The sequence below is a fragment of the Arthrobacter sp. S39 genome, from assembly GCF_004320525.1.
Lineage (GTDB): Bacteria > Actinomycetota > Actinomycetes > Actinomycetales > Micrococcaceae > Arthrobacter.
Map to the genome: position 1 here is coordinate 1 of NZ_SIHX01000003.1, position 113,520 is coordinate 113,520.

General features: G+C 66.9%; 109 protein-coding genes and 1 rRNA gene (1 of these 110 only partly in view). 27 read left to right on the forward strand and 83 right to left on the reverse strand.

Features of this window, described 5'->3' with window-relative positions:
* The 4 genes from EYS21_RS06530 to EYS21_RS06545 all read right to left on the reverse strand — a co-directional run.
* Positions 1 to 338: ribosomal RNA gene (locus tag EYS21_RS06530) — 16S ribosomal RNA — on the reverse strand; the annotation flags it as partial.
* Between the two features lie 501 nt (positions 339 to 839).
* Entirely contained in the window at positions 840 to 2,153 is a 1,314-nt protein-coding gene (tyrS, locus tag EYS21_RS06535; RefSeq protein WP_131132411.1) for a tyrosine--tRNA ligase, read from the reverse strand.
* Positions 2,154 to 2,235: 82 nt separating this feature from the next.
* Positions 2,236 to 4,464 (reverse strand): AAA family ATPase, encoded by a 2,229-nt coding sequence (locus EYS21_RS06540; protein ID WP_131132412.1) that lies wholly within the window; start codon positions 4,462 to 4,464, stop codon positions 2,236 to 2,238.
* A gap of 52 nt (positions 4,465 to 4,516) precedes the next feature.
* Positions 4,517 to 5,182 (reverse strand): DNA-3-methyladenine glycosylase, encoded by a 666-nt coding sequence (locus EYS21_RS06545; protein ID WP_131132413.1) that lies wholly within the window; start codon positions 5,180 to 5,182, stop codon positions 4,517 to 4,519.
* A gap of 79 nt (positions 5,183 to 5,261) precedes the next feature.
* Between EYS21_RS06545 and EYS21_RS06550 the strand changes: the two genes are divergently transcribed.
* Complete coding sequence (locus EYS21_RS06550; RefSeq protein ID WP_131132414.1) at positions 5,262 to 6,773, forward strand: AlkA N-terminal domain-containing protein; 1,512 nt, start codon at positions 5,262 to 5,264, stop codon at positions 6,771 to 6,773.
* On the forward strand, positions 6,770 to 7,291 hold the full coding sequence (locus tag EYS21_RS06555; protein ID WP_131132415.1) for a methylated-DNA--[protein]-cysteine S-methyltransferase: 522 nt from the start codon (positions 6,770 to 6,772) through the stop codon (positions 7,289 to 7,291). The genes EYS21_RS06550 and EYS21_RS06555 overlap by 4 nt, the downstream gene beginning before the upstream one ends.
* 3 nt (positions 7,292 to 7,294) lie before the next feature.
* On the opposite strand, the gene EYS21_RS06560 is transcribed toward EYS21_RS06555, so the two are convergent.
* The 10 genes from EYS21_RS06560 to argC form a co-directional block, all read right to left on the reverse strand.
* Complete coding sequence (locus EYS21_RS06560) at positions 7,295 to 8,035, reverse strand: maleylpyruvate isomerase family mycothiol-dependent enzyme (protein WP_131132416.1); 741 nt, start codon at positions 8,033 to 8,035, stop codon at positions 7,295 to 7,297.
* Between the two features lie 10 nt (positions 8,036 to 8,045).
* Positions 8,046 to 8,582 (reverse strand): pyridoxamine 5'-phosphate oxidase family protein, encoded by a 537-nt coding sequence (locus EYS21_RS06565; protein WP_131132417.1) that lies wholly within the window; start codon positions 8,580 to 8,582, stop codon positions 8,046 to 8,048.
* 138 nt (positions 8,583 to 8,720) lie between these two features.
* The gene (gene argH, locus EYS21_RS06570; protein WP_131132849.1) at positions 8,721 to 10,175 is read right to left on the reverse strand and encodes an argininosuccinate lyase; all 1,455 of its coding nucleotides are present in this window, start codon (positions 10,173 to 10,175) and stop codon (positions 8,721 to 8,723) included.
* Positions 10,176 to 10,217: 42 nt separating this feature from the next.
* Positions 10,218 to 11,423, reverse strand: a complete 1,206-nt coding sequence (locus tag EYS21_RS06575) for an argininosuccinate synthase (RefSeq protein WP_131132418.1) — start codon at positions 11,421 to 11,423, stop codon at positions 10,218 to 10,220.
* A 78-nt stretch (positions 11,424 to 11,501) separates the two neighbouring features.
* Positions 11,502 to 12,038: an arginine repressor gene (locus EYS21_RS06580; RefSeq protein WP_131132419.1), complete on the reverse strand. Its 537-nt coding sequence runs from the start codon at positions 12,036 to 12,038 to the stop codon at positions 11,502 to 11,504.
* Complete coding sequence (gene argF / locus EYS21_RS06585; RefSeq protein ID WP_131132420.1) at positions 12,038 to 13,066, reverse strand: ornithine carbamoyltransferase; 1,029 nt, start codon at positions 13,064 to 13,066, stop codon at positions 12,038 to 12,040. Before argF ends, EYS21_RS06580 begins: the two co-directional genes overlap by 1 nt.
* Complete coding sequence (locus tag EYS21_RS06590; RefSeq protein ID WP_131132421.1) at positions 13,063 to 14,319, reverse strand: acetylornithine transaminase; 1,257 nt, start codon at positions 14,317 to 14,319, stop codon at positions 13,063 to 13,065. The genes argF and EYS21_RS06590 overlap by 4 nt, the downstream gene beginning before the upstream one ends.
* Positions 14,316 to 15,275 (reverse strand): acetylglutamate kinase, encoded by a 960-nt coding sequence (gene argB, locus EYS21_RS06595; RefSeq protein ID WP_131132422.1) that lies wholly within the window; start codon positions 15,273 to 15,275, stop codon positions 14,316 to 14,318. Before argB ends, EYS21_RS06590 begins: the two co-directional genes overlap by 4 nt.
* A gap of 43 nt (positions 15,276 to 15,318) precedes the next feature.
* On the reverse strand, positions 15,319 to 16,485 hold the full coding sequence (argJ, locus tag EYS21_RS06600) for a bifunctional glutamate N-acetyltransferase/amino-acid acetyltransferase ArgJ (RefSeq protein ID WP_131132423.1): 1,167 nt from the start codon (positions 16,483 to 16,485) through the stop codon (positions 15,319 to 15,321).
* Positions 16,482 to 17,513, reverse strand: a complete 1,032-nt coding sequence (gene argC, locus EYS21_RS06605) for an N-acetyl-gamma-glutamyl-phosphate reductase (protein ID WP_131132424.1) — start codon at positions 17,511 to 17,513, stop codon at positions 16,482 to 16,484. The genes argJ and argC overlap by 4 nt, the downstream gene beginning before the upstream one ends.
* Before the next feature lie 174 nt (positions 17,514 to 17,687).
* On the opposite strand from argC, the gene EYS21_RS06610 reads away from it, so the two are divergent.
* The 4 genes from EYS21_RS06610 to EYS21_RS06625 all read left to right on the forward strand — a co-directional run bounded on the left by EYS21_RS06610 (position 17,688) and on the right by EYS21_RS06625 (position 25,359).
* Positions 17,688 to 18,779 carry an acyl-CoA desaturase gene (locus tag EYS21_RS06610; RefSeq protein WP_131132425.1) on the forward strand — a complete coding sequence of 364 codons (1,092 nt, stop codon included), beginning with the start codon at positions 17,688 to 17,690 and terminating at the stop codon, positions 18,777 to 18,779.
* 143 nt (positions 18,780 to 18,922) lie between these two features.
* Complete coding sequence (locus tag EYS21_RS06615; RefSeq protein WP_131132426.1) at positions 18,923 to 19,888, forward strand: quinone oxidoreductase; 966 nt, start codon at positions 18,923 to 18,925, stop codon at positions 19,886 to 19,888.
* A 91-nt stretch (positions 19,889 to 19,979) separates the two neighbouring features.
* Positions 19,980 to 23,930, forward strand: coding sequence for a Pls/PosA family non-ribosomal peptide synthetase (locus EYS21_RS06620; RefSeq protein WP_131132427.1), 3,951 nt, complete (start codon positions 19,980 to 19,982; stop codon positions 23,928 to 23,930).
* 43 nt (positions 23,931 to 23,973) lie between these two features.
* Entirely contained in the window at positions 23,974 to 25,359 is a 1,386-nt protein-coding gene (locus EYS21_RS06625) for a M1 family metallopeptidase (protein WP_131132428.1), read from the forward strand.
* Between the two features lie 18 nt (positions 25,360 to 25,377).
* On the opposite strand, the gene EYS21_RS06630 is transcribed toward EYS21_RS06625, so the two are convergent.
* The 3 genes from EYS21_RS06630 to pheS are packed head-to-tail and all read right to left on the reverse strand — an operon-like array spanning position 25,378 to position 29,651.
* Positions 25,378 to 26,034 (reverse strand): 4'-phosphopantetheinyl transferase superfamily protein, encoded by a 657-nt coding sequence (locus tag EYS21_RS06630; RefSeq protein WP_131132429.1) that lies wholly within the window; start codon positions 26,032 to 26,034, stop codon positions 25,378 to 25,380.
* Between the two features lie 9 nt (positions 26,035 to 26,043).
* Positions 26,044 to 28,587: a phenylalanine--tRNA ligase subunit beta gene (gene pheT / locus EYS21_RS06635; RefSeq protein WP_131132430.1), complete on the reverse strand. Its 2,544-nt coding sequence runs from the start codon at positions 28,585 to 28,587 to the stop codon at positions 26,044 to 26,046.
* Positions 28,588 to 28,589: 2 nt separating this feature from the next.
* Positions 28,590 to 29,651, reverse strand: a complete 1,062-nt coding sequence (gene pheS, locus EYS21_RS06640) for a phenylalanine--tRNA ligase subunit alpha (protein WP_131132431.1) — start codon at positions 29,649 to 29,651, stop codon at positions 28,590 to 28,592.
* 224 nt (positions 29,652 to 29,875) lie between these two features.
* On the opposite strand from pheS, the gene EYS21_RS06645 reads away from it, so the two are divergent.
* The 3 genes from EYS21_RS06645 (at position 29,876) to EYS21_RS06655 (ending at position 32,217) form a co-directional block, all read left to right on the forward strand.
* Entirely contained in the window at positions 29,876 to 30,358 is a 483-nt protein-coding gene (locus EYS21_RS06645; protein ID WP_242633319.1) for a hypothetical protein, read from the forward strand.
* A 2-nt stretch (positions 30,359 to 30,360) separates the two neighbouring features.
* Positions 30,361 to 31,005, forward strand: a complete 645-nt coding sequence (locus EYS21_RS06650; RefSeq protein WP_131132432.1) for an SIMPL domain-containing protein — start codon at positions 30,361 to 30,363, stop codon at positions 31,003 to 31,005.
* Positions 31,006 to 31,086: 81 nt separating this feature from the next.
* Positions 31,087 to 32,217, forward strand: a complete 1,131-nt coding sequence (locus tag EYS21_RS06655; protein ID WP_131132433.1) for an Rv2578c family radical SAM protein — start codon at positions 31,087 to 31,089, stop codon at positions 32,215 to 32,217.
* Positions 32,218 to 32,256: 39 nt separating this feature from the next.
* On the opposite strand, the gene EYS21_RS06660 is transcribed toward EYS21_RS06655, so the two are convergent.
* On the reverse strand, positions 32,257 to 32,709 hold the full coding sequence (locus EYS21_RS06660; RefSeq protein ID WP_131132434.1) for a (deoxy)nucleoside triphosphate pyrophosphohydrolase: 453 nt from the start codon (positions 32,707 to 32,709) through the stop codon (positions 32,257 to 32,259).
* 81 nt (positions 32,710 to 32,790) lie between these two features.
* Between EYS21_RS06660 and EYS21_RS06665 the strand changes: the two genes are divergently transcribed.
* Entirely contained in the window at positions 32,791 to 33,999 is a 1,209-nt protein-coding gene (locus EYS21_RS06665; protein WP_131132435.1) for an MFS transporter, read from the forward strand.
* Between the two features lie 80 nt (positions 34,000 to 34,079).
* On the opposite strand, the gene EYS21_RS06670 is transcribed toward EYS21_RS06665, so the two are convergent.
* The gene (locus tag EYS21_RS06670; protein ID WP_131132436.1) at positions 34,080 to 35,066 is read right to left on the reverse strand and encodes a cation diffusion facilitator family transporter; all 987 of its coding nucleotides are present in this window, start codon (positions 35,064 to 35,066) and stop codon (positions 34,080 to 34,082) included.
* 202 nt (positions 35,067 to 35,268) lie between these two features.
* Here EYS21_RS06670 and EYS21_RS06675 point away from each other — a divergent pair, with 202 nt between their 5' ends.
* A complete protein-coding gene (locus EYS21_RS06675) occupies positions 35,269 to 35,544 on the forward strand; it encodes a GlsB/YeaQ/YmgE family stress response membrane protein (protein WP_056342958.1) in 276 nt (91 codons plus the stop codon).
* A gap of 60 nt (positions 35,545 to 35,604) precedes the next feature.
* Here EYS21_RS06675 and EYS21_RS06680 read toward each other — a convergent pair whose 3' ends face one another.
* The 4 genes from EYS21_RS06680 to infC all read right to left on the reverse strand — a co-directional run bounded on the left by EYS21_RS06680 (position 35,605) and on the right by infC (position 38,513).
* Positions 35,605 to 36,516, reverse strand: a complete 912-nt coding sequence (locus tag EYS21_RS06680; RefSeq protein ID WP_131132437.1) for an RNA methyltransferase — start codon at positions 36,514 to 36,516, stop codon at positions 35,605 to 35,607.
* A gap of 57 nt (positions 36,517 to 36,573) precedes the next feature.
* A complete protein-coding gene (gene rplT, locus EYS21_RS06685; protein WP_131132438.1) occupies positions 36,574 to 37,038 on the reverse strand; it encodes a 50S ribosomal protein L20 in 465 nt (154 codons plus the stop codon).
* Between the two features lie 117 nt (positions 37,039 to 37,155).
* Positions 37,156 to 37,350, reverse strand: coding sequence for a 50S ribosomal protein L35 (gene rpmI / locus EYS21_RS06690; RefSeq protein WP_009358635.1), 195 nt, complete (start codon positions 37,348 to 37,350; stop codon positions 37,156 to 37,158).
* A gap of 116 nt (positions 37,351 to 37,466) precedes the next feature.
* Positions 37,467 to 38,513, reverse strand: coding sequence for a translation initiation factor IF-3 (gene infC / locus EYS21_RS06695; RefSeq protein WP_242633320.1), 1,047 nt, complete (start codon positions 38,511 to 38,513; stop codon positions 37,467 to 37,469).
* 386 nt (positions 38,514 to 38,899) lie between these two features.
* On the opposite strand from infC, the gene EYS21_RS06700 reads away from it, so the two are divergent.
* Positions 38,900 to 39,286, forward strand: coding sequence for a DUF1844 domain-containing protein (locus EYS21_RS06700; RefSeq protein WP_131132439.1), 387 nt, complete (start codon positions 38,900 to 38,902; stop codon positions 39,284 to 39,286).
* Between the two features lie 78 nt (positions 39,287 to 39,364).
* Here the strand turns inward: EYS21_RS06700 and EYS21_RS06705 are convergent, their stop codons facing one another.
* From EYS21_RS06705 to EYS21_RS06735, 8 genes are all read right to left on the reverse strand, one after another.
* On the reverse strand, positions 39,365 to 40,657 hold the full coding sequence (locus EYS21_RS06705) for an MFS transporter (protein WP_131132440.1): 1,293 nt from the start codon (positions 40,655 to 40,657) through the stop codon (positions 39,365 to 39,367).
* Positions 40,658 to 40,713: 56 nt separating this feature from the next.
* Positions 40,714 to 41,568 (reverse strand): SseB family protein, encoded by an 855-nt coding sequence (locus EYS21_RS06710; protein ID WP_242633321.1) that lies wholly within the window; start codon positions 41,566 to 41,568, stop codon positions 40,714 to 40,716.
* 90 nt (positions 41,569 to 41,658) lie between these two features.
* Entirely contained in the window at positions 41,659 to 42,405 is a 747-nt protein-coding gene (priA, locus tag EYS21_RS06715) for a bifunctional 1-(5-phosphoribosyl)-5-((5-phosphoribosylamino)methylideneamino)imidazole-4-carboxamide isomerase/phosphoribosylanthranilate isomerase PriA (RefSeq protein ID WP_066285946.1), read from the reverse strand.
* A gap of 54 nt (positions 42,406 to 42,459) precedes the next feature.
* Positions 42,460 to 42,618 carry a hypothetical protein gene (locus EYS21_RS23360; RefSeq protein ID WP_165478273.1) on the reverse strand — a complete coding sequence of 53 codons (159 nt, stop codon included), beginning with the start codon at positions 42,616 to 42,618 and terminating at the stop codon, positions 42,460 to 42,462.
* A complete protein-coding gene (gene hisH, locus EYS21_RS06720) occupies positions 42,619 to 43,353 on the reverse strand; it encodes an imidazole glycerol phosphate synthase subunit HisH (protein WP_131132442.1) in 735 nt (244 codons plus the stop codon).
* The gene (hisB, locus tag EYS21_RS06725) at positions 43,350 to 43,976 is read right to left on the reverse strand and encodes an imidazoleglycerol-phosphate dehydratase HisB (protein ID WP_131132443.1); all 627 of its coding nucleotides are present in this window, start codon (positions 43,974 to 43,976) and stop codon (positions 43,350 to 43,352) included. Before hisB ends, hisH begins: the two co-directional genes overlap by 4 nt.
* A gap of 62 nt (positions 43,977 to 44,038) precedes the next feature.
* A complete protein-coding gene (locus tag EYS21_RS06730; RefSeq protein WP_131132444.1) occupies positions 44,039 to 45,157 on the reverse strand; it encodes a histidinol-phosphate transaminase in 1,119 nt (372 codons plus the stop codon).
* Positions 45,158 to 45,231: 74 nt separating this feature from the next.
* Positions 45,232 to 45,642, reverse strand: coding sequence for a LysM peptidoglycan-binding domain-containing protein (locus EYS21_RS06735; protein ID WP_131132445.1), 411 nt, complete (start codon positions 45,640 to 45,642; stop codon positions 45,232 to 45,234).
* Between the two features lie 333 nt (positions 45,643 to 45,975).
* Between EYS21_RS06735 and lexA the strand changes: the two genes are divergently transcribed.
* Positions 45,976 to 46,725: a transcriptional repressor LexA gene (gene lexA / locus EYS21_RS06740; RefSeq protein ID WP_131132446.1), complete on the forward strand. Its 750-nt coding sequence runs from the start codon at positions 45,976 to 45,978 to the stop codon at positions 46,723 to 46,725.
* Between the two features lie 79 nt (positions 46,726 to 46,804).
* Here the strand turns inward: lexA and EYS21_RS06745 are convergent, their stop codons facing one another.
* Together EYS21_RS06745 and hflX are read right to left on the reverse strand one after the other, a co-directional pair.
* On the reverse strand, positions 46,805 to 48,862 hold the full coding sequence (locus EYS21_RS06745; RefSeq protein ID WP_131132447.1) for an ATP-dependent DNA helicase: 2,058 nt from the start codon (positions 48,860 to 48,862) through the stop codon (positions 46,805 to 46,807).
* On the reverse strand, positions 48,855 to 50,423 hold the full coding sequence (gene hflX / locus EYS21_RS06750; protein ID WP_131132448.1) for a GTPase HflX: 1,569 nt from the start codon (positions 50,421 to 50,423) through the stop codon (positions 48,855 to 48,857). The genes EYS21_RS06745 and hflX overlap by 8 nt, the downstream gene beginning before the upstream one ends.
* A 431-nt stretch (positions 50,424 to 50,854) precedes the next feature.
* On the opposite strand from hflX, the gene EYS21_RS06755 reads away from it, so the two are divergent.
* Positions 50,855 to 51,469 carry a methyltransferase gene (locus tag EYS21_RS06755; protein ID WP_131132449.1) on the forward strand — a complete coding sequence of 205 codons (615 nt, stop codon included), beginning with the start codon at positions 50,855 to 50,857 and terminating at the stop codon, positions 51,467 to 51,469.
* Here the strand turns inward: EYS21_RS06755 and dapF are convergent.
* From dapF to EYS21_RS06785, 6 genes are all read right to left on the reverse strand, one after another.
* Entirely contained in the window at positions 51,450 to 52,394 is a 945-nt protein-coding gene (dapF, locus tag EYS21_RS06760) for a diaminopimelate epimerase (protein ID WP_131132450.1), read from the reverse strand. The two genes, EYS21_RS06755 and dapF, sit on opposite strands and share 20 nt — an antisense overlap.
* Before the next feature lie 66 nt (positions 52,395 to 52,460).
* Complete coding sequence (miaA, locus tag EYS21_RS06765; RefSeq protein WP_131132451.1) at positions 52,461 to 53,357, reverse strand: tRNA (adenosine(37)-N6)-dimethylallyltransferase MiaA; 897 nt, start codon at positions 53,355 to 53,357, stop codon at positions 52,461 to 52,463.
* 3 nt (positions 53,358 to 53,360) lie between these two features.
* Positions 53,361 to 54,908 carry a tRNA (N6-isopentenyl adenosine(37)-C2)-methylthiotransferase MiaB gene (gene miaB, locus EYS21_RS06770; RefSeq protein WP_131132452.1) on the reverse strand — a complete coding sequence of 516 codons (1,548 nt, stop codon included), beginning with the start codon at positions 54,906 to 54,908 and terminating at the stop codon, positions 53,361 to 53,363.
* A gap of 60 nt (positions 54,909 to 54,968) precedes the next feature.
* A complete protein-coding gene (locus EYS21_RS06775) occupies positions 54,969 to 55,496 on the reverse strand; it encodes a regulatory protein RecX (protein ID WP_131132852.1) in 528 nt (175 codons plus the stop codon).
* A 169-nt stretch (positions 55,497 to 55,665) separates the two neighbouring features.
* Positions 55,666 to 56,721, reverse strand: a complete 1,056-nt coding sequence (gene recA, locus EYS21_RS06780) for a recombinase RecA (RefSeq protein WP_131132453.1) — start codon at positions 56,719 to 56,721, stop codon at positions 55,666 to 55,668.
* A 191-nt stretch (positions 56,722 to 56,912) separates the two neighbouring features.
* The gene (locus EYS21_RS06785) at positions 56,913 to 57,137 is read right to left on the reverse strand and encodes a DUF3046 domain-containing protein (protein ID WP_131132454.1); all 225 of its coding nucleotides are present in this window, start codon (positions 57,135 to 57,137) and stop codon (positions 56,913 to 56,915) included.
* Positions 57,138 to 57,178: 41 nt separating this feature from the next.
* On the opposite strand from EYS21_RS06785, the gene EYS21_RS06790 reads away from it, so the two are divergent.
* The gene (locus tag EYS21_RS06790; RefSeq protein ID WP_131132455.1) at positions 57,179 to 57,709 is read left to right on the forward strand and encodes a MarR family winged helix-turn-helix transcriptional regulator; all 531 of its coding nucleotides are present in this window, start codon (positions 57,179 to 57,181) and stop codon (positions 57,707 to 57,709) included.
* 57 nt (positions 57,710 to 57,766) lie between these two features.
* On the opposite strand, the gene EYS21_RS06795 is transcribed toward EYS21_RS06790, so the two are convergent.
* From EYS21_RS06795 to EYS21_RS06830, 8 genes are all read right to left on the reverse strand, one after another.
* Positions 57,767 to 58,219 (reverse strand): helix-turn-helix domain-containing protein, encoded by a 453-nt coding sequence (locus EYS21_RS06795; protein WP_131132456.1) that lies wholly within the window; start codon positions 58,217 to 58,219, stop codon positions 57,767 to 57,769.
* Positions 58,220 to 58,371: 152 nt separating this feature from the next.
* On the reverse strand, positions 58,372 to 58,851 hold the full coding sequence (locus EYS21_RS06800) for a CinA family protein (protein WP_131132457.1): 480 nt from the start codon (positions 58,849 to 58,851) through the stop codon (positions 58,372 to 58,374).
* Between the two features lie 23 nt (positions 58,852 to 58,874).
* Positions 58,875 to 59,498 carry a CDP-diacylglycerol--glycerol-3-phosphate 3-phosphatidyltransferase gene (pgsA, locus tag EYS21_RS06805; protein WP_131132458.1) on the reverse strand — a complete coding sequence of 208 codons (624 nt, stop codon included), beginning with the start codon at positions 59,496 to 59,498 and terminating at the stop codon, positions 58,875 to 58,877.
* 9 nt (positions 59,499 to 59,507) lie between these two features.
* Positions 59,508 to 62,414, reverse strand: coding sequence for a DNA translocase FtsK (locus EYS21_RS06810; RefSeq protein ID WP_131132459.1), 2,907 nt, complete (start codon positions 62,412 to 62,414; stop codon positions 59,508 to 59,510).
* Between the two features lie 132 nt (positions 62,415 to 62,546).
* Positions 62,547 to 64,238, reverse strand: a complete 1,692-nt coding sequence (locus tag EYS21_RS06815) for a ribonuclease J (protein WP_131132460.1) — start codon at positions 64,236 to 64,238, stop codon at positions 62,547 to 62,549.
* A gap of 41 nt (positions 64,239 to 64,279) precedes the next feature.
* Positions 64,280 to 65,188, reverse strand: coding sequence for a 4-hydroxy-tetrahydrodipicolinate synthase (gene dapA / locus EYS21_RS06820; protein WP_131132461.1), 909 nt, complete (start codon positions 65,186 to 65,188; stop codon positions 64,280 to 64,282).
* A 99-nt stretch (positions 65,189 to 65,287) separates the two neighbouring features.
* Positions 65,288 to 66,034, reverse strand: coding sequence for a carbon-nitrogen hydrolase family protein (locus tag EYS21_RS06825; RefSeq protein WP_131132462.1), 747 nt, complete (start codon positions 66,032 to 66,034; stop codon positions 65,288 to 65,290).
* 32 nt (positions 66,035 to 66,066) lie between these two features.
* Positions 66,067 to 66,489, reverse strand: coding sequence for a hypothetical protein (locus EYS21_RS06830; protein ID WP_242633322.1), 423 nt, complete (start codon positions 66,487 to 66,489; stop codon positions 66,067 to 66,069).
* Positions 66,490 to 66,614: 125 nt separating this feature from the next.
* On the opposite strand from EYS21_RS06830, the gene EYS21_RS06835 reads away from it, so the two are divergent.
* On the forward strand, positions 66,615 to 67,850 hold the full coding sequence (locus EYS21_RS06835; RefSeq protein ID WP_131132463.1) for a heparan-alpha-glucosaminide N-acetyltransferase domain-containing protein: 1,236 nt from the start codon (positions 66,615 to 66,617) through the stop codon (positions 67,848 to 67,850).
* Between the two features lie 18 nt (positions 67,851 to 67,868).
* On the opposite strand, the gene EYS21_RS06840 is transcribed toward EYS21_RS06835, so the two are convergent.
* The 7 genes from EYS21_RS06840 to EYS21_RS06870 form a co-directional block, all read right to left on the reverse strand.
* Entirely contained in the window at positions 67,869 to 68,348 is a 480-nt protein-coding gene (locus EYS21_RS06840; protein WP_131132464.1) for a hypothetical protein, read from the reverse strand.
* A gap of 3 nt (positions 68,349 to 68,351) precedes the next feature.
* Complete coding sequence (dapB, locus tag EYS21_RS06845) at positions 68,352 to 69,122, reverse strand: 4-hydroxy-tetrahydrodipicolinate reductase (RefSeq protein WP_131132465.1); 771 nt, start codon at positions 69,120 to 69,122, stop codon at positions 68,352 to 68,354.
* Positions 69,123 to 69,233: 111 nt separating this feature from the next.
* Entirely contained in the window at positions 69,234 to 69,695 is a 462-nt protein-coding gene (locus EYS21_RS06850; protein ID WP_131132466.1) for a molybdenum cofactor biosynthesis protein MoaE, read from the reverse strand.
* On the reverse strand, positions 69,685 to 70,212 hold the full coding sequence (locus tag EYS21_RS06855) for a MogA/MoaB family molybdenum cofactor biosynthesis protein (protein ID WP_131132467.1): 528 nt from the start codon (positions 70,210 to 70,212) through the stop codon (positions 69,685 to 69,687). Before EYS21_RS06855 ends, EYS21_RS06850 begins: the two co-directional genes overlap by 11 nt.
* Positions 70,209 to 70,694 (reverse strand): cyclic pyranopterin monophosphate synthase MoaC, encoded by a 486-nt coding sequence (gene moaC / locus EYS21_RS06860; protein ID WP_131132468.1) that lies wholly within the window; start codon positions 70,692 to 70,694, stop codon positions 70,209 to 70,211. Before moaC ends, EYS21_RS06855 begins: the two co-directional genes overlap by 4 nt.
* Positions 70,682 to 72,016: a gephyrin-like molybdotransferase Glp gene (gene glp / locus EYS21_RS06865; RefSeq protein ID WP_131132469.1), complete on the reverse strand. Its 1,335-nt coding sequence runs from the start codon at positions 72,014 to 72,016 to the stop codon at positions 70,682 to 70,684. Before glp ends, moaC begins: the two co-directional genes overlap by 13 nt.
* A 24-nt stretch (positions 72,017 to 72,040) precedes the next feature.
* On the reverse strand, positions 72,041 to 73,489 hold the full coding sequence (locus EYS21_RS06870; RefSeq protein WP_131132854.1) for a molybdopterin-dependent oxidoreductase: 1,449 nt from the start codon (positions 73,487 to 73,489) through the stop codon (positions 72,041 to 72,043).
* A gap of 285 nt (positions 73,490 to 73,774) precedes the next feature.
* Here EYS21_RS06870 and moaA point away from each other — a divergent pair, with 285 nt between their 5' ends.
* The 3 genes from moaA (at position 73,775) to EYS21_RS06885 (ending at position 77,024) form a co-directional block, all read left to right on the forward strand.
* Positions 73,775 to 74,902 carry a GTP 3',8-cyclase MoaA gene (gene moaA, locus EYS21_RS06875; protein WP_207307707.1) on the forward strand — a complete coding sequence of 376 codons (1,128 nt, stop codon included), beginning with the start codon at positions 73,775 to 73,777 and terminating at the stop codon, positions 74,900 to 74,902.
* Positions 74,903 to 74,906: 4 nt separating this feature from the next.
* On the forward strand, positions 74,907 to 75,173 hold the full coding sequence (locus tag EYS21_RS06880) for a MoaD/ThiS family protein (protein ID WP_131132470.1): 267 nt from the start codon (positions 74,907 to 74,909) through the stop codon (positions 75,171 to 75,173).
* Positions 75,174 to 75,362: 189 nt separating this feature from the next.
* Positions 75,363 to 77,024: an HNH endonuclease signature motif containing protein gene (locus tag EYS21_RS06885; protein ID WP_131132471.1), complete on the forward strand. Its 1,662-nt coding sequence runs from the start codon at positions 75,363 to 75,365 to the stop codon at positions 77,022 to 77,024.
* On the opposite strand, the gene EYS21_RS06890 is transcribed toward EYS21_RS06885, so the two are convergent.
* Entirely contained in the window at positions 76,968 to 78,074 is a 1,107-nt protein-coding gene (locus tag EYS21_RS06890) for a LuxR family transcriptional regulator (protein ID WP_242633323.1), read from the reverse strand. The two genes, EYS21_RS06885 and EYS21_RS06890, sit on opposite strands and share 57 nt — an antisense overlap.
* A 220-nt stretch (positions 78,075 to 78,294) precedes the next feature.
* Between EYS21_RS06890 and EYS21_RS06895 the strand changes: the two genes are divergently transcribed.
* A complete protein-coding gene (locus tag EYS21_RS06895) occupies positions 78,295 to 78,576 on the forward strand; it encodes a hypothetical protein (RefSeq protein WP_131132473.1) in 282 nt (93 codons plus the stop codon).
* A 77-nt stretch (positions 78,577 to 78,653) separates the two neighbouring features.
* On the opposite strand, the gene EYS21_RS06900 is transcribed toward EYS21_RS06895, so the two are convergent.
* From EYS21_RS06900 to truB, 10 genes are all read right to left on the reverse strand, one after another.
* Entirely contained in the window at positions 78,654 to 79,115 is a 462-nt protein-coding gene (locus EYS21_RS06900) for a DUF1579 family protein (RefSeq protein ID WP_131132474.1), read from the reverse strand.
* Positions 79,116 to 79,143: 28 nt separating this feature from the next.
* On the reverse strand, positions 79,144 to 80,487 hold the full coding sequence (locus EYS21_RS06905; RefSeq protein WP_131132475.1) for a pitrilysin family protein: 1,344 nt from the start codon (positions 80,485 to 80,487) through the stop codon (positions 79,144 to 79,146).
* A 110-nt stretch (positions 80,488 to 80,597) separates the two neighbouring features.
* Complete coding sequence (locus tag EYS21_RS06910) at positions 80,598 to 82,856, reverse strand: polyribonucleotide nucleotidyltransferase (protein WP_131132856.1); 2,259 nt, start codon at positions 82,854 to 82,856, stop codon at positions 80,598 to 80,600.
* A gap of 244 nt (positions 82,857 to 83,100) precedes the next feature.
* Entirely contained in the window at positions 83,101 to 83,370 is a 270-nt protein-coding gene (rpsO, locus tag EYS21_RS06915; protein WP_028271969.1) for a 30S ribosomal protein S15, read from the reverse strand.
* Between the two features lie 140 nt (positions 83,371 to 83,510).
* Entirely contained in the window at positions 83,511 to 84,800 is a 1,290-nt protein-coding gene (gene kynU, locus EYS21_RS06920; RefSeq protein ID WP_131132857.1) for a kynureninase, read from the reverse strand.
* Between the two features lie 2 nt (positions 84,801 to 84,802).
* Positions 84,803 to 85,657, reverse strand: coding sequence for a tryptophan 2,3-dioxygenase (kynA, locus tag EYS21_RS06925; protein WP_131132476.1), 855 nt, complete (start codon positions 85,655 to 85,657; stop codon positions 84,803 to 84,805).
* 29 nt (positions 85,658 to 85,686) lie between these two features.
* Entirely contained in the window at positions 85,687 to 86,670 is a 984-nt protein-coding gene (locus EYS21_RS06930; RefSeq protein ID WP_131132477.1) for a bifunctional riboflavin kinase/FAD synthetase, read from the reverse strand.
* A gap of 141 nt (positions 86,671 to 86,811) precedes the next feature.
* Positions 86,812 to 87,270 carry a hypothetical protein gene (locus tag EYS21_RS06935; protein WP_131132478.1) on the reverse strand — a complete coding sequence of 153 codons (459 nt, stop codon included), beginning with the start codon at positions 87,268 to 87,270 and terminating at the stop codon, positions 86,812 to 86,814.
* A gap of 19 nt (positions 87,271 to 87,289) precedes the next feature.
* A complete protein-coding gene (locus EYS21_RS06940) occupies positions 87,290 to 87,643 on the reverse strand; it encodes a hypothetical protein (RefSeq protein ID WP_131132479.1) in 354 nt (117 codons plus the stop codon).
* Positions 87,644 to 87,645: 2 nt separating this feature from the next.
* Positions 87,646 to 88,581 carry a tRNA pseudouridine(55) synthase TruB gene (gene truB, locus EYS21_RS06945; protein ID WP_131132480.1) on the reverse strand — a complete coding sequence of 312 codons (936 nt, stop codon included), beginning with the start codon at positions 88,579 to 88,581 and terminating at the stop codon, positions 87,646 to 87,648.
* Between the two features lie 82 nt (positions 88,582 to 88,663).
* Between truB and EYS21_RS06950 the strand changes: the two genes are divergently transcribed.
* On the forward strand, positions 88,664 to 89,836 hold the full coding sequence (locus EYS21_RS06950; RefSeq protein ID WP_207307708.1) for a pyridoxal phosphate-dependent aminotransferase: 1,173 nt from the start codon (positions 88,664 to 88,666) through the stop codon (positions 89,834 to 89,836).
* Here EYS21_RS06950 and trxA read toward each other — a convergent pair.
* The 7 genes from trxA to EYS21_RS06985 form a co-directional block, all read right to left on the reverse strand.
* Positions 89,833 to 90,285, reverse strand: a complete 453-nt coding sequence (gene trxA / locus EYS21_RS06955; RefSeq protein WP_242633324.1) for a thioredoxin — start codon at positions 90,283 to 90,285, stop codon at positions 89,833 to 89,835. The genes EYS21_RS06950 and trxA overlap by 4 nt on opposite strands.
* A gap of 20 nt (positions 90,286 to 90,305) precedes the next feature.
* Positions 90,306 to 90,791: a nucleoside deaminase gene (locus EYS21_RS06960; RefSeq protein WP_131132483.1), complete on the reverse strand. Its 486-nt coding sequence runs from the start codon at positions 90,789 to 90,791 to the stop codon at positions 90,306 to 90,308.
* A gap of 88 nt (positions 90,792 to 90,879) precedes the next feature.
* On the reverse strand, positions 90,880 to 91,389 hold the full coding sequence (gene rbfA / locus EYS21_RS06965) for a 30S ribosome-binding factor RbfA (protein WP_131132484.1): 510 nt from the start codon (positions 91,387 to 91,389) through the stop codon (positions 90,880 to 90,882).
* A gap of 239 nt (positions 91,390 to 91,628) precedes the next feature.
* Positions 91,629 to 94,556, reverse strand: coding sequence for a translation initiation factor IF-2 (gene infB, locus EYS21_RS06970; protein WP_131132485.1), 2,928 nt, complete (start codon positions 94,554 to 94,556; stop codon positions 91,629 to 91,631).
* Between the two features lie 152 nt (positions 94,557 to 94,708).
* Positions 94,709 to 95,101, reverse strand: coding sequence for a YlxR family protein (locus EYS21_RS06975; protein WP_131132486.1), 393 nt, complete (start codon positions 95,099 to 95,101; stop codon positions 94,709 to 94,711).
* Between the two features lie 161 nt (positions 95,102 to 95,262).
* Positions 95,263 to 96,243: a transcription termination factor NusA gene (nusA, locus tag EYS21_RS06980; RefSeq protein WP_131132487.1), complete on the reverse strand. Its 981-nt coding sequence runs from the start codon at positions 96,241 to 96,243 to the stop codon at positions 95,263 to 95,265.
* On the reverse strand, positions 96,243 to 96,857 hold the full coding sequence (locus tag EYS21_RS06985; RefSeq protein ID WP_131132488.1) for a ribosome maturation factor RimP: 615 nt from the start codon (positions 96,855 to 96,857) through the stop codon (positions 96,243 to 96,245). The genes nusA and EYS21_RS06985 overlap by 1 nt, the downstream gene beginning before the upstream one ends.
* A gap of 106 nt (positions 96,858 to 96,963) precedes the next feature.
* On the opposite strand from EYS21_RS06985, the gene EYS21_RS06990 reads away from it, so the two are divergent.
* The 3 genes from EYS21_RS06990 to EYS21_RS07000 are packed head-to-tail and all read left to right on the forward strand — an operon-like array spanning position 96,964 to position 99,926.
* Entirely contained in the window at positions 96,964 to 98,064 is a 1,101-nt protein-coding gene (locus EYS21_RS06990; RefSeq protein WP_242633325.1) for a DUF4439 domain-containing protein, read from the forward strand.
* A 45-nt stretch (positions 98,065 to 98,109) separates the two neighbouring features.
* A complete protein-coding gene (locus tag EYS21_RS06995; protein WP_131132489.1) occupies positions 98,110 to 98,877 on the forward strand; it encodes a VIT1/CCC1 transporter family protein in 768 nt (255 codons plus the stop codon).
* Positions 98,878 to 98,900: 23 nt separating this feature from the next.
* The gene (locus EYS21_RS07000; protein ID WP_131132490.1) at positions 98,901 to 99,926 is read left to right on the forward strand and encodes an aminoglycoside phosphotransferase family protein; all 1,026 of its coding nucleotides are present in this window, start codon (positions 98,901 to 98,903) and stop codon (positions 99,924 to 99,926) included.
* 5 nt (positions 99,927 to 99,931) lie between these two features.
* Here the strand turns inward: EYS21_RS07000 and EYS21_RS07005 are convergent, their stop codons facing one another.
* The 3 genes from EYS21_RS07005 to EYS21_RS07015 are packed head-to-tail and all read right to left on the reverse strand — an operon-like array spanning position 99,932 to position 103,996.
* The gene (locus tag EYS21_RS07005; protein ID WP_131132491.1) at positions 99,932 to 101,332 is read right to left on the reverse strand and encodes a pyridoxal-dependent decarboxylase; all 1,401 of its coding nucleotides are present in this window, start codon (positions 101,330 to 101,332) and stop codon (positions 99,932 to 99,934) included.
* Between the two features lie 48 nt (positions 101,333 to 101,380).
* On the reverse strand, positions 101,381 to 102,175 hold the full coding sequence (locus EYS21_RS07010; RefSeq protein WP_131132492.1) for a TSUP family transporter: 795 nt from the start codon (positions 102,173 to 102,175) through the stop codon (positions 101,381 to 101,383).
* A 9-nt stretch (positions 102,176 to 102,184) separates the two neighbouring features.
* Positions 102,185 to 103,996: a proline--tRNA ligase gene (locus tag EYS21_RS07015; RefSeq protein WP_131132493.1), complete on the reverse strand. Its 1,812-nt coding sequence runs from the start codon at positions 103,994 to 103,996 to the stop codon at positions 102,185 to 102,187.
* Between the two features lie 439 nt (positions 103,997 to 104,435).
* Between EYS21_RS07015 and EYS21_RS07020 the strand changes: the two genes are divergently transcribed.
* The 3 genes from EYS21_RS07020 to EYS21_RS07030 are packed head-to-tail and all read left to right on the forward strand — an operon-like array spanning position 104,436 to position 106,638.
* A complete protein-coding gene (locus tag EYS21_RS07020; RefSeq protein WP_131132494.1) occupies positions 104,436 to 105,236 on the forward strand; it encodes an ABC transporter ATP-binding protein in 801 nt (266 codons plus the stop codon).
* 8 nt (positions 105,237 to 105,244) lie between these two features.
* Positions 105,245 to 105,988 carry an ABC transporter permease gene (locus tag EYS21_RS07025; protein WP_131132859.1) on the forward strand — a complete coding sequence of 248 codons (744 nt, stop codon included), beginning with the start codon at positions 105,245 to 105,247 and terminating at the stop codon, positions 105,986 to 105,988.
* 5 nt (positions 105,989 to 105,993) lie between these two features.
* Positions 105,994 to 106,638 carry a TetR family transcriptional regulator gene (locus tag EYS21_RS07030; protein ID WP_131132860.1) on the forward strand — a complete coding sequence of 215 codons (645 nt, stop codon included), beginning with the start codon at positions 105,994 to 105,996 and terminating at the stop codon, positions 106,636 to 106,638.
* On the opposite strand, the gene EYS21_RS07035 is transcribed toward EYS21_RS07030, so the two are convergent.
* From EYS21_RS07035 to dxr, 8 genes are all read right to left on the reverse strand, one after another.
* A complete protein-coding gene (locus tag EYS21_RS07035; RefSeq protein ID WP_131132495.1) occupies positions 106,631 to 107,374 on the reverse strand; it encodes a hypothetical protein in 744 nt (247 codons plus the stop codon). The two genes, EYS21_RS07030 and EYS21_RS07035, sit on opposite strands and share 8 nt — an antisense overlap.
* 41 nt (positions 107,375 to 107,415) lie before the next feature.
* Positions 107,416 to 108,306 carry a DUF4081 domain-containing GNAT family N-acetyltransferase gene (locus EYS21_RS07040; protein WP_131132861.1) on the reverse strand — a complete coding sequence of 297 codons (891 nt, stop codon included), beginning with the start codon at positions 108,304 to 108,306 and terminating at the stop codon, positions 107,416 to 107,418.
* Positions 108,269 to 109,435 carry a flavodoxin-dependent (E)-4-hydroxy-3-methylbut-2-enyl-diphosphate synthase gene (ispG, locus tag EYS21_RS07045; RefSeq protein ID WP_131132496.1) on the reverse strand — a complete coding sequence of 389 codons (1,167 nt, stop codon included), beginning with the start codon at positions 109,433 to 109,435 and terminating at the stop codon, positions 108,269 to 108,271. The genes EYS21_RS07040 and ispG overlap by 38 nt, the downstream gene beginning before the upstream one ends.
* Positions 109,436 to 109,480: 45 nt before the next feature.
* A complete protein-coding gene (locus tag EYS21_RS07050) occupies positions 109,481 to 109,774 on the reverse strand; it encodes a YciI family protein (protein ID WP_131132497.1) in 294 nt (97 codons plus the stop codon).
* Between the two features lie 76 nt (positions 109,775 to 109,850).
* Positions 109,851 to 110,369, reverse strand: a complete 519-nt coding sequence (locus EYS21_RS07055; protein WP_131132498.1) for a hypothetical protein — start codon at positions 110,367 to 110,369, stop codon at positions 109,851 to 109,853.
* Positions 110,366 to 111,031 carry a MarR family transcriptional regulator gene (locus tag EYS21_RS07060; protein ID WP_131132499.1) on the reverse strand — a complete coding sequence of 222 codons (666 nt, stop codon included), beginning with the start codon at positions 111,029 to 111,031 and terminating at the stop codon, positions 110,366 to 110,368. Before EYS21_RS07060 ends, EYS21_RS07055 begins: the two co-directional genes overlap by 4 nt.
* A gap of 242 nt (positions 111,032 to 111,273) precedes the next feature.
* The gene (locus EYS21_RS07065) at positions 111,274 to 112,605 is read right to left on the reverse strand and encodes a site-2 protease family protein (RefSeq protein WP_131132500.1); all 1,332 of its coding nucleotides are present in this window, start codon (positions 112,603 to 112,605) and stop codon (positions 111,274 to 111,276) included.
* Positions 112,606 to 112,623: 18 nt separating this feature from the next.
* Positions 112,624 to 113,520, reverse strand: partial view of a 1-deoxy-D-xylulose-5-phosphate reductoisomerase gene (dxr, locus tag EYS21_RS07070; RefSeq protein WP_131132501.1) — the 3' portion only. Its footprint extends 288 nt past the window's final position; the window shows 897 of its 1,185 coding nt (coding positions 289–1,185); its start codon lies off the right edge, out of view — the gene reads right to left on this strand; the stop codon is at positions 112,624 to 112,626.

Consider the following 113,520-nt stretch of genomic DNA (forward strand, 5'->3'; position numbering starts at 1 on the left):
GGAGTCTGGGCCGTGTCTCAGTCCCAGTGTGGCCGGTCACCCTCTCAGGCCGGCTACCCGTCGTCGCCTTGGTGAGCCATTACCTCACCAACAAGCTGATAGGCCGCGAGTCCATCCAAAACCACAATAAAGCTTTCCACCCCCCACCATGCGATGAGGAGTCATATCCGGTATTAGACCCAGTTTCCCAGGCTTATCCCAGAGTTAAGGGCAGGTTACTCACGTGTTACTCACCCGTTCGCCACTAATCCACCCACAAGTGGGCATCATCGTTCGACTTGCATGTGTTAAGCACGCCGCCAGCGTTCATCCTGAGCCAGGATCAAACTCTCCGTTGAAGTAAAACAAAAACAGACACAGAATGGCCCCACGGGAAAACGCGGCAACCACACTGCAAAATTTGAAACCAGCTGTAAAAACCAGACCACACCACGGGGTGGCATAATCCAGTCAATTCAACCAATTCAATACAATAAATTGGTATCAACAAACTTGGCACACTATTGAGTTCTCAAACAACAGACACATTCGAATACTTCCCTAAACAAATCCATTTGAATTCTTTGTCTAGTATTTCTTCGCTGCTATGTTTCTAGCTTATTTCATTCATATTCACTTTGCAAATCCGGGTTATTTACCCGATATTCACTCTGTGGAACGAATCCACCCATCAGAAAGTGAAGCATTTCTTCATTTCTGTGCTGTGCACACGAAGAATTGCTTCGTTAGTCTTGGGGGTTTGTCACCACTCAGCGGCGGCGACTCCAAAAACAATACACGCTCCCCTCCGGCCGTGCAAATCGGCCGGAGAGGAGCGTGCAATGGGGTCGTGGCAACCGCTACGGGACAAGGACTTCGACGGTCGCGAGGTTCTTTTTGCCACGCCGCAGAAGCAGGTACTGGCCGTGCAGCAGCTCAGACTCGGAGATAACTGCTTCCGGATCGGAAACCTTCTCGTTGTTCACATACGCTCCGCCTTCACCGACGGTGCGCCGGGCGGCGGACTTGCTCTCTGACAGGCCCGAAGCCACGAGCAGGTCGATAATCCCGAGGCCATCCACCTGGATGGTGGCGGAGGGAAGCTCCGACGTTGCGGCTTCGAGGGTGGGCCTGTCCAGTGCGGACAGGTCACCATTGCCGAAGAGGGCGGCAGAGGCGGCGATGACCTTCTCGGTTGCTTCAACTCCATGCACCAGTGAAGTGACTTCGAACGCCAGCTTCCGCTGGCCCTCCCGGGCAAACGGACGTTCAGCCACGGCCGTGGCAACAGCGTCAATCTCTGCCCGGCTCAGGAAGGTGAAGACCTTGAGCCGGTCCACAACATCGGCGTCGGCGGTGTTGAGCCAGAACTGGTAGAAGGCGTACGGGCTGCACATGCCGGCGTCGAGCCAGATGGCGTTGCCCTCACTCTTGCCGAACTTGGTTCCATCCGAGTTGGTGATCAAAGGCGTCCCCAGGGCATGGACCGTCTTGCCCTCAACCTTGCGGATGAGTTCGGTGCCGCTGGTCAGGTTGCCCCACTGGTCCGAACCGCCGGTCTGCAGCATGCAGCCGTGGTCGCGGAAAAGCTGGAGGTAGTCCATGCCCTGAAGGATCTGGTAGCTGAACTCCGTGTAGCTGATGCCCTCGTCGGAGCTGAGGCGGGAAGCCACCGCATCCTTGCGGAGCATCGTGCCGACTCGGTAGTGCTTGCCGATCTCACGAAGGAAATCGATGGCGCTCAGCGGGGCGGTCCAGTCCAGGTTATTGACCATGCGTGCAGCATTGGCGCCGTCGAAGCTCAGGAAGCGGCGGACCTGGGCCTGAAGGTAGCCCACCCATTCCGAGACGGTGTCCTTGGTGTTCAGTGTCCGCTCCGCAGTGGGGCGCGGGTCACCGATCAGGCCGGTGGAGCCGCCCACCAGTCCCAGCGGTTTGTGGCCTGCAAGCTGGAGACGCCGCATGACCAGGAGCTGGACGAGGTTTCCCAGGTGCAGGCTCGGCGCGGTGGGATCGAACCCGCAGTAATACGTGACCGGCTCACCGGCGAGGAGCTTTTCCAGCTCCCCTTCATCGGTGGAGACGTGGACCAGGCCGCGCCACTTCAGCTCCTGCCAGATATTGGCGAAGGTGGGGTCGTTCTGCTGGGATTCGAGATCGTTGAGTTCTGACACGACTTCTAAGTTAGCAGGATTGGCGGCCGCCGGCGCCGGATGAACCGGGCCGGTGGCCGCCACGCGCCCGCAACGGTCCGGACTACCGCTCGATGCCGGCAGGCACACCTTCTGCTGCGATCAGGCGGAGCCGCTGCGTGGGCCGGGTCATGGCGACGTAGAGATCCCCCACCCGACCGTGCTCGTGGTTGAGCATCATGGACGGCTCCAGCACCACAACACCGTCGAATTCAAGGCCCTTGGCCTCTCGGGGGCTGATGACCACGATGTCCTGCTCATAGCTTCCCGCCCCGGTTCCGATGCGCCGGCCATAGACGGCGCGCAGGGCTGAGGTGGCCTGCGGCAGGAGGTCGCCGTCGGCAATCACGGCCAACAGGCCGCCGTCGAGCGCTTCCAGCTCCTCCGGAAGTGCCTCCACGAGGCGGCTGACCACGTCACCGGATGCGACCTTGTCGATGACGGGCGACCAGCGGCCTTCGCGGACGGCCTTCGGTGCAGAGACCACAAGGCCGGCTGCGTTGGCCATCCTGGCGGCGGCCTCCGCGATCTGCGACGGCGTCCGGTAGTTGACCGTCAGCTCTTCCAGCTGCCACCGGTCCCCGAACAGCGGGCCCAGGGCACCCTGCCAGGAGTTCGCGCCTGCTACGGAGCTGGTCTGCGCGATGTCTCCCACGATCGTGAAGGACTTCAGCGGGCAGCGGCGGACCAGCAGCCGCCACTGCATCGGCGAAAGTTCCTGCGCTTCGTCGACCACGATGTGGCCGAACGCCCAAGTCCGGTCCGACGTGGCACGCTCGGCTGCGGTCAGCCGGGCTTCGCGTTCCTGGTTCTGGTCGACCAGTTCCTCGGCGGTCATCAGCGCGTCGACGCCGGCAGCCTCCATGTTCACGAGGGTCTGCTTGGCGTTCGCCAGGTCGCGGGCACGGTCGTGCTCCTGCTGCGCCAGTCCGCGGCCAGCGGCCGGGTCAAGCTCGCCAAGGAGCTCGGCCGCCTCGTCGAGGAGCGGGACGTCCGACTCGGTCCAGGGGGCATCCACCGGGCGGAGCAGCAGGGCCCGTTCCGCGGCGGTGAGGTGCGGCGTGCACACTTCCAGGATCGCAGGCTTGCTGAAGAGCTCACTGATGAGCTTCTCCGGAGTCATGGGCATCCAGCACAGGTTCAGCGCGATCCGCACATCGCGGGCCGTGCGGACGTCCTCGGCCAGATAGGAGCGGTCGGCATTGTTGCCCAGGCTCCCGGCTTCCACGAGCTCAGTCATCTGTTCGGTCAGCTCACGCAGCAGGATCTTGACGAACGTCACGCGTGCCTCGTTGTGCGGCTTGCCGGTGGAACGGGCGCGTTCGCGGGCACGGCGGACCTGTCGCGGCGTGAGCAGCAGCTTTCGCCCGTCAACTTCCAGGACACGGTTCTCGGCAGGAATCCGCTGGCGGTTTGAGACGGCGTTGGCCACCACGTTCGCCATATCCAGCCGGCCCTTGATGGCCGCGACGTCAGCTTCGGGTTCGGCCACGGCGCTGATGCCGGGCATCAGCCGGCCGAGGCTGGCCATCACCACACCGGTTTCGCCGAGGGAGGGCAGCACGCGTTCGATGTATTTCATGAACGATGACGACGGGCCCACCAGGAGCACACCGGCAGCCTTCAGCCGGTCCCGGTGGGTGTACAGCAGGTAGGCGGCGCGGTGCAGCGCAACGGCCGTCTTGCCGGTGCCCGGACCACCCTGGACCACCACGGCTCCGGAGATGGAGGAGCGGATGATCCGGTCCTGCTCGGACTGGATGGTGCCCACAATGTCGGACATGCGGCCGGTCCGCTTGGAGTCCAGGGCAGCGAGCAGCGCACCTTCGCCCTGCAGCGACTCGTTGTCGGTCAGCATGTCAGCGTCCAGGACGTCGTCCTCGATGGCCTTCACTACCCGGCCCTGCAGGATCAGGTGCCGTCGGCGCCGCACGCCCTGCCGGTCAAAGGCCGTGGCCTGGTAGAAGTGGCCGGCTTCGGGCGCACGCCAGTCCACCATGAGCCGCTGCAGGTCCTCGGTGGTGAGGCCGATGCGGCCAATGTACTGGGCTTCCCCGGAATCAAGGTCCAGCCGGCCGAACACCAGTCGGTCATCGACGGCGTCGAGCTGGGCGAGGCGGTCCTCATAGAGCGCGGCGAAGGCGTCACGCTCGGAAACATTCTGCATGGTGCCCACGGCACCGGCCCGGCGGACCTGCGCCAACTGCTTGCGCTTTTCGGCGCGCAATTCTTCCAGCCGCGCATACAGGCCAGCAACATAGTCCCGTTCGTGGGCCAAATCGGCGTCGAGCATTAAACGTTCCCCTATCGCAAAAGACAGACCGTCCATTCTACAACCATTTCGGTTAACGTGATTGAAACTTCGCCGGACGCGGCTTTGCCGCCTTGTAGCGGGACACTGTCGGATCCCCCGGCAGCCAGAAGCGCCAGGGGTAGTCAAGGGAGCCCCCGTCGCCGGAGACGCCAACGCGGGGTCCGGAACTGACGTCCGCTGCGGGCATTTCCGGCAGCCGCAGCCCGAAAGGTTCGCTCAGCGCGTCCCGTCCGGTGTCCGCCGTGGTGAGGGCCAAGGCGGTGGCCAGCCGGGCCGGGCCGCTGGCCAGGTCGAGCACCGATTTCGACGTCGGCCGCCTCACCGCCGCCAGGTGCTCCCCCTCCACCACTTCGCCGGCTCGAAGCAGGACGGCAGAGGCCGCCCCGGCCGGGCCGCAGACGATGTTGGCGCAGTAGTGCATCCCGTACGTGAAATACACGTACAGGTGGCCGGCCGCCCCGAACATGGGCGCGTTGCGCGCCGTGGGGCCTCGGAACGTATGCGACCCCGGATCCGGGTGCAGGGAATCGCCGGGACCCATGTACGCCTCCACCTCCGTGATCCGCACGGCGACCGTTCCCTCGTGGCTGTTGTGGCTCAGGACCGATCCCAGCAGTTGCGGGGCGATCCGCCGCGCGTCCCCGGACAGCAGCCCGCGGAGCTCTTCCGGGTCGGCGGGACTGCTGCTGACGGTCATGGTCCGACTCTACCCAACGCCCACGGCCATGTCCGATTTCCGCTAGCAGGCGTTGTCCCGGGCTGGCAGGATAGGGGACATGGACTTCTGGCAGCGCTACCGTGCGATCGATGCGCGTGACACCCGCTTCGACGGGCAGTTCTACACTGCTGTCCGGACCACCGGGATCTACTGCCGCCCGTCGTGCCCGGCCCGGACCCCCAAGGCGGCCAACGTCACGTTTTACGAAACCTCCGCCGCAGCGCACGACGCCGGCTACCGGGCCTGCAAGCGCTGCCTTCCCGAGGCGGTGCCCGGGACGCCGGCGTGGAACGTCCGCCAGGACCTCGCCGGCCGGGCCATGCGCCTGATCAACGACGGCGTCATCAACCGCGACGGGGTGGAAGGCCTGGCGGCCCGGCTCGGTTATTCAGCCCGGCAGCTGAACCGGATCCTCAGTCACGAGCTCGGCGCCGGTCCGCTCTCCCTGGCCCGGGCCAGCCGCGCCCAGACCGCGCGCACGCTGCTGGTCTCAACGGCCATGAAGCTGGCGGACGTTGCGTTCGCGTCCGGTTTCAGCAGCGTCCGGCAGTTCAACGAGACCATGGTGGAGGTGTTCGCCATGACGCCCACCGCCCTGCGCTCCACCGCCCGGCACCACAAGCCGGGAACGGCCGCCACCTCGCTGACGTTGACACTCCCCTACCGCGAACCGTTTGATCCCGGCATCTTTTCCTTCCTCGCCGTCAGGGCGATCCCCGGGATCGAGGCGGGGACACCGGCGTCGTACGCCCGCACGTTGCGGCTTCCGCACGGGGATGCCCGCTTCAGCGTGGATTACGACGGCGGCGCGCCGGGGCGGCCGCTGACCCTCACCATCGGCGCGGTGGACCTCCGCGACCTGCCGGCCCTGCTGAGCAGGGTGCGCCGGCTTTTCGACCTCGACGCCGATCCGGTGGCGATCGACGGCGCACTGGGCGGGGATCCCCGGCTCGCCGCCTCGGTTGCTGGTGCCCCCGGCATCCGGCTGCCGGGCGCGGTTGATCCGCAGGAACTCCTGGTCAGGGCGATGATCGGGCAGCAGGTCACGGTGGCTGCCGCCCGGACCGCGCTGACGCAGCTGTCCGCTGCCGGCAGCGCCAGCCTGATGCCCGCCGAAGGGCTCGACCGGCTGTTTCCCACCGCGGCCGAAATCGCGGAGGATGGCTACACGCTGCTGCGCGGTCCGCAGCGCCGGATCGATGCCGTCCGTTCCGCGGCCTCCGCCCTCGCCGACGGGCGGCTGGATTTCGGCTACGGCGATGACCTGCCGGGGCTGGGGGCCAAACTGCTCCCCCTTCCCGGCGTGGGTCCCTGGACGGTGGGCTATGTGGCGATGCGCGTCCTGGGCGCGCCGGACGTCTTCCTGGCCAACGACGCCGCGGTGAGAAACGGAATCCGTGCCCTGGGCTCGACGCCTGGTCCCGATCCGATAAGCCACCATGTGCCCAGCCCCGATTTCCGGGAGGTCAGCCCGTGGCGGTCCTACGCCACCATGCACCTGTGGCGCGCCGCCGCGGCGGCCAAACCCCCCAAGCGTGTTCCAGCCGTTCCAGAGAAAGCGATGCGATGAAAGCCCAGCTGTTAGTGATGTCCACCCCCGACGGCCCGTTCACCATCCTGGCGCAGGACGGTATGGTCCTGGCCTCCGGCTGGACCGCCGAGCCCGGCGAGCTGACCGGCCAGATCCACCCTGGGCTCCGTCCGGATGATGTTGAGGCGGTGACTGACCTGGGGCCCATTTCGCGGGCGGTGGAGGCCTTCTACGCTGGCGACCCCGCGCCCGCCATGGCCATCCCGGTGCGCCAGAAGTCGGGTCCCTTCCGGTCCCACGCCTGGGATGTGCTGAGGACGGTACGCCCCGGATCCCCGGTTACCTATACGGAGTACGCCGAGCTGTCCGGAAATCCGAAGGCGGTCCGGGCTGCGGCCAGTGCCTGCGCCTTCAATGCGGCAGCCTTGTTTGTGCCGTGCCACCGGGTCATCCGCACCGACGGTTCCCTTGGCGGTTTCCGCTGGGGCCTGGCCATTAAGGAGAGCCTGCTGGCGCGTGAGGCTACGGAAAGCCTGCTGGCCCGCGAAGCCGGGTAGGGCCTACTTAGCCGCGGGCGTCCCGGCAGGCCACGGCAGCAGTTCCGGGAGGTCCACGCCGTCCGCGGCGGCGGATGCCCGCAGGCTGCCGAGCGACGGTTCACGGCCGGCGAGCCACGCCGCGATGTCGGTGATCATGCCGCTGATGACGGTGGAAGTGCCGCCGCTGCCAAGCGTCCTGGGCGGAAGCCCCAGCGGCTGAAGCACCAGTTTGTCCCCCGGCTGCACGCGGGCGGCCAGGAAGTCGAAGAGGTGTTCACAGAATGGCCGGCTCCAGGTCTCCGGGCCAAGGCCGGCGCCCAGGTCGGCGGTGTGGATGACCAGTTCACGCCACAGCGCCAGCCCGCCGTCGAGGACCACTCCCCCGCGGTAGGCAATCGGTACCTTCCAGCCCGGGCCCGCCTCCAGCGCATCAAAGGCTTTCAGCGCCCGCTCCAGGCCTGCGTCCAGATCCACGCGGTGGGCGTCGGCGCTGTGGCCCGCGGCCATCCCGATGGCCTTGTTGCGCCCGTCCATGCCGCCGTCGTACAGCTCAACGGTTTCGCCGCGCGCCGCATATTCCAGCTGCCGGGCCATGGCGTTGGTGATGCCGGCGAGGTGCGCCAGGACGTGACCGCGGGTCCAGCCGGGCAGGGCTGAGGGCGCTTTGACGTCCTCATCGGTGAATTTCGCGGCGGTTGACGCAACGAGGGCGGCGGCTTTGTGCAGTTCGGCGAGCAGGTCAGCCGGTGCGGGAGCAGTCATGGCGCCCATCCTAGCTGAGGGGGATGCCGTCCGGTCCGTAGCGGTGCCGGATGTGCCGGCGGTCGTGGCGGGCCTGCCAGAACTCCAGTTCCGTGGGCCTGACCGCGTAGAGCTGCCAGTCCGGATTGTGGCTGCCGTCCGCGGCCGGGCGCGCCCGCCAGTCGGCCGCGGACGCCTCGGCGGACAGCTCAACCACGGGTCCGGCGACCCGGACCTGCCGGCCCTGCTGCGGCCAGTAGAAATTCAGGGCGGCACCCGGATTGACGGACAGTTCCCGGCCCTTCCGGGACGTCCGCGACGTGGCGAAGTGCCAGCCGTCGTCGTCGATGTTTTTCAGGATCAGCATCCTGGCAGAGGGCTGGCCGTTTCCGTCCGCCGTGGCCAGGCTGCACGCGTGCGGTTGCAGCACGCCGGCGGCGAGGGCCTCATCCAGCCACAGCTGGAACAGGGCCACCGGGTCTGCCGGGGCTTTGGCGGGGTCGAAGTCCGGCAGGTCGGCGGGAAAGTCGGGCAGGGCCCGCAGGTGGCTGCGGAAGGCGTCGCTCATGTGCCCCAGCTTAATGAGGTCTCGACAGGCTCGACCACCGGACTCGGTCTCGACAAGCTCGACCACCGGTTTCGGTCTCGACAGGCTCGACCACCGGTTTCGGTGGTCGAGCCTGTCGAGACCCGACACTCGAACGGACTACCCGGCGTACCCGCGCACGCCCGCCAGCTCGGCTTCCAGCGCAACCAGCTGGCGTTCGACGGCGGCCGGGGCCGTGCCGCCCTGCGAGTTGCGGCTGTTCAGCGAACCCTCGGTGGACAGGACCGTGCGGACTTCCGGCGTCAGGTGCTCCGAAATGGCCGCATACTCCTCATCCGTCAGGTCCCACAGCTCGACGTCGCGGCTTTCGGCCTGCTTGACCGCGGCACCGGAGAGCTCGTGGGCCTCGCGGAACGGAACGCCCTGGCGGACCAGCCATTCGGCGATATCCGTGGCCAGCGCAAAGCCCTGGGGTGCCAGGGACTCCATCCGCCCGGTGTTGAACTTCAGCGTCGCGATCATGCCCGAGACCGCCGGAAGCAGCAGCTCCAGGGTGTCGGCTGCGTCGAAGACCGGCTCCTTGTCCTCCTGCAGGTCGCGGTTGTACGCGAGCGGCAGGCCCTTGAGCGTGGCCAGCAGCCCGGTCAGGTTGCCGATCAGGCGCCCTGCCTTGCCGCGGGCCAGCTCGGCGACGTCCGGGTTTTTCTTCTGCGGCATGATCGAGGAACCGGTGGAGTAGGAATCGTGCAGGGTAACGAAGGAGAACTCCTTCGTGGCCCACAGGATCACTTCCTCCGACACGCGGGACAGGTCCACACCGATCATCGCCGTCACCCAGGCGAACTCGGCGAAGACATCGCGGGAGGCGGTGCCGTCGATCGAGTTGTGGGTGGCGGAGAAGAAGCCCAGGTCCGCCGCGACGGCCTCCGGGTCCAAGCCGAGGGAAGAGCCCGCCAGGGCACCGGAGCCGTAAGGCGAAACCCCGGCGCGCTTGTCCCAGTCCGCCAGCCGCTGCACATCGCGCAGCAGCGCCCAGGCATGGGCCAGCAGGTGGTGGCTGAGCAGGACCGGCTGCGCGTGCTGCAAGTGCGTACGGCCGGGCATGGCCACACCCTGGTGCGCCTTGGCCTGATCCACCAGCGCCTCGATCGTCGCCAGCACGCCGCCGGCAATGATCCGGGCGTGGTCACGCAGGAACATGCGGCCGAGAGTGGCCACCTGGTCATTGCGGGACCGCCCGGCGCGGAGCTTGCCGCCCAACTGGGTGCCCGCGCGCTCGATCAGGCCGCGTTCCAGCGACCCGTGCACGTCCTCATCGGACTCGGCCGGCAGGTACGCGCCAGAGGCAACGTCCTCGTCCAGCTGACTCAGGGCAGCGAGCATGCCTTCGAGCTCGGAGTCGTCCAGCAGCCCGGCCTTGTGCAGCACGCGGGCGTGCGCTTTGGACCCGGCGATGTCGTAGCGGGCCAGCCGCCAGTCAAAGTGCGTGGACTTACTCAGGGCCGCGAGAGCATCCGCGGGGCCGCCGGCGAACCGGCCGCCCCACAGTGCGCCGGTGTTGGTCGAGCCGGTGGTTGAGCCTGTCGAAACCTGGGTTTCGACAGGCTCAACCACCGGACTTTGGCCGGGAATCGAATTGTGCTCAACCACCGATTCTTACTTTCCTGCGACGCGGATATCGCGGCCGGAGGCAACCTTGGCGGACATGCCCCAGAGCTCGATGAAGCCGCGCGCCATCGACTGGTCGAACGTGTCGCCGGTGTCGTAGGTGGCGAGGTCGAAGTCGTAGAGCGAGGTCTCGGAGCGGCGTCCGTTGACGATCGCCTGGCCACCGTGGAGCACCATGCGGATGTCGCCGGAAACGTACTTCTGGGTGTCTTCGATGAAGGCGTCCAGGGAGCGCTTGAGCGGGGAGAACCACTGGCCGTCGTAGACCAGCTCGGCCCAGCGCTGGCCAACAGTGGCCTTGAAGCGGGCCTGCTCGCGTTCGATGGTGATGTCCTCGAGGTGCTTGTGCGCAGTGATGAGTGCCATCGCACCCGGTGCTTCGTAGATTTCGCGGGACTTGATGCCCACGAGGCGGTCCTCGACGACGTCGATCCGGCCCACGCCCTGGGCGCCTGCGCGGCGGTTCAGTTCCTTGATGGCCTGCAGCGAGGTGACCCGGACGCCGTCGATCGCTACCGGCACGCCGGCTTCGAAGGAGATGGTGACTTCATCCGGGGCCGGCGGGAATTCCGGGGTGGCGGTGTAGTCGTAGATGTCCTTAGTGGGGGCGTTCCAGATGTCCTCGAGGTAGCCGGTTTCGACGGCGCGTCCCCACACGTTCTGGTCGATCGAGTACGGGTTCTTCTTGGTGGTCTCGATCGGCAGTCCCTTTTCCTCGGCGAAGGCGATGGCCTTGTCGCGGGTCAGGGCGAGGTCGCGGACGGGGGCGATGCACTTCAGGTCCGGGCCGAGGGTTTGGATGCCCACTTCGAAGCGGACCTGGTCGTTGCCCTTGCCGGTGCAGCCGTGCGCAACGGTGGTGGCGCCGAATTCGCGGGCGGCCTTGACCAGGTGCTTGACGATCACCGGGCGGGAGATGGCCGAGACCAGCGGGTAGTGGCCCTGGTAGAGGGCGTTGGCCTTCAGCGTGGGCATACAGTACTCGTCGGCGAACTCGTCGGACGCGTCGGCCACGTAGGCTTCGACGGCGCCGCAGCCGAGGGCACGCTGGCGGATGGTCTCCAGCGACTCGCCGCCCTGTCCGACGTCGACCGCCACGGCGATGACCTCGGCGCCGGTGGCTTCACCGATCCAGCCGATGGCTACGGAAGTATCCAGGCCACCGGAGTAGGCCAGAACAATACGCTCAGTCACGAAAATGCTCCTCTGTGTTGGGGGTTGCGTTGTTTAAGAATTGATTACCGAAAGCCTGTCACACCTTGGGGCGCGGTGTTACTGGCCGCTGCCGGCTTCCTCTGCCAGCTGCAGGAACCGCACGGCGAGGTCCTGCCCGCCCTGCGGGTCGCGGGAGACCAGCAGCACGGTGTCGTCACCGGCGATGGTTCCCAGGATGGACGGCATGACCGAGTGGTCGATGGCCAGGGCCAGGAAGTTGGCCGCCCCGGGCGGAGTCCGGAGCACGGCGATGTTGGCCGAGGCCTCCGCCGTGACCAGCAGCTCGCTGCACAGCCTGGCCAGGCGGGCATCCAGGATTTCCTGGCTGACGCCGCTCTTGGCGGCGCGTTCGCCGCCTTCGCCGGGCACGGCATAGACCAGGACGCCTTCCTTGCCGCGGACCCGGACAGCGCCGAGTTCCACCAGGTCCCGGGACAGGGTGGCCTGGGTGACCTGGACGCCGTCGTCCGCCAGCAACGCGGCGAGCTCCGCCTGGGAGCGCACCGACTCACCCGTCAGGATCGCGGTGATGCGCGCCTGGCGGGCCGTTTTGGTGGCCGGGCTGGAGCCCGGCACCGACGGGTTGGTGGACACTAGAACGTGCTCTCCCCGGTGCCTTCAACGGGAGAAAGACCGTCGACGAATGCCAGGCCCGAGCGGTGCATCAGCCAGGCCATCAGCGCCTTCTGGGCGTGCAGCCGGTTTTCGGCTTCGTCCCAGACGATGGACTGCGGGCCGTCAATGACTCCCGCGGAGATCTCATAGCCGCGGTAGGCGGGCAGGCAGTGAAGCACGACGGCGTCGTCCGCCGCGTGTGCCATGGCCGCCTCGTCGACGGAGTACTCGCGGAACAGCTGCAGCCGGGCTTCCTTTTCGGCTTCCTGGCCCATCGAGACCCAGGTGTCCGTGGCCACAACGTCGGCGCCCTTGAGGGCTTCCGCGGCGTCGGTGGTGATCAGTACGGAACCGCCGGTCTGCGCGGCGCGTTCCTCGGCCGCGGCAACGATCTCCGCTGCCGGGAGGTAGCCTTCCGGCCCGGCGATGCGGACGTGCATCCCGGCGGTGACACCGGCCAGCAGGTAGGAGTTGGCCATGTTGTTGGCGGCGTCGCCGAGGTAGGCCATGGTGAGGCCCGCCAGTTCGCCCTTGTGCTCCTTGACCGCGAGCAGGTCCGCGAGGAGCTGGCAGGGGTGGTAGTCGTCGCACAGGGCGTTGATGACCGGCACCTTGGAGTTCTCCGCCATGGCCACCAGGCCCGAGTGCGCGCCGGTGCGCCACACAATGGTGGACACCATGCGCTCCAGGACCTTGGCGGTGTCCTCCACCGATTCCTTGTGGCCGATCTGGGCCTCGCCGGGGTTGATGATCAGGGCGTTGCCGCCCATGTCCGCGATGCCGGTGGCAAAGGAAACCCGGGTACGGGTGGAGGTCTTGTCGAAGATCACGGCCACGGTCTTGCGGCCGTTTCCCTCGGCGGCGAAGGGCTGCACGCTGTACGGCGCGGCCTTCATCCGGACGGCCAGGTCCAGGACTTCGGCCTGCTCGGCCGGGCTGAGGTCCGTGTCCTTGAGGAAGTGGCGGGTGCCGCTGGCTGTGCCGGCGGAAGAAACTACAGGGGTCACTGCGCGTCCTTAGCTGTCTGGAGGATTGCCGGGAGTGCGGCAAGGAAGGCGCCGGCCTGGTCCGTGGTGAGGATCAGCGGCGGGGCGAGCCGGATGGTGCGCGGCCCGGGGCTGTTGACGATGAAACCGGCATCAAGGCCCGCGGTCACGACGGCGGGGGCCACGTCGGCGTCCAGGTCGAACCCGATCAGCAGGCCAACGCCGCGGACCTCGGTGACGCCGTCGATGGCGGCGAGACCGGCCCGGAGGTATTCCCCCACGGCAACCACGTTGTCCAGTACCCGCTGGCTTTCGATCGCGTGCAGGGTGGCCAGGGCGGCCGCCGTCGCCACCGGGTTGCCGCCGAAGGTGGTGCCGTGCTGGCCGGCGCCCAGGAGCTGCGACACCGGCTCGCCGAAGGTGAGCAGCGCGCCGATGGGGAACCCTCCGCCGAGGCCCTTGGCCAGGGTGACGGCGTCCGGGACGATCCCGGCGTCCTCGCTGGCGAGCCATTTGCCGGTGCGGCCGATGCCGGTCTGGACCTCGTCCAGGATCAGCAGGGCGCCGGCCTTGGTGGTCGCTTCGCGGGCTGCCCGCAGGTAGCCGGCGGGCAGGGGCCGTACGCCGGCTTCGCCCTGGATCGGTTCCAGGAACACGGCGGCCACGGTCTCGTCGATGGCGGCTTCCAGGGCTGCCACGTCACCGAAGGGGATGTGCACCACGCCGCCGGGCAGCGGTTCGAACGGGGCACGGTAGGCTTCCTTGGCGGTCAGGGCCAGGGCGCCCATGGTCCGTCCGTGGAAGGCACCTTCCAGGGCGATGATCTTGGTACGGGGTGCGCCGTCCAAGCCTGTTGCGTTGCGCCGCGCCAACTTAAAGGCGGCCTCATTCGCTTCGGTGCCGGAGTTGGTGAAGAACACCTTCGAGCCCGCCGGGGCGTGCGTCAGGGCCAGCAGCTTTTCGGCAAGGGCGATCTGCGTGGGGCTGGTGAAGAAGTTGGAGACGTGCCCCAGCGTGGCCAGCTGGCTGGAAATCACCGAGGTCACAAACGGGTGGGCGTGGCCCAGGGCGTTGACGGCGATGCCGCCGAGCAGGTCAAGGTACTCCTTGCCGTCGGCGTCCCAGACCAGGCAGCCGGCGCCGCGGACCAGGACACGCTGCGGGGTGCCGAAGACACCCATCAGTGACGTTGAGTAGCGGGCCAGCCAGTCGGCGCCGCTGGTGTGGCCAACGAGCGCCGATGCGGAGGCCTCGCTCAGTTCTGCGTGGGTCATGATGCAACCGTTTCTTCGTCGGGGACCACCTGGGTGCCGATGCCGGCGGTGGTGAATGTTTCCAGGAGCATGGAGTGCGGCAGGCGGCCGTCCACGATGTGGGCGCGTTCCACTCCCCCGTCGATGGCTTTGAGGCACGCCTCCATCTTCGGGATCATGCCCGACTCGAGGGAAGGCAGAAGCTGCCGCAGCTCCGAGGCCGTGAGGGACGAAATGAGCGATGACCTGTCCGGCCAATGGGCGTAAAGGCCTTCGACGTCGGTCAGGATCACCAGTTTGGACGCGCCCAATGCTTCGGCCAGGGCAGCCGCGGCCGTGTCCGCGTTGACGTTGAGGACCTGGCCGGTGGTCTGGACGTCACCGGCTGCAGTCTCGACGCCGTCGGACGCGATTTCAGGTGCCACCGTGGAAATGACCGGGATGCGGCCCGCAGCGAGAATGTCCAGGATGCCCTCCGGGTTCACGCCCACGACCTCGCCCACCAGGCCCAGGTCCACTTCCTCGCCGTCAATGACGGTGCCGGTCCGGACTGCACGCAGCAGGCCGCCGTCTTCGCCGGACATCCCCACCGCGTAGGGTCCGTGGGAGTTGATCAGGCCCACGAGTTCGCGGCCCACCTGGCCGGTAAGGACCATCCGGACCACGTCCATCGCTTCGGGCGTGGTGACTCGGAGCCCGCCTTTGAACTCGGACTCGATGCCCAGCCGCGCCAGCATGGAGTTGATCTGCGGACCGCCGCCGTGGACCACCACGGGGTGGATGCCCACATGATGGAGGAACACCACGTCCTCCGCGAAGGCGCGGCGCAGTTCCTCGTTGACCATGGCGTTGCCGCCGTATTTGATCACCATGGTGGTGCCGGCGAAGCGCTGGATCCAGGGCAGCGCCTCGATCAGGGTGCCGGCCTTGCTTTGGGCATCAGTCATGGACGTGGTTTCACGGGTCTGGGTATTCATGCTTGCACTATCTCCAGGGGTGGCTGGTTGATTAGCTCGGGGTCTAGCTCGAGTAGGCGCTGTTCTCGTGCACGTAGTCGTGGGTGAGGTCATTGGTCCAGACGGTGGCCTCGGCGTGGCCGGACTGCAGGTCAATCTCCACGTGGACTTCGCGCGGTTCCAGGTCCACGAGGTTCCGGTCGTCGCCGATGCTGCCGTTGCGGCAGATCTGGATGCCGTTGATGGCGACGTTGAGCTGGTCCGGCTCAAAAACGGCGTCCGTGGTTCCCACGGCGGACAGGACACGGCCCCAGTTGGGGTCCTTGCCGAAAATGGCGGCCTTGAACAGGTTGGACCGGGCCACGGAGCGGCTGACCGTTTCGGCGTCCCGCTCGCTGGCCGCGTTGAACGTGCGGATGGCGATGTCGTGGCTCGCGCCCTCGGCGTCACCGATCAGCTTGCGTGCCAGTTCGGCGCATACCTGGGTCAGCCCGGCACCGAAGGCCTCGGCGGACGGGACGGCGCCGGAAGCGCCGGACGCCAGCAGCACCACGGTGTCGTTGGTGGACATGCAGCCGTCTGAGTCTGCTCGGTCGAAGGTGACGCGGGTTGCGTCGCGGAGGACGACGTCGAGCATTTCCGCTTCGACGGCCGCGTCGGTGGTGAGGACCACCAGCATGGTGGCCAGGCCGGGTGCCAGCATGCCGGCACCCTTGGCGATGCCGCCGATGGTGAACTCCTGGCCGTCGGCATCGGTGCCGATGAACAGTGCGGCCTTTGGCACCGAGTCGGTGGTCATGATGGCATTGGCCGCTTCGGGGCCGCCGTCGGTGCTGAGCGCCGCCGAGGCAGCCTCGACTCCGGGAAGGATCTTGTCCATGGGCAGCTGCTCGCCGATCAGGCCGGTGGAGCAGACAAAAACATCCGTCGCGGAGATGCCCAGGACGGCGGCCACTTTTTCGGCGGTGCTGTGCGTGTTCTGGAATCCCTGGGGCCCGGTGCAGGCATTGGCTCCGCCCGAGTTGAGGACGACGGCGTCCACCCTGCCGTCCGACACCACCTGGCGGGACCAGTGGACCGGGGCTGCAGCCACGCGGTTGCTGGTGAAGACGGCGGCCGCAGCCCTGGACGGGCCATCGTTGACGACCAGGGCGAGGTCCGGCTTGCCGGACGCCTTCAGGCCGGCGGTGACCCCGGCGGCCCGGAATCCCTTGGGGGCGGTAACGGTCACGGTGCAACTCCCTGCAGGTTAAGGCCGGCGGTCTCCGCCAGGCCAAGGGCAATGTTCATGGACTGCACGGCGCCGCCGGCGGTTCCCTTGGTGAGGTTATCAATGACACAGGTCACGATCACGCGGCCGGTGTGCGCGTCAAAGGCAAGCTGCATGGCCGCGTGGTTGGAGCCCTGGACCGACTTGGTGGCCGGCCACTGCCCTTCCGGCAGGAGGTGGACAAACGGTTCGTCGTCGTAGGCATCCGCCCACGCCTGGCGGAGGTCGGCGGCGGTGGTGCCCGGTTTGACCTTTGCCGTGGCGGTGGTGAGGATCCCGCGGCTCATGGGGGCAAGCGTGGGAGTGAAGGACACTGTGACGCCTTCACCGGCGGCGTTGGACAGCCCCTGCTCGATCTCGGGCGTATGGCGGTGGCCGCCGCCCACACCGTACGGGCTCATGGAACCCATCACCTCGGCGCCGATGAGGTTCACCTTCGCGGCCTTGCCCGCACCCGAGGTGCCGGAGGCGGAAACTATGACGACGTCGTCGGGCTGCAGCAGTCCGGCCGCGAACCCGGGCGTGAGTGCCAGCAGGGCCGACGTCGGGTAGCAGCCGGGGACGGCGATCCGGGTGGCGCCCTTGAGGACCTCGCGCTGGCCCGGGAGCTCTGGCAGGCCGTACGGCCACGTTCCGGCGTGGGCGGAGCCGTAGAACTTTTCCCACGCTGCGGCGTCTTCGAGGCGGTGGTCTGCGCCGGCGTCGATCACGATGGTGCCTTCCGGCAGCTGGGCCGCGATTTCGGCGGAAGCCCCGTGCGGGAGGGCCAGGAACACTACGTCGTGGCCGGAGAGGTTTTCCACCGTGGTGTCTTCGAGGATGCGGCTCGAGAGCCCGTGCAGGTGGGGCTGCAGCTCGCCGAGGCGGGAGCCTGCATTGCTGTGCGCTGTGATGGCACCGATGGTCACGTCCGGATGCCCTGCGAGGAGGCGCAGGACTTCTCCCCCGGCGTAGCCGCTGGCTCCGGAGACGGCAACAGAAATAGTCATACCGGAAATCCTACAGCAAAAGTATTCAGTGTGTCCGATATTTATGCACTCAATCCCGTTCTCCTTTTTCGGGCCGGCTGGACAGGCAGGCGTACGATGGAAGGAGGGTGATCCTGACCGCGCAGTCCGAATGTCGGCTGCCGCGTTGCCCGTAACAGTTACGAGGCCCCGGCTTTGACCACCACCCTCCCAACGTCGGAGCGCCCCCAATCGCGCGTCCGGCAGCCCAATGCAGTTGTCCTGAGCTATTCGGAACTGCTTAAGAGCGTCAAGGCCGCAGGCCTGCTGGAACGCCGTGTGGGCTTCTACATCACAGTCTTTTCCTGCCTGGTGCTCCTGATGACCGCCGCATGGTTCGGTTTCGCGCTGATCGGCGACAGCTGGTTCCAGCTCCTCATCGCCGCCGCAGTCGGCATCATCTGCACCCAGCTGAGCTTCCTGGCCCACGAGGCCGGCCACCGCCAGATCTTCGCCTCGCGCCGGGCCAACGACTGGACAGCCCGGATCCTGGCCACCTCGGTGGCAGGCATGAGCTATTCCTGGTGGGAGCAGAAACACGGCGCGCACCACAACCACCCCAACGTCATTTCCAAGGATCCGGACATCGCCACCGGCGCGATCGCTTTCCACCACGAAGCCGCAGCCACCCGGCAGGGCAGGTTTTCGTTCCTGACCCGCAAGCAGGGCTGGTTCTTCTTTCCGTTGCTGTTCCTGGTGGGCCTGGGGCTCCAGATCGATTCGGTGAAGTTCATCTTCCGCCGCGCCAAAGTGACGCACCGCTGGGTGGAGCTGCCCATCTTGCTGGTCCGCCTCAGCGTCCTGCCGGTCCTGGCTTTCACGTTCCTGCCGCTGGGAATGGCGTTCGCCTTCATCGGCGTGCAGCTCGCCGTATTCGGCTTCTACATGGGGGCTTCATTTGCGCCCAACCACAAAGGCATGCCCGTCATTCCGGCGGACAGCCGTGTTGACTTCTTCAGCCGGCAGGTCCTGACGTCTCGCAACATCTCCGGCGGCCGCTTTATGGACATCCTGCTCGGTGGCCTGAACCGCCAGGCTGAGCACCACCTCTTCCCGGACATGGCACGGCCGCAGCTGGACAAGGCCGCCAAGATCGTCCGGGAGTACTGCCGCAAGCACCAGGTCCCGTACACGGAAACCACCCTGCTGGAGTCCTACGGCATTATTGTCCGCTACCTCAACGACGTCGGACTTTCCGCCGGGCGCCACTTCGAGTGCCCCATGGCCACAGTCACCCGCCGCTACTGAGCAGCTCCGGCGCACCATGGCCGGCCCCCGCGTTTGACCCGAAGTGACGGCCCTGACCGGCCGTCACTTCGTCGTTGGTGCCGGTTTCCCTAGGATGGGTCCAGGACCGGGGCGAGGAAATCCCAGCCCCGGGAAGGAGATACATGACGCACGCAATCGTTGTCCGCGAGCCCGGAGGACCCGAAGTACTGGAACTGGCAGAGGCCGAACGCCCCGTGCCCGGCCCCGGCCAGCTGCTCATCAAGGTGGCTGCGGCGGGCGTCAACTTCATCGAAACCTACCAGCGCGGGGGCATGTACCAGGTCCCCTTCCCCTTCACGCCCGGCTCGGAAGCCGCGGGAACGGTTGAAGAGGTCGGCGACGGCGTCGAGAACTTCACGGTGGGCAGCAGGGTGGCCACGGCCGAGGGCGCCAAGTGCTACGCCGGCTACACGGTCCTGGATGCAGCGAAGGCGCTCCCGGTGCCGGACGGCGTCGACGACCTGACGGCGGCTGCCTTGCCCCTCCAGGGCATGACGGCCCACTACCTGATCAATTCCTCCTTCCGGGTGGAACCGGGCCACACCGTGCTGACGCACGCCGGCGCAGGCGGCGTCGGCCTGCTGCTGACCCAGCTGCTGAAGGAGCGGGGCGCCCGCGTCATCACCACCGTTTCCTCGGATGCCAAGGAGGAACTTGCCCGGGAAGCCGGAGCCGACCATGTCCTGCGGTATGAGGGCTTTCCCCACCACGTCCGCGAGCTCACCGGCGGGAAGGGCGTGGACGTGGTGTACGACGGCGTCGGCCGGAACACCTTTGACGGCTCCTTGTCCTGCCTGCGTACACGCGGCACGCTGGTGCTGTTCGGGGCCGCCTCGGGCGCCGTGCCCCCGGTGGATCCGCAGCGCCTCAACGCCGGCGGGTCACTGACGCTGACCCGCCCGTCCCTGGGCCACTTCCTGCTCAACGAGCAGGAGCGCCGCTGGCGGTCCGGTGAGATCTTCGCCGCCGCCGAAAACGGGCACCTCAAAGTCCGGATCGGGGCCACGTATCCGCTGGCCGACGCCCGGCGCGCACACGAAGACCTTGAGGGCCGCCGGACCACCGGCAAGGTCCTCCTGGTCCCCTGATCCCCGGTCAGGGAAACGTCCGGTGAAGGGAAAGTGGACACCACGCAAACGACGTCACTTTCCGTTCACCTTGCCAGTGGACACTGCAGGGGTGACCGAGCTACAACTCAGCGGCCCTGTGCCCGACGGCCTTGCCGAATATCAGCCCCAGCTGCCCGGATCGGGTGTGGCACCCCGGGTACGGACGCTGGTGGAGATCCTGCAGGAGACCGCAAACCGCCATCCGGACGCGTCCGCCCTCGACGACGGCCGCCAGTCGCTGAGCTATGCGCAACTGATGGATGCCGTGCGCTCCGCCGGACGGGAACTCCACCTGGCAGGGCTGGGAGCGGGCGACAGGATCGGTGTGCGGATCCCCTCCGGCACCAACGGGCTGTACGTCTGGATCCTCGCGATCATGCTCATCGGTGCCGCGTATGTCCCCGTCGACGCCGATGACCCGGATGAACGGGCCCGGCTGGTCTTCGGCGAAGCCAAGGTCAGTGCCGTGGTCACCGGCAAGGGGCTGGCACTGACCGAAGACAGGGTCGCGCCGTTCCCGGCCGCACGGCCTGCCACCCCCGAAGACGACGCCTGGGTCATCTTCACCTCAGGCTCCACCGGAACTCCGAAGGGAGTGGCCGTCCGGCACAGGTCCGCCGCCGCCTTCGTCGACGCTGAAGCACGGATCTTCCTCGCTGCGGAACCGATCGGCACGCAGGACCGTGTCCTGGCAGGACTGTCAGTGGCCTTTGATGCCTCGTGCGAGGAGATGTGGCTCGCGTGGCGGCACGGCGCCTGCCTTGTCCCCGCGCCCCGTGCCCTGGTCCGCACCGGAATGGACCTCGGGCCCTGGCTCATCAGCCACGGCATCACGGTGGTGTCCACCGTTCCCACGCTGGCTGCGTTGTGGCCTGCGGAATCACTTGAAAACGTGCGGCTGCTGATCTTCGGCGGCGAGGCCTGCCCGCCGGAGCTTGCCGAACGCCTTGCAGTGGAAGGCCGCGAGGTCTGGAACACCTATGGGCCCACCGAGGCCACGGTGGTGGCGTGCGCGGCCGAGCTGGGCGGACCGGGGCCGGTCCGGATCGGGCTGCCGCTGGATGGCTGGGACCTGGCCGTGGTGGACGGTGACGGCATCCCGGTGGCGGAGGGCGCCGTCGGCGAACTCATCATCGGCGGCGTAGGGCTGGCCCGGTACCTGGATCCTGCCAAGGACGCGGAAAAGTACGCGCCCATGCCCACTCTGGGCTGGCACCGCGCCTACCGCTCCGGCGACCTCGTCCGCTACGAAGCTGCCGGGCTGGTCTTTATGGGCCGCGCCGATGAACAGGTAAAACTGGGCGGCCGCCGGATCGAGCTCGGAGAAATCGATGCCGCCCTGCAGGCCCTCCCGGGTGTCGCCGGCGCCGCGGCGGCTGTGCAGACGACGGCGGCCGGGAACCAGGTGCTTGTGGGATACCTCGCGCCGGCCGGCGACGTGGAACCTGACCTTGCCGCGGCACGCGAAATACTGGCCTCCAGCCTCCCGGCGGCGCTGATTCCCCTGCTGACCGTCGTCCAGTCGCTGCCGACCAAAACCAGCGGCAAGGTCGACCGGCACGCACTCCCCTGGCCCCTGGCCGGATCGGGCGCGGCCGAAAGCGACCGCGCTCCCCTGAACCTGCCTGACGACGCCGCCTGGATCGTCGAACAATGGGGCGCCGTGCTCGGCAGCCCGGCAGCAAGCCTGGACGCGGACTTCTTCGCCCACGGCGGCGGCTCCCTTGCCGCGGCACAGCTGGTGTCCGCCCTGCGCCTCCGCTACCCCACCATCACGGTCGCGGACATCTACGCCACCCCCCGGATCGGGGCCCTCATCGACACGGCCCGGCAGTCGCTGCCTGACGGCATTGCGGCCGCCCCGGCAAAGGAACGCCTTGTCCGGCCGACGGCCCGCAAGTCCCAGGTCTTCCAGACACTCATGGGTATTCCCCTGCACATCCTGGTGGGCATGCGCTGGCTGACCTACCTGATGGCAGGCAACAACCTCCTCGCCGGCCTGGCCGGCTTTACTGCCGCACCCACCGTGTCCTGGTGGTGGGTAGGGGCATCCTGGCTGGTCTTCGTGAGTCCCCTTGGCCGGATGGGCCTGTCCATCGCGGCCGCCCGGCTGCTGCTCCGGAACGTTGGCCCGGGCACGTACCCGCGCTCAGGCAAAGTCCATCTAAGGCTCTGGCTGGCCGAACAGATCCAGGACCTTGCCGGTGCCGTGAGCCTGGCCAGCGCACCGTGGGTGCCTTACTACGCACGGGCCCTGGGAGCGAAGATCGGCACCAATGTGCACCTGCATTCCCTGCCGCCGGTGACCGGCCTGCTGTCCCTGGGCAGCGGAGCGAACATCGAGCCCGAGGTGGACCTTTCCGGCTGGTGGATCGACGGCGACCACGTCCGGATCGGAGCCATCCATGTGGGCGCCGGGGCGACGGTGGGCGCACGCAGCACCCTCATGCCGGGCGCCAGCATCGGCGCCGGCGGACAGGTCGAAGCAGGTTCGGCTGTGCTTGGCAAGGTGAAAGCGGGGCAGATGGTGGCCGGTTCACCGGCCCGACGCCGGGGCAAGGCCAAGAATGACTGGCCGGACACTCCGCCCAGCAGCCCGCTGATCGGCCGCCTGTGGTTCGCCGCCTTCGCTTCGGCCTCCGCTGTCCTGGCCATGATCCCTTACGCCTCGGCTGCCGCCGCTGCCGGGATGGTCTTCCTCTTCGTCCAGGGCAGCAGTTCCCTGGACGCTGCGTGGCTGCAGATCCTTGCGTCCCTGCCGTTGGCCGCGTTGGCCTGGTTCGCCGCCAACCTGCTCCTGGTCCTGGGCACCACCAGGCTGCTCGGGACCGGCCTGAAAGAAGGCTATTACCGGGTGCGGAGCCGGATCGGCTGGCAGGTCTGGGCCACCGAACGCGTCCTGGACCTCGCCCGTGATCTGCTCTTTCCCATTTACGCGAGCCTGTTCACCCCCGTCTGGCTGCGCCTGCTCGGAGCCAGGATCGGCAAGAACGTGGAGGCGTCCACGGTCCTGCTGCTGCCCAAGATGACCACGGTGGGCGAAGGCGCGTTCCTTGCCGACGACACCATGGTGGCCTCCTACGAACTCGGCGGCGGCTGGCTGAGGATCGCCCCGGCGAAGATCGGCAAACGCTCCTTCCTGGGGAATTCCGGCATGACGGCAGCGGGCCGGAGCGTCCCGAAGAACTCCCTCGTGGCGGTGCTGTCCGCAACCCCTTCGAAGGCAAAATCCGGAACGTCGTGGCTGGGCAGCCCGCCGGTCAGGCTTCGCCGCACAGCCATCGCCTCGGACACCACACTGACGTTCCAGCCCCCGCTCCGGCTGAAAATAGCCAGGGCACTGTGGGAGCTCTGCCGCTTTGTGCCCGTCGTCCTTACCGTGGGCCTGGCCGCCGGCGTGCTCCTGGCGTTCGATTGGTTGGCAGGCACCGTCGGCTATGGCCTGGCCGCGGGGCTGGGCGGGTTCGTGATGCTGCTGGCGGGCGCCGTCGCCGCCGGCAGCGCCGTGGTGGCCAAGTGGCTGCTCGTGGGCCGGATCCGGGCCGGCGAACATCCGCTCTGGAGTTCCTTTATCTGGCGCAACGAAGTGGTGGACACGTTCATCGAAATGGTCAGCGCCCCGTGGTTCGCCCGCGCAGCAAGCGGGACGCCGGCACTGGTGTGGTGGCTCCGCGGACTGGGCGCAAAAATCGGTTCCGGGACCTGGTGCGAGAGCTACTGGCTGCCCGAAGCGGACCTGGTGACCCTGGGCGCGAACTCCACGGTCAACCGCGGCTGCGTGGTCCAAACGCACCTCTTCCATGACCGGATCATGAGCATTGACACTGTTACGCTCGAGGAGGGAGCAACCATGGGACCGCACGGCGTCATCCTCCCGCAGGCACGCATCGGCCATGGCGGAACAGTGGGTCCGGCATCGCTGGTGATGCGCGGGGAGACGGTGCCCGCCGGGACTTACTGGATGGGCAATCCGGTCAGTCCGTGGGCCGGCCCGGACGTTCCAGCACCCCGCCTGAAGTAAGTACCTGCCAGTCCGCCACCGTTTGTGATTGAGGCCCCACCCCATGAGTGTCCCAGAACCCGCCAGCTCCGGAACCGCCGTGGGAACGGCCGAAACCAGCGTGCGGCCGGACCGGTATATGCCTGGCCACGGCACCAGCGCCTACAGCGTTGGACGGTATGAACTGGACCTGGACTACCGGCTCTCTTCCAACCGGCTCAGCGGCCACGCGCTCCTCCACGCCACGGCGGCACGCCAGGCATCCGCCGTCGTCCTGGACCTGGTGGGCCTCCGCGCCAGCAAGGTGCAGTTCAACGGGCGGCGCGTCCGGCGCTTTGTGCAGCGTGGCGAGCAGCTGGTGGTGCATCTCGATGCCGACCTCCTCCCCGGGGACGCCTTCACGCTGGACATCCGCTATGAAGGCAATCCGTCGCCGCGCCGCGGGCTGTGGGGTGAAGTGGGCTGGGAAGAACTCACCGACGGCGTGCTGGTGGCGGGGCAGCCTAATGGCGCCCCGTCCTGGTTTCCCTGCAACGACCACCCCGGGAACAAGGCCAGCTACCGGATCACCGTCACCACCGACGCCAATTACCGGGTTGTCTGCAATGGCCGGCTGGTAGGGCACAGCATCCGGGCCAGCCGGGAATCCTGGACCTATGAGCAGGAAGAGCCGATGGCCCCTTACCTGGCCACCGTCCAGATCGGCCGGTACCAGTCAGTGATCCTCGATCCCGGGGACAGCCCGGGCGGGGTGCTGCAGTCCGCGGCGGTCCCGCCTGGCCTGGCAGCCGACGCCCTGCAGGGGCTCCGCCTGCAGCCGGAGATGATGCGCACGTTCGTCAGCTGCTTTGGACCCTACCCGTTCGCGGAGTACACGGTGGTGGTGGCGGACGATGTCCTGGAGATCCCGCTGGAGGCCCAGACCCTGTCCATCCTGGGCCGGAACCACCTCAGTCCGGACTGGGATTCCCAGCGCCTGATCGCCCATGAGCTCTCACACCAGTGGTTTGGCAATTCCCTGACTGTCAGCGGATGGAGCGATATCTGGCTGCATGAAGGGTTCGCCTGCTACGCGGAGTGGATCTGGTCGGAGGCTGCCGGGGTGATGGGCGTCCATGACCGGGCGACGACGGCCTGGCGGCGGCTCTCGGCCGCGGGCCAGGACCTGGTGATCGGGGATCCCGGTCCGGAGCTGATGTTCGATGACCGCGTCTACAAGCGGGGCGCCCTCGCACTGCACGCCCTGCGGTTGCGGTGCGGGGACCTGGCGTTCTTTACCCTGCTGCAGGAATGGACCAGGACGCACCGGCACGGATCGGTGTCCACCGCGGAGTTCATCCTCATGGCGGACCGGGTCGCCGGCCTCGATTCAGAGGCGCTGCTGCATCCCTGGCTGTTTGAGGAGGCCCTGCCGCCGCTGCCGACGCACGGGCGGCACGCCGCCAGCTAGCCGCTGCACAGGCAGCTGTCACCCGATGGCGACGGCGGCCACCAGGGTTCCCGGCAGGCCGGTGTCCGCCGGGTCGAGGTCTGTGAGTCCGGGCCTGGCCAGGACGTCCACGGCGCGGGGATCGCGCCGGAGTCCTTCGCCCGTCATTTTGAGCCAGGCCTCCTTGCGGGCCCAGAGCCGGGCCCGTTCACGCAGCTGGTCCTGCCCGGCCAGGTTTTCGACGGCGTGACGTTCCTGCGGGCCCAGGGCCACGGCGTCGAACCCGTCAAAGTCCAGCCGCGCAGGGTCCTCGGCGTCCACGCCCAGCCGCATCCCGGCACGTGGTGCCGGCAGCCCCGCGAGCAGGATCCATTGCGGCGTCCGGGCCATGCTGAGCAGCAGCGGCAGCGGCTCTCCCCCGCGGGTGTAGCCCGGCCTGCCGTGGGCAAGGGCCGGTCCGGAGCCGCAGCGCGGACAGGCATAGGACGCCTTGAGCTCCCCGGCCGGCAACTCCAGCAATGCCGCGGCAAAACGCCGCAGCGCAGCCCTGCCGGCGATGAAACGCGCCCGCGCTCCGGGCTCCATGGCCGCCGCCCGGGCGGCCTCCACAGGCTCCAGCAGCACCACATCGGAGCCCGGACCGCCCGCAGATTGGCCGCGGAGATCCACTGCCTGCAGGACGAGTCCGGGCTCCATCTCAGTCAGCTAGCGCTGGACGGCACCGAAGCGCTCGGCGGCCAGTGCTACCGCGCCTTCGCGCGCGGCTGATGCCTCGTCTGCCGTCAGGGTGCGGTCCGTGGCGCGGAACCTCAGTCCGAAGGCCAGCGACTTCTTGCCGTCCTCGATGCCCTTGCCGGCGTAGACGTCGAACAGCGCGACGTCCTCCAGCAGTTCGCCGGCCCCCTCGCGGAGTGCATCAAGGACCTGGTCCGCAGGAATGTCCTGCGGCACCACCAGGGCAACGTCCTGGGTGGCGACCGGGAACGTGGAGATGTGGCGGGCCACAATCACATCCGCGGCTGCCTCGAACAGCGCATCCGCGTTGAATTCCAGCGCCACCGAACGGGCAGGCATGTCGTGCGCGGCGAGGAGCTTCGGGTGCAGTTCGCCGGCGTAACCCACCACCTCGCCGGTCCGCAGCGAAAGCTGCGCGGCCCGGCCCGGGTGGAACGCCTGGTGCGTGCCCTGGCTGACCACGATCTCCACGCCCAGGACGTCGCCGGCGAGCCGGGCGATGTCCAGTGCGTCGGACCAGTCCCAGGCGCGCGGCGTGTGCGCCGCGGCAGCGGGGGAATCATGGCCCGTGAGAACCGCGGCGACGTACAGCGGCTGGTCCGGAACGCCGTCGTATAGTGCATCCAGCACCTCGTCGGCGGGCTTGACGCCGAGCGGCGGGATGGACGCCGTGCCCACCGTGGAGCCGGGCAGGAAGACCAGGCCTGACTCGAAGAGTGCCAGATCGCGGAAGCCGCGGGAGTGGTTGCGCTTGGCCACCTCGATGAGCCCGGGGAGGATGGAAGTCCGCAGGTAGCCGTGCTCTTCGCTGATCGGATTGGCCAGCTTGACCGCGCTCCGGGCAGCACCCTGCTCCGCGACGCCGAACGTGTCGTTGGCGGCCTTGGAGACAAACGGGTAGGCCAGGACTTCGGTCAGGCCGGCGTCGGCCAGTGCCTGGATCAGCCGACGGCGCTGCTGCTGCAGGCGGGTCAGGCCACGTCCCGGAGGGGCCACCGGGAGGGTGGCGGGGATGTTGTCGTAGCCCACCAGCCGGGCGATTTCCTCGGAGAGGTCCTCTTTGGTTTCCAGGTCGTTGCGCCAGCTCGGCGCCGTGACTGTCCAGCCGCCGTCGTTCTTTTCCACGGCAGCGCCGAGGTCCACCAGCGAGGTGGTGATCTGTTCTTCCGTGAAATCGATACCGATCCGCTGGGCGGCGAAGCCCGCCGGCAAGGCGATGCTCACGGCGTCCGGCGCCGACCCGACGTCGGTCCCCGCCTGGTCAGCAACCCCGCCGGCAAGTTCCACCAGGAGGTCAACAACGCGCTGGGCGGCGATGTCCGCCACGTGCCAGTCCACGCCGCGCTCGAAGCGCTTGGACGCCTCGGACGGCAGCTTGTGCCGTCGGCGGGAACGGCCAATGGATACCTCGTCGAAGTGCGCGGCCTCAACCAGGACGTTCGACGTCGAATCGCTCACCTCGGTGGCTGCACCGCCCATGACGCCGGCGATGCCGATCGCGCCGGAGCCGTCGGTGATCAGGAGGTCCTCGACGTCGAGCGTGCGCTCCTTGTCGTCCAGGGTGGTGATCTTCTCCCCCGCGACGGCGCGCCGGACCACGATGTCGCCGGACAGCTTGTCCAAGTCGTAGCAGTGCGTCGGCTGGCCAAGCTCGAGCATGACGTAGTTGGAGATGTCCACCGGCAGCGAGATGGAGCGGATGCCTGCCAGCCGAAGGCGCGACACCATCCACAGGGGCGTCGGCCTGGTGGCATCGACGCCGCGGACGGTACGGGCCACAAAGCGGTCGCAGCCGGGCTTGCCGTAGATGGGCGCGTCGTCGTTGAGCTTCACACCGTAGCCGCCGGTGAGTTCGGCCGGAGCCTGGACCTTGGTGGCGGGGTCCGTGAAGGCGGTTCCGGTGGCGTGCGCGTATTCGCGGGCCACGCCGCGGATGGAGAACGCGTAGCCGCGGTCCGGGGTGACGTTGATCTCGGCGGCTTCGTCGTAGAGGCCCAGAAGGTCCATGGCGTCCGTGCCGATTTCGGGATCCAGCCCGATCCGGGACAGGACCAGGATGCCGTCGTGGTCCTCGCCGATGCCCAGTTCGCGGACGGAGGCGATCATGCCGGCAGAGAGGTGGCCGTAGGTCTTGCGCGCGGAGATGCGGAAGTCGCCGGGCAGGACGGCACCGGGAAGGGTGACCACCACTTTGTCGCCCTCAACGAAGTTGTGGGCGCCGCAGATGATGCCCTGGACACCGGACGGGTCGATGCCGTCGCCGGTGAGGGCCTGCTGCTGGCCTTCGGGGACAACCCGGACCTGGCACCAGTTGATGGTCTTGCCGTTGGTCTGCGGTTCCTTGACGATGCTCAGGACCTGGCCCACGACGATCGGGCCCTGCAGGGTGTCCGTGGGGCGGTGGACCGCTTCCTCTTCAAAGCCAACCTTGACCAGTTCGGCCATCAGGTCTTCGGCCGTTGCTCCGGCCGGTACTGCTGCGAATTCACGCAGCCAGGAAAGTGGGATACGCACTGTTAGATCTCCATCCCGAAGTGCTCGCTGAAACGTACATCGCCTTCGATCATGTCGCGCATGTCGCCCACCTCGTTGCGGAACATAAGGGTGCGCTCGATGCCCATGCCAAAGGCAAAGCCTGAATAGATGTCCGGGTCGATGCCCGCGGCGCGGAGCACGTTGGGGTTGACCATGCCGCAGCCGCCCCACTCGATCCAGCGCGGACCGCCCTTGGCGCCCGGGTGCCAGATGTCCAGCTCGGCGGACGGCTCGGTGAACGGGAAGTAGTTCGGGCGCAGCCGGATCTGGGCTTCGTCGCCGAACATCTGCCGGGCGAAGTGCTCCAGTGTTCCGCGGAGGTCCGCCATGCTCAGGTGCCTGTCGATGGCCAGGCCCTCGAACTGGTGGAACACCGGGGTGTGCGTGGCGTCCAGTTCATCGGTGCGGAACACCTTGCCGGGGCACAACACGTAGATGGGGACTTCGCGCTCCAGCATGGAGCGGACCTGCACCGGCGAGGTGTGGGTACGCATCAGGAGGTGCGCCTCGGGCGGCTCCACAAAGAACGTGTCCTGCATTTCGCGGGCCGGGTGGTCCGGCTTGAAGTTCAGCGCGTCGAAGTTGAACCACTCGGATTCAACCTCGGGGCCTTCGGCGATTTCCCAGCCCATGCCAACAAAGATGTCCGCCACGCGGTCCTGCAGGGTGGAGAGCGGGTGCCGGGCTCCGGCCCGACGACGGCGGGGCGCGGCTGTGACGTCGACGGTCTCTTCCAGCAGGATCCGGGCGTCGTTTTCGGCTTCCAGCTCGGCCGTGCGGTCCGCGAGCGCCTTGTTGACCCGGCCGCGGGAGGAGCCCATCAGCTTGCCTGCTACGGCTTTCTGGTCTTTCGGCAGGCCACCGATTTCCCGGTTTGCCAGGCTGAGCGGTGACTTCTCACCGGTGTGGGCCAGTCTCACCGCCTTGAGCTCGTCAAGGGAGCCGGCGCCGGCAATGGCGGCGATGGCCTGGTCTACAGCGGCAGTGATGGCGGCTTCATCCGTAGGGTTCGGGATGGCGGCGCCCGGCAAAGTTTCAGTCATCTACTGTTCTTAGCTACGAGTCGGGGCTGACGTATTTCCTCAATGAACTGGGCAGCACTGCGCGGTTTCCCGGCAGCGCATCCGTCACTGGCAGGCCACGTTATGGATCCATCCAGGATGAATCCACTCGGCGGCCAGGTCCGGGCCACTGAATCAGTACCGGTTGGAACTGCCGGCGGCCACTATCTTCCAGTCTAAGTGAAGGCTCCGGCTACCATGGCCTCATGACACAGCGGCAGCGCCGGGCGCCAGCCAGGCCGTTGACGGCGGGTCAGCGGGCACGGCAGCTCGCAAACCTGGCCAACGGCACAACCCTGCTTGGCCTGGCCGTTGCCCGGGCTGCCCGGACGGCCATCACTCAGGGGCCACGGGGACTCGTCATCGCCTCTGGGTACACGTGGCGCCTTCCCCACGCAGGCGCTTTCACCGTGGGGAATGTCGTCCTTTCGCGGGGCCCCGCGGCGCTGCTGACGTCCAACGCGGCGCTCCTCGGCCATGAGGAAAAGCACTGCAGCCAGTACGCCTGCTGCCTTGGGCTGCCGTTCCTTCCGCTCTATTTCGTGGCGGCAGCGTGGTCACAGCTACGCACCGGAAATCCGGCGTCGGCCAACTTCTTCGAACGGATGGCCGGCCTGGAAGCCGGCGGCTACGTTGATACCAGGACACCAAGGCCGGCCCCGCACGGCGCCGGAGGAATCGAGGTTTGACCATGGCCGGCGAAAGCAATCCCAGGACCATCACGGTGACAGGAACAGGATCGGCCGAGGCCCCGCCCGACCTGCTGACGATTTCCGTTGGCGTCGAATGCCGGCGGGACGGCGTCGGCACCGCCTACGCTGATGCCGGGACAGCGTCCGGCGCCGTTTCCGGCGCTCTCCGGCAGCACGGCGTCGCGGACGCCGACATCCGGACGTCCGGGCTGAACGTCCGGCCGGAGCTCGTCTGGCGCGACGGCGAAGGCCAGAAAGTGGCCGGCTACGTGGCGTCGAGCGTGCTTACCGTCCGCCTCCGGGACGTCGCTGCCGCGTCCGGTGTCATTGCGGCCGTGGTTGATGCCGGCGCCGATGACGTACGGCTGAACGGCCTGGAACTCGGATTCGCGGATGAATCCGCTGTGATGGCCCGGGCCCGGGAAGCTGCGTGGCAGGATGCCGCTGCTGCGGCCGAACAGTTTGCGTCCCTGGCCTCGGCACGGCTTGGCACCGTGGTGTCCGTTGCCGAGCACCCCCTCTCATCCGGGCCGGTTCCTGTCGCCAGGCTCGAACGGGCCGTGGCCACGGACGCCATCAGCGTGGAGGCAGGCCACGCGAGCGTCGGTGCGGGCGTCACGGTGGTGTGGGAACTGCTGGACTGACATCCCCGCAGCTTGGTCCGGGCCGGACGGCCCGGCGCGCCGGTCCTTGACTTAAGTTCGAACATATATTCGAATGGACGCATGAGATGGGATGCACAAGCGCTGATGCCACGGCCCGGCGATGAGGCCGGAAGCGGCGCATCACCGGCGCTGCTTCCCCTCGCCGGACTGGTCCGTTCCGTCACCACTCCCGAATTCGCCGGCATCACCTTCCATGAGGTCACTGCCAAATCGGTGCTCAACAAGGTGGTTGCCGGTTCACGGATGCCGTTTGAGTGGACAGTGAACCCTTACCGCGGCTGCAGCCATGCCTGTGTGTACTGTTTTGCCCGCAAGAGCCACACGTACCTGGATTTCGACGCCGGTCTCGATTTCGACAGCCAGGTGGTGGTTAAGGTCAACGCCGCGGACGTCCTCCGGAAGGAACTGGCCAAGCCGTCGTGGGGCCGCCACCAGGTGGCCCTGGGCACCAACACCGACCCCTACCAGCGCGCCGAGGGCCGCTACCAGCTGATGCCGGGCATCATCACCGCGCTGGCTGACTCCGGGACCCCGCTGTCCATCCTCACCAAAGGCACACTGCTGGCCAGGGACATTCCACTCCTGAAACGGGCCGCTGCCCAGGTCCCGGTGGGTGTCGGCATCTCCCTGGCCATGACGGATGAAGCCCTGTCCGAGGCGGTGGAGCCGGGTACGCCGGGGCCCCGCGCCAGGCTGAAACTGGTCTCACGCCTGCGCGACGCCGGGCTCCCGTGCGGCGTGATGGCCATGCCCATCCTGCCGTGGCTGTCCGACAGCGACGAGGCACTTGATTCCCTCTTCGGTTCCCTGGCGGCTGCGGGAGCCACGGGAGTGACTGCCGGCGCCCTCTACCTGAAGCCGGGCACCCGGGAATGGTTCATGCAGTGGATCGCCAGGAACCATCCGGAGCTCGCGGGCAAGTACCGGCGCCTTTACGGCACTGGTTCCTACACGTCCAAGGAATACCGCACCTGGCTTGCCGGGAAGGTCCGCTACTTCAAGCAGCGGCATGGCTTCGCAAGTACGCACGGTTTCAGCCACCGCGATCTTGAGGACGATCCCCGCGGCGAGGAAGCACAGTACCCGGCGGGAAGTATCCCGGCAGCCCACTCCGTCGGAACGCTCGGCGGGCTGGCCGGGGAATCCCAGCCGGCCGCCGCCGGGCTGCGCCAGCAGCCCACCCTGTTCTAGGGACGCTCCCGGGAATCTAGGGCACTCCAGGGAGCCGGTTCAGCGGGGGGCGTTTGAATCCACGAGCGTGCCCAGGGATTCAAGCAGTGCCCGGACAATCGGGAAGTCGGCCGGGATCCACGGGAGGCTGAGAGCTTCGTCACGGCTTGTGGTGCTGATCCATCTCAGCTCGTCATGGTCTTCGAGCGGCCGGGGATCGCCGTCGGAAATTTCTGCCAGCCACACCCGCATGCTGGCCCGCTCGTTCAGCCGCCAGCCGGCCGGAGCCCCGGCGGGCAGTTCCGGCCCCAGCGTGACCCCCACGCCCAGTTCTTCCCTGAGTTCCCGGTGCAGCGCAGCCTCGCACTGTTCCCCGTCGTCGACCTTCCCGCCGGGGAACTCCCAGAGTCCGGCGAACTGCTCGGGGGCAGTCCGCCTGGCCACCAGCATCCGGGTGGGCCCGGTCAACGAGTCAAGTATTGCGCCGCCAACTACCTGTATCCGTCCAGTCACCGCTCCAGTCTATGGGGGACAATTGATGGGGCGCCCCGCGGGCGTGCGCCACGATCCACTCCCCTTTCGAAAAGCAGGCACATGAGCAGCGTTGTCCAGTCACCCCCGGCCACAAAGACCCCGTCCCCCAGGATCGCTCCGGCGATCGTTTCCCTGGCGATGGGCGGGTTCGGGATCGGCGTGACTGAGTTCACCATGATGGGCCTTCTCAAGGAGGTGGAACTGGGCCTCGGCATCAGTACCCCTGAAGCGGGACACCTGATTTCCGCCTACGCCCTGGGCGTGGTGGTCGGCGCACCCCTGCTGGCCGCGGTCGGAGCCAAGCTGCCCCGCAAACACCTGGCCCTGGGACTGATGTTCTTCTTCAGCGTCGCCAACCTGACCTCGTACCTCGCCCCGGACTACACCACCATGCTGGTCTCCCGTTTTGCCGCCGGACTGCCGCACGGCGCCTTCTTTGGTGTGGCCGCCGTCATCGCCGCGTCCCTCGTCCCACCCACCCGCCGGGGATGGGCCATCTCCATGGTGATGGCGGGACTGACTGTCTCCAACGTGGTGGGCGTTCCCCTGGCCACGTGGGTGGGCCAGGCATTCGGCTGGCGCCTGCTGTTTGTCCTGGTGGGCGCCATCGGCCTGCTGACCCTGGCGCTGCTCTGGAGGTTTGTGCCCTTCCAGGCGGCCCACCCCGATGCCAGCATCCGGCGCGAACTCGGGGCGCTGAAGCGGTTGCAGGTCTGGCTTGCCATCCTGATCGGCATTGTGGGCTTCGGTGGATTCTTCGCCACGTACACCTACATCGCGCACACCATGACATCGGTGGCCGGCATCCCGTCGTCCCTGATCCCGCTGGTGGTTGCGCTCTATGGCCTGGGCATGGTGGCCGGAAACATCGTAGGCGGGCGGATCGCGGACCGGTCCGTGATGGGGACCATCTACCGGGTGCTGCCCGGAATCGCCGTTGCCCTGGTGGTCTATGCGGTTGCCGTCCAGTGGCCGTGGTCCGCGTTTGTCATGGTGTTTGTGGTCGGCGCGGCCGGTTCGATGCTGGTGCCGGCCCTGCAGACCCGGCTGCTGGACGCGTCCCCGGACGCGCCGTCGCTGGCGTCCTCCCTCAACCATGCCGCGCTGAACGTGGCCAACGCACTGGGCGCATTCCTGGGCGGCGTGGTGATCGCGTGGGGCTGGGGCTACGTTGCCCCTGCCCTGGTGGGAGCCGTTCTGGCCATCCTTGGCCTGGGCGTGGCCATCGTCAGCGGACTGCTGGAACGCAAAAAGCCGCTGACCGCCTGATCCAGGGACGTACCTCATCCGGAGGATCGGGCGGCCAGCCATTCAGGCCCAGCGTAGCCCTGCCTGCGGCAGGTGCCGTGTCAGGCGTTGGCGTCCAACTCCCCGGCATTGCCTGCCGCTGCGTCCGACGCCGCTGCGCCCGTTGCATCGGTTGCGTCCGTCCGGTGGATGTCCGGTTCCAGGTAAATGACGCGGGCGATAGGCACCGCTGTCCGGATCCGTTCCTCGGCGCCGTCGATGGCCGCCGCGATGTCACGGCCGGCGTCGGCTGCACCGACGGAAATCTTCGCCGCGACCAGCAGTTCTTCCGGCCCCAGGTGGAGGGTCTTCAGGTGGATGACGCGCGTTCCGCCGTCCTCAATGGCGCGGTGGATCTTTTCAGTGTCATCCTTGGTGGCGGATTCACCCAGCAGCAGGGACTTGGTTTCGAGGGCCAGCACAACGGCGATCAGAACCAGCAGGATGCCGATCATGCCGGTGCCCACGGCGTCCCACACGCCGTTGCCCGTGATCAGGGTGAGCCCCACGCCGAAGAGGGCAAAGACCAGGCCCACGAGCGCGCCGAGGTCCTCCAGCAGGATGACCGGAAGTTCGGGCTGCTTGGCCGTCCGGACGAAGCTGACCCAGCCCTGTTTCCCGCGGAGGTGGTTCGACTCGGTGATGGCGGTGCGGAACGAGAAGGACTCGGCAATGATGGCGCCCACCAGCACGGCCAGCGGAACCCACCAGAAATCGCCTTCGATGGCGTGCGGGTGCTGCAGCTTCTCCCAGGCCTCGTAGAGGGCAAAGAGGCCACCGACGCTGAACAGCACGATGGAGACAATAAAGGCGTAGATATAGCGCTCACGGCCGTACCCGAAGGGGTGCTCGGGGCTTGCTGCCCGCTTCGCCCGTTTGCCGCCCACCAGCAGCAGGATCTGGTTGCCGGAGTCGGCCAGGGAGTGGATGGCCTCGGCGAGCATCGACGATGACAGCGTCAGGATGTAGGCGACGAATTTGAGGGCGGCAATCGTCAGGTTTGCGGCAAGGGCCGCGACGATCGCCTTGGTACCGCCGTTTGCAGCCACTCGGGCTTCACCTCTTCAGGGATACGGAACAGGACAGGAAAAACGCGAAGCCGGACTCGGCTCCGCCCATGAATACCGTACCGGCAGCGGTGTGGGACACGCAGCCGGACTGGCCGTAAGCCTACTGACAATGAGGGGGCTGTGTGTTAGCTTGATGCAATATCGGGAAGATTAAGTCCCGGCGAATAAATAAGGAGGAGACATGGGTTTTCTTGCTTGGATTATTCTCGGCCTCATAGTGGGGGCCATAGTTAAGGCCGTTATGCCCGGCAAAGTGGGCGGCGGCTGGGTCACCAGCCTTGTTCTTGGCGTGGTTGGTGCAATTGTGGGCGGCTGGATCGGCAGCCTGCTTTTCGGCAAGGGAGACCTTGCATTCTTTGACCTCGGCACGTGGATTCTCGCCATTGTTGGCGGCCTCGTGGTAGCCGGCGTCTACGGCGCAATTACGGGACGCAGCAAGAGCACGCGCGCACCCTGATTCCCGTCCTACTATTTGAAATCAGCAAGGGCCCCGGATGATCATCCGGGGCCCTGCCCTTTAAGCCGGGACGGGCAGGCTTCCCTGCTGGGACCGGGCGCTTGCGTAGAGGCAGACGGTTGCTGCGGTCCCGAGGTTGAGGCTCTCTGCGGCCCCGTAGACCGGGACAGCCACACGGTGGTCGGCCAGTCCCAGTTCAGCCTCCGACAACCCCTGCGCTTCGTTTCCAAACAGCCACGCTGTGGGGTTTTCCAAGGGGAAGGCCGATCCGGCGCCGGAGGCACCCAGCCGGCGGGCCGCGTTCTGGTCCTGCAGCGTGTCCAGGTTCAGCTGGCCTTGGCCGTCCGCCGCGAGGACCCCGATGCCGCGTTCCTTGCAGCGGGCCACCAGCTCCTCGACGTCGGCGCCGAGCACCACGGGCAGGTGGAAGAGGGATCCCGCCGTCGAGCGCACGGCCTTGGGATTGTAGATGTCAACGCTGGATGCGGTCAGGATGACGGCGTCCGCGCCGGCCGCGTCGGCTGCCCGGAGCACGGTTCCGGCGTTGCCGGGGTCGCGGACCTGGCACAGCACCGCGATCAGCTGCGGGCCGGCGTCGAGTACCTGCTCAAGGCTTACGTCCAGGAAACCGCAGACCGCGAGGATGCCCTGCGGGGTGACCGTGTCCGCCATCGCGGCCAGCACTTCGTCGGTGGCGAGGTAGGCGGTGGTGCCCTCAGCGAGTGTCTCCAGGTCCGGGTGCTTGTCGAGGCAGGCCTCGCTCGCGTAAACCTCATAGACGATGCCGGGCTCCCCCGCGGCAATCCTCTTCTGGTGCAGGACCAGGGCTTCCCGGACAGCCTGCGGGCCCTCCGCCAGGAACTCACTGCGCTTTAAACGGGCCGGGCGCCCGGCAAGTTGTGCCACCTTCCTCACCCGATCAGCTCGAGGGTTGGAAAGTGGAAAATCTTGCGGGCGCCCGGTTTCGTTCATATAAGAACCTTAGTTGCTGTTGAAGCAGGTTCTCGAACTACCCAGAACGGGGAGCTGCTACTCAGCGGCCTCGTCAGCGGCCGGCTTCTTAGCAGCCTTGGCCTTGGCAGCCTTCGGCGCCTTGGCCTTGGGTGCTTCAGCCTGGACAGCCGGAGCGGACGTGTCCGCAGGCAGGGAGTCCTTGGCGACCTTCACCAGAGCGGCGAAAGCGTTGGCGTCGGAGACGGCCAGCTCGGCCAGCATACGGCGGTCAACCTCAACCTCAGCGGCCTTCAGGCCCTGGATGAGGCGGTTGTAGGTGAGGCCGTTGGCGCGGGATGCAGCGTTGATGCGCTGGATCCACAGGCGACGGAAGTCGCCCTTCTTCTTCTTGCGGTCACCGTAGCTGTACACAAACGAGTGCAGCAGCTGCTCTTTGGCCTTGCGGTACAGGCGTGAACGCTGTCCCCGGTAGCCCTTTGCGCGTTCGAGGATAACCCGGCGCTTCTTGTGGGCGTTTACCGCCCGCTTCACACGTGCCACGTGCGTACTCCTTCAGAATTCTGATCCCAAGCGTCTACTGCCGGAAACCCGGCCGGCCTGAGAAGGCTTTTTGGTAGGTGACTGCTGCCAGGAGGCATCAGCCAAAATACTTGGAAATTAGATGCCGAGCATCTTCCGGATGACCTTGGCGTCGCCCTTGAAGACGATCTTGTCGCCGGCGAGGCGACGGGTCAGCCTGGAGGACTTGTGCTCGAGGTAGTGGCGGCGGTTGGCCTGCTGGCGGCGCAGCTTGCCGCTGCCGGTCAGCTTGAAGCGCTTCTTAGCACCACTGTGGGTCTTCATCTTCGGCATGGGAACCGATCTCCTTACGTATCCACAGACCAGGGTCTGCAGTTCTTCGTGCAGCCACCCCTGCGGGCGGCGTGCTGGTTGCTTGCTGCCGGAGGACAACCTCCGGCAGCCGTGAACTAGGTGGTCTTTTTGCCAGCCGGCTTCGGCGCCGCCTTGGGGGCGGGCCGGACAGGAGGCTTCGGCGCTGCAGGCCTGGCCACCGGCTTCGGCATCGGGACTGGCGGCCTCGGAGCTGCCGGGGCGGGAACCGCTGCCGGCTTGGCTGCTTCCGGAGCCTTGGCGGCGACCGGTGCCTTGGGAGCCTCCGGTGCCTTTGCGGGCGCGGGAGCTGCCTTCGGTGCCTCACGCCGGGGGGCTGCTGCCTTGGGGGCTTCAGTCTTCGGAGCTTCAGTCTTCGGAGCAGCCTGCTTGGGCGCTTCCTGCGGTGCGGCTTCCTTCACGGGAGCTTCTTCAGCAGGGGCGGCTTCCACGGGAGCTTCGGGAGCAACAGCGGCAGCGGAAGCTTCCACCTCGGGTGCCTCGGCTTCGGGCTCCGTGGTGATGGCGAAACCTTCCGGAAGAAGGTCAGCCAGAGACTGCGTGAACGGTGCCTGGTCGTCGCCGGAGACGTCGACGCGCCCCGTCGCCTTGGCTTCGTTCTGTGCCTTGGCTTCTGCACGCTGCGTGGCGCGGCGGGCTTCTGCCTTGGCTTCGGCCTTGTTCTTGAGCGGACCCACAACCATGACCATGTTCCGGCCGTCGATACGCGGGCTGGACTCCACAACGCCAACTTCGGCGACGTCGTCGGCGAAGCGCTGGAGAAGGCGGATGCCCATCTCGGGACGCTGCTGCTCACGTCCGCGGAACTGGATCATTGCCTTGACCTTGTCACCTGCGCCGAGGAAGCGCAGTGCGTGTCCGCGCTTGGTCTCGTAGTCGTGGGTGTCAATCTTCAGGCGGAACCGGATTTCCTTCAGAACAGTGTTGGTCTGGTTCTTCCGGGCTTCACGTGCCTTGACGGCGGCCTCGTACTTGTACTTGCCGAAGTCCATCAGCTTGCACACCGGAGGCTTCGCCTGAGGTGCAACTTCAACGAGATCAAGGTCGGACTCGGCAGCCAAACGCAGGGCGTCCTCAATACGGACGATTCCTACCTGTTCACCTGCAGGGCCGACCAGCCGCACCTCGGGGACGCGGATACGCTCATTGATTCTTGGCTCGCTAATGTTAAAGCTCCTGTGATTGTTGTGGGTATTCCACCGGCAAAATAGAGAAGGCCCCCAATTGCCGGAGCAATCGAAGGCCTCGAAGATCGGATGTGCCGGCCCCCGCAGAGGCTGCACGCATCATCCCCGCAAAAGCTGGGTAATGCCCGACCAGATACCCGGCAACCTTGCTTCCTTGCGGAATTGCTTCCTGTAGGAAAACGGCTGACGCGGGTGGGAGAGGACTCCGCTTGCAAACTGGGTGCCATTCTACAGAAAAAAACCCGCCCAACGCATCCCAGCGCCGGTGGGGATCATCCATAACAAATAACGACATCCAGTCGGTCTGTGACAAGCTTACCAGTATGAGCACCCCAGACAGTAATTCACACGTTTACCAGGCTGCCGACACCCAGGGGGACGTCGCCCAGCAAATCCGCGACATCTCCGAGGTACCGGCCATCGAGGTCATCACCACCGCGGCAGTCCACCTCATGAGCGCAGCAGCGGTAAAACTTGGCCTCGCCGCCGAGGACAACGCCGAGGAACTCAAGGACCTTGACGAGGCCCGGAAGCTCATCACTGCACTCGCCGGGCTGGTCACCGCCGCTGCGCCCGAGATCGGGTCCCAGCACGCCGGGCCGTTGCGCGACGGCCTGCGGTCGCTGCAGCTCGCGTTCCGCGAAGAGTCGATCATCCCTGACGCCCCGGGCAAGGGCCCGGGCGAGAAGTACACCGGCGCGGTCAACTGACCCACAGCTAACTGAAATAAACCACGACGGCGGGCGGACCATGGCGGTCGGCCCGCCGTCGTTATGTCCCCCGCCGCGTCAGGCGGCGGTGCGGCTGCGCCGGCGCTGCTGCAGCACCAGTCCCACGAGGCACAGCACAACGCCGGCAGCGCCGACGGAGACAAAGCCGCCGGAGGATCCCACGCCGTCGATGAAGACTCCGGCGAGCGGCGCCCCGAGTGCCACGCCGCCGGTCAGCGCGGAGCCGTACCAGCCCATCGCTTCACCGCGGCGGTCCTCAGCCACCAGGTCTGCCACCTTTTCGGACGCGGCCGACAGTACGGGCGCGCAGAGGAGGCCGGGCAGGATCGAGACGAGCGCCAGCGTCCACGTGTCGTGCGCGAAGCCCATCGGGATGGTCAGGGCCGCCATTCCTAGGAGCAGGACGATCGGCGAGACCGGGCGGTGCATGGCGCCGTAGATAAGGCCGCCGATCACGGACGCGGCACACCAGAACAGGAAAACGATGCCGATTTCGCCCTGGTGCCCGCCCGTTTCCAGCGCGGCGACGATGCCCACGTCGGTTCCGCTGAGCACCATGCCGGCGCCCGCGGCAACCGCGAAGACGGCCGCGACTGTGGCTGTGAACCAGGCGAAGTTGTGGGCCACCCTGCCACGGAGGCCGGGGCCGGCTTGCGCTCCGGCGGGCACGAGTTCCGCCGCCGCTTCCTGCAGGTGGGCCGGCGCGGCCGAGACCACTGCCACTTCCGCCGCGTGGCGCTGGTCCGCCTCGCATTCCTCGGTTTGTGTGGCGCTGCGGGTGGGCGGGTTGAACCACATCAGGAACAGCCCGGCCAGCGAGGTGGACACCCCGACGATGGTCAGCCCCAGGACCGAGTAGCCGCTGGTGGCCACCACGGCTCCGGCGGCCGGGCCGATCATAAACACCATCTCGGTGGTGATGGCATCCAGGGCAAAGGCGGTGCGCCGCTGGTCACCGTCGGCGAGGACCCCCAGGGACTGGCGGACCACGCTGAAGATGGGAAGGGTCAGCAGCCCGCCGATGAAGACCAGCGGCAGCAGCCATTCGTAGGTTACGTGCGGCACCGCGGTCCAAATCACGGTTTCGGACACCACCGACGGGATGAGGGCCCGGCGCAGGCCAACGGTGTCCACGCGCCGGCCGCGCCACGGCGCGCCCACGGCAATGCCGATGGTCATGACGGCGGCAGCGGCTCCGGCGGCGGCGTAGCCCTTGTCCAGCGTGAGGACGATGTGCAGGGTCAGCAGGACCCCGGCCGCGGAGTGCGGGATGCGGGCAATCATGCCCACCAGCAGCAGCCGCCTGATCGGCCGGACGGCGAGCAGCTCCCGGTATAAAGCGAAGTTCACGGAAAATCCTTTGGTCTGCCGCGGGCAGCCCGAGGGATCTCCCCGCTGACCGTCAGCTATTGAACAGCGCGCCTCAACTTGATTTCGATCGAGTCAACGCGCTCCCCAAACAATACATTCCGGGACCAGGCGGCCTGGAGTCCGGCCACCAGGTCCTGGACTGCGGCAGCGTCAAGGCCGTCCTCAAGGTACAGGACCACCTGCAGTTCGGGTCCGGCACCGCCGCCGGGCATTGTTTCGCCGTTCGACGTGGTGGCAGCGACGCCGGCGCCCGGGAGGAGCCCGATGTTCCGGACTGCGGGGAATGCCGCGGCTGCCTCCGCTATGGTGCCGGCCACCTCGCTGTCCAGGTAGGAGGGCACCCACGTCTGCTGCTGTGCCAGAGCCCACAGGCCGGGCCGCCGGACCACAAAGGTGAACTCGGAGCCGGGATCAAGCACCAGGAGTTCAGCCTGTTCCGACACGGCGGAGAGGGCAGCCCTGGCGGCATACACGGCCACCGGCCGCGCGTCGGGATGCCAGCTGGCAAGCGCCTCGGCTGAGGTGAAGGCGGGCATCGCGGTCCTGCCGTCGGCGGCCTTCAGCATCACCAGCGCCATGTCCGCCTGCTTGTCCGAGACCAGGCCGTCATCGCCCTCTGATTCCTCCGCGAGCTGGGCGATGATCGGGATGAAAACCCTGGCCGTTGCCAGCGAGGCTATGACGGCGGCCTCGTCACCGCTTCCGTGCCGGAGTGCCGCTACTGCGGCGAGGTATCCGGCGTCGGCCGTGCCGTCGTCGTCCTCAAAATTGTGGATCTTCCCGTCGTCACCGGCCAGGCTGCGGCCCTGCCACGGCTGGCCGGCCGAGTCTGTGGGGCCGCCGGCCCCGGCGAGGGCTGCGGCGATGTGGCCGGGCAGGTGGCGTGGCACCGGCCCGGATGTGCCGGAAATACTTGCCGGCGCACCGTCCCGACCGGGTGCACTGCCGTTGTGTTCCATCCGTCAGCAGGTCCGGCTGGCCTAGCGGCGGCCGGCGACGTCGAGGGCCTCGGGCAGGGTAAAGGCTCCGGCGTAGAGCGCCTTGCCCACGATGGCACCTTCGACGCCCAGCGGCACCAGCGAGCGGAGCACCTTGAGGTCATCGAGGCTGGAGATGCCGCCGGAGGCCACGACGGGCTTTCCGGTCTTCTCGACCATCTGGCGCAGCAGTTCAACGTTGGGCCCCTGCAGGGTTCCGTCCTTGGTGACGTCGGTGACCACGTACCGGGCGCAGCCGGCCTCTTCGAGCCGGCCGAGTACCTCCCAGAGGTCGCCGCCCTCCTTGGTCCAGCCCCGGCCTGCCAGCGTGGTTCCGCGGACGTCGAGTCCGACCGCGATCTTGTCGCCAAAGCGGTCGATGGCGCGGGCTGTCCACTCCGGGTTTTCCAGGGCAGCGGTGCCCAGGTTCACGCGTGCCACACCGAGGTCCAGGGCGGCTTCAAGGGACTCGTCGTCCCGGAGTCCGCCGGAGAGCTCCACCTTGATGTCCAGGCGGCCCACGACTTCGCGGAGCAGTTCCGCGTTGGAACCGCGGCCGAACGCGGCGTCGAGGTCCACCAGGTGCACCCATTCGGCGCCCTGCTGCTGCCAGTTGAGGGCGGCTTCCAGCGGGGTGCCGTAGCTCGTTTCGCTGCCGGCTTCGCCCTGGACCAGCCGGACGGCCTGGCCGTTCACGACGTCGACGGCGGGCAGCAGTTCAAGGACCGGCAGATCGTTTGCGGTGGTCATCTCAAAATCCTCAGGTAGTTGTGCGGCTGGTTGGGGCGGGAGCGCCGGTGCGGGCTAGCTTCCGGAAAAGGTCAGGAGGGAGGCAGCCAGCAGCGACATGCCGGCCAGGACGTAGAAGCCTATTTGAGTCCAGAGCGGCCGCTGCTGCTGCCGGAAGGACAGGGCGCCGCCCACCAGAAGGCCGGCGAGCCCCATCAGGACAATGGACCACATCTAGGCGTTGCCGTCCGCGGCCGCCGGCTTCCGCAGGGCATCCACCCAGTTGCGGAGGAGCCGGGCTCCGGCGTCGCCGGATTTTTCCGGGTGGAACTGGGTGGCGCAGAGCGGGCCGTTCTCCACGGCGGCGATGAATGGCGCACCGTGCTCTGACCACGTGACCAGGGGCGGAGCCATCCTCGGCTGCACGACGTCGAAGTTCCATTCCTGGACGCCGTAGGAGTGCACAAAGTAAAAACGCTGGTCCTCGACGCCTTCGAAGAGCTTGGACCCTTCCGGGACCTTGACCGTGTTCCAGCCCATGTGGGGCACTACCTCGGCCGGGAGGAGTTCGACCTTGCCCGGCCACTCCCCCATGCCCTCAGCCTCGGTGCCGTGTTCCACACCGGCCTCAAACAGGACCTGGAGCCCGACGCAGATGCCCAGCACGGGGCGCCCGCCGGCGACCCGGCGGCCGATGAGGCGGATGCCGTCCACGGCTTTGAGTTCGCGCATCACCGTTTCGAACGCTCCCACGCCCGGCACGACCAGGCCGTCGGCGTTGAGTACATCCTCGGGCTTGGAACTGAGGATGACCTCGGCGCCTGCCCGCTCCAGGGCACGCACCGCGGAGCGGACGTTCCCGGAGCCGTAGTCGAGCACCGTAACCGTGGGCTTGCCCTCCGGCGATTCCGGCTTCTTCAGGGCGGCAGGGTCGATCACGGCGCCGTCGCGCAGGATCTGGCCGCTCACAGGGCACCCTTGGTGGACGGAATTCCTTCAACGCGCGGATCCGGTTCCACCGCAGCACGCAGTGCGCGGGCGAATGCCTTGAACTGTGCCTCGACGATGTGGTGCGGATCCCGGCCGGCGATGACGTTCATGTGCAGGCAGATGCCTGCGTGCAGAGTGATGGCCTCAAAGACGTGCCGCGTCAGCGACCCGGTGAAGTGGCCGCCGATCAGGTGGTATTCCTGCCCGGCGGGCTCGCCGCCGTGGACCAGGTAGGGCCGGCCTGAGACGTCCACCACCGCGTGGGCCAGTGCTTCGTCAAGCGGCACGGTCGCTTCGCCGAAGCGCCGGATGCCGGCCTTGTTGCCGAGGGCCGTCCGCAGGACTTCCCCGAAGGTGATGGCAACGTCCTCCACGGTGTGGTGGACGTCGATGTGGGTGTCACCGGTGGCCTTCACCGTCATGTCAATGAGCGAGTGCTTGCACAGCGCCGTGAGCATGTGGTCATAGAACGGGACGGACGTGTCGATGTTTGAGACACCGGTACCGTCGAGGTTGATCTCCACGAGCACCGACGATTCGCTGGTGGCACGCTCCATCCGTGCGGTGCGGGTCGCGGCGGTGCTGGATCCGGTGGAACTCATGGTCATATGTCCTTTGCGGAGAAGGAGGAAGTCCCGCGCGCGCGGCGCGGCTATGGTCAAGTTTAGGCGGGCAGCTTTGGCTGGCTGGCCAGGATGGCTTCCAGGGCAGTGAGGAAGGCTGTGGTTTCAGTCTCAGTGCCGGCAGTGACCCGCAGGTGGCCCGGGATGCCGACGTCCCTGATCAGCACGCCGGCGTCCAGCAGTTGCTGCCAGACGTCGTGGGGCCGGTCCAGTCCGCCGAAGAAGACGAAGTTGGAGTCCGACGCGGCGGGCGTGAGGCCCAGGCGGGTCAGTTCGGACACGATCCGGTCGCGTTGGACCTTGATGTCCTCGACGTCGGCCATCAGGGCCTCGCGGTGCCGCAGGGCGGCCAGGGCGGTGGCCTGGGTGACGGCAGACAGGTGGTACGGGAGCCGGACCAGTCGCAGGGCGTCCGTGACCTCGGGTGCGGCAGCCATGTAGCCCAGCCGGGCGCCGGCCAGGGCAAAGGCCTTGCTCATGGTCCGGGTGACGATGAGGCGTTCCCGTCCCGGCAGGAGCGTCAGGGCGCTGGGTGTGCCGTCGTGGGCAAACTCATGGTAGGCCTCGTCCACGATCACGATGGTCTGGCTGTCTTCGCCGGCGGCGTACACGGCTTCCACCACATCCAGGCCCAGCCCTGTTCCGGTGGGGTTGTTGGGTGAGCTGAGGAAGACAACGTTGGGCTGGAGCTCCTTGACCTGGCGGCCTGCCGATTCGGCGCTCAGTCCGTAGTCTGCTTCGCGCTGGCCGGCAACGTATTCGGTGTCCGTGCCGCTGGCCAGAAGGGGATACATGGAATACGTGGGAGGGAAGCCAAGAGCCGTCCGGCCCGGCCCGCCGAAGGCCTGGAGGATCTGCTGCAGCACCTCGTTGGAACCGTTGGCTGCCCAGATGTTCGATGAGTCCAGTCCGTGGCCGAGGAACTCCGCCAACGCCTCGCGAAGCTCTGAGAACTCCCGGTCCGGGTAGCGGTTCAGGCCAGCCGCGGCCTCGGTGACCGCCGCGCTGATGGCCGCCCGCACGTCCGCGGGAACGCCATGGGTGTTTTCGTTGACGTTCAGCAGAATGGGAACATCGAGCTGCGGAGCCCCGTACGGGGTCAGGCCACGAAGGTTGGTGCGCAGGGGAAGGCGGTTCAGACGCTCTAGCTGGTCATTCACCTGAACAGTTTAGTGCCGAAGCACGGGCCCCGAAAATGTGACGGTTCCCGGCTGCCATTCAACAACCGGCAGCGTTACTTGGCAGGCACAAACAGTTGCTGGCCCGGCAGCACGGTTCCTGCAGTGAGGTTGTTGAGCTGGACGATGTCCGCGATCACGTCGCGGGGATCCCGCTCCGGGGACACCGCGGCCGCGATCCCCCAGAGCGACTGACCGGGCTGCACAGTTACCGAGACGGTCGGCGTCAGCGAGAGGTCCGCGGCGGAGTCCGCGGCCTTGGCAGGTGCGTTAAGGAATCCCGCGAGCAGGAAGAGCATCGCCGCGAGCAGGATCAGGGGAATGCCGATCAGGACCACCCGGCCGCGTCGCGTCAGGCGCAGAGGAGGCAGCGATTCCTTGCGGGCCCGTATCTGTGGCACTGCCGTGAGGTGCTGGACCAAGACCAACTGCGGACGGGAGTCCTGCGATGCTGAAAAAGCTGACATGAAATGAGCCCTCCTGGACCATGCTGTGCTGCCCGGAGTGTCCCGTCCGCCTGCCTGCCTCGGCGGGCGGGCCCTGCCTCTTCGAATATTCGAATACCGCAGGAAGCGAATAGAACACATGTTCGAACTTTGCTTCTTCTGTTTTAGCACTTATCAACGAACATTGTCGAGACTCGCTAGAACAAATGTTTGAAAAAGGGTTGTGGCTGGCCTACGTTTGGATCAAAGATCAACCACCTCTGTAGTTGATCAGCAGGGTCTGACAATCAATGCCGGAGGCTCCCGGCACCCGCGGCCAGGAGGCCCCGGGGCAACGGAAAGGCATTGGCAAACATGGCAGCAGCAGCCGCGGGCGGCAGGGCGACCCAGCGGGGTCAGCAGCCCCAGAGGACTCCCAAAGGGCTGACTGCCCGGCAAAAGAAGATCCTGGAAACCATCCAGCGTTCGGTCAATGACAACGGGTATCCCCCGTCCATGCGTGAAATCGGCGACACCGTAGGCCTGGCCAGCCTGTCCAGCGTGACCCACCAGCTCTCGCAGCTGGAGAAGCTGGGCTACCTTCGCCGCGATCCCAAGCGGCCCCGGGCCATGGAGGTCCTGATGCCGCTGACGCTGGACGGCGGGACGGCCAAGGCGGCAGGTTCAGCCACTCCGGCTGCCCTGCGCGGCATTACCGGCGGCAAAGTGACTGAACTTCCCTCGGCCATGGACACCGCCATGGTCCCGCTGGTGGGCCGGATCGCGGCCGGCGGCCCGATCCTCGCGGACCAGGTCGTGGAGGACGTTATGCCGCTCCCCCGCCAGCTGGTGGGGCAGGGAGAGCTCTTTATGCTCAAGGTGGCCGGAGACTCCATGGTGGACGCGGCAATCTGCGACGGCGACTGGGTGGTGGTGCGGCGCCAGGCTGACGCCGTCAACGGTGACATCGTTGCGGCCCTCCTGGACGACGAAGCGACCGTCAAGACGTTCCGCCAGCGGGACGGCCATACCTGGCTCCTGCCGCAGAATACCCAATACGAACCCATCCTGGGCGACCACGCCACCATCATGGGCAAGGTTGTTTCGGTCCTGCGCTCACTCTAGGAACCGCCAGTTACGGCAAAAAAAAGATCGGCTGGGCCCGCCCCTCGAGGGACGGGCCCAGCCGATCTTTGCAGTTAACTCAGGTGTGCTCCTTGGACAGCCGCTCCAGGGCAGCGAACGCGATCTTCCGGTCCGTGGTGGGCCAGAATGGCGGCAGCGCGCCCCGCAGGAAGCCGGCGTAGCGCTCCGTGGCGAGCCGTGAATCAAGGACGGCCACCACACCCTTGTCTCCGGTGGACCGGATCAGCCGGCCGGCGCCCTGTGCCAGCCGGATGGCGGCGTGGGTGGCGGAGACCGACATAAAGCCGTTGCCGCCGGCCTGGGCCACGGCCCGGGAGCGGGCGGTCATGAGGGGGTCGTCCGGCCGCGGGAACGGAATACGGTCAATCACCACCAGGCGGCACGAGCCGCCGGGCACGTCCACGCCCTGCCACAGCGACATGGTTCCGAAAAGGCAGGTGTCGGGCTCGTCGGCGAACTGCTTGACCAGGGCGGTCATGGTGGAGTCGCCCTGGCAGAGGATGCTCAGTCCCAGCTTGGGCCGCAGTGCTTCGGCTGCCTCTTCCGCGGCGCGGCGCGAGGAGAACAGGCACAGTGCACCGCCGCCGGAAGCCCTGATCAGCGCCTCGAGTTCTTCCAACGCCTCCGGCGAAACTCCGCGGCCGGGCTTGGGCAGGTGGCCGGCAACGTACAGGATCCCCTGCTTCGGGTAGTCAAAGGGGGAACCGACATCAATGCCGGTCCAGCTCGGGGCGCCCTGGCCCACGAGTCCCAGGCCGCCTGCCGCCGGTTCAAACGCCGAGCCGATGGCCAGGGTTGCCGAGGTCAGGACCACGGTGTGGCCCTCGAAGAGCCCCTCGCGAAGCCTTCCCGCGACGCTCAGCGGCGCGATGTTTACCAGCGCCGGCGCGGCGTCGTCGGGCTGCGCGTAGCCCTGCTGCGGATCGAAGGTGCTGGCACGGGAGAACCACACCACCTCGCGGTTTTCACGGGCCGCGATGAGCCGTTCACAGAGTTCCAGGATGAGCATCAGCCGGGAGCGGGCGAGCTGCCGCCCGCCGTCGGCCGTTTGGCTGCTGTCCCCCTTGGAATCGGAAAGGGCAGCCCGGCAGGCGTCACGCAGCTGGTCCATGCAATCCAGCTGTTCGTCATTGAGTCCGTTGGGAAGGAGTCCGTTGGGCACCCCGGCGAGGGCGAGTTCCAGGTTCGCAGCGGCGGCATTGAGGGCGTCGACCGTGATGGCTGTGTGCTTCCGCGCGCCGGACGCCGCGGCATGGACCATGGCGACGGACAACTGCCCGGAGACGGCCCCGGTCACCCGGTCCTGGAGTTCGTGGGCCTCGTCCACCACCACAACGTCGTATTCGGGCAGGACGGCCAGGCCCTCGAAGGCACTGACGGCGAGCATGGCATGGTTGGTGACCACAACGTCGGCGTCCGCCGCGTCCTGGCGGGCCAGCTCGCTGAAGCATTCGGCCGCCATCGGGCACTTCTGCGCCCCGAGGCATTCCATCGAGGTGACGGAGACCTGGCGCCAGGCCCGGTCCGTGACACCGGGAAGGAGTTCATCGCGGTCGCCGGTGGCCGTTTTTTGCGCCCATTCGCGCAGGCGCACCACTTCCTTGCCCAGCTGCGAGGACGGTCCCCCCAGCGCGGCCGCGAAGTGCGGCACGCTGGTGTCCTCGCCGAGGGAAAACAGCTGCCCTTCGGAAGGCTCCTCCGACGGGAATCCGCCCTCTAGCTTGTGCCGGCACACGTAATTGGAGCGGCCCTTGACCAGCGCCACCTTGACGGGGCGGTCCAGGGCCGGCGTGATGGTTTTCAGCAGGCGCGGCAGGTCCCGGCCCACGATCTGCGTCTGCAGGGCGAGGGTGGCCGTGGAAACCAGGGTGGGTTTGTTACTCACGAGTGAATGCGCAATGAGCGGGATCAGGTACGCCAGCGACTTTCCGGTTCCGGTGCCGGCCTGGACCAGGAGGTGGTCGCCGGTTTCGATGGCCCGGGCCACCTGCCTGGCCATCTCGTGCTGTCCGCTGCGGCTTTGCCCGCCCATCCCGGCCACGGCACGGTCGAGCAGTTCAATGACGAACTGCTCGCCGGCCGTCCCCGAGGACTCACTTGCCACTGTTTCAGTCATTGCTGACGAATGATTCCAGTTCCGCCGCAAGGCCTTCCCGGACCATCACCACGGCCCGCGTTCCGTCCTCGCCGTGGTCAAGGCTCAGGATTTCGGCGTCGGTGTTGTGCAGCTTGCTGATCACGTCGCCGCGGTTGTACGGGATGAGGAGCTCCAGCTTGACGCTGGGCCGCGGGATGGAGCTGCTGATTTCGCGCAGCAGCTCGGCGATCCCCTCACCGGTCCGGGCCGATACCACCACGTGGCGGGGCTCGCGTTGCTTGAGGCGTTCGACCACAAACGGATCCGCGGCGTCCGCCTTGTTCAGGACGATGATTTCCTGCACCTTGCGGGCATCCACTTCGCTGAACACCTTGCGGACTGCCGCGATCTGTCCCTCAGGATCCGGATGCGAAACATCCACCACATGGAGGATGAGATCGGCGTCCGCCACTTCCTCCAGCGTGGAGCGGAACGCCTCCACGAGCTGGGTGGGAAGTGAGCGGACAAAGCCCACGGTGTCAGCCAGGGTGTAGCCCAGGCCATCCGCGGTCTCCGCCTTGCGCACGGTCGGGTCCAGGGTGGCGAACAGGGCGTTCTCCACGAGCACGCCTGCGTCCGTCAGCCGGTTCAGCAGCGACGACTTGCCGGCGTTGGTGTACCCGGCGATGGCCACGGACGGCACGGAATTACGACGGCGGTTGGCCCGCTTCGTTTCCCGCGCGGGCTTCATCGCAGCGATTTCGCGCCGCAGTTTGGCCATCCGCGTCCGGATCCGGCGGCGGTCCAGTTCGATCTTCGTCTCACCGGGGCCACGGGAACCCATACCGGCTCCGGCGCCGCCGACCTGGCCACCGGCCTGGCGGGACATGGACTCGCCCCAGCCGCGCAGGCGCGGCAGCAGGTATTCGAGCTGGGCCAGTTCCACCTGGGCCTTACCTTCGCGGCTCTTGGCGTGCTGGGCGAAGATGTCCAGGATCAAGGCGGTACGGTCGATGACCTTGACCTTGACGATGTCCTCCAGGCCGCGCCGCTGGGAGGGCGCCAGCTCGGCGTCGACCACCACGGTGTCCGCGCCGGTGGACATGACGATTTCCTTGAGTTCCTGGGCCTTGCCGGAACCGAGGAACGTACCTGGGTCCGGTTTTGCCCGGCGCTGAACCATGCCGTCCAGGACTTCCGAACCGGCAGTCTCTGCCAGGGCGGCAAGCTCACGCAGTGAGTTTTCGGCGTCGGCGAGCGTTCCTTCGGCCCAGAGGCCGGCAAGCACCACCCGTTCCAGGCGCAGCTGCCGGTACTCGACTTCTGTGACGTCTTCGAGTTCCGTGGACAGGCCGGCGGTACGACGGAGCGCCCTGCGCTCCTCGAGGTCCTGCTGGTCGCCGTCGTAGGCGCTGTGCTCTTCGTCGAGGCGGGAAATTGCCTGGGCTTTACCGAACACCGCCCTGCCGTCGCCTTCAGCGGCGGCGCCGCGCTTTGCCGGAACATCCTTGGAGAGAATCCGGTCGATGACAGCTTGGATTTCCTCCGGGCTCATATCCTGGGCTGCTGGATCGGATCCGGTGTTGGGCTGGCTGGTCATGGTCTCCTTTGAAGATTCGGCATTTCCAGAATAGTGCCGATTGCTGGTGAGTGGGGACGTATTCGCGCTGGGCTGACGGCTGGCGGTCATCCTGGCTCCGGTCTGCTGCGCGCGCCGTGCAAGGCGGTGGCGCACAACGTAGGATCCACATCCATCGCTGGCGTGGAAAGGGTAAAAGCGCCGGCAACGACTGGAAGGGCACAGCGGGAAGGCTGGCTTCGAGTATTGCCCGGCGGTCGGACCAGGCGCCAAGTGGCCTGGTCGATGACGCATCTGCGGAAGGTGAAAACCTGCATCGCTGCGGGACATGGCTGCGGGACGGGTTCAACCCGTGCCCGGCTACTCGAAGATCAGGAACATGCCTCCCAGATTAGCAGACCCGGTCCGGCGCGGTTTCCCTTACGCTTCAGCGCCAACTAATCTGGCCAGTTATGGAGTCCGCACACTATTTCAGCGCATCGCCCGCAGGGCCGTTCACCCGCAAGCCGCTCACGGTGGACCTGGCCGGGGAGACGCGCAAACTGCAGACCTCCGGCGGCATCTTCAGCCCGGACGGAATCGACAAGGGTACTGCCGTGCTGCTGGCTGAAGTGCCGGCGCCGGCGCAGTCAGGGAACCTGCTGGATATCGGCTGCGGCTGGGGTCCCATCGCGATCACCATGGCCCTGCATTCGCCCGACGCGAAGGTCTACGCCGTGGACGTCAACGAACGCTGCATCACACTGACGAACGAAAACGCGGCTTCGCTCGGCCTCGGAAACGTTACCGCCAGCACGCCGGATGAGGTGGATCCGGAACTGCGTTTCGACACCATCTGGTCCAACCCGCCCATCCGGATCGGCAAGGACGAACTCCACTCGCTGTTGAAGCTGTGGATTCCGCGGCTGGCACCGGGCGGCTCCGCATGGCTGGTAGTCCAGAAAAACCTCGGTTCCGACTCCCTGCAGCGCTGGCTGTCACAGGAACTGGACGGCTCGTTCACTGTCACCCGGGAAGCCACCGCCAAAGCCTTCAGGATCCTGCGGGTCAGGAAAGCGTCCCGCTAGCCACAATCACCGCCGGGCCGCTGAGCTCAACGTGCTCGTGCCCGCCGGCCCCGGCAAAGAACTTGACGCCGACGACGCCGCCCGGCACCTTGACGTTCCAGGCGTCAGGCGCCCCCGCCCCGGCCCAGTGCCTGATGGCCACGGCGGCAGCGCAGGCGCCCGTGCCGCACGACTGGGTCTCGCCGACGCCGCGTTCGTGGACCCGCATGGTCACTGTGCCCACGCCGTCATGGACCAGCGGCTCTGAGGGGACCACAAACTCGACGTTGGTTCCGTTGGCCGGGGTGGGATCCACGTGCGGGGCGGTGAACAGGCGGGTGGCTTCCAGTTCGGAAAGCTCGGCGAGGGCCACTACGGTGTGCGGGTTGCCCATGCTGACGGAGAGGGCGGGGCGCGGCACTTCCAGGCCGTCGGCCGTGACCAGGGAGTCCATCGCCTTGGCGGAGGCTTCCCCGGGGAAGATGAACTCCCAGGGGCCCATGTCGACGGCGTAGTCCTCGCCGGTGCGGACGACGGTTTTGATGCCGCCACGGGTTCCGATGGTGAGGGCGCCGCCGTCGGGCAGGTCAACCAGGCCCTCGGCCCGGAGGAAGTGGACAAACACGCGGACGCCGTTGCCGCACATCTCAGAGAGGGAGCCGTCCCCGTTGCGGTAGTCCATAAACCACTCCGCGTCCGGGGTTGCACCCAGCAGTTCCCGGCCTTCAGGCAGGAAGCGCGACGGTACGGCACGGATGAGTCCGTCCCCGCCGATGCCGCGGTGCCTGTCGCACAGCGCGGCAACCTGGTCGGGGCCGATGGTGTGCACGCCGTCAGGATCGGCGATCAGGACAAAATCGTTGCCTGTGCCGTGCCCTTTCGAGAAGCGGAGACCGCCCAGGGTGGAGATGGCGGGCTCGAGGGTCTCTGCAGGGGTAGCGTCCATGTTCCAAGGTTACCGGCCACGTGCGGGGCATCAGAAACCTGCTGGACGCGCCGCGCAGGTGCCGCTTCAGCTGCAGAGCGTGAGCGCGTGGGCTGCCAGTTCGGGGTCCTTCCAGTCCAGCCAGCTGATCCGGGGATCGGCACGGAACCAGGTGAGCTGCCGCCTGGCGAACTGCCGGGTGGCCACGATGGTCTCTTCGGCAGCCTCCTCAACGGTGGCGCCGCCGTCGAGCACTGCGAGGAACTGGGAGTAGCCCAACGCCCGCGGGGCGGTCTTGCCGTGGCGCAGGCCTGCCTTGTCCAGCTGCCGGACCTCGTTAAGCAGGCCTTTGTCCACCATGGCGTGGACACGCTGGGCGAGCCGTTCGCGGAGCTCGTCCCGGTCCACGGCCAGGCCGATCTGGATGGCGGGCTGGAAGTACTCACGCCGGGGCATGAAGGAGCTGAACGGCCGGCCGGTGAGCTGGTGGACTTCCAGTGCCCTGATGATCCGGCGGGCATCCGAGACCCGTGCCGCCGAGACGGGGTCAACGGCCTGCAGCCGCGCCAGGAGCGGTCCGGTGCCTTCCGCTGCGTGTTCTGCTTCCAGCCCGGCGCGCAGGGCGGGGTCGGTTCCGGGGAATTCCAGGACATCCAGCGCTGCCCGGACATACAGCCCGGACCCGCCGGCCAGGATGGCCCGCTTCCCGCGTGCGTGGATGCCGGCAATGATGGCGCGGGCCTGCTGCTGGAAGTCCGAGACGCTTGCTTCCTGGGTGACGTCCAGAGTGTCCAGCAGGTGATGCGGCACTCCCCTGCGTTCAGCCAGGGTGACCTTGGCCGTCCCGATGTCCATGCCGCGGTAGAACTGCATGGCATCGGCATTGATGACTTCCCCGTCCAAGGCAAGGGCGAGGCTGACGGCGAGATCGGACTTACCCGACCCGGTGGGGCCAACAACCGCGATGACCGGAAGGTTGACCACCGCTCAGGCGCTGCGGACCGGCAGCGACGGCATGCCCAGCGAAACCCCGGTACGGCCGGCTGCGCTCTTTGCAGCGCCGGGCGCCGGCGCCCCGCACGAGTCCGCCTGGGACCTGTCCCAGGCGTCGCCGGCGCGTGAACGCCGGAGGCTGTAGCCCTCCGCCGTGGGGTCGGCCACCAGGTGGAACGCTGCGGCTTCGGTGATGGTGACAGTTACGAGGTCGCCGGGACGGGGTGCGGGTGCTCCCGCGGGAACGGAGAAGTGCACCAGCCGCTGGTCCTGGGAGCGTCCGGACAGGCGGTGGGTTTCGCCCGCCTTGCGCCCTGACTGGGCGGTGACCATGACCTCGACGCGGCGGCCCATCTGTTTGGCGTTTTCCTCGGCCGCGATCCTGTCCTGCAGGGCGGTCAGCCGTTCGAAGCGCTCCTGGACCACGGCCTTGGGCAGCTGGTCCGGAAGATCGGCAGCAGGCGTGCCGGGCCGCTTGGAGTACTGGAACGTAAACGCGGTGGCGAAGCGGGACTTTTCGACCACATCCAGGGTGGCCTGGAAGTCCTCGTCGGTTTCGCCTGGGAAGCCCACAATGATGTCGGTGGAGATGGCGGCGTGCGGGATCCTTTCCCGGACTTTGTCCAGGATGCCGAGGAACTTGGTGGAACGGTAGGACCGCTTCATGTCCCGGAGGACTTTATCCGAGCCGGACTGCAGTGGCATGTGCAGCTGTGGCATCACGTTGGGCGTTTCGGCCATGGCCTCGATGACGTCGTCGGTGAAGGCCGCCGGGTGCGGGCTCGTGAAGCGGACCCGTTCCAGGCCATCGATTTCACCGCAGGCGCGCAGGAGCTTGGAAAAAGCCTGGCGGTCCCCGAATTCGACCCCGTAGGAGTTGACGTTTTGGCCGAGCAGAGTGACTTCGATGGCGCCGTCGTCCACGAGGGCCTGGATTTCGGCCAGGATGTCACCCGGGCGGCGGTCCTTCTCCTTGCCGCGCAGGGCGGGAACGATGCAGAAAGTGCACGTGTTGTTGCAGCCGACGGAGATGGACACCCAGCCGGAATACACCGAGTCCCGTTTGGTAGGCAACGTGGAGGGGAAGACATCCAGGGATTCGAGGATCTCCAGCTGGGCTTCGTTGTTGTGCCGTGCCCGGTCCAGCAGGGCAGGAAGCGCGCCCACGTTGTGGGTTCCGAAGACGGCGTCCACCCACGGCGCTTTTTTGAGGATCGTTTCGCGGTCCTTCTGTGCAAGGCACCCGCCGACCGCGATCTGCATGCCCGGGTTGGCAGCCTTCACCGGCGCCAGCATGCCCAGGTTGCCGTACAGCTTGTTGTCAGCGTTTTCCCGGACGGCGCAGGTGTTGAACACCACCACATCCGCATGGTCCCCGGCCGCCGGTACGTACCCGGCGTCCTCGAGCATGCCTGCCATCCGCTCGGAATCGTGCACGTTCATCTGGCAGCCGAACGTGCGCACCTGATATGTACGGGGCGGCGCGGCAGGGTCGGCTGAAGGGGCGGTACCGGATGCGGGGGAAGGAATGGTCAAACTCACCTGTTAAGGGTACCGGTTCGGCGGAAATCGCCGCTTCGGCGGGGAAGCCTGCCCACGGACCTACTCCTCAGGCAGGCTGTCCTCATGCCCGCCGTCCGAACGCGCGGCAAGCACCTCGCCCACAATCCGGAAGGCCTGAGACGGCTGGTACCCCTTGCGCGCAAGCATTGACGCCAGCCGCCGGGTGGTCTTATCCCGCTCTGCCCGGTCCGACAGGTCGGTGCCGGGCCGCAGCTTCCGCTCCACGAGCAGGCGCGCGGCCGCTTCCTCGTCTTCGTCGGAGAGCTGTTCCAACGCAGAGGCAGCCGTGTCCGCGTCGATCCCCTTGTCTGCCAGCTCGCGGCGCAGCGCGCCCTTGGCGAGCTTCCGCGATTGGGACCGGCTGCGCACCCACATGTCCGCAAACTCGGCGTCGTCGATGAGCCGCACTTCCTGGAACCTGTCCAGCACGGCCTCGGCAATGTCCTCGGGGATGTTGCGCTCGGCCAGCTTGCGCGACAGCTGCAGCCGGCTCTTGGCCGAGCTGGTCAGCTGCCGCAGCACTATCGCACGTGCGACAGAAGCAGGATCCGGCTCGGGGTCTGACACGACCGAAGAATCCGGGCTGGGCCCGTCCGGTCCGAAACCGGAGCGTCCGCCACCCCGGCCCCGCCGGCGTCGGCCTGAGCCCGTGCCGGAGTCCGGACCGGTGCCGGAGTCCGGACCGGTGCCGGAGTCCGGGCCGAAGCCCGGACCGCCCGTGAAGTCCGCGATGTCCCTAGAAGCCGTCAACAGCCTTCAGCTTCGGTGTGTCTTTTGAATCGGCTTCGGCAGGCTTGACTCCGACCCCCAGCTTTTCCTTGATCAGGCGCTCAAGCTCGGCAGCGAGTTCCGGGTTGTCACGCAGGAACCGGCGGGAGTTCTCCATGCCCTGGCCGAGCTGGTCGCCGTCGTACGTGAACCATGAACCGGACTTCTTGATGATGCCGTGCTCCACGCCCATGTCGATGATGCCGCCCTCGCGGGAGATGCCCTGGCCGTAGATGATATCGAACTCGGCGATCTTGAAGGGCGGGGCCATCTTGTTCTTGACGATTTTGGCCTTGGTACGGTTACCGACCGAATCCGCGCCTTCCTTGAGCGTCTGGATGCGGCGCACGTCAATGCGGATGGAGGCGTAGAACTTCAGGGCCTTACCACCGGTGGTGGTTTCAGGGGATCCGAAGAAGACGCCGATCTTTTCGCGGAGCTGGTTGATGAAGATGGCGGTGGTCTTGGTCTGGCTCAGGCGCCCGGTGATCTTACGCAGCGCCTGGCTCATCAGGCGGGCCTGCAGGCCCACGTGGCTGTCGCCCATGTCGCCTTCGATTTCCGCACGCGGCACCAGGGCGGCCACGGAGTCAATGACGATGACATCCAGCGAGCCGGAGCCAATCAGCATGTCCATGATTTCGAGGGCCTGCTCGCCGGTGTCCGGCTGGGAAACCAGCAGCGCATCCGTGTCCACGCCCAGCTTTGCGGCGTACTCGGGGTCCAGGGCGTGCTCGGCGTCGATGAAGGCTGCGATGCCGCCCAGGCGCTGGGCGTTGGCCACGGCGTGAAGGGCAACGGTGGTCTTACCCGAGGATTCCGGACCGTAGATCTCCACCACACGTCCGCGGGGCAGGCCGCCAATTCCCAGAGCGACGTCCAATGCGATGGATCCGGTGGGGATGACCTCGATGGGGGCGCGGACTTCATCGCCCAGCCGCATGACCGAGCCCTTGCCGAACTGCTTGTCAATCTGTGCCAGTGCTGCGTCGAGCGCCTTCTGACGATCCGGGGCTGCCGCCATGGTTCACACCTCTAATGCTTTCTCGCTTTGGAGTGGCCTGAGCGGCCGTTTATTGGTCATCTCTGACGCTAATGGCACCCACTGACATTCTGGCCGGATGACATCGGCTATGTGGATAACCCACTAGGAAAAGCATAGCTTTACCCGAACAGATATTCGAACAATCCGGCGGCGTGTCAGCGCAGTTCAGGTCAGTCGCGGAGGGGTTTGATGTCACGGCCCAGGCGCCGTTCCGGCGGGACGTCCTGGACGTCGCAGACCGCCAGCCATACCTGCCGGGGGCTGACGCCCGCTGCCAGGGCCTGGTCCGCGGTGCGTCCGCCGACCCCGGCAAGGATCAGGGAACCGCTCACGACGCGTGAGTATCCGGAGCCGAATTCGTCGTCCATCAGACGCCAGTAGTCACTGATTCGCACCAATAGAGTCTCTCATGAAGCAGGACCTTAGAATTGTTGCCATGAGCAACTCCCCCGACGTTCCCGCTCCCGCCGGCCCTTCTGACGACACCGTCGACGCGGCGTTGAAGACCGTGGAGCACCAGATCAGCGTCTTCTGGCGGAGGGCACGGTCCGTGTCCCATCAGCTGTCCCGCCAGGTCCACCCCGACATGGAACCTGCCGCGTACGGCCTGCTCACCGTGATCCGGCGCGAAGGCCCCATCCGCCTCACCGATCTGGCCCTGAGCATCGGCGTGGGGAAACCCTCGGTCAGCCGGCAGATCGCGTTCCTGGAGAGCATCGGGCTGGTCTCCAAGGAGGCCGACCCGCTGGATGGCCGCGCCCAGGCGATCCGCTTAACGCCCAAGGGCGAAGAGAAAATGCACCAGGTCCAGGACGCCCGGCGCGAGGTCTTCCGGGAACGGCTGGGCGAATGGCCCCTCGAGGACCTGCAGACGCTGGCGACGTACATGGCCAAGCTCAACGCCACGTATGAGCGCGATGGCTTCCCCCAGGACGTGGCTCCCGTGAAAAAGGACACCCAGCCCTGAGACACCGGAAGCCTCCGGCTGGTGCCGGAGGCTTCGGTGGTTAATAGTTCAGGGGGCTTACCGTGCTCCGGAAAGCAGTCCCTTGGAAAGTTCGTTGGTGAGTTCGGCGTTCAGGTCCCGCTCGAGGTCGCGGCCATAGCGCTGCGAGAACTCCTGCGGAACGGTGTCCGGAACAGCAACGCCCTCTGCGACGGCGACGCGGTCGCTGACTTCACGGAGCATGCTGGACAGGGGTACGTCCAAAGCGGAGCAGATCGAGGACAGAAGCTCTGACGAAGCTTCCTTCTGGCCGCGCTCCACTTCACTGAGGTATCCCAGGGAAACACGGGCACTGTGCGAAACCTCGCGAAGAGTACGCCCCTGACGCTGGCGGACATCGCGCAGAACATCACCGATTTCGTGACGAAGTACAACCATCTTGCGCTCCTTCTGTTCGCTCTTGCCCTGATCGGCGAGGCCCACATCCTTCCAGCGGACAACGCCGTTTACGGATACGGGCTGCTTTACCATCTGTATCGCCTTGCTCCCTCATAAGTCCGGTCCGCCGTCGAGCGAACCGTGGTGGTGTAATCATCCTAGGCGCCTCCGCTCTCCGGAAGCGACACAATGTAATAACTAATGGGTACCGGGATTTGTTCCCGGATACTTTACCCCCGGTAACTTCAGGAAGATAGGGCTGCCAGGAGGCGCTCCAGGGCGGCGCCGCAGGCCTGGCCACGGATCTCTGCCCGGTTGCCGGAAAAGCCGTAGTCGAAGAATTCGGTGCCGTCCGCCGTCGCGACCCCGATGTATACAGTCCCCACAGCCTTGCCATCGTGCTCCTCCGGGCCGGCGACACCTGTTGTGGCCACGCCAATGTCGGAGCCCAGGGCCGCGCGGACGCCGGCTGCCATGGCAGCGGCGACTTCCCCATCCACGGATCCGGCGGCAGCCAGAAGGTCCGGCGAAACGCCCAGGACGTCGACTTTGACGGAGTTCTGGTAGGCCACTACACCCCCCTGCAGCATTCCGGAGGCGCCGGCGGTGTCCGCCAGGATGGCCGAGACCATTCCGGCGGTGAGCGATTCGGCGGTGGCGACGGTCAGCCCCCGGTCCAGGGCGTTTTTGACTGCTTCCCCGGCGAGGTGGTGGAGGTTTGTCATGTCTGCTCCTTGTCTACAGTGGCCTACTGGCCGGCATTGCGCTTTCCCTGCGAACGGAGCCGCAGGGCTTCAACCACGTATTCGACGCCGGTCCAGACCGTGATGAGCACGGCCACCATCATGACGGCGAAAGCCACCCAGGCAAGCCACGGGGCAAACGCCGCGAGCGGCAGGAGGTAGAGGAAAATCGCAGCGGTCTGAACCACTGTCTTGAGCTTGCCGCCACGTGAGGCCGGGATCACGCCGTAGCGGATCACAAAGAACCGCAGGGCCGTAATGCCCCACTCCCGGACAAGGATCAACACCGTGACCCACCATGGGAGCTCCCCAAGGACCGACAGCATAACCAGCGCGGAACCGATCAGGAGCTTGTCGGCGATGGGGTCGGCGATTTTGCCGAAGTCGGTGACGAGGCCGCGGCTCCTGGCGATGTCGCCGTCGAGCTTGTCAGTGTAAATCGCGACGGCGAACGCCAGCACCGCGGCCCAGCGCCACAGCCCGGACTCGCTGCGCAGCCCGGGGGCATCGGCTATCAGGAACCAGACGAAGAAAGGCACCAGCGCAATGCGCAGCATGGTCAGGATGTTGGGAAGATTCCAGATCCCTGAACTGCTGGAGCCGGCGGCGGTTGCTTCGGTGCTAGTCACCTTCCTAGGCTACCGTCCGGTGAGTGACCAGGCGTCTTCGGAGCCGTCTTCGTCGTCGCCGGAGCCGGTGTCCGCGCCGTCGAAGTATTCGACGTTCTGGCTGCGCTGGTCAAGGTCCGCCTGCACCAGGTCCTCCGCGTAGCCGCCCTGGGCGATGTTGGCGTTCGCGTTATCGCTCAGTGCCGCCGTCTGGGAGTCCGGGGAAACCGGCGCGTCCTGCCCCTTCATGGCGGCGAGGACCGCGGCGAGGTCGTCGGGCTTGACCAGGACGTCGCGTGCCTTGGAGCCTTCGGACGGGCCCACCACTCCCCTGGACTCGAGAAGGTCCATGAGCCGCCCGGCCTTGGCGAACCCGACGCGAAGCTTGCGCTGCAGCATCGAGGTGGAACCAAACTGCGTGGTGACCACGAGCTCCGTGGCCTGCAGCAGGACGTCGAGGTCGTCGCCGATGTCGTCGTCGATCTGCTTTTTCTGTGCCTCGGGGGCGACGTCGTCGCGGTAGACGGCCTTCAGCTGGCCCTTGACGTGCTCAACGACCTTGTGGATCTCAGACTCGGTGACCCAGGCGCCCTGGACACGCATGGCCTTCGATGCTCCCATGGGCAGGAACAGGGCGTCGCCCTGGCCGATGAGCTTCTCGGCGCCCGGCTGGTCCAGGACCACGCGGGAGTCAGTGACCGAGGACGTGGCGAACGCCATCCGGGACGGGACGTTGGCCTTGATGAGGCCGGTGACGACGTCGACTGACGGACGCTGGGTGGCGAGGACCAGGTGGATGCCGGCGGCGCGGGCCAGCTGGGTGATGCGGACGATGGAATCTTCAACGTCTCGTGGCGCCACCATCATGAGGTCGGCGAGCTCGTCCACGATCACCAGCAGGTAGGGGTAGGGCCGGATGACGCGCTTGGAGTCGACCGGCGGCTGGACTTTGCCGGCACGGACCGCCTTGTTGAAGTCATCGATGTGCTTGAAGCCGTAGTTGGCGAGGTCGTCGTAGCGGGCGTCCATCTCACGGACCACCCATTGCAGGGCTTCCGCGGCCTTCTTGGGGTTGGTGATGATGGGGGTGATCAGGTGCGGGACGCCTTCGTAGGCGGTCAGTTCCACGCGTTTGGGGTCCACCATGACCATGCGGACCTCGTCCGGGGTGGCACGCATGAGGATGGACGTGATCATCGAGTTCACGAACGAGGACTTACCGGCACCGGTGGCACCGGCCACGAGCAGGTGGGGCATCTTGGCGAGGTTGGCCACCACGTAGCCGCCTTCGACGTCCTTGCCGACACCCATCACCATGGGGTGGTCGGTCCGGCGGGCGTTCTGGCTGCGGAGCACGTCGCCGAGTGAGACGGTTTCGCGGTCCGTGTTGGGGATCTCGATGCCGATGGCGGACTTGCCGGGTATGGGGCTGAGGATCCGGACGTCGGAGCTGGCCACGGCGTAGGAGATGTTCTTGGACAGCGCGGTGACCCGCTCCACCTTGGTGCCCGGGGACAGCTCGATCTCATACCTGGTCACGGTGGGACCGCGGCTGAAGCCGGTCACCTGCGCCTCGACGTTGAACTGGTTGAGGGTCTCGGTCAGCGAAGCGACGATGGCGTCGTTGGCTTCGGTACGCTCCTTTGGAATGGAGCCGGGCGTCAGGACGTCCGACGACGGCAGCGTGTAGGTGACGTCACCTGCCAGAGACAGTTGTTCAGTCCGCTGTGGAATCGGCGTGGGCAGGGGCGCGGGCGTTACGGGCTTGGCCGGGACCTGTACCGGGTTCAGCGACCCCGCAGCGACCATGCCCGGTGTCACGAGCGGAATCGCTTCGGTGGCGTTCTCCCCCGCCGACGGCGAATGAGCCGCCGTTCCCAGGCCCTGGGCGGCCTTGATCTTCTCGACGGCGATTTCCGCCTGCGTGGGGCGGCGCACGCCGGGAGCAAGGCGCGGCCCCGGGCCTGGTTTCGCGTCGTGCGCCGGGTCGTCGTCGTCGATGACTGCGTGCTCGAAGGCTTCGTCGCCCACATAGCCTTCCAGTCCGGCGTCGGAGTCCTCGTCCTTTCCGAACAGCCGCCGCCTCTTCTTCTTGGGCGCTGCCGCGGGGGCCTGCTCCAGGTAGCTGCGGTCGTGGCCGTCCCTGTCCTCGTCCGGCTCCTGGAGGTCGATGCCCATCAGGTGCTCGTAGCCGGCCCGGAGCCGCCGTGGAATCGCACCGAAGGGAGTGGCCGTGATGATGAGCAGCGAAACAAATGCCAGCAGGCCGTAGAGGGCCACCGGAACGGCTGCGTGAATGGCCGCAAGCGGCGAGGCGGCCAGGAAACCGAGCATACCGCCGGCCTGGCGCAGTCCGTCGAAACCGTCAGCAACGGTGGGCTGTCCGCCCACGATGTGGGCCAGGCCGCAGCCGGCGAAGGTCATGATGAGGAAACCAATGCCCACCCGGTTGTTGCCCCGCCCGTCGGACGGCTGCCGGAAAAGGCGGAACGCACAGACAAACAGCATCAGCGGCAGCAGCAGCGACATCCAGCCGAACGTGCCGTTGACCACGCTGTACACGGTGTCGGGGAACCATCCGGTGAGGCCCCACCAGGCAAAGGTGGCGATGAAGACGCCGAGGGCCAGGTTGAACAGTGCTGCGCCGTCCCGGCGGTCTTCTGCGGGCAGGTCGCTGACGTCGTGGCCGATCCTGCGGACGCCGCCTCCCACCAGGTGGCCAATGCCCAGCCAGGCGCCGCCCACAACGCGGACCAGCCACGGCTGGTGCTCTTCGACTGCGGGCATTTGGCGGGTGCGCGCAGTGCTGGAGCGTGCGGACGTCCGGCCGGTTTTGGACGCCGCGGAGCCGGCCCCGCGGCCAGTGGTGCTGCCGGATTTGGCACTGGCGGAACCCCTGGCGGGGCCCTTGGGCGCGGAAGTAGTACGAGTGGCCATACCTGCCACGCTACCCGAACCGGGCCGGAATTCCGCGGATTTCCGGCCCGTTCCGGGCTTGCATTTTGAGACGCCGAAGGCCCGGTTCCAGGAGGATCGGGCCTTCGGTGATTCCGGTGGGGTTCAGGGCTGTTACGCCTCGAGCACTACCGGGATGATCATGGGCTTGCGGCGCAGCTTGCGGTTGACCCAGGTGCCAACAACCCGGCGCACTACCTGCTGGAGCTGGTGCGTGGTGTGGTCCGTGCGGTTGAGCACGGCTTCTTCCAGGGCGGCGTTGATCTTCGGGATGATCTCGTCGAAGACCGAATCGTCCTCGGCCACACCGCGGGCGTGGATTTCCGGTCCCGAGACCACCTTGCCGGTGGCGCGGTGGATGACGGTGATGATGGAGATGAAGCCTTCATCGCCGAGCGTCTGGCGGTCCTTCAGGTCGGCTTCGGTGACTTCGCCAACGCTGGAACCGTCCACGTAGACAAAGCCCACTTCGACCTGGCCCACGACGTCGGCGCGGTGGTCCTTGAGGTCAATCACGGTGCCGTTGTCCGCCAGGATGACGCTGGCCGTGGGGACGCCGGACTCGATGGCGATCTTGCCGTTGGCGATCAGGTGCCGGGTCTCGCCGTGGACGGGCATGGCGTTCAGCGGTTCCAGGATGTTGTAGCAGTAGAGCAGCTCGCCCGCTGCGGCGTGGCCGGAGACGTGAACCTTGGCGTTGCCCTTGTGGATCACGTCGGCGCCGAGCTTGAGCAGGCCGTTGATGATCCGGAAGACTGCGTTCTCGTTGCCGGGGATGAGGCTGGAGGCCAGGATGACGGTGTCGCCGTCGCCCACCACCACGCGGTGGTCGCCGTTGGCCATGCGGGACAGGGCAGCCATCGGCTCGCCCTGGGAACCCGTGGACATGAGCACGACGCGGTTGTCGGGCAGGTTGTCGATGTTCTTGATGTCGACGATGAGGCCGTCAGGAACGTCCAGGTAGCCGAGCTTCGCCGCGATGGCCATGTTGCGCACCATGGACCGGCCCACGAAGGCGACCTTGCGGTTGTGCTTGGCCGCGGCGTCCAGGACCTGCTGCACGCGGTGCACGTGCGAGGAGAATGACGCCACAATGATGCGCTTGGTGGCCTGGCCGAAGAGCCGTTCCAGGGTGGGGCCGATTTCCTTCTCAGCCGTGGTGAAGCCCGGCACGTCCGCGTTGGTGGAGTCGGACATAAAGAGGTCCACGCCTTCTTCGCCCAGCTTGGCGAAGTGGCGGAGGTCGGTGATCCGTCCGTCCAGCGGCAACTGGTCCATCTTGAAGTCGCCGGTGTGCAGGACCGTGCCGCCGACTGTGCGGATGAATACGGCCAGGGCATCCGGGATGGAGTGGTTGACCGCAACGAACTCGCATTCGAAGGGGCCGAACTTCTCCACCTGTCCCTCTTCAACCGTGAGGGTGTAAGGACGGATGCGGTGCTCCTGCAGCTTGGCTTCGATCAGCGCAAGGGTCAGCTGGGAACCCACCAGGGGGATGTCGGCCCGCAGCCGCAGGAGGTACGGGACGGCGCCGATGTGGTCCTCGTGGCCGTGGGTCAGGACAACGGCCACGATGTCATCGAGCCGGTCTTCGATGTACGAGAAATCGGGCAGGATCAGGTCAACGCCGGGCTGGGTCTCCTCCGGGAAGAGGACACCGCAGTCCACGATGAGCAGTTTTCCCTCGATTTCGAACACAGCCATGTTCCGGCCGATCTCCCCCAGCCCGCCCAGCGGAACGATCCGAAGGGTGCCTTGCGGCAGGCGGGGAGGGGTGACAAGGCCGGGAAGGGCGGTTTGGGTCATAGTGCACTACTTTCCAGGCGGAAGGGTGCCGGTCTTAGCCTTCAGGAAAAGACCAGCCCTCCTTCAGCCAAATCCTCGCGGATGGTTACGATCTCGGCTTCGTCCGGCTCCACGAGGGGCAAACGGACAATCGAGTTGGGCAGGACTCCCTGCCATTTAAGAATCTGTTTTGCGGCAACGGCTCCCTGGACGCGGGTCATCGTGGCGCGGATGACCGGCTGGAGCTCAAAGTTGATCTTCCGGGCCGTGGCCAGGTCGTTCGCGTTGATGGCGTCGATCAGTTCGCGGAAGCGGCGGGTCGCGACGTGGGTGGTGACCCCAACGAGGCCGACAGCGCCGAGGGCCATCCAGGGAAGGGTCAGTCCGTCATCACCGGAGTAGAAGTGGAGGTCAGTCTCGGCCATAACGCGGGTTGCGGCGGTGAAATCGGCCTTGGCGTCCTTGACGGCGACGATGTTCGGGTGCTGCGCGAGGCGGATCATGGTTTCGGGCTCGATCGGGATGGAAGAGCGGCCCGGGATGTCGTACAGCATGACCGGCACATCGGTTGCTGAGGCGATGGCCTCGAAGTGTGCGCGGACGCCCGCCTGGCTGGGCTTGTTGTAGTAGGGCGTGACGAGCAGGAGCCCGTCGATGCCCAGCGCGGCCGCCTTCTTCGAAAGGTGAACGGAGTGCGCCGTGTCGTTGGTTCCGGTTCCGGCGATGATGGCGGCCCGGTGACCGACGGCCTCCTTGACAGCACGGAACATGCCGAGGTTTTCCTCGTCAGTGAGGGTGGAGGTTTCGCCGGTGGTGCCGGTAACCACCAGTCCGTCGCAACCATCATCCACGAGCTTGGTAGCCAACTCTGCCGCCTGGGCGTAATCCACTTCGCCATCCTTGGTGAAGGGGGTAACCATGGCGGTCAGGAGGGTACCAAGGGCAGGGATGTTCGCGGATGTGTGAGGCATGGAAAAAACGTTACCCTGTCCGCGGCTGGTTAGGACAATGGCGGGGACGTGATGAACGTCAAATATCGCCTGCCGCAGACGTTGTTGGGGCTCCCGGGCTCAGCGGAATTTCAACAGCGCGCTCCGCGAAAGGGTTGCTGTGACCACTTCCGTTCCTGTTCCTGCCGCCTTCTTCATCCGCAGGCCGTCAGGACCCCAAAAACCGCTCAGGCCGCACGAGGAACCCAGGGCAGTGTTTCCACCAAGGTTGGCCACGATGCCAAACATCCTGTTGTCCATGGCCCGGGCGCCCAGGTGAAGCTCGAGCCGATGGCCTTCGTCCGCGGTGTAGACGGCAGAAACCGCGTAGGCATCGGCGCCGGCCTCTGCCGCTCCGGTTGAATGGGCAGGCACGGCGGCATCGAAGCAGATGGCAAGGCCGATCCGCCAACCGTCGAGTTGCAGGACGCTTGCACCGTTGCCGGCAACAAAGACGTCCTTTTCCCGGCCATGCAGGTGTGTTTTGAAGGCGGGTTCGGTGCTGCCGTCCGGATGGATGGCGAGGGAAGCCAGCCGCGGAGTGCCCCCGGGTTCCCGGTATGCGCCTCCCACGACGGCCGTAATTCCGGTGCGGCGGCAGATTTCACGGACATCATCGAGGCGCTCGTCGCCCTGGACGAGCCAGTGTTCGGGTGAGGCCAGCAGTTCGAGGTCGTAGCCAAGCAGGGACAGCTCCGGAAACACAGCCAGCCGCGCTCCGTGCGATTCTGCGTCCTCGATCAGGCGGACGTGCTCCATGGCATTGGGAGAAATTCCGCCGTCGAGGGCCTGGTACTGGATGGCGGATACCGTCAGGGCATTGGTCACCACTTCATCCTAGGGAACCGGGCAGGACATATTCAGGGCGAGGAAACCCCGCCATGCTGCCGGCCAGGGTCCGACCGCGGCATGTCCGGACCGCAGTATCGTCCGACGGCGGCCTCCCGCAGGCTCTCAGCCCAGGTGGCCAGGCGCTGGGCGGCCCTGACGTAGTGGAAGAGTTCCGTGGGCGTGAGGGCGTCCAGATCCGTCTCCGACAACCGGCGCGCCAGTTCCGCGCCGGCCGGCTGCGCCGCCAGCGCGATGCCCTCCTGCTGCCACTGGACGTCCTCGGGGGTTTCCCCGGCCACGAGCTGCCGGAAAAGGTAGTCGACGACGCCGGGGCTCATGGCCTTCATAAGTCCCGCGGGCGCCGCCGGACCGTCAGGGCTGCGGCTGGCCCGGTCCGGTCCTTTCCCCGCCGGAAGGGCTGAGGGTGGCTGTGGCTGAGATGGGGTGTGCATGCCGCCAATATTATTCGAACATATATTCGAACACAAGGCCTGCGCGGCAGTGTCCCGGGAGTTTCAGTGACGGGACTGCCGGCACGTGACTGCCTGTCCCCGGCATCCTGTGAGACGATCGGCTTATGACCTCCCGCGCCACGGCAAAGCCATCCAGGGCGCCCCGAAGCTCATCAGCCGCGGAGCGGCTCCGCGGAATTGACGCGGCCCGTGGGCTGGCCCTCCTGGGCATGATGGCCACCCACCTGCTCCCCACGTTCGAGTCCAACGCCGACCTCACGCCCACGTGGATCGGCCTGACATTCTCGGGCCGTGCAGCCGCCCTCTTCGCCGTACTGGCGGGAATCGGCCTCGCACTGTCAACGGGAAAGGAGGTGCCGGCCGAAGGCGCCCGCCTGGGAGCCGCCCGCCGCGGGATTGCCTTGCGCGCGGCGGTGATTGCCGCCGTCGGCCTGACGCTGGGCGGGCTGGAAGTCAACCTGGCCATCATCCTTGTCCACTACGCGGTGCTGTTCCTGTGCGTCCTTCCGTTCCTGGGCCTGAAGCCGAAGGCGCTGTGCGCCTGGGCGGCGGGATGGATCCTTGTTTCGCCTGTCCTTGCCTACCTGCTGCGGCCCTGGCTGCTGGCGTCCAACCCTCCCCTGAAGCTTGGCCACAACCCGTCCTGGGAGGATCTGTCCACGCCGGGCCAGTTATTGGGCGACCTGTTCCTCACCGGCTACTACCCCGTTTTCCAGTGGATGTCCTACCTGCTGGTGGGCCTGCTGATTGGACGCCTTCCACTGACCAGGGCACTGGTGCCGTGGCTGCTCGTCGCGGGCGGAACGGTACTGGCAGTCTTCACCAAATCCCTGGGTGTTACTGCGATGGAAAGCTGGGGAGGGAGGACCGCCCTTGAGGACGTGCTGAACGCCCCCAACTACCCCCTGGACAGCGTGCTGCAGGTCAACCTCACCGGCGTGCCGCAGGAGGGCTCGTGGTGGTGGCTGGCCTCCGCTGCGCCGCATTCCGGCACCACCCTGGACCTGGCGCATACGTCCGGCGTCGCGGCCGCTGTGGTGGGCGCCTGCCTGCTGCTCGGGCGGCTCGCGGACTGGCTGGACCTGGACCTGCTGCTGCCGCTGCGCGGGCCGGGTGCCATGACCCTGACCCTGTACACCGTCCACGTCTGGGTGGTGGCGGGTTTCTACCTGAAGCCGCTCCCGGCAGGCTGGACCGAAGACGGGATGTATTTTGCCCACGCCGCCGCAGCCATCATGGTGGGCACCGTTTTTGTCCTGCTGAAATGGCGGGGGCCGCTGGAATGGCTGGGACATGGCGCGAACCAGCTCGGCCGGATGGAGCGGAACACCCGGCGCTGAAGGGCCGGTGCGCAGGGACTACGCCGGAACCTTGCCCCGGAACAGCTTTACGGCGTCGCGCATGGAGGCACGGGCGCGCTTGCGGTCCCCTGCCGCGTCATAGGCGCAGCTGAGCCGGAACCAGGAACGCCAGTCCTCGGGTGCCGCTTCGGCCTCTGCACGGTACTTTTCGAATTCCGCGTCCGCCGCTGAGCGGACGATCCGTCCGGCGGGAGTGCGGGGCAGTTCGTCTACGGGGAGCCCGCCTTCGGCCTCGAGGACCTTGGCCATCTGCTCCGTGCGGGCGCCGAACAGCAGTTCACGGATCATCGCCCACGCGCCAATAATGGGCAGCACCAGGTAGGCGGCGCCGATGGCCTTGGCGGCGGGATTGCTGTCCAGCAGCAACAGGACGGACCGCTGGAAGGACACCACGAGGTAGAAGACCAGCAGGAGCGTCACGGCCCCCACCCAGATCTTGGTGCGGTTCTTCCGGAATGCGGCCAGCACGTCAGCCACGGCTCAGAGCCCCAGGTCCAGGTAGCCGTCGAGTCCCACGGTGAGGCCCGGGTGTGAGGCTACGTTGCGGACGCCAAGCAGCACCCCCGGCATAAAGGACGCGCGGTCAAAGGAGTCGTGACGGAACGTCAGCTGCTCACCGGGACCGCCGAGGAGCACCTCCTGGTGGGCCACCAGGCCGCGGAGCCGGACGCTGTGGACGCGTACGCCGTCGACTTCGCAGCCGCGCGCGCCGGCGAGCTCGGAGGTGGTGGCGTCGGGGCTCGCCGGTACGTTGGCAGCCTGGCGCTCGGCCGCGATGAGCTGGGCGGTCCGGACGGCGGTGCCGGAGGGCGCGTCCACCTTGTCCGGGTGGTGCAGTTCGATGATTTCGACGGAGTCGAAGTACTTGGAGGCTTTGGCGGCGAACGCCGAGGCGAGCACGGAGCCGAGGGCAAAGTTGGGGGCGATCAGCACGCCGGTTTCCGGGTGCTCTGCGAGAAGTGCTTCCAGGGCGGCGAGGCGGCCGGCGTTCCATCCGGTGGTGCCGACGACGGCGTGCATTCCGTGCTCGACGGCGTACCGGACGTTCGCTTCGGTGCTTTCGGGAACGGTCAGGTCCACCACGAATTCGGCGCCCGCAGCGGACAACTGGTCCAGCGAGTCGCCACGTCCCAGGGCGGCAACCAGCTCCAGGTCGGGGGCCGCTTCAACGGCCTTGACGGCTTCGGCGCCCATGCGTCCGTTGGCACCCAGGACGCCGACGCGCCGGGGTACGGAAAGTTGTTCGGTCATGCCGTTAACCCTACCGTCGGGCCCGACGCCGGGAGGAACCGGCGGCTGTGCGTTACCTCCCACGCACCCAGGACAGCCAAGCAGACCGGCAGGCGCACAGGCGGCCCGGAGTCAGCTCCCCGCGCCCACCCACTCAACCGTTCCGTCGGAGAAGAACTGTTCCTTCCAGATGGGCACCTCCGCCTTGATCCGGTCCACCAGTTCGGAACAGACGGCAAAAGCCTGCCCCCGGTGCGCCGCCGAGACGGCACAGACCAGCGCGGGATCCCCGATCTCCAGCATGCCGATGCGGTGGGCAGCCCAGATGCGCACCGGCTGAGTGGCGGAACCCACGCCCGCCTGTTCTGCAACAAGCCGGGCGACGACGTCGGCCATCACCTGGTGGGCCGTGGGGTGCGCACTGTAACTGAGCCGCTCAACTGCCTTGCCGCCGTCGTGGTTCCGGACGACGCCGCTGAAGCTGACCACCGCCCCCGCGGTGTCCGACTCCACCGCGGCGACGGCCTGGTCCACGGAGATGGGCTCCGCGCTCAGTACCGCGTGGACCACTTCGAAAACGGATTCAGTGCCCATGGTTTCCCTCCAGCTGGTCGCAAAGGTGCCCGATCACGGGGTCCAGGACGGACAGCCCGTCCATGACCCCCTTGGGTGAACCGGGCAGGTTGACGATGAACGTGCGGCCGTGCGCGCCGGCGTGGCCGCGGCTGAGCGCCGCCAGCGGTGTTTTGGCCGCGCCTGCCCGCCTGATGGCTTCCATGATGCCCGGGATTTCCCGGTCCAGGAGCGGCAGCGTGACGTCGGGAGTGCGGTCGTCCGGGCTGAGCCCGGTGCCGCCGCTGGTGATCACGACGGCGGGATGCTGGGTGAGGAGGGCACGGATGGCCGCGCCCACGGGCTCGCCGTCCGGGACCACCATGGCGGGGAACGTCTCGAAGCCGTGCTCGGTGAGCCAGTCGATGATGACGGGCCCGGTTTCATCCTGGTAGATTCCGGCGGCGGCCCGGGTGGACGCGATGACCACCCCGGCCTTCCGGCCCTGGACGTCGCCGTGCCGGTGCGGCTCCGGCAGGAAAGTACTCTCGGTGCTCACAGTTTCCAGTCCCCGCTCTTGCCGCCGCTTTTCGCCAGCACCTTGATGTCCGTCAGGACGGCGTGCTTGTCCACGGCCTTGATCATGTCGTACACGCTGAGGGCGGCCACGGAGGCCGCGGTGAGGGCCTCCATCTCCACGCCGGTGACTCCGCGGGTCTTGACCGTGGCCAGGATGGAGACCGAATCCGCGCCGAGCTCGAAGTCCACCGTCACTTTGGACAGCGGCAGCGGATGGCACAGCGGAATGAGTTCGGGTGTCTTTTTGGCGGCCATGATGCCGGCGACGCGTGCCACGGCCAGGGCGTCGCCCTTGGGCAGGCCGCCGGATCCCAGCAGGGCCATGACGTCGGAGGTGGTGTTGACGGTGGCCGTGGCGGTGGCTTCCCGGGTGGTTTCGGCTTTCGCGGACACGTCCACCATCTGGGCGCTGCCGTCCTGGCGCAGGTGGGTCAGGCTTGGTTCTGGATTCACAGCATCCATACTTCCACCTCGTCGCCTTCTGCGAGCGCCGAGACGCCAACAGGGACGTGGACCAGGGCATTGGATCCCGCCAGCGCGTGCATCAGGTGGGAACTTTCGCCGCCTTCCAGGCGCACGGTTCCGTCGGGCTGGAGGCTTCCGCGGCGGACCTGGTGCTTGTGGGCGGGCGAGCTGAGTCCGTGGGCCAGGCGGGCGCGGACGGGTGTGCGTGGCGCCGGCGATCCGAACAGTCCGGACAGCACGGGCCGCAGGAACATTTCGAAGGAAACCAGGCAGCTCACCGGATTCCCGGGGAAGCCCAGGAACGGAACCCCGTCGAAGGTTCCGATTCCCTGCGGGCCGCCGGGCTGCATGGCGACGTGGAGGAAGTCGGCGCCCTGCCCCTCGAGCACTTGGCGCACCACTTCATAAGCCCCCATGCTCACTCCGCCGGTGGTGACGATCAGGTCCACCGACGGCGCGTGGCTGCTCAGCAGGGCATGAAGTTCCCCGGGGCTGTCGGTGGCGATCCGGGTGCGCACCACCTTTAGTCCGGCCTGGCGCATGGCGCTTTCCAGCAGGGTTCCGTTGGAGTTGTAGATCTTTCCCGCCGGAAGGTCCTGGCCGGGTTCCACCACTTCATCGCCGGTGGTGACCAGCAGGACTGTCAGGGCTTTGTACACGGTGACGTCGGCGAGGCCCAGGCCTGCCAGGAGCCCCAGCTGGGCCGGTCCCAGGTAGGTCCCGGCCGCCAGCGCCCGCTCCCCCGCTGCGAGGTCGCTGCCCACGGACCGCACAAAGGTTCCGGCCGCCGTCGCAGGCAGCCACACCGTGGTGTCAGTGCCGGGATCGGGGAACCGGTCCGGGACTGCCCGTTCCACGGGGACGACGGCGTCCGCGCCGGCCGGGATCGCGGCACCGGTCATGATCGGGGCGGCTGTGCCCCGCTCCAGCGGCGCCGGCATGGCACCTGCGGGGACGGGGGCAGCCACACGGAGCTTCGCGCCGCCGTCGGGAATGACCGCACTCTTGACGGCAAAGCCGTCCATCTGGGAATTGGCGAACGGCGGCAGGCTGACGGGCGCCGTGACGTCCGCTGCCAGGCCCCTGCCCAGCGCGTCCCGCAGGGCCAGCTGTTCGGTGCGTCCGGGCACGCTCAGCGGCGCGAGCAGGTCCATCACGGCTGAGAGGTGGGCCGCCACCGACCGCGCCTGGTGGTTGCCGGCGCGGTGGGTTCCGGAGTGCGGGGCGCCGTCGTTGTGCGTACCTTCAGGCGGGATAACTTCGGCCGGGATGACTTCAGGGGCGGGCGCGTGGCCGTGCGGATGCGGGTCGCTGGGCATGGGACTGCTTTCGGTTGCGGCCAGTTACGGTTTCACGTCAACTGTAATGGTGTGGAAGCCCGTGGCTCCGTCGGGCGCAACCGGCCTGCGTTCCTCCGCCTGCGCTTTGCCCTTGAGGTCGGTGGCACGGACCTGGACCTCATACTGGCCGGGGGTCAGCTCGATTCCGCACGTCCACTGGTACCAGGTGTCCACCGAGATCCCCGGGGCAAGCTCTGCGTCCTGCCAGTCTCCGCGGTTGACGCGCAGTTCCACTTTGCCGATGCCGGTGTGCTGGGCCCAGGCCACGCCGCCGAGCATCACCATGCCGGCGGTGACGGTCCGGCCGTTTCGCGGCACGTCGATGCGGGACGATGTTTTGATGGGGCCGTGGTCCGACCAGCCGCGGGGTGTCCAGTAGGCGACGTCATCGGCGAACCTGGTGACCTTGAGTTCCGTGAGCCATTTAGTGGCGGAGACGTAGCCGTAGAGACCGGGGACCACGAGCCGTACGGGGAACCCATGCTCCAGCGGCAACGGCTCGCCGTTCATTCCCACGGCCAGCATCGCGTCCCGGCTGTCGGTGAGGACCTCGAGGGGCGTGCCCGCCGTCCAGCCATCGGTGCTTTTGGAGAGGACCATGTCCGCGTCGGGCTGCGGCCGGGCCAGGGCCAGGAGTTCACGGACCGGCCAGCCCAGCCAGCGGGCGTTGCCGATCAGGTCACCGCCCACTTCATTGGACACACAGGCGATGGTGACGTGCCGTTCCACCAGCGGTTTGGCCAGGAGTTCGGCGAAGGTCAGCTCGATTTCCTCGGCAACCAGGCCTGTGACCCGAAGGACCCATTTCGCGGGATCGATGGCCGGTACGGTCAGAGCCGTATCGATGCGGTAAAAGTCGACGTTGGGGGTGACGAGGGGTTCCATACCGCCCAGCCCCACCTCCGCGCCGGACGGAATGGCCGGCGCAGCCGATCCCGCGGCGGGCAGCTGAAGCTGCTGGCGCGCGTCGTTGACGACGGCGGCCGCACCGCGCCACACGGCGGCGAGAACTCCGCCCGCCGCTGTGGCCGCCGCACCGCCGGCCAGCAGTTGCAGGAAGCTGCGGCGGGGCGGCCCCGCCTCCCCCGCATAGGCCACCTTTTGGGGCCAGCTGTGCAGCCGGCCCATGAGCAGGCGAAGCAGTATCACCGCTGCCACCGCCACCAGGACCGGAACGACGACGGCTCCGGGGGTCGCCTGCTGCCGGGTCAGCACGGCGGCCACTCCGGTAAGCCCAAAGACGACTATCACCGCAGCCCCGGCGAAACGCCTGCGGTATTCGAGGACTCCGGCCAAAGCAGCCAGCGCGGCGATGACCACTGCCATCCCCACCAGCAGCGCCACTTTGTCGGATGTGCCGAACAGGGCAATGGCCCATTCCTTGACCGCCGGCGGAACGGCGTCGATCACGGCCCCGCCAACCGCTGTGAGGGGCGAAACGGCGGGGCTCATCAGGCCGGCCAGCAGTTCCCCGATCACCACTCCGCCACCGACCGCCACGACGCCCGAAGCGGCGGCCCAGCGGGCGTTCCGGCCGCCGGCACCTAAGGTTCCTGGCGCTGCCAAGGTGCGCGTGCCGCCGTCGGACGTTCCCTCATGGTGCTGCGGCGTATTCACACCTCCAGCATAGGTTCGCCGGGGCCGCACGGCACGGGCCGGACGGCCATTCCCTGCAGGAATCCGGGCCCCGGCGTCACGGGCGTGATCAGGGGGCCAAACGTGGCGTAGCCTGAATTCATGAGCGTTGAGCTAGGCATACCGCAACCTCGGGACAGCGCAGGCACCGGCATGCCGCCCGGACCTGCCGCGCGCCCCGCCGATGCGCCCGCGGGGCTGGCAGACCGCTATGGCCGCCGCGCCACTGACATGCGGCTGTCCCTGACTGACAAATGCAATCTCCGCTGTACGTACTGCATGCCTGCTGAGGGCCTGGAATGGCTGGCCAAGCAGGCGGTCATGTCGGCCGAGGAGATCGTGCGGATTGTACGGATCGGTGTGGACAGGCTGGGGGTCCGGGAACTCCGGCTGACCGGTGGCGAGCCGCTGGTCCGGCATGACCTGGTGGAGATCATCGCCGCCCTCCGGAGCAACCATCCTGATTTGCCCATCTCGATGACCACCAACGGGGTGGGCCTGGCGAAGAAGGCCGCTGCACTGAAGGCTGCCGGGCTGACCCGCATCAACGTCTCCCTGGACTCCCTGCACGAGGAGACGTTCACCAAGCTGACCCGCAGGCCCTTCCTGGACCAGGTGCTCGCCGGCGTCGACGCCGCGTGGGCTGCCGGCTTGGGCCCCGTGAAGCTTAATGCCGTGCTCATGCGCGGCATCAACGACGCCGAATCGCCCTCGCTGCTTGCGTGGGCGCTGGACCGCGGGTACGAGCTGCGCTTCATCGAGCAGATGCCCCTTGACGCCGACCACGGCTGGACCCGGCGAAACATGATCACCGCCGCCGAAATCCGCTCCCTGCTTTCCGTGGACTACGTCCTGAGCCCGGATCCCCGTGCCCGCGACGGTGCCCCGGCGGAACGGTTTGAAGTACGACGCCGGGCGGCCGGGTCTGCGGAAGCGCAGGGGCCGGTGCTGGGCACCGTGGGAATTATCGCCTCTGTCACCGAGCCGTTCTGTTCGGACTGCCGTCGGACCCGGATCACCGCCGAGGGCAAGATCATGAGCTGCCTGTTCTCCCGCGAGGAGTACGACCTCCTGGGGCTCCTGCGCGAAGGTGCCAGCGACGACGCCCTGGCCGAACGCTGGCAGGACGCCATGTGGGTCAAACCCAAGGCGCACGGCATGGACCACGTAGGACTGGACGCCCCGGACTTCGTCCAGCCGGACCGCAGCATGAGCGCCATCGGAGGCTGAATTCTTGAACGTACGATACTTCGCTGCCGCGCGCGCCGCTGCGGGTGTGGAAGAGGAGCAGTTCGACCTGCCCGCGGGCGCCACGATGGAGTCCCTGCTTGAGGCAGTGCTGGCAGTGGAGCGGCCCGAACCGCCTGCCGGCACCCCTCCCCTGCCACGCATTCTGTCCCGGAGCAGCTTCCTGCTCAATGAGGTGGCTGTGCGCGACCGGTCCGTCGCAGTCGGGCCGGGTGACGTCGTGGACGTCCTGCCGCCGTTCGCCGGAGGCTGAGGCACTCTCCCTTCCCCCTCCGCGAACGTACACTTGCGGCCCTCCGACCTGGCGCGAACGTACACTTGGGGCCCTCCGGAGTGGCAGCCGAAAACCCTCCAAAAGTGGCTTCTGGAAGGGAGCCGGAGGTTATCCACATAGGGCATTTGCTTCGCGGTTTTTGGCGGTGCCTCGCAGGATGATGGGGGTATGGAAAACGGCGCGGCAGTGGATTCGATGGAGGCCATGATGACATCCATGGCTGCGCTTGCGGTGCTGGCGGAACGCAGCGAGGGCCGCGCTGAGTCCACCAGTTCGAATCCGCTCCGTGACCAGGCGGACGCGTGCCTGGAGGGCCTTGAAGAGACTGCCCGGATGGAGGCCATGCTGGCCGCCAGGAAAGTACGCTTCACCGCCGGGTTCGCCAACATAACCCGGGCCATGTCCCCACCTGATGAACAGCCGCATCAGCGCATGGCCCGGGAAATGGGTGTTGTCGCCGAGGTCGCTTGCGCCCTGACAGTCAGCGAACGCACGGCATCAGCACTCCTGGCCGAATCCCGCGAACTGACCACCGCACGGCCCCTGACCCAGGCCGCTTTGGAGCAGGGGTTGATATCGTTCCAGCACGCGAGGGTCATGGTCGACGAGGCGGCCAGCCTGAACCCCGCCGGCGCCGCCGCGTTGGAGGCGCATTTCCTGGACCCGGACGCGCCGCACCCGGCCCGGTGGCGCCCGGCCGGGGACATGGTTCCGGCGCGGTTCCGGCACAAAGCCCGCACATGGCGGGAACGCCACCACCCGGTCAGCATCGAAAAACGCCACGCCAAAAGCTTCCTGGACCGGCGGCTGGACTATGCCCCGGACCGGGACGGCATGACCTGGCTCTCCGCCTACCTCCCCGCGGACCAGGCCGCCGGAATCTGGAACGGCATCACCGCCACCGCCCGCGCCCTCCAAGGCCCCGCCGAGGACCGCACCATCACCCAGATCCGCGCCGACGTCGCCGCCAAACTACTCCTCAGCGCCGGCTTCACCACCAGCAACCCGTCGGACGGCAGCACAGACACAGCCGTCGGCGACATAGACGCAGCGGCCGGCAGCACCAGCACCAGCACCAGCACCAGCACCAGCACCAGCACCAGCACCAGCACCAGCACCAGCACCAGCACCAGCGATGATGGTGTGCCTGGCGGCGTTCCGGTCACTGACGGGATCGATGATGCCGTTGCCGGCCTGGTTCCGACCCCTGGCGGGGTCGATTCGGGCCCGGTGCCCACCCCGGCGGCGCAGGTCCTCGTGACCGTACCGGTCTTCGCCCTGATGGGCCTCACCGACGAACCCGCCGACCTCGACGGCTACGGCCCCATCCCCGCCTCCATGGCCCGCAAACTCGTAGCCGACGGCGCGTCCTCATTCCGCCGGGTCCTCACCGACCCCCGCAACGGCGCACCGTTGGAAATCGGACGGAACAGCTACCCCATCCCCGCAGCGATGCGGCAATGGCTCAGACTCCGCGACGGGAAATGTTCCTTCCCCGGCTGCAACAACCAATCCCTCGACAACGAAGCCGACCACATCCTCGCCTGGGCCGACGGCGGCACCACCGGTATCACCAACCTTGAGTCACTGTGCCGCAAACACCATAGGCTGAAACACTCCACAGCCTGGACACCCACCGAAGCCAGCACCAACGAACCGCCCGGCTGGATTTCACCCACCGGCCGCCACTACCCAACCGAACACCACGAGTGGGAACCACCACACTGGCCACCCCAAATCCTAGAAGAGCTGAAGGTTCCCGGGGTGTCACCCTTACTGTCGTGGGCCGGACGCGCCAGCGACGATTCCCAGTGCCATGGCCAACAATGACGCGCGGGTACGGACACCACAGTTTTCGAAGATCTGTTTGAACTGGTCCTGGACTGTGTAGGCACTTGTTCCCTGGGACGCGGCCATGGCCGCAGTGCTCGCACCGGCAGACGCGAGTTCCAGCAATTCCCTCTGCCTCGGCGTCAGGCCGAAACACCGCGCAAACATGTCCAGGCGTGCCCCTGGAGGGCATTCCTGGATAGTCACGGCGAGGGGCGGGGTTGCGCCGGAAACTCCGGACGCCATCCGGCTGGCTCTGAGGATGGCCCATCTGCCGGAGCCCAAGTGAACCCGGGCCGCAGCGTCGTGATCGTCCACGCCCGCCTCCCGGGCCAGCAGTTGGGCAGCTACATTCAAGACCTCAGCCGGCACGGCCTGATACGGGCGCGGCCCAGGCTGGAGCAACTCGAGCCAGTCGCTGGTCGACGCCGTCTCACCCACCACAGCCATGTCTTCGTCCAAAGTGATGACAGCCTGCGGGGGCAATTCCCCTCGGCGGGCCACATTCTGTGGACGTCCGGACTTTGAAGGAACTTCCGTCGTCGGCGCGTCGGTCCGACCGTGTTCGACGTCGTCCGGCGGTCCAAATTGACGTGCAATCGAGCGTCGCAGAAGAGGGGTCAGCGCCCCTGCCACGTCAGCGAGGTATCCAGCTTCCGCCTCGGAAAATGCGCCATCGCCACCTACCCTCCACAGATCCAGCCAGCCCCAGTACCCGTACTTGTCCGCAAAGGCCACTGAGAGGACATCGGTGACGCCGTACCGCTTCATCACGCCCTCCCAGAGCGGGCTCCGGGAGGGATCGCCGCCGGTGGCGCGAAGCAAAGTCGAAGCCGGCGACGCGGAACCGGCCAGGCCGGTCCACCTTGCCTGTCGGGATAAATACTTGAGCCGGATCAGCAGTGGTAGCTCCTCTGGACAGGGAATCCTGGCGCGGGGTGCAACGCCGGTTGCTGTCACCGGATCACAGAGCGGCCAGACGAAGGCATCGAACGGCACGACCCGTCCCACTTCGGCCAGTACCTCGGCGCGCAGTGACCGATGATCCACAGTTGAATCGCCTAATGCCCGAATCCGCTCTAGGCTCCGGGTCTGCCCCCAGCCGGTAGTCATTTCCCCAGTATGCGCCCGACATCGGCGGGCGACATTGGCTTAGCGGCTCCAGATTTCTGGGATACCGGTGGTTGGAGCGTGAGCCTAGTTTGGGAAGTGCCGATGAAAACTCATGGCGTGCCGAACCGGGCACCAGGCCGCGAAGGAGCATCTCGAAATGTTCACCCTCCAGATTGAACACAGCATCAAGGACTTTGATATGTGGAAGGCCGCTTTTGACCGCGATCCGGTCAACCGCGCCGCCTCCGGGGTTGTGTCGCACAGGATAGGCCGGCCCGTGGACGACACCCACTACGTGGTGGTGGAACTGGACTTCGCCAGGCTCGAACAGGCCCAGCAGTTGCTGGCAAATCTCAAGGCCACGGTGTGGAATTCGCCTCTCGCTGCTCCTGCCCTGGCCGGCGCGCCGCAGACAAGGATCATGGAATCCGCCGGCTGAGGCGCTCTGAAGGGCCCCAAGTGTACGTTCGCGCCAACGGGGGGCCGCAAGTGTACGTTCGCGCTGGGACGGGCCGGTCAGGCGCGGAGGCACTCCGAAACCATGAACGGGACGAAATGGGGCGCGTCCCCGAGGCGCAGCTCTGCGGTGTGGGTGAGCACACCGTTGTCCACCTGGAACGTGTGGCGGGCAGTCCCCCGGTCGCTGTGCCGCTCCACGCGAAGGATGCCGTCCACCCACGTGCAGCGGGCCGGGGTGCCCGGCGGCAGGCCCAGGCTGTCCACGTAGTACCAGAGAACGTCCTCGTGGTCAGGGTCGACGGTGAACACGCCGTGGCCTTCGAAGTGGGTGCCATCCGCTTCCGTATGCCGGTAGCTCTGCACCACGGCGTAGCCGCCGGCGGCCCGGACGTAGTTCACCTCGGCTGTGGCGGTGCGCTCGGGTCCCCACGCGGACGCTGCGAGCCGAGTGGTTCCACGCCAGGATCCCAGGAAGTTTTCGAGCACCGCATGCACGGTGCCCGGCTGCGGGCGGTTCATAGCTCCATTATGGCGGGGACCGTCCCGGTCAGAGCCCGAACGTCTCGGTTTCCTCAAAGGGGCCAACCACGGTGACTGTCCGGGGCGCTGCGGCAAGCTCCTTGGCGAGCTCCTGGACTTCCCGGGCGGTCACGGCCTTGATGAGCCGGAGGGTTTCGTCGATGTCCTGGTACTCGCCGGAGACCAGTTCGGCGCGGCCCAGCCGGGACATGCGCGAGCCGGTGTCCTCCAGGGCGAGGACGATCCCGCCGCAGAGCTGGCCCACGGCCTTGCGGAGTTCGTCATCGGAAATCCCGCCCTCGGCCAGCTTGTCCAGCTCGGCACCGAGGAGGTCCAGTACCTGGCGGACCTTCGACGGCGTGCACCCGGCGTACATCCCGAAGTAGCCGGCGTCGGCGTAGGAGGACGCGAAGGAGTAGGTGGAATACACCAGGCCGCGCTTCTCGCGGATTTCCTGGAAGAGGCGCGAGGACATGCCACCGCCCAGGACCGCGTTGAGCACGCTCATGACGTAGCGGCGGTCATCCGTGGCCACGATGGTGGGGCAGCCCATGATGATGTTGGCCTGCTCCACCGCACGCTTCACCACGTGCAGGCCAGCCGTGCCGGTGATCTCGGCACGCTCGGTGGAGCGCCGCTCCACGGGGGCGGCGTCGGGCTCCAGCGACCAGCCGGCGGCGTGGAGCGCACCCACCACAAGGCCGCAGACGACGTCGTGCTCCAGGCCTCCGGCGGCGGTGATGACCAGCTCATCCGGGCGGTAGTACCGGCGGTAGTGCTCCCAGACGGAGTCGCGGGCCACGGCCCGGATGGCGGCGGGGGTGCCGCCGATGGGGCGGCCCAGCGGATGCGTGCCCAGGACAGCAGCCACAAAGTTTTCGTGCGCCACATCCGTGGGGTCATCGCTGTCCATGGCGATTTCCTCGAGGATGACGTCGCGTTCCTGCTCCATTTCGGCCGGATCCAGGACCGCGCCGGTGATCATGTCCGCGATGACGTCGATGGCCATGGGCAGGTCGGTGTCCAGCACTCGGGCGAAGTAGCAGGTGCTTTCCTTGGCCGTGGCGGCGTTGGATTCGCCGCCCACCTCGTCGAACGCCGAGGCGATTTCCAGGGCGGTGCGCCGCTTGGTGCCCTTGAACAGCAGGTGTTCGAGGAAGTGCGTGGAGCCGTGCTGTCCCGGGGCCTCATCGCGTGACCCCACCCCTACCCAAAAGCCGATCGTTGCCGAGCGCTGGCCCGGCATCGCCTCGGTGAGTACCCGAACACCGCCGGGGAGCACCGAACGCCTGACGACGGAGCCGCCGTCGGATCCGTGGACGAAGGTGTCACCGGGCTGGTTCTGCTCAAGCGGCAGGGGTACAACAGTCATTGAAGCCTTTCGGGAGCGGCAGCCGGATCTGGCTGCCATCGTAACAGCGGCGGGGCCGGTGGATCATCCACCGGCCCCGCCGATTCATGCTGTGTGGTGCAGGGTCCGCATTACTCGGAGTCTGCAGCGCCCTCGGCCGTGGCGGAAGCGTCGACAGTTTCGCCGGCGCCTTCCTCTTCAGCCACTACGGGGGACAGCGACAGCTTTCCGCGGTCATCGATCTTGGTGATTTCCACCTGGATCTTCTGGCCGACGGAAACAACGTCATCAACGTTGTCCACGCGCTTGCCGTTGGCCAGCTTGCGCAGCTCGGAGATGTGCAGCAGGCCGTCCTTGCCCGGGGTCAGGGAAATGAAGGCACCGAAGGTGGTGGTCTTGACGACCGTACCCAGGTAACGCTCGCCGATTTCCGGAACCTGCGGGTTGGCAATGGCGTTGATGGCGGAACGTGCTGCGTCTGCAGACGGACCGTTGGTGGCGCCAATGTAAACCGTGCCGTCGTCCTCGATGGAGATGTCCGCGCCGGTGTCTTCCTGGATCTGGTTGATCATCTTGCCCTTGGGCCCAATGACCTCGCCGATCTTGTCAACCGGGATCTTGACCGCAATGACGCGCGGCGCGAACTCGGAGAGCTCGTCCGGGGTGTCGATCGCGGAGTTGATGACATCCAGGATGTGGAGGCGGGCTTCGCGGGCCTGCTTCAGTGCTGCAGCCAGCACGGATGCGGGGATACCGTCGAGCTTCGTGTCCAGCTGGATGGCCGTAACGAATTCGGAGGTACCGGCAACCTTGAAGTCCATGTCACCGAAGGCATCTTCGGCGCCGAGGATGTCGGTCAGCGCTGCGTAGCGGGTCTGGCCGTCAACCTGGTCGGAAACCAGGCCCATGGCGATACCGGCGACGGCGGCCTTCAGGGGCACACCGGCGTTCAGCATCGACAGGGTGGAGGCACAGACTGAACCCATCGACGTCGAACCGTTGGAGCTGAGAGCCTCAGACACCTGGCGGATGGCGTACGGGAATTCCTCACGGGACGGCAGGACCGGCACAAGTGCGCGCTCTGCCAGGGCGCCGTGGCCGATTTCGCGGCGCTTGGGCGAGCCCACGCGGCCGGTCTCACCGGTGGAGTACGGCGGGAAGTTGTAGTTGTGCATGTAGCGCTTGCGCGTCACGGGAGACAGCGAGTCGATCTGCTGTTCCATCTTCAGCATGTTCAGCGTGGTGACACCCATGATCTGGGTCTCGCCGCGCTCGAAGATGGCCGAACCGTGGACGCGGGGCAGAACCTCAACCTCGGCGGTGAGCTGGCGGATGTCCGTCAGGCCACGGCCGTCGATGCGGATCTGGTCCTTGAGGATGCGCTGGCGCACAACGTGCTTGGTGACCGAGCGGAATGCTGCGGACAGCTCCTTCTCGCGGCCTTCGAACTGACCGGCCAGGGAAGAGGTGACCTCGTCCTTGAGTGCGTCCGAAGCGGTGTCGCGCTCCTGCTTGTCGGCGATCTGGAAAACAGCAGCCAGCTTTTCGGCGGCAGCAGCCTCAACAGCGGCGTAGGCGTCGTCCTCGTAGTCGAGGAAGACCGGGAACTCGACGGTCGGCTTGGCAGCACGGGCGGCGAGGTCGGCCTGGGCGTCGCACAGTGCCTTGATGAACGGCTTGGCAGCCTCAAGGCCCTCGGAGACAACCTCTTCGGTGGGAGCGGTGGCGCCCTGTTCCTTGATGAGGTTCCAGGAGTTGTCCGTGGCTTCGGCTTCGACCATCATGATGGCGACGTCGTCACCGGCAATGCGGCCGGCTACAACCATGTTGAAGACGGAGTTCTCAAGCTGGGAGTGCTTCGGGAAAGCAACCCACTGCGAACCGTTCTCGTCAGCGACGAGGGCAACGCGGACGCCGCCGATCGGGCCGGAGAAGGGCAGGCCGGAGAGCTGGGTGGACATGGAGGAGGCGTTGATGGCCACCACGTCGTAGAGTTCGTCCGGGTTGATCGCCAGGACGGTGACCACGATCTGGACCTCGTTGCGCAGGCCCTTGATGAAGGCGGGACGCAGCGGGCGGTCCATCAGGCGGCAGGCCAGGATGGCTTCGGTGGACGGGCGGCCTTCACGGCGGAAGAACGATCCCGGGATGCGGCCGGCAGCGTACATGCGCTCTTCGACGTCAACCGTCAGCGGGAAGAAGTCGAAGCCTTCGCGCGGGTGCTTGCCGGCGGTGGTTGCGGACAGCAGCGCGGTGTCTTCGTCGATGTACACCATGGCTGCGCCGGCTGCCTGCTTGGCAAGGCGGCCGGTTTCGAAGCGGATTACACGCTTGCCAAAGCGGCCATTGTCAATGACTGCTTCTGAGAACTGGATTTCGGGACCCTCCAAGAGAGTCACCTCCGTTTCATGTTTGACGGAAGTCCAGCCGCATCAACCCAGGCCAGCATCTGTCTACTGGCCCTGCACCCGGTCGTCGATCGAGACCCACGGGCCGGGGCTTCAATCAACGAAGCCGTTCCCGGGGATCACTACCGAGGACCGCGAATGCGTGATGCGGTTGATCCTCCTGTTTAGTTTACTTCTGAAGAAGGCGGCCCGATCCACAGAGGACAGGGCCGCCCCTTAAGCCTGACTAGCGGCGCAGGCCGAGGCGCTCGATGAGCGCACGGTAGCGGGCGATGTCAGTGTTCTTGAGGTAGGTGAGCATGCGCTTGCGACGACCAACCATGGCCAGCAGACCGCGCTGGGTGTGGAAGTCGTGCTTGTGCTCCTTCATGTGCTCAGTGAGATCCTTGATCCGCTGAGTCAGGACTGCAACCTGGACCTCCGGTGAACCGGTGTCGCCCTCGGACGTTGCGAAATCCTTGATGATGGACTGCTTTACAGCGGCGTCAAGTGCCACAATAACTCCTAGAGATGTGCCGTGAGGCCCGAATCAGTAACTCACTGCCGGGTGTGCCAGCGCCGGAATTCGAGGGAAAACCCCGGAACTCCTGCACATGACAAGAACCAGCCGCCACGGACTGCAGCCGGATCCAACGTTTAGTTTACCGGCATGCCGCGCGGGTTGTCGAAACCACGGCCTTCCAGCCGTTCCCGGATGGCCCGTATCCCGCGGCGGACTTCATCGAAGGACGTACTCAGCGGCGACAATCCAATCCGGATTCCCTGCGGTGCGCGGAAATCGGGGATGACGTCCTGCTCCCACAGTTCGGCTGTCACGTCCCGGAACTCCGGATGGTCCACGGTGATGTGGCTCCCCCGATGCTGCGGGTCCTGCGGCGAGGCCAGCCGCACTCCGAGGGGTTCCAGCCACTCCTCGAACAACTCGACGGCAAAGCCGGTGAGTTTCACCGATTTTTCGCGGATGGCCTGCATGCCGGCTTCCTCGATGAGGTCCAGGGTGCCGCGCATCGCCAGCATCCCGAAGATGGCCGGCGTGCCGCTGAGGAAACTCCGGATTCCCGGCGCTGCCTCGTACCCGGCGGCCATCTCGAACGCGTCCTTGCGGCCCATCCAGCCCCAGATCGGCTGCTGCAGCCCCGGCAGGTGGCGGCTGTTGACGTACGCGAACGCCGGTGAACCCGGGCCGCCGTTAAGGTACTTGTAGGTGCACCCGGCGGCGAAGTCGACGCCGGCACCGTCCAGGTCGATCTCGACCGAACCCGCCGAATGGCACAGGTCCCAGACCACCAGCGCGCCGGCGTCGTGGACGGCGGCGGTAATGGCCGGCAGGTCGGCAAGGAACCCGGAGCGGTAGGCCACCTGGCTGAGAAGTACGACGGCGGTGCCCGGGCCGGTTGCCACCCGCACCTGGTCGACGGTCACCCCGGCGGCCGGATCGGATTCGATCCACCGCAGCGTCAGTCCTTCCTCGCGGGCGATGCCCTCCACGAGGTAGCGGTCCGTGGGGAAGTTGTCCGTGTCGAGGACGATTTCGGTCCGGGCCGGGTCAGTGACTGCTGCCAGCGCGGCGCGGATGAGCTTGTAGAGCACCACGGTGGTGGAGTCGGCGATGATGGTCTGGCCCGGGGCTGCACCGAGGACGGCGCGGCCCAGCTGGTCCCCGATGCTGTGCGGCAGGTCCAGCCATTCCTCGTCCCAGCCGCGGATCAGGCGCCCGCCCCAGCTGTCCCGGATGAAGTCGCTGATGTCCTGCGGCGTGCGCTTGAGCGGGCGGCCCAGGGAGTTGCCGTCCAGGTAGGACAACGGGGTGTCCGTTCCGATGAAGTGGTCCCGGTAGGACGCCAGCGGATCCGCGGCGTCCAGCTGCGCGGCCCGCGCAAGAAGGGCGCCGCCGTCGTCATCCTTTTGTGCTTCCAGGTTGTCCATGCTCACTGGCCGATCTCCGTCCGGACGGCGAAGAGTTCCGGGAAGAAGGTCAGCTCGAGCGCCTTCTGCAGGAAGGCGGCGCCGCTGGAGCCGCCCGTTCCGGACTTCATGCCGATGGTCCGCTGCACGGTGCGCAGGTGCCGGAACCGCCACAGCTGGAAGTTGTCCTCAAGGTCCACAAGTTCCTCGCAGGCCTCGTAGGCTCCCCAGTTGTCGGCCGCGTTTTCGTAGATGTGCTTGAACAGCGGTACCAGTTCCGGACAGAACTCGTGGGCGCGGGTGACGTCGCGCTCAAGGACGGACTGCGGCACATCAAAACCCTGCCGCGCGAGGTAGGCCAGGAACTCGTCATAGATGCTGGGGGCGTGGAGCAGCTCCTCCAGCATGGCGTGCGCTTCGGGATCGGACTCGAACACGGGAAGCATCTTGCGGTTCTTGTTGCCGAGGACAAACTCCACGGCGCGGTATTGGCTGGACTGGAAGCCTGACGAGTTGCCCAGGAAGCCACGGAACTGGGAGTACTCCGTGGGAGTCAGGGTGGCCAGGACAGACCACTGTTCCGTGAGTGTCTTCTGGATGTGCTTGACCCTGGCGATGCCCTTGAGCGCGGAGCCGAGGTCGTCGGCGCGGAGCCAGGCCGCGGCGCTGCGGAGTTCGTGCAGCACCAGCTTCAGCCACAGCTCGGTGGTCTGGTGCTGGATGATAAACAGCAGTTCGTCGTGGTGTTCGGGCTTGCTGACCGGCTGCTGGGCGCTGAGGAGGGTGGGCAGCTGCAGATACGAGGCGTAGCTCATCCGGGAACTGAAATCGCGGACGATGCCCTTGTCCAGCTTCCTGGTGTTCTTTTCGACGGTCACTTGGCTGCCTTTCCTGGCGGGTGCTCCGGTCAGCGGCGGACCAAGAGATCGTGGGCCTGCACCACGTCCAGGCGCATCTGGTCCACCAGTGCCTCAGGCCCACGATAGGCCACCATGCCCCGCAGCCTGGCCACGAATTCCACCACTACTGTCTGGCCGTACAGATCGAAGTCCTCCACCGATTCATCGGGGCGGTCGATCACGTGGGCCTCGACCTGGCGGCTGACGCCGTCAAACGTGGGGTTGGACCCGACGGAAATGGCAGCGGGCCAGCGGGTTCCGGCCTGGTCAACGAGCCAGCCGGCGTAAATACCGTCGGCGGGAATGAAGCCGCTCGCCTCGTGGGCGAGGTTGGCGGTGGGGAATCCCAGGGCGCGGCCCCGGGCGGCGCCGTGCACCACTTCGCCGCGCATGCGGTGCGGGCGGCCCAGCACTTCAGCAGCTGTGGCGACGTCGCCTTCCTGCAGGGCCTCGCGCACCCAGGTGGACGAGCAGCGGCGGTCCGTGCCGTCGTCGTCGTGCAGGGGGTAGCCCTCGGAGCCGAACTCACTGATGACCTGGACGTCGAACCCGAACTTCCCGCCCAGCTGCTTCATGGTGTCCAGGTCGCCGGAGTTGCCCCGGCCGAAGCGGGCGTCGTGGCCGATCACCACATGGCTGGCGTGGAGGCTGTCCACCAGCACCTGTCGGACGAACTCTTCGGCGGTGAGGCTGGCCAGGTTCAGGGAGTATTTCATCACCAGGATGGCGTCCAGGCCCAGCTCCCCCAGCGCTTCCAGCTTGTCCTGCAGGCCCATGATCATCTCGGGCGCAGACTCCGGCCGGTGGATCATGGCGGGGTGCGGATCAAAGGTGACGGCTACGGCTTTAATGCCGTTGCGTCGGGCGGACCGGATCAGCTGGGACAGCACCTGCTGGTGGCCGCGGTGGACGCCGTCGAAGTTGCCGAAGGTGACAACGGATGGACCGAAGTCCGCCGGGACCTCGGACGGATCGTTCCAGATGTAGACCATCACCCTCGCCTTTTACTGCCTGCAACTGACATGCCCGGACGCCTGACCGGCGCCGGAACTCTCTAAGATTACCCGTTATCGCGGGTGCCTCCGGACTCCGCCGCAGCCCGTGGCATGCGGCCGGGCCGTGCCGGAAAAGGACTAGGCGGCGTTCCGCTGTTTGCCCGGCCGGCGCCTGTACAGCCACACCAGGCCCAGAATCGGCAGCAGGAGCGGGATGAAGGCATAGCCCCGCCCGAACAGCGACCAGACGGTTTCGTGCGGGAACTGCACCGGGTCAAAGACGCTCAGGGCCCCCACGACGACGACACCAACCAGTTCCACCAGCACGGCGGTCACCGATACCTTGAACCAGGTGCGGCCGGGCTTGGCCAGGGAGACGGTGGCCACCAGGTACACCAGCGCTGCGAAGGCGGACAGCAGGTACGCGAGCGGGGCTTCGGAGAACTTGGTGAGGATCTGGTAGCCGGCCCGGGCGGTGGCGGAAATGGCGAACACCGCGTAAACGGCGATCAGGAGCCTGCCGGGGCCGGTGTTGCGGGTGTCTTTGGCAGACGCGCGTGCCTTGTCCGGCGTCGCTTCGGAATGTGGTGCTTTCACGTTGCGGGCTTCTTCCACTTCAGTACCAGATCTGGTTCATTCGGGCGGCCATCACCAGGGCGGTCACCCCGACGGCGGCCAGGACAAAGTTGCTCCAGCGGGTCCGTTCCAGGATGGACCAGTAGACGGCCGCCGGGGGCAGGAGCATGGCTGTGACCAGGTAGCCCCAGAACTCCCAGGCTTCACCCGCGATCGGTTCACCGCCGATCACCCTGATGACGGACCCCACGAGGTAGACCACCAGGGCGAGTTCGACGGCGGCCACGGACAGGATGGTGACGTCGTTCGGGGCCTTTTTCAGGATGCCGGCCACCAGGCAGATGCCGGTGGAGATCAGGCCGACGGCGAGGATGATGTAGAAGTACGCGTCCACGCCTAGGACTCCCGGGAGCCGCTACCGGGTGCGAACACCAGCACAGGCTTGGCGAAGTTGCCGGAATCCGCCAGGAGCGCCACCAGGCTGCCGTCGGGGGCAAAGGCGGCGGCGGGATGATCGGCAGTGGCGGCCCCGGGGCTTCCCGGTTCCGCGCCGGCCGCGATCCTCCGGCCGAAGGAGATCTCGGTGGTTTCTTCGGCGGTGAGTTCCCGGTTGGGCATCAGGGCGCGCGCGGCCTGCGACATTTCGAGGACCTGGAGGTCCTCGGCCAACTGCTCCAGGGTCCGCGCCTGCTCCAGCGAGTAGGGCCCCACATGGGTGCGGCGGAGCGCCGTCAGGTGGCCGCCGACTCCCAGCGCGTTCCCCAGGTCCCGGGCCAGGGCGCGGATGTACGTGCCGGAGGAGCATTCCACGGTGACGTCGATATCCAGTACCGCGGCGTCATCTGTCCCAGTGCCGGCTTCGCGGTTGATGCCATGGACTTCGAAGCGGTGGATGGTGACGGGGCGGGCAGCGAGTTTGACCTCTTCGCCGGAGCGCACGCGGGCGTAGGCCCGTTCGCCGTTGACCTTGATGGCGCTGACGCTGCTGGGCACCTGCTGGATCAGCCCCGTGAGGGCCGCGACGCCGTCGTGAATCGCTTCGTCGGTGACGGCGGCGGCACTGGCGGTGGCTACAACGTCACCCTCGGCGTCGTCGGTGATGGTTGACTGGCCCAGCCGGATGGTGGCCGTGTACGTCTTGGAGGTGCCCACGATGTAGGTGAGCAGCCGCGTGGCCTTGTTGATGCCGACCACCAGGACGCCGGTAGCCATGGGATCCAGGGTCCCGGCGTGCCCCACTTTCCGGGTCCCGGCGATGCGACGCATCCGACCAACCACATCATGGCTGGTCCATCCCTGCGGTTTGTCCACTATCACCAGTCCAGAAAGCACGCTTCCCAGTATATCGGCGCCGGCGGGGGCCCCCGCCCACGCATGCCGCCCACGCCGGCGGGCCACGGCTAGGATGGCAACCATGCCTGAGCTTGCCGCGCACGCGCGTGACGTTCCCGTCAACCAGATCCGCGAAATCACCGAGGCCGCCTGGCGTACTCCGGGCGCCATCGTGCTGAGCATCGGCGAGCCGGGCTTCGCGCTCCCCCGCCACATCCTGGAAGCCGGGATGGCGTGCCTGGACCGGGATGAGACCAACTACACGCCCAACGCCGGCCTCCCCGCACTTCGTGAGGCGTTCGCGTCGCGGTTCAGGGAACGGTCCGGCAGCACCATCGGCGCCGAGCGCGTGTACGTGGTGGACGGCGGGCAGCAGGGCCTGCACTTCGCTATGAGCCTGCTGCTCTCCCCCGGCGATGAGGTCCTTATTCCCAACCCCGGTTACCCCACGTTCGCCATGACCAGCCGGCTGCTCAACGCCGTCCCCGTGGGGTACCCGTTGTATCCGGAGCACGAATTCCAGCCCCGGATCGGGGACATCGAGGCGCTCATCACGGACCGGACGCGGGTGCTCATCCTGAATTCCCCCTCCAATCCGCTCGGCGCGGTACTCGGCGAGGACCTGACACGGCAGCTTGTGGACCTGGCCCGCAGGCACGACCTCTGGATCATCTCCGACGAATGCTATGAGGCCTTCACGTACGACGTCTCCCACGTCAGCCCCGCGCGGTTCGACAGCGATGTCCCCGGGGAGGCGCGCGTCTTCACCTCGCTGACACTGTCCAAGACGTACGGCCTGACCGGCCTGCGGATCGGCGCCCTCGTGTGTCCGCCCGGGCTGGAGCAGACGATGAACAACGTGATGGAGGCGATCGTCTCCTGCGTCGCATCGCCGTCACAGTATGCCGCGCTCGCGGCCCTGACGGGCCCGCAGGACTACGTCCGGGACGCCCATGCCCACTACCGGGCCAACCGCGACGCGGCTTCGGCCGTGCTCGATGCCAGGAACATTCCCTACCTGACGGCGCAGGGGGCGTTCTATCTCTGGGCCGACGTCTCCCATGCCAGCGATGGTGACGTCCGCAGCTGGGTCCGCCGGTTCCTGGCCGGCTCGGGCGTGGCACTCGCGCCTGGAACCGCCTTCGGCTCGATCGGCGAGGGATGGGTGCGGATCGCCCTGTGTGGCGCGCGCGACGAGTTGGTGGAGGGCGTTGGCCGGCTGCCGGAGCGGGCGGAGCCGGCTCAGAACACTTAGCGGCGGCTGCCTGCCAGCGCCTCATCCAGCCAGGAACGCAGGACCGCGGCCGGCGCTGCTCCCGCCTGCCTGGCCACCACTTTTCCGCCGACGATGACCATGAGCGTGGGGATAGCCTGAACATCGAATCGAAGGGACAGTTGCGGGGCCCGGTCAACGTCCACCTTAACGAGCTTGATCCGGCCGGCCCGCTCCACGGCGAGCTTGTCCAGCACCGGGCTGACCATCCGGCAGGGTCCGCACCAGGCAGCCCAGAAGTCGATGAGTGCCGGAACCGGGGACTGTTCAGCGACCGTGGCGAAGTCGATGTCGCCGGCGTTAACGATCCAGGGCAGGTCCTGCCGGCAGTTGCCGCAGCGCGGGTGGCCGGCTGCAGCGGCGGGAACCCGGTTGGTCTTCCCGCAGTTGGGGCACTTGATGAGCGTCGGTTCCGCTGCTGGGGATTCCACTGTGCTCGCTGCCTTCCGGATCAGTAGTCGGTGCGGTGCTTGTTTCTCCGCCATGCGTCAAACGGCGCGTCCGACGTCGGCACGGCAGCCTGGGCAACCGGCAACAGTTCCGGCCGGGTGCCGCTGAAGTAGTCGTAGAACACGGCGTCGTCGAAGCCTGCTGCAGCTGCTCCGTGCCGGTCTGCGGCGAAATAGACCCGGTCGATGCGGGCCCAGAGGGCGGCCGACAGGCACAGCGGGCAGGGCTCGCAACTGGTGTAGAGGACAGCCCCGCGCAGGTCGAAGTGGGCTGTGGCAGCAGCCGCGGCGCGGATCGCCACCACTTCAGCGTGCGCCGTGGGGTCGTGGTCCCGGGTGACGCGGTTGATGCCTTCGTGGACGCGGCCGTCCGCAGTGACCACCAGCGCACCGAAGGGACCACCGCCGTCGGCCACGTTCTTTACGGCCAGCTCAACGGCCTGTTCCAGATATCGCGTGGCATCGTGATTGTCGCTCGCCTGGCTCATAGCTAGATCCTAGCCCGGCAGACGACGGAAGGCCCGGACTGCAGCTGCAGTCCGGGCCTTCCTGTGATCCACGGGTGTGGTCAGACGGCTACTTGTTGCCGTCTTCGTCGAGTTCTTCGTCGTCGGTGAGGTCAAGGTCCTCTTCGTCGAAGTCGTCCTCGTCGATGTCCACATCGGCGGGAACGTCACGCTTGTAGGGATCGGCGTCGCCGGCGTGCTTGGCCTTCTCAGCCAGGGCGGCTACCTCGGCGTCGCGTTTCTTGGCTTCGCGAAGCAGCTCCTCGAGGTTGGAGGCAACCACGGGAATCTGGTCGGCCACAAATTCCAGTGTTGGCGTCAGGCGAACGGTAACGTTGCGCCCCACTTCCTGGCGGAGCACGCCCTTGGCTTTCTCAAGCCCCTTGGCGGCATCCGCCTGGACAGCCTGGTCACCGAACACGGTGTAGTAGATGGTGGCGTGCTGCAGGTCATTGGTCACCCGGGCATCGGTAATAGTGATGCCTTCAAGCCGGGGATCCTTAACCTTCCGGCCCAGGGCCTCGGCAACAACAACCTTAATCCGCTGCGCCAACTTGGCAGCCCGTGCGGGATCAGCCATTTCCACTCCTAAAAATTTGGATGTACGAGGGCGGTGCGGCAGTTGGGCAGCTGGTGTGCCTGAGGTGCCGCGCGCCTCTGGTGAGTTTACGACGATGCCGGAGAGTTTTGGGGGCGCCCGGGAGTGGCATCGGGCCTACCGGAGCTGGGCGGCACAGGATCGCAGATCCCGTGCCGCCCAGCGTAGGGGCGGGGCGCCCCCAAAACTCGGAGGCTCCCCGCAGTAGTGCTTACCCTGCCTTAGACGCGCGGCTTCTCGCGCATCTCGAAGGTCTCGATGATGTCGCCTTCGGTGATGTCGTTGAACGAGCCAAGACCGATACCACACTCGAAGTCCGTACGGACCTCGGTGGCGTCGTCCTTGAAGCGCTTGAGCGTCTCAACGGTGAGGTTGTCGCCGATGATCTTGCCGTCGCGGCTGATGCGTGCCTTCGTGTTGCGTCGGATGATGCCCGAGCGAACGATGGAACCTGCGATGTTGCCGAACTTGGAGGAACGGAACACTTCGCGGACCTCGGCGGTGCCAAGCTGGACCTCTTCGTACTCCGGCTTGAGCATGCCCTTGAGGGCCATCTCGATGTCATCGATTGCTGAGTAGATGACGGAGTAGAAGCGCATGTCCACGCCTTCGCGGTCTGCCAGTTCGGCAACACGCTCGGCGGGCTTGACGTTGAAGCCGATGATGACGGCGCTGTCGACCGTCGCCAGGTTGACGTCGTTCTGCGTGATGGCACCAACGCCGCGGTGGATGACGCGCAGCTGCACGCCTTCGCCGACGTCGATCTTGAGCAGTGCGTCTTCGAGGGCTTCCACGGCACCGGACACGTCACCCTTGAGGATGAGGTTGAGGGTGTCGATCTTGCCATCGGCCACGGCCTGGTCGAAGTCTTCCAGGCTGATGCGCTTGCGGCGCTTGGCGAGGGCGGCGTTGCGGTCGGCTGCTTCACGCTTCTCGGCGATCTGGCGGGCGGTGCGCTCGTCAGCGGTCACAAAGAAGGTGTCGCCGGCGCGCGGCACGTTGGACAGACCCAGGACCTGCACGGGGCGGGACGGGCCGGCCTCGGTCAGGGCGCTGCCGTCGTCGTCGAACATGGCGCGGACGCGGCCGTGGGCCGTACCGGCCACGATCGTGTCACCGACACGCAGCGAACCGGACTGCACCAGGACGGTGGCCACGGAACCGCGGCCCTTGTCCAGGTTGGCTTCGATCGCGATACCGCGGGCGTCCTTGTTCGGGTTGGCGCGCATGTCCAGGGCGGCGTCTGCGGTGAGCAGGACGGCCTCGAGCAGCTCGTCGATGTTGAGGTTCTGGCGGGCAGAGACCTCCACGAACATGGTGTCGCCACCGTATTCTTCGGGAACCAGGCCGTACTCGGTCAGCTGGCCGCGGACCTTGTCCGGGTTGGCGCCTTCCTTGTCGATCTTGTTCACGGCCACCACGATCGGCACATTGGCTGCCTGCGCGTGGTTGAGGGCCTCAACGGTCTGCGGCATAACGCCGTCGTCCGCTGCGACCACCAGGATGGCGATGTCGGTGACCTTCGCACCACGGGCACGCATGGCGGTGAACGCCTCGTGGCCCGGAGTGTCGATGAAGGTGATCTTGCGGTCTTCGCCTTCGTGGGTGTGCGTGACCTGGTAGGCACCGATGTGCTGCGTGATGCCGCCGTGCTCGCCCGCCATAACGTCGGACTTGCGGATGGCGTCAAGCAGGCGGGTCTTACCGTGGTCGACGTGGCCCATGACGGTGACAACAGGAGGACGTGCCTCGAGGTCTTCGTCGCCTTCGGCTTCGAGCTCTGCTTCAAAGTCGATGTCGAAGGTGGAGAGCAGCTCGCGCTCCTCGTCCTCCGGTGAGACGACCTGGAGCTTGTAGCCAAGCTCCTCGCCGAGCAGTGCGAAGGTTTCCTCATCCAGCGACTGCGTGGCCGTGGCCATTTCGCCGAGGTGGAAGAGGACGGTAACCAGTGCTGCGGGGTTTGCCTCGATCTTGTCGGCAAAGTCCGTGATGGACGAACCGCGGCGGAGCCGGATGACGGTGCTGCCATCGCCACGGGGGACGCTGACGCCACCCAGCGACGGAGCACTCATCTGCTCGAGTTCCTGGCGCTTGGCACGCTTCGACTTGCGCTGCTTGCCGCGGCCTGCGCCGCCCTTGCCGAAGGCACCCTGGGTGCCACCGCGACCGCGGCCACCCTTGCCGAAGCCACCGCCGGCCGGAGCACCGCCGCCGGCACCGGGGGCACCGGTACCAGGAGCGCCGCCGGGGCGTCCGGGGCCACGGCCGCCGCCACCGGGACGGCCGGCACCTGCGCCTGCGGGTGCAGGACGCTCAGTGCGGTTGGGCATCATGCCCGGAGTAGGCCGGTTTCCGCCGGCACCTGCGGGGCGGGGACCGCCCGCACCGGCTGCGGGACGCGGACCACCGGGACGGGGACCGCCCGCACCGGCTGCGGGACGCGGACCACCGGGACGGGGACCACCGGCACCGGCCGCGGGACGGGGACCACCGGGGCGTTCGCCGTCGGTACGGCCACCGGCGCGGGGCATGCCCTGCGAGGTAGCGAACGGGTTGTTGCCCGGACGAGGCGCACGTTCTCCACGTTCGCCGTCGCCACCACGGCCGCGGGGCATGCCCTGGGACGTGGCGAACGGGTTGTTGCCCGGGCGGGGGCCGCCGGGGCGCGGCGCGGAGCCGCCCTGCGACGTTCCGCCGGAGCGGGAGGGTGCAGCGGGGGCTTCAGCCTTGGGGGCCGGGCGGGCACCGGGCTTGGCTCCGGTGGAGGGAGCGCTGGCTGCCGGGGCCGGCGCAGCGGGTGCTGCGGCCGCAGGTGCAGCCGGAGCTGCAGAAGCGGCGGCGGGTGCAGCCGGGGCTGCAGGCGCTGCGGCCGCAGCAGCAGGTGCCGGGGCTTTGGGAGCTGCGGGACCCGGAGCGGGTGCTGCGGGACGTGATTCAGCCGACGGGGCAGGCGCCTGGGGCGCGGCTGCCGGAGCTGCGGACTTAGCCGCGGCGTCGGGGTAGGCGTTGCGGAGTTTCCGCACCACCGGGGCCTCAATGGTGGAAGAGGCGGAGCGAACGAATTCGCCCAGTTCCTGCAGTTTTGTCACTGCATCTTTGGAAGTAATACCGAGCTCTTTAGCGAGCTCGTGTACGCGGACCTTGGCCACATTTCTCCTGTCTCGGTCCGCACCGAGCCAGGCACGAACCGTCTACTTCTTACTGCGGGCCCTCGCCGCGGATGCAGCAGAAGGGCCCATTGCAGAGCGCAACAAAGTTGTCATCGTTGCGCACTCATCGCTGGGAACTCATCGGGTTTCCATCAGTTTTCTGACCCGCTTTCAGGTTGGACGGTTGTTGCTGCAGCTACCGGAGGTATCCGCAGCGGGCCTGCAGCGCCCGTGCCTGCCTTGATCCGGCGTTCGACGGCGGCGGTCCCGGTTGCGCCCTTGAGGGCACGTCCGAATGCTCGCCTTTTGACCGCCAGGGCCAGGCACGATTCGCTGGGGTGCAGCCATGCACCCCGGCCAGCCATCCGGCGTCGTTCATCGACCAAAACAGCGGATGAACCGCTGGCATCAGCCACGAGCCGGAGCAGCTCCGACCGCGAACCCTTCTTCCGGCATCCGATGCAGGTGCGCTGGGGTTGATTCTCGCTGTGAAGCACTTCTTCCACGGTGAGTATCTTCCTGACGTACCTGGCTGCCCTGCCCATGCCTGCCCGCCACAGCGAACTGCAGGGAGGGCACGCAAGGGCGCACGGATACCGGCCGTTAGGCGCGGTCAATGTCTATTCTAGCCCCTCGGGGCCGTTCTGCCCGAAACCCGGCGCTTCAACCGTCGGCATCCGCCGTCGGCTGTCGCACCGGGCTAGGGTCAGTTTTCGCGCGGCGCGGCGGCGTCCGAGACGATGTCGATGCGCCAGCCGGTCAGCTTGGCTGCCAGGCGGGCGTTCTGACCCTCCTTGCCGATGGCCAGTGAGAGCTGGTAGTCCGGAACAACAACGCGGGCGGACCGGGTTGCTTCGTCGATGATCGTGACGGAATTCACACGCGACGGCGACAGTGCGCTGGCGATGAAAGTCGCCGGATCCTCGCTGAAGTCGACGATATCGATCTTTTCGTCGTTCAGTTCGGTCATCACTGCCCGGACCCGGGAACCCATTTCGCCGATGCAGGCGCCCTTGGCGTTGATGCCCTGGGTGTTTGCTTTGACTGCGATCTTGGTGCGGTGGCCGGCTTCGCGGGCCAGTGCCACGATTTCCACTGAACGGTCCGCGATTTCCGGAACTTCCAGTTCGAAGAGCTTCCGGACCAGGCCCGGGTGTGAACGGGACAGCGTGACGGACGGACCCTTGGTGCCGCGGTGGACGTCGATGACCAGGGCGCGGAGCCGGTTCCCGTGGGTGTACTTCTCCCCCGGCACCTGCTCGGGCGGCGGCAGCAGCGCTTCCACGGCGCCCAGGTTGACCTGGATCATGTGCGGGTTGTTGCCCTGCTGGATGAGCCCGGCAACGAGTTCACCCTCCCGGCCCTTGAATTCGCCCAGGACGGCGTCGTCCTCAACGTCCCGGAGGCGCTGGAGGATGATCTGGCGTGCAGTGCTGGCCGCGATGCGGCCGAACCCGGCCGGAGTGTCCTCGAACTCGCCGATGGGGGCGCCGTCGTCGTCGATCTCCACAGCCCAGATGGTCACGTGCCCGCTCTTGCGGTCCAGTTCCGCGCGGGCCTTCTCGAAGGCGCCGGGCGACTTGTGGTAGGCCACCAGGAGCGCCTGCTCAATGGTGGGGATCAGGAGGTCCAGCGGGATTTCACGCTCACGCTCCAGAAGTCTCAGTGCGCTCATGTCAATATCCATCAGGCCTCCTCAGAAGGTCCATTGTGCTCAGGTTCCAGACCGGCCTCGTTGAGGTGGCTGAATTCGATCTCGACTTTTCCGTTGCGGATCCTGTCGAAAGGAAGTGTTACGGGGTCGCCCTGCTTGGGCTTCATGCCCTTCTTGACGGCGATCTCCGGGACGAGGGTCACGCCGGAGTCGTCCACAGCTTTGACCCTGCCGGTGACGTTGTCGCCCTGGACGACGTTGACTTTGACCATGCGGCCGCGGGCCCGGTGCCAGTGGCGCTCTTCCGTCAAAGGACGCCCCACTCCGGGAGAGGAAACCTCGAGGTCGTACGGCCGGCCGTCATCGTCAGGATCGTTGTCCAGTACGTCGGACAGGACCCTGGAGATGTCCGCGATGACGTCAAGGTTCACGCCGCCGGTCTCTTCCTGCGGCAGGTCCACCACCACGTGGACCACCCGATGCGAACCGGGGATGATGGTGACATCCTCGAGGTACAGGCGGTTGGCCTGGACCGACGGTTCAAGTAAGGCCCGCAGCCGGGCAGCTTCCGGATTGTAGGCAGGCGCAACGTCAGCCCTACCCGTTCCGGTACGGTCTGATGAAGTCGTGGCTTCTGCATTACTCACGATGCCGGCCGCCTCCCGATAGATGATGTTGTGACTACTAGCCTAGCGATTTTCCGGGCGCAGTGGTGCACCGGGTTTGCCCTCAGCCGTGACAACATGGTCTGTTGTGAAAGACGACAGCACCGAAATCAGCGCCCGCAGGCGGTATTTCCGGTACGCCGTTTTTTCGCTCACAGCCCTCCTGGTGGTGAGCCTGGGCATGGCCCTTATCCCCCGCCAGCCCCCTGCACCTGCGGAAACGCCTTTTTCGGAGCGTGCCCGGGCCGCGGCGCTGGCCGATGCCCTGGTGCTGAGGGCTGCCGGGCTGGAGATGGCAGGTGCGGCCGCCGGCGACGGAGGGCCCGGCACCGCTGCCGCGCTGGACAAGACTGTGACTTTGCTGACCACCCAGGCGAGGGCCCTGATGCTGCCTGGAGACACTCCGAGCGCTCCTGCGACAACGGGCCCGGCCTCGTTATCAGAACTGGCGACAGACCTTGCTGCCAGCGGCGCCACGCGCCTCACCGATGCGCTGGAGGCCGACGGCGGCATGGCCCGCCTTCTCGCCGGAACCGGCGCGGCCCAGTTGCTGGCGGCCGGTGAAGTCGCAGCCCTCGCCGGGGTGCCGGCGGACGAACTGCCCGGATGGCAGGAACCTGCAGGTCCCTCCGCGCAACCCTCACCCGCTGCTGCAGGGTGCACAAGCACCGGGCCGTCAGGCGGAGCTGATGGCGAACACGACGACGAAGGCGTTCGTCTGGGCGCGGCGCTGACAGCCGCCCTGGACGCCGAACTCCAGGCTGTTTACGGCTACCAGGCCGCGCTGTCCCGCCTTGACCCGGCAGCTGCGGTCCAGGCGTCCAGCCTGCTGGCCGAACACCTGGACCTGGCGGACGAAGCTGAGGCGTACGCAGCCATGCAGTGCGCAACCGTTCCGCCGACGCCGCCCGGATACGTCCTCGATGCGGCGTTCCTGGGCGCGCCCGCCGAGGGCCTGGCGCGGCTGGAGTCAGGGACCCTGACAGCCTTCGGGGATGTGGTGGCGTTAGGCGCCGCTCCTGCCCGCGGATGGGCCGTCTCAGCCCTCGTGGCGGCTGCCTGGAGGACAGCCAGCTGGGGCGGTGACCCCGGGCCGGTTCCCGGCCTCACCCTGGACGAGTCCCAGCTTCCGGCCTTGCCGGACATGCCTGAAAGCCCCGCCGCTACAACATCTCCGGCAGCCACGTAGGACACGCTACTGGCAACGGGGTCCAAGTGATGGTTTGCTGATTCCATGGATTCCCAGGAGCCGGCGGACCGGGCGGGCTTTCCGCCGGACAACAAGGATCTGCAACGCCACCTTGAAACCGAGCCGCACGAGAACGATGTGGCCCAGCGCCTGAACTGGCTGCGCGCCGGAGTGCTGGGCGCCAACGACGGGATCGTCTCAGTGGCCGCCATAGTGGTCGGCGTCGCAGGCGCTACGGCTGACACCGGACCCATCCTCGCCGCGGGCGCCGCCGGCCTGGTGGGCGGCGCCGTCTCCATGGCCCTGGGCGAATACGTCTCCGTGAGCAGCCAAAGCGACAGCCAGAAGGCGCTGATCGAAAAGGAACGCCGCGAGCTCGCCGAAGAGCCCGAAGAAGAACTCGCCGAGCTGGCCGCCCTCTACCAGGGCAAGGGCCTCAGCCCCGAAACAGCCCGCAAGGTGGCCGTGGAACTGACCGAACACAACGCGCTGGCGGCCCATCTTTCGGCTGAACTCAACATCGACGAGGCGGATATTGTCAGCCCCTGGAACGCCGCCTTCGCCTCGGCAGTGGCGTTCACCATCGGTGCTGTCCTGCCAATGCTGGCCATCCTCCTGCCCCCTCAGGACATCCGCGTTCCCGTCACCTTCGGCACAGTGCTGGCAGCGCTGGCAATAACCGGCGCACTGGGGGCCGGGATCGGCGGAGGTTCCAAAATGCGCGCCGCCGCCCGGGTGGTGGTGGGCGGAGCGCTGGCCCTGGCGGCAACGTTCACCATCGGCAACCTGCTCGGCGCCAGCGGAGTCGTGTAGCCACGTCAACTAGGGTGGAGCTGATGAGCCAGCAAACCCAGGTGCCGATCCCTGCAGACCTCACCACGAGGTACAGCCGAACCAGCGCCGGCCGGGCATGGCTGGTTTCACTGCCTGCCCTCGTGACCGGCCGGATGGAGCACTGGGACCTGGCGCTTGATCTGGCTCCCGGCGCCGGTCCATGGAACGGGCATGGCGGCGTGGTGGTTCCGGTCCGCCGCAACGATGGAACACCTGCAGCGCTGAAGGTGGCTTTTCCGCATGATGAGGCCCGGGTGGAGCGGCATGCCCTCGAGCTGTGGGACGGGCACGGCGCCGTGCGGCTGCTGGAATCCGACGCCGGAACCTGTTCCATGCTGCTGGAGCGGCTGGACGCGGACTGCTCGCTGCAGGACGTTCCCATCGGTGTTGCAGTGACGGTGTGGGGCGGGCTGGTCCGGCAGCTGAGCCTGGTCCCCGACCACCGCCCGCAGTGGCAGGAATTCGACCACATCGCCGGGCGCGCCGAGCAGTGGAGCGATGACCTGCCGGCTGACTGGGAGCAGCTGGGCAGGCCGTTTCCGCGCTGGCTGCTCGAAGCTGCCCTGGAAGTCTGCCAGACCCGCGGCGCCGTGGGCCGCCGCTCCGCGCGCGATGTTCTGGTGCACACCGACTTCCATTACCTGAACATCCTGGCCCGTCCCGCTGGACAGGACGGATCAGGGTTCGCGGCCATCGATCCGCAGCCGATGATCGGGGAGCCCGAGTTCGCGGTGGCTCCGCTGCTGTGGAACAGGATCAAGGATCTTCCGCGCAGCGACCCGCAGGCGGGACTGCGCGAACGGTGCCGAGATTTCAGCGAAGCGGCAGGCCTGGACGCCGAAGTGGCCCGCCAGTGGGGCGTGGCCCGCGAAGTGGAGAACGCCCTGTCCTACGCCGGCCGCCCGCACCATCAAGGGGACCTGGCGCGCTCGCTGTGGGTGGCCAGCACCCTGGCCGGCCGGACCCTGGACGGGCTTCCGCCCGCGCATTCCCTCCCGGAACCGGGACAGGCACGGCAGGCCAGCTGACGGAATCAGCTGTTGGCTGCCCGCACGGCCGCAAAAGCCGAACTGACAGCGTCTACGGCCGTGCCGACGTCGTCCGTGTCCGTGCTCCAGTTGCTGACGGAGACCCGCAGGACGTCCCTGCCCTGCCACCGCGAACCGGACATCCATACCTTGCCGTCCTCGATGACCTTTGCCGTCACGGCCCGGGTGGTGGCGTCGTCGCCGAACGCGAGCGACACCTGCGTGTAGTCGACCAGGTTCAGCACCTCGATGCCGTCCACCGCGGCCAGGCGGCTGCCAATCTTTGAAGCGGCGTCGGCGAGGCCCCTGACCTGCGCTGCGACGCCGTCGCTGCCCAAGGCCCTGAGGGCCGCCCACACCGGCACGCCGCGGCCGCGGCGCGACAGCTCCGGCACCTTTTCGAAGGGGTCGCCCGGTCCTTCGGCGTCGTGGATCAGGTAGCTGGTGTGCTGCAGTCCCATGGCGCTGCGCAGCGCGTTGGAATCCTTGACGACGGCGATGCCGCAGTCGTAGGGGACGTTCAGGGTCTTGTGCGCGTCGGTTCCCCATGAGTCGGCGAGCTCCATGCCCCCGACGAGGTGGGCGAGCTCGGGCACCGCGGCCGCCCACAGTCCGAAGGCCCCATCGACGTGGACCCACGCGCCATGGCGGCGCGCCACGTCGATGGCATCAGCAAACGGGTCAAACGCGCCCGAATGCAGGTTGCCGGCCTGGAGGCATACCAGGGCCGGCCCTGAGCCGGCCGAGAGCATCCGGTCCAGCTCGGCGGGGATCAGCCTCCCCTGCGCGTCCGCCGGGACCTCAGCGGGCCGGCCCAGGCCAAGGTAGCGCAGGCCAAGGTCGATCGTCTCGTGCCGCTCCTGGCCCACAAAGCACCGGATCCGGGGACCGCCGGCCAGGCCGTCGCGGTCCAGGTTCCAGCCGGCGTCGACCATCAGGCGCCACCGGGCCGCGGCCATGGCGGTGAAGTTGGCCATGGTGGCGCCGGTGACGAAGCCGACGTCGGCATCGCCGGGCAGGTGCAGGAGCTGCAGGAGCCAGTGCCCGGCAGACTCCTCGATGGCCGCGATGGCGGGGGTGGCATGGCGCATGCCCGAGTTCTGGTCCCATGCGCTGACCAGCCAGTCGGCAGCCATTGCCGCTGGCAGGGTCCCGCCCATCACCCAGCCGAAGAAGCGGCCGGAGGGTATGGCCATCAGTCCCGGGTCCGCGTGGAGCGCCAGATAGTCCACCACGTCGGCGGCGGGCATCCCTTTCCGGGGCAGCGGTCCACCGAAGACGTCCCCCAGTTCCTGGACCGACGCCCGCGGGCCCACGTGCCGGTCCGGCAGGCTCGCCAGCCACTCCTGGGCGTGGCGGGCTGCGGCTGATAAGGCCTCGGAATACTGTCCAGCGCCTGCTGACATAGCAGCATGGTACGCCTCCGCGGTCCCTGCCACGAGGGCCGGAGGGTCCTAGGCGAAGTTCTCGGCCCAAACGTCGTAGCCGAGTTTGATGATCAGGGCGCCCACCACCACCAGGAACACGATGCGGACGAAGCGGCTCCCCTGCTTGACGGCGGTGCGGGCTCCCAGATAGCCGCCGGCCATGTTGGCGGCGCCCAGCAGCAGGCCTACGCCCCACAGCAGCGAGCCGTGCGGCAGGAAGAACAGCAGCGCTCCGGCGTTGGTGGCCATGTTGACGATCTTCGCCTTGGCGCTGGCCTCCAGGAAGGCATACCCCATCGCCGAGACCAGGGCGATGACCAGGAACGAGCCGGTGCCCGGGCCGATCAGGCCGTCGTAGAAACCAATCACCGCCCCGATCATGCACGCCACCACGTAATGTGTGTGCCCGTCGTGGCGCAGTACGGTGATGTCGCCCACGTTGGGCTTCAGTGCCGTAAAAAGCGCGACGGCGACCAGCGCCGCCACGATGATGGGCTTGAACACGCTGGCCGGCAGGGTGGCTGCCAGCACCGCGCCGCCGAAGCTCCCGGCCAGCGCGATCACCGCCATGGGCAGTGCCGTTTTCAGGTCCGGCTTAACCCGCCCGTAGTAGGTGACAGCACTGGTGGTGGTCCCGAAGATCGAGCCCATCTTGTTGGTGGCAAGCGCCTGGACGGGGGTGATGCCCGGCACCAGCAGCAGGGCGGGGAGCTGGATCAGTCCGCCCCCGCCCACCACCGCATCAACCCAGCCGGCAGCGAATCCAGCCACCACAATCAGGATGAGGGTGGTGAGCTGGATCGACTCGAAACCCGAAATCAACGCCGCGGGTCAGCTGTTGCGGACGGCGGTGACCACGTAGTCCACCGCCTTGTCCACTGCAACGTTCTCGGCTTCGCCGCTGCGGCGGTCCTTGATCTCCACGACGCCGTCCACCAGTCCCCGGCCGACAGCCAGGATGGTGGGGACGCCCACGAGTTCGGCGTCGCCGAACTTAACGCCCGGGGATACCTTGGGACGGTCGTCGTAGATGACGTCCAGGCCTGCGGCCTCAAGATCCAGTGCCAGCTTTTCGGCTGCCGCGAAAATCTCTTCGCCCTTGCCTACAGCCACCACATGGACATCAGCCGGCGCCACGGCGCGGGGCCAGACCAGTCCCCTGTCGTCGTGGTTGGACTCGGCCAGGGCGGCGACAGCACGGGTGACGCCCACGCCGTAGGAACCCATCGTGACCACCACCTGCTTGCCGTTCTGGTCCAGGACCTTCAGCTCAAGGGCGGCGGCGTACTTGCGGCCCAGCTGGAAGATATGGCCCATCTCGATGCCGCGGGCGATCTCCAGCGGACCGGAGCCGTCCGGTGCGGGATCGCCTTCGCGGACGTCGGTGCATTCGATGACGCCGTCCCAGGTGAAGTCGCGGCCGGCCACGAGGCCGAACACGTGCTTTCCGGCCTCGTTGGCCCCCGTGACCCAGGCTGTGCCGCTGACAACGCGGGGATCAACGAGGTACAGGAGCTTGGTGGCGCTTTCGCTGCCCAGCAGGGGTTCGTCCAGCGCGAGGCCGGGGCCCAGGTAGCCCTTGACGATGAGCGGCTGCTTCTTGAGGTCGTCGTCGTTGGCTGCTTCCAGGCCGATTTCGCCGGCGATGGGCAGGAAGGAGCCGATGTTGGCTTCGACGCGTTTCAGGTCAACGCCGCGGTCACCGGGCAGGCCGATGACCACCAGCTGGCGCTCACCGGTGGGCAGTGTGACGGCGAGGACCACGTTCTTGAGGGTGTCCGCCGCAGTCCAGGCGCCGCCGTCGGCCTCGCTGCGGGGAGCCAGTTCGTTGGATGCGGCCACCAGGGTGTCGATGGTGGGCGTATTGGGGGTATCCAGCACTTCCGCGGCCGGTGCAGCCGCGAAGTCGATGTCCGCCGGGACCACTGTGGTGACGGCTTCGACGTTGGCTGCGTAGCCGCCGGCGGACCGCACGAAGGTGTCCTCGCCGATCTCGGTGGGGTGCAGGAACTCCTCGCTCTTGGACCCGCCCATGGCGCCGGCCGTGGCGGCCACAGGGACGACTTCCAGGCCCAGCCGCTCGAAGATGCGGAGGTAGGCGCCGCGGTGCGCGGCGTAGCTCGCGTCCAGGCCGGCGTCGTCCACGTCGAAGGAGTACGAGTCCTTCATGATGAACTCGCGGCCGCGCAGCAGGCCTGCCCTGGGGCGCGCCTCGTCGCGGTACTTGTTCTGGATCTGGTAGAGGCTCAGCGGCAGGTCCTTGTACGAGGAGTACAGGTCCTTGACCAGGAGGGTGAACATTTCCTCGTGGGTGGGGGCCAGCAGGTAGTCGGCACCCTTGCGGTCCTGGAGCCGGAACAGGCCTTCGCCGTATTCGGTCCAGCGGTTGGTGGCCTCGTAGGGTTCCCGCGGCAGTAGGGCCGGGAAATGGACTTCCTGGGCGCCGATCGCGGCCATTTCCTCGCGGATGACGGCTTCGACCTTGCGCAGCACGCTGAGCCCGAGCGGCAGCCAGGTGTAGATGCCGGGTGCCGCACGCCGGATATAGCCTGCCCGGACCAGGAGCCGGTGGCTGGCCACTTCGGCGTCGACGGGATCTTCACGCAGGGTGCGCAGGAAAAGCTGGGACAGTCTTGTGACCACGGGGCGGTATCCGTTTCTGGGGAATGGCTGCTGAAAGCAGGGCCGGGCAATTCGTCTGGGTACTAATCTACCGGCAAGCTGCGCCAATGCCCGCGGGAGCGTGAGTGCCGGCATCCTCGCCGCCGGGGTCCGTGGCCGGGACAGCGAAAAGCCACGTCCGGTGCTGCAAAGCCCCTGGCCCCCCATTCGGGCTGGTCATTGCAACCGGACGTGGCTCTTCTTGCCGTTAACGCCGTTGATTCTGGTGAGGACTGGTGAGACCGCCCAACCACACTCCAGCGCAGCTAGATTGAACCTATGTGATAGCCGACACGTTGACAAGGGTTTTTCCAGTCGAAGTTGTTGACGGCCCCGAATGGCGGGTTTAGTTTTATTTCATCATGTGGTGAATTAATCAATGTTTTGACCAGCATGCAGGCACCAGCGTCCGGAGGCAGTCATGTCCCACTCAGCAGCAGCGGCCTTGGCAGGTTCCGGAGATGACGTGGCCGTGGCTACGAGCTCCCTGCGTGTGATCCGGGGAAAGGTACCAGTCCTCCGGGGCCTGGACTTTGCCATCCCGGCAGGCCGGATCACGGGCCTGCTGGGGCCCTCGGGTAGCGGCAAGACCACCCTGATGCGGGCCATCGTGGGAGTCCAGCGGCTGAGCTCCGGGTCCGTGACCGTGCTGGGCCTTCCGGCCGGCCATCCCTCGCTCAGGCACAGGGTGGGCTACGTGACCCAGTCCGCCAGCGTCTATCCGGACCTGACCGTGGAGGCCAATGTCCGCTACTTCGGGGCGATGCACGGGAAAGGGCGCGCCGATGCGGCCGAGGCGATTGCCGCCGTCGGCCTTGAACAGCAGTCACGCCAAAAGACTGCCGACCTTTCCGGCGGCCAGCTCAGCCGCGTCTCGCTGGCATGTGCCCTGGTTTCGCACCCCCGGCTGCTGGTCCTCGACGAACCCACCGTGGGCCTTGACCCGGTGCTCCGGGCAGATCTCTGGGACCGCTTCAGATCCATGGCCGAGGCCGGCACAACGCTGCTGGTGTCCAGCCACGTCATGGAGGAGGCAAGCCACTGCAGCTCCCTGTTGCTGTTGCGCGAAGGCAGGCTCCTGGCCCAGCTGACGCCGGCGGAGCTCAGCAGCCGCGGCCACAGCGCTGACCTGGAGAAGGCGTTCCTGCACATCATCCGTGAGGCGGAAGGCGGGGCCACTGCCGCAGGCAGCACAACCCCGGAAAGGACGGTGCGGTCATGAACCCGGTGATGATGCTCGCCACGACCCGGCGGGTACTGGACCAGTTGCGGCATGACCACCGCAGTGTTGCCCTGATCCTGGTGGTCCCGGCGCTGCTGCTGACGGCGGTGTACTTCCTGTACGAGAATGAGACGCTCCCGCCCGGCGTGCCCAGGACCTTCGACCGGGTGGGCCTGATGATGCTGGCCATCTTCCCGTTTGTGGTGATGTTCCTGGTCACCTCCATCACCATGCTGCGGGAACGGACGTCCGGGACCCTGGAGCGGCTCCTGACCACGCCCATCCACAAGGCTGACCTGCTGTTCGGCTACGGGCTGGCGTTTTCCATCATGGCAGCCCTGCAGTCGCTGGTTGCCACGGCTGTGGCCTACTGGATCTTCGATCTTGACATCAAAGGCAGCCCTGGCCTGGTCGTCATGATCGCGGTGATCAACGCCGTCCTGGGCGTGGCGCTGGGGCTGCTGTGTTCGGCGTTCGCCAGGACTGAATTCCAGGCCGTCCAGTTCATGCCCGTGGTGGTGGTGCCACAGATTCTCCTGTGCGGGCTGTTCGTTGCCCGCGACCGGATGAATGAGGTCCTCGAATCCATTTCCAATGTCCTGCCGCTGACCTTTTCCGTGGACGCCCTGCAGGAGATTGCGGCCAACGCCGAAGCCACGGACCGGCTCTGGACAGATGCCGGCACCATGCTGGCCATCGTCCTGGGAGTACTGGTGCTGGCTTCCCTGACCCTTCGGCGGCAGACTGCATGAGCGGCATGCAGGCGACCCGGACGCCGGGATCCGGCCGGCGGGGACGGCGTGAAGGGGCAACCGAGTCCCGGGAGCACATCCTGGCCACGGCCCGCCGGCTCTTCGCCGAGCACGGGTTCGACGGCACCAGCCTGCGGCAGATAGCCCGGGAAGCCAGTGTTGACCCGGCCATGATCCACCACTTTTTCAAGGGCAAGGATGAGCTCTTCGCCCTGAGCGTGGCCTTGCCGGCGGACCCTGCCCAGGTGCTGGAAGGGGTGGACCAGCACGACCCCGAGCACCGTGCGGAGGCCATTGTCCGGGCAGTGCTGAAGCTGTGGGAGAGCCCGGCCCAGCACAGCCTTGTGGCGTTCATCCGCGGCACCATCGGATCCAAGGCCAAGACCTTGCTGCTGCGGGAAGTGGTGACCCGGACGGTCATCAGCCGCATCATGGCCGGCGTACCCGGCCCGCCGGAGGAAGTGGCCCTGCGGGGAAGCCTGGTGGCCACGCAGGTGGTTGGCGTGATGCTGGTCCGCTATGTGGTCAGGCTGGAGCCGCTCGCCTCGGCGTCACCGGAGGATGTGGTGCGGCTGGTAGCTCCGAACGTCCAGCGGTACCTCACCGGAGAGCTGGACCTGCCCGGAACTGCCACCGGCGCGGTCACTTGAGCTGGGAGGCAGCCGAGTCGAGCAGTGCACCTGCCCGTGAAACGGCGTCGGCCTCACTGGAACCGCCTGAAGCCACCGCCGTGAGCAGCACGGCGCCCTGCACCGTCTGGGCAGTGATGAGGGACTGCGCGGTTCCATCGGGCAGCTTCGTATCGGTGCGGTATGCCACGGTGTCGGGGACTGTTCCGGCGCCATCAACCAGGGTCACGGAGACGGCAATAGCCAGGCCCGGGGCAGTCATGGTCATATTGGCGCACTTCTCCAGCTGCGGTCCCTGGTCCGCGACTGCCACAAGGGCGGTTTTCTCCAAGCCTGCGGTGAGCGACAATGCCGTGACTGCCCCGGAGGCTGCATCAATGCTCTGCCCCATCGCCATGACGGCCCCATCCACTGTGGGCACCACGCTGGCCGCGGCAAGGGTCTGGCACTCGGCCGGCTCCACCTCAACTGACGAGAGCAGCGCTTTGGTCTGCTCCAAAGTACCGGCCAGGTCGGAGCTGGCCATTACTGACAGCTTCCTGCCCTGGGAATCCTGCAACTGCCCGATGATGGCGGACAAGTCCTCGACCGAATACGTTTTGGCTGCCGGAACAGCGGAAGGCGTAGGGGTGGGTGCAGGCGTTGGGGTTTCCGCTGCGGGAGAGTCAGCCGCAGGAGGTTCGGCGGGACTGGCACAGGCGGAAAGCGCCGTGGCGATAATGACGGCCGTACCGAAGGCGCCGAGCACAGAATTCATTTATGTCCCCCAATATTGAGCATTCCGCAGGCAATCGCCAGCTAAAAAAGAACAGTAGCGAACGTGCCCCGCTGGGTGAAACCGACGCGCTCGTAGGTGGACCTGGCCTTGGTGTTGAAGCCGTTCACGTACAGGCTGGTGACCGGGGCGATTTTCCGCGCCTGGTCGACGACGGCCGCCATGTAGCCGGCGCTGAGGCCCTGGCCGCGGTACAGCGGGTTCATCCAGACGCCCTGCACCTGGGTGACTTCTGCCGTCACGGCCCCGAGTTCGGCTTTGAAGATGACGTCCCCGGCGGGGCTGAGATGGACCAGCGAGTGCCCTTGCCGGATCAGGCCCTCCACACGCCGGCTGTAGAACTCACGGCCTCCGAGGAACGGCGAATAGCCCACTTCCTCCTCGAACATGGCGGCGCAGGCCGGCAGGATCCGGTCAAAGTCGGCGAGCCTGCCCAGCGTAAGGTCCGTGTTCGGTTCCACGGTGGGCGGTCCGGACAGGGTGAGGAGCGGCTGCTCGGAGCGCACCTCATGGGCGGTGTGGCCCCGCGCCTCGAGCTCGGCGTGCAGGGCAAGCACCGGTTCGGCGGGGCCGAAGGCCGAGGCATAGCGGCGCCCTGTCCGGTTGGCTGCTGCGGCGATCAGCCCGGCGAAGGCGGGGTCCAGCTGGACCGGAACCAGGTTGGCTCCTGTCCAGCAGGCACCCACCAGCATGCCGTCGTCGAACACGCCCAGGACCGATGCGCCACCTGTGGTGGGCGCGGCGGTGCCGGCCGAGCGCAGGTGTGCAAGGATGAAGACATTGGCTACCGGATCCTGCTGGGCCAGGCGCCGCAGTGCCGACGTGTCCGCGCCGGCAAGGGTCCGGACGGAAATGCCCGCCGGCGCCGTGCCGTCCTTATGAGACGCTAACCACGGGGCTACCCTTGACAGCATCTTCGCCATCGGCCTCCCCCATCTCTTCAGCGATACGCATGGCCTCTTCGATCAGTGTCTCAACAATCTGGTCCTCGGGGACAGTCTTGATGACTTCACCCTTCACAAAGATCTGGCCCTTGCCGTTGCCCGATGCCACCCCGAGGTCCGCCTCGCGGGCTTCACCGGGGCCGTTGACGACACAGCCCATGACGGCAACGCGCAGCGGGATTTCCATGCCCTCCAACCCTGCCGTGACCTGCTCGGCCAGGGTGTAGACGTCCACCTGGGCGCGTCCGCAGGACGGGCAGGACACAATCTCCAGCTTGCGCGGGCGCAGGTTGAGGGACTGCAGGATCTGGTTTCCGACCTTGATTTCCTCCACCGGCGGCGCGGACAGGGAAACCCGGATGGTGTCGCCGATGCCCCGGGACAGCAGGGCACCGAAGGCCGTGGCCGACTTGATGGTTCCCTGGAAGGCCGGTCCGGCCTCGGTGACGCCCAGGTGGAGGGGCCAGTCGCCCTTTTCGGCCAGCATCTCGTAGGCGGCAACCATGATCACGGGGTCATTGTGCTTGACCGAGATTTTGAAATCGTGGAAGCCGTGCTCTTCGAACAGGGAAGCTTCCCAGACAGCCGATTCCACGAGGGCCTCGGGGGTGGCTTTGCCGTACTTCTTCATGATGCCCGGTTCCAGCGAGCCGGCGTTGACGCCGATCCGGATGGACGTGCCGTGGTCCTTGGCAGCTTTCGCGATTTCCTTGATCTGGTCATCGAACTTACGGATGTTTCCGGGGTTGACCCGGACCGCGGCGCAGCCTGCTTCGATGGCCGCGAAGACGTACTTGGGCTGGAAGTGGATGTCCGCGATGACCGGGATCTGGGACTTGCGGGCGATGATGGGCAACGCCTCGGCATCATCCGCGGACGGGCACGCCACCCGGACGATGTCGCAGCCGGAGGCCGTGAGTTCGGCGATCTGCTGCAGCGTGGCGTTGATGTCCGTGGTGGGTGTGGTGGTCATGGACTGCACGCTGATGGGGCTGTCCGAGCCGACCCCCACGGAACCGACCTTGATCTGGCGCGTTTTCCGGCGGGGGGCCAGGACGGGCGGTGGTGCTGACGGCATTCCCAGGCTGACCGAGGTCACGTGGACTCCTTGGGTAGGTGTAACGGAGAAGGGGTAGGTCAGTGATCAGGACGCGTGGGCGGCAAGAATGCCGATCACGGGAGTCCATTCGGTGGTCCGGATGCCTGCGATGGTGCCTGCCAGCGCGAAGGGATCCTGCTTGAGCAGTTCGTTCAGCTCCGTCTCGTCCTGGACCTTGAAGATCAGCAGCGCGCCGGCGCCGTCACCATAGGGTCCGCTGGTCAGGAGCCGGCCGTCGTCGGCAAGGGTGGACAGCCAGGCGCGGTGCGCGGGACGGCTCTCATCGCGGGCGGCAGTGGAATCGGCAGCGTAAACGTACTCAACAGCAAAAACAGTCATAAGGACACCCTATCCCCAGCGACGGGCCTGCGCCGATCCGGTCAGGGCCGGCAAAGACGGTGGCGTGGTCCGGGGGCTAGGACAGGAACAGGACTTTTACGGTGGCCGCAACGCCGGCAGCCCACAGCATTGAGGTGAGCGTCCCGATAATGAACCGTTCGGCAGCCACCGGCGTTTCCTTCAGCTCAGCGAACCGCCCCAGGCCTTTGATGGCCACAACGTAGGCAATGGCCACCGGCTGCCCGGTCAGGATGGCCACGCACACCGCGAGGCGCTCCAGCACGCCGATGATCGCTCCGCCGCGCAGGATCCGCTGGGCAGGAACCGGCTGCGCGGCTGGTGTTGCGTCCGACGGCGGCCTGCCGCCGCCGGTGGTCAGCTCGCCGTCCACGGATTGTCCCGTGCCGGCCCGCGGTTCCGCAGGGAGGATGTCCACGGTGACGTCCGCTGACGGGTCCTCGGCAGCGGGGCCGGCTTTGTTGGCCGCGTCTGCCCGGTCGTCGATGGTCCTGGCCAGCCGGAAGACCAGTGCGGTCACGGGCCAGCCGGCGAATCCGGCCACCAGCAGGGCCGCCGTTATCCAAAGTGCGTTCACCGGTCTCCTTTAATCTGGGAATGTGCGTGCTCCAGGAGCATTGCCGCAGCAGGCCTGGCCGCCCATTCTTCCTGCCATCCGGACCTAAGCACGGCACGGCTCACCGACTGTTCCGTAATTCCCAACTCCTTGGCTACGAGTTTCTGGCTGCCATGCCTGCCCCCGCGTTCCTGAAGGGGGCGGAGCCGGTCCACCACCCTCCATTGGGCGTCGGTCCGCTCCTGGACCAGGCGGCCGATGAGGCGGAGGACCGCTTCGGCGTTGGTGCAGGCCACGGCTCCTTCCCGGGCATGCTGCGGTACTTCCGCTGTCCGGCCAATACTGCCGGACACCACTGACAAAGGGACCTGGCCGGCCGCGGTCTTGGCCATCTCAACGGCCTTGCGGGCCGCCACGAACCCGGTTCCGGCACCTTCCCGCGGGCTGGCGCCTGGCGCCAGCACCACCGCGCCGATACCGATGCCCACGTACCAGTGGCCACCGCGCAGGGCGTGCAGGGCGATGTCCACCACCTCGGCCGGGTGGGCCACCAGTCCCTGAAGTTCATCGCCCACGGAGCGTTCAAAGGCCGCCGGGGTGAGGCCCGCCAGTTCGGAGATCAGGTCCGGAACCCGGTCGACGTCGGTGCTGCTGCCGCGCTGGTCTATCGTCAGGACGTACATGAATCAACCGTAAAGCGCTGATGGGAGAATATCAATCGATTTCAACTGATTATTAAAAATAAGTCGAAATAAGCTGATACTTGTAAATAAGCTAGAAACGGTTGATTAGTCTGGTCAGCGCACCGCTGCGTGGGGCGTGGCCGCGGTCGTGGGGCACTTCGACACGAAACGTCGGGCCGTAGCATCCATTTCGACGCCGAACCGCGGCAAAGTGCCCCACGACGGGCAGGCAGGAATCGAACTCAGCCGAACAGGTTGATGGGCTTGACGATGTCGGCGTAGATGAGCAGGGCGCTCATCCCCATGAGCAGGGCGGCCACCACGTACGTCGCCGGCAACAGCTTGGCGATATCGAAGGCCCCGGGATCGGGCTTGCCGAATAGCTTTGCCACCCGGCGACGGGCACCTTCATACAGCGCGCCGGCTACATGGCCGCCGTCGAGCGGCAGCAGCGGAACAAGGTTGAACACCGCCAGGGCAAAGTTCAGCCCGGCGAGCAGCCCCACCAGGGCCCCCAGCCTGGACTGCAGAGGCACGTCTTCCATGGCCGATATCTCTCCTGCCACACGCCCCACGCCCACGACGCTGATGGGTCCGTTCGGATCGCGCGGCTCCTCGCTGAAGGCCGCCTTCGCCACCCCAACAACACGCGCCGGGAGGTTAAGCACCACGCCGGCCACCTGCCGGATGTTCTCCCCCGCCATGGGCAGGACGGTCGACGCCGGCTGCGGCACCAGTTCGCTCTGCGCACCAATGCCGAGGAAGCCGACGTCCTGGTACAGGAGGTTGCCGGCGTCGTCCTTTGCCTGGCGTCCGTCGACGCCAACAATGGGGCGGGCAGACAGCACGGGCGTCACGGTGGTGGTGACGGGGGCGCCGTCGCGTTCCACGGTGATGCTGACTTCCTTCCCTGCGGAAGCACGGATCCACTCCGTCAGTTGGTCCCAGCTGGTGACAGATTTCCCGCCAAAGGAGGTGACCTGGTCGCCCGGCAGCAGCCCTGCTGCGGCAGCGGGCGTCAGTTGGCAGTCGGCGGAGTCAGGGTCCACGGTCTCGCCGGCCGCGACCTGGCATTTGGAGACATCGGCGATGGTGGTGGTGGGCGTGGCAATGCCGAAGCCCATCAGGAGGACGGCGGTGAGGGCCAGGCCGATCAGCAGGTTCATGGCCGGGCCGCCGAGCATCACAATGACTTTTTTCCACACCGGAAGCCGGTAGAACACGCGGTTCGCATCTTCCGGGCCCACCTCTTCGTGGGCCATTGACCGCGCTTCAGTGGCCAGCGTCTGGAACATCCCGGTGCTCGATGGCCTGACTGTTCCGTCCTCCTTGTTCGGCGGGTACATGCCGATCATGGAGACGTAGCCGCCCAGGGGAATGGCCTTAACCCCGTATTCGGTTTCGCCCTTGCGCTTGGACCACAGGGTGGGGCCGAAACCGATCATGTACTTGGTGACGCGCACCTTGAACAGCTTCGCGGGCACCAGGTGGCCCACTTCGTGCAGCGCAATGGACGCGGCGATGCCGATCGCCACGAAGACGACGCCGAGGATAAAGAGGAGTACGGGACTCATGGGTGGATTTACTGCTTCCTAGAGACTGCTGACTGCTAAACGTTCGTGGGCCCTCGCCCGTGCCCAGCTTTCAGCTTCCAGCACGGACTCCACCGTCAGCCCGGAGGATCCTGGGTGTTCGCTGAGAACGGCGGCGACGGTGTCCACGATGTCGGTGAACCGGATGGACCCCTGGTGGAAGGCGGTGACGGCCTCCTCGTTGGCGGCGTTGAACACCGCCGGGAAGGTGCTTCCCTGCTTTGCGGCGTCCTTGGCGAGGTCCACAGCGGGGAAGGCCTGCGAATCCAGCGGTTCGAACGTCCAGCTGGTGGCCTGGGTCCAGTCGCATGGGGACGCAGCCTTGGGCACCCTGTCCGGCCAGCCCAGTCCCAGCGCAATGGGCAGGCGCATGTCCGGCGGCGATGCCTGGGCGATGATGGATCCGTCGACGAACTGGACCATGGAGTGCACCACGGACTGCGGATGCACCACCACGTCGATCCGGTCCAGCGGGATATCGAACAGCAGGTGGGCTTCGATGACCTCGAGGCCTTTGTTGACCAGGGTTGCCGAGTTGGTGGTGACCATCAGCCCCATGTCCCAGGTGGGGTGCGCCAAGGCTTCCTGTGGCGAAACGCTGTGCAGCTGCTTCCTGGTCCGGCCGCGGAAAGGCCCACCGGAAGCCGTCAGGATCAGCTTGTCCACTTCGTCGGCGGAGCCTGCGCGCAGGCACTGCGCAATGGCGGAATGTTCGGAGTCCACCGGCACAATCTGGCCGTCGCGGGCCGCGGCCTTGACCAGCTCCCCACCAACAATGAGGGACTCCTTGTTGGCCAGCGCCAGCGTGGCACCTGATTTCAGGGCGGCCAGGGTCGGGGCGAGCCCAATGGAGCCCGTGATCCCGTTGAGCACCACGTCGGCCGGGATCTCGGCAAT

Bases quoted from the DNA above. Each gene is read 5' to 3' on its own strand.
- EYS21_RS06540 (WP_131132412.1), bottom strand. From the start codon at position 4,464: ATGCTCGACGCCGATTTGGCCCACGAACGGGACTATGTTGCTGGCCTG.
- EYS21_RS06545 (WP_131132413.1), bottom strand. From the start codon at position 5,182: ATGACCGTCAGCAGCAGTCCCGCCGACCCGGAAGAGCTCCGCGGGCTG.
- EYS21_RS06550 (WP_131132414.1), top strand. From the start codon at position 5,262: ATGGACTTCTGGCAGCGCTACCGTGCGATCGATGCGCGTGACACCCGC.
- EYS21_RS06555 (WP_131132415.1), top strand. From the start codon at position 6,770: ATGAAAGCCCAGCTGTTAGTGATGTCCACCCCCGACGGCCCGTTCACC.
- EYS21_RS06560 (WP_131132416.1), bottom strand. From the start codon at position 8,035: ATGACTGCTCCCGCACCGGCTGACCTGCTCGCCGAACTGCACAAAGCC.
- EYS21_RS06565 (WP_131132417.1), bottom strand. From the start codon at position 8,582: ATGAGCGACGCCTTCCGCAGCCACCTGCGGGCCCTGCCCGACTTTCCC.
- EYS21_RS06590 (WP_131132421.1), bottom strand. From the start codon at position 14,319: ATGACCCACGCAGAACTGAGCGAGGCCTCCGCATCGGCGCTCGTTGGC.
- argB (WP_131132422.1), bottom strand. From the start codon at position 15,275: ATGAATACCCAGACCCGTGAAACCACGTCCATGACTGATGCCCAAAGC.
- argC (WP_131132424.1), bottom strand. From the start codon at position 17,513: ATGACTATTTCTGTTGCCGTCTCCGGAGCCAGCGGCTACGCCGGGGGA.
- EYS21_RS06615 (WP_131132426.1), top strand. From the start codon at position 18,923: ATGACGCACGCAATCGTTGTCCGCGAGCCCGGAGGACCCGAAGTACTG.
- EYS21_RS06625 (WP_131132428.1), top strand. From the start codon at position 23,974: ATGAGTGTCCCAGAACCCGCCAGCTCCGGAACCGCCGTGGGAACGGCC.
- EYS21_RS06630 (WP_131132429.1), bottom strand. From the start codon at position 26,034: ATGGAGCCCGGACTCGTCCTGCAGGCAGTGGATCTCCGCGGCCAATCT.
- pheS (WP_131132431.1), bottom strand. From the start codon at position 29,651: ATGACTGAAACTTTGCCGGGCGCCGCCATCCCGAACCCTACGGATGAA.
- EYS21_RS06645 (WP_242633319.1), top strand. From the start codon at position 29,876: ATGACACAGCGGCAGCGCCGGGCGCCAGCCAGGCCGTTGACGGCGGGT.
- EYS21_RS06650 (WP_131132432.1), top strand. From the start codon at position 30,361: ATGGCCGGCGAAAGCAATCCCAGGACCATCACGGTGACAGGAACAGGA.
- EYS21_RS06655 (WP_131132433.1), top strand. From the start codon at position 31,087: ATGAGATGGGATGCACAAGCGCTGATGCCACGGCCCGGCGATGAGGCC.
- EYS21_RS06665 (WP_131132435.1), top strand. From the start codon at position 32,791: ATGAGCAGCGTTGTCCAGTCACCCCCGGCCACAAAGACCCCGTCCCCC.
- EYS21_RS06675 (WP_056342958.1), top strand. From the start codon at position 35,269: ATGGGTTTTCTTGCTTGGATTATTCTCGGCCTCATAGTGGGGGCCATA.
- EYS21_RS06680 (WP_131132437.1), bottom strand. From the start codon at position 36,516: ATGAACGAAACCGGGCGCCCGCAAGATTTTCCACTTTCCAACCCTCGA.
- rpmI (WP_009358635.1), bottom strand. From the start codon at position 37,350: ATGCCGAAGATGAAGACCCACAGTGGTGCTAAGAAGCGCTTCAAGCTG.
- EYS21_RS06700 (WP_131132439.1), top strand. From the start codon at position 38,900: ATGAGCACCCCAGACAGTAATTCACACGTTTACCAGGCTGCCGACACC.
- priA (WP_066285946.1), bottom strand. From the start codon at position 42,405: ATGACCACCGCAAACGATCTGCCGGTCCTTGAACTGCTGCCCGCCGTC.
- EYS21_RS23360 (WP_165478273.1), bottom strand. From the start codon at position 42,618: ATGTGGTCCATTGTCCTGATGGGGCTCGCCGGCCTTCTGGTGGGCGGC.
- hisB (WP_131132443.1), bottom strand. From the start codon at position 43,976: ATGAGTTCCACCGGATCCAGCACCGCCGCGACCCGCACCGCACGGATG.
- EYS21_RS06735 (WP_131132445.1), bottom strand. From the start codon at position 45,642: ATGTCAGCTTTTTCAGCATCGCAGGACTCCCGTCCGCAGTTGGTCTTG.
- lexA (WP_131132446.1), top strand. From the start codon at position 45,976: ATGGCAGCAGCAGCCGCGGGCGGCAGGGCGACCCAGCGGGGTCAGCAG.
- EYS21_RS06745 (WP_131132447.1), bottom strand. From the start codon at position 48,862: ATGACTGAAACAGTGGCAAGTGAGTCCTCGGGGACGGCCGGCGAGCAG.
- hflX (WP_131132448.1), bottom strand. From the start codon at position 50,423: ATGACCAGCCAGCCCAACACCGGATCCGATCCAGCAGCCCAGGATATG.
- EYS21_RS06755 (WP_131132449.1), top strand. From the start codon at position 50,855: ATGGAGTCCGCACACTATTTCAGCGCATCGCCCGCAGGGCCGTTCACC.
- dapF (WP_131132450.1), bottom strand. From the start codon at position 52,394: ATGGACGCTACCCCTGCAGAGACCCTCGAGCCCGCCATCTCCACCCTG.
- recA (WP_131132453.1), bottom strand. From the start codon at position 56,721: ATGGCGGCAGCCCCGGATCGTCAGAAGGCGCTCGACGCAGCACTGGCA.
- EYS21_RS06790 (WP_131132455.1), top strand. From the start codon at position 57,179: ATGAGCAACTCCCCCGACGTTCCCGCTCCCGCCGGCCCTTCTGACGAC.
- EYS21_RS06795 (WP_131132456.1), bottom strand. From the start codon at position 58,219: ATGGTAAAGCAGCCCGTATCCGTAAACGGCGTTGTCCGCTGGAAGGAT.
- EYS21_RS06800 (WP_131132457.1), bottom strand. From the start codon at position 58,851: ATGACAAACCTCCACCACCTCGCCGGGGAAGCAGTCAAAAACGCCCTG.
- EYS21_RS06810 (WP_131132459.1), bottom strand. From the start codon at position 62,414: ATGGCCACTCGTACTACTTCCGCGCCCAAGGGCCCCGCCAGGGGTTCC.
- EYS21_RS06815 (WP_131132460.1), bottom strand. From the start codon at position 64,238: ATGACCCAAACCGCCCTTCCCGGCCTTGTCACCCCTCCCCGCCTGCCG.
- dapA (WP_131132461.1), bottom strand. From the start codon at position 65,188: ATGCCTCACACATCCGCGAACATCCCTGCCCTTGGTACCCTCCTGACC.
- EYS21_RS06830 (WP_242633322.1), bottom strand. From the start codon at position 66,489: ATGCACACCCCATCTCAGCCACAGCCACCCTCAGCCCTTCCGGCGGGG.
- EYS21_RS06835 (WP_131132463.1), top strand. From the start codon at position 66,615: ATGACCTCCCGCGCCACGGCAAAGCCATCCAGGGCGCCCCGAAGCTCA.
- dapB (WP_131132465.1), bottom strand. From the start codon at position 69,122: ATGACCGAACAACTTTCCGTACCCCGGCGCGTCGGCGTCCTGGGTGCC.
- EYS21_RS06850 (WP_131132466.1), bottom strand. From the start codon at position 69,695: ATGGGCACTGAATCCGTTTTCGAAGTGGTCCACGCGGTACTGAGCGCG.
- moaC (WP_131132468.1), bottom strand. From the start codon at position 70,694: ATGGATGCTGTGAATCCAGAACCAAGCCTGACCCACCTGCGCCAGGAC.
- glp (WP_131132469.1), bottom strand. From the start codon at position 72,016: ATGCCCAGCGACCCGCATCCGCACGGCCACGCGCCCGCCCCTGAAGTC.
- EYS21_RS06870 (WP_131132854.1), bottom strand. From the start codon at position 73,489: ATGAGCCCCGCCGTTTCGCCCCTCACAGCGGTTGGCGGGGCCGTGATC.
- moaA (WP_207307707.1), top strand. From the start codon at position 73,775: ATGAGCGTTGAGCTAGGCATACCGCAACCTCGGGACAGCGCAGGCACC.
- EYS21_RS06885 (WP_131132471.1), top strand. From the start codon at position 75,363: ATGGAAAACGGCGCGGCAGTGGATTCGATGGAGGCCATGATGACATCC.
- EYS21_RS06895 (WP_131132473.1), top strand. From the start codon at position 78,295: ATGTTCACCCTCCAGATTGAACACAGCATCAAGGACTTTGATATGTGG.
- EYS21_RS06900 (WP_131132474.1), bottom strand. From the start codon at position 79,115: ATGAACCGCCCGCAGCCGGGCACCGTGCATGCGGTGCTCGAAAACTTC.
- EYS21_RS06905 (WP_131132475.1), bottom strand. From the start codon at position 80,487: ATGACTGTTGTACCCCTGCCGCTTGAGCAGAACCAGCCCGGTGACACC.
- kynU (WP_131132857.1), bottom strand. From the start codon at position 84,800: ATGGACAACCTGGAAGCACAAAAGGATGACGACGGCGGCGCCCTTCTT.
- EYS21_RS06930 (WP_131132477.1), bottom strand. From the start codon at position 86,670: ATGGTCTACATCTGGAACGATCCGTCCGAGGTCCCGGCGGACTTCGGT.
- EYS21_RS06950 (WP_207307708.1), top strand. From the start codon at position 88,664: ATGCCTGAGCTTGCCGCGCACGCGCGTGACGTTCCCGTCAACCAGATC.
- EYS21_RS06960 (WP_131132483.1), bottom strand. From the start codon at position 90,791: ATGAGCCAGGCGAGCGACAATCACGATGCCACGCGATATCTGGAACAG.
- rbfA (WP_131132484.1), bottom strand. From the start codon at position 91,389: ATGGCTGATCCCGCACGGGCTGCCAAGTTGGCGCAGCGGATTAAGGTT.
- EYS21_RS06975 (WP_131132486.1), bottom strand. From the start codon at position 95,101: ATGGGCAGGGCAGCCAGGTACGTCAGGAAGATACTCACCGTGGAAGAA.
- nusA (WP_131132487.1), bottom strand. From the start codon at position 96,243: ATGGATATTGACATGAGCGCACTGAGACTTCTGGAGCGTGAGCGTGAA.
- EYS21_RS06995 (WP_131132489.1), top strand. From the start codon at position 98,110: ATGGATTCCCAGGAGCCGGCGGACCGGGCGGGCTTTCCGCCGGACAAC.
- EYS21_RS07000 (WP_131132490.1), top strand. From the start codon at position 98,901: ATGAGCCAGCAAACCCAGGTGCCGATCCCTGCAGACCTCACCACGAGG.
- EYS21_RS07005 (WP_131132491.1), bottom strand. From the start codon at position 101,332: ATGTCAGCAGGCGCTGGACAGTATTCCGAGGCCTTATCAGCCGCAGCC.
- EYS21_RS07020 (WP_131132494.1), top strand. From the start codon at position 104,436: ATGTCCCACTCAGCAGCAGCGGCCTTGGCAGGTTCCGGAGATGACGTG.
- EYS21_RS07025 (WP_131132859.1), top strand. From the start codon at position 105,245: ATGATGCTCGCCACGACCCGGCGGGTACTGGACCAGTTGCGGCATGAC.
- EYS21_RS07030 (WP_131132860.1), top strand. From the start codon at position 105,994: ATGCAGGCGACCCGGACGCCGGGATCCGGCCGGCGGGGACGGCGTGAA.
- EYS21_RS07035 (WP_131132495.1), bottom strand. From the start codon at position 107,374: ATGAATTCTGTGCTCGGCGCCTTCGGTACGGCCGTCATTATCGCCACG.
- EYS21_RS07040 (WP_131132861.1), bottom strand. From the start codon at position 108,306: ATGCTGTCAAGGGTAGCCCCGTGGTTAGCGTCTCATAAGGACGGCACG.
- EYS21_RS07050 (WP_131132497.1), bottom strand. From the start codon at position 109,774: ATGACTGTTTTTGCTGTTGAGTACGTTTACGCTGCCGATTCCACTGCC.
- EYS21_RS07060 (WP_131132499.1), bottom strand. From the start codon at position 111,031: ATGTACGTCCTGACGATAGACCAGCGCGGCAGCAGCACCGACGTCGAC.
- EYS21_RS07065 (WP_131132500.1), bottom strand. From the start codon at position 112,605: ATGAGTCCCGTACTCCTCTTTATCCTCGGCGTCGTCTTCGTGGCGATC.